Raw genomic sequence first — 115,343 nt, forward strand, 5'->3', positions numbered from 1 at the left:
GTGTAAGAGAAAATTACCATGCGGCACTAAAAGAACAAAGGTTTGCCTTAGATATTGTGCAAAAAGTTGATGGTAGTACCCATACAGGAAAAGGATCTAAAAATGAAGATTATTATTGTTTTGGTAAGCCTTTAAACGCTCCTGGAAATGGAAAAATTGTTGAAGTTGTAAATGATATAGAAGATAATATTCCTGGGGTGTTTAATCGAGATTTCCCCACTGGTAATCGTGTTATAATTGACCATGAAAATGGTGAATTCTCAATTTTAGCACATTTTAAAAAAGGGTCGATAATAGTATCAGTAGGAGATACAGTTGTAAAAGGACAAGAATTAGGTAAAGCAGGAAATAGTGGAAACTCAAGTGAACCACATTTGCATTATCATTTACAAACCACTGCTGACCCATTTAATGGAGAAGGATTACCTGCTAAATTCCTAAATTATTATGCCGATGGTGTTTTAATTGAAAAAGGAGAACCAGTAAGAAATCAAAAAATTAAAAATGATAATTGACAATCATAAAATATGAATGAACAAAAGAAAATAGAACAAGAAATTGTTGAAAAGCAAGATCATCTCAAGCATTTATTATTTGAGGAAGTTAACGATGCTTATATAGTCTCTCTTAATGATTCTTCGGGTTATGCTGTAGTAAAAGGATATGGAAATACAGTTATTGATGCTATCAACGATTTACATAGCGGATTAATTTAGAAACCAAAAACACGTTATATTAAAGAAGTGAAGAGATACATTTTCTATTCGTTCTAAGTAAAACACAAAGAAGCAAGTTGTTAACCATTATTGTTTTATCAAGCAGTACACCTTATTTGTTTATTATGAATTTATATGGTGTTAGATCCTGAGTATTTCTTTGCACGAGAAAGCCTTTGGTTAAAATCATCAGCATTCTTCCAAAATAGAATGAATTGTTGATATGCTTTTTTAGTTTCTATGGTATCAGCTTTTAATGTTTCCAATGCCTTGGCTAATGCAAATTGTACATGACCGTTCTTTGGACGCAACTTTAAAGCTTCTTTATAAGCTTCAATTGTTTCATTCAATTTACCCTCTTGCAGATATACCCATGCCAAAGATTCGGATACGGGTCTTGTATAGTGTGGAGGTTCCCAATATCCAATTTCTTTTTCGGTGATGCATGCTTCTTCTAGTAGTTTAATCGCCTTAATTGTTTTTCCTTCTTTATAATGTATTAACCCCTCTAATTCTTGTGCATTTACAGCTAAAATTTTTAAAGCATATCTATAGTACCAATCGGCAGAAATCTTAGAAGGATTATTTTCTAGATCGTTTTTTGTTTTTAGTAATTGTTCTAAATTTATAGATGCTTTTTCTATTTCATTAGATTCTAGATGAAACATACCTTCTGCATATTGTTTCACACCTTCAAAATATGCAATGGCTTTACTATTTCTCCATGGTATTTTTTGGATAAGAGTATCAATGCTTTTTGTAGCTTTTTCCCATTCTTCAAAGCGTATATGGAATCTAGGAATAGATGTATAGGCTCCAAATAATATATAACCACTTCCTCTAGACATTAATCGTGCTCTATCTATAGCAATATTACTTATTCTATTTGCCCATTTCAGCCCTTCCTTATACTTACCGCTTTCAGCACAAGAAGCCACTAGGTAATCTAGATTATGTACATAATTCCAATTGTTTATAGAACCAATTTTTGATGTACTCATGTATATGGAGTCTATTGTAAGTGAATGATAAAAAGCTTTATTTGCCAGATCATATTCACCGATCCTATAATAAATATGCCCAGGCATATGAGTTATATGCCCCGAGGCTGGAGCTAAACTAGAAATAACCTTAGCGCTTTCTAAGGCTTTTTCTGGTTGTGTGCTGTTTTCTATAGCATGAATCCAATAATGATGTAAAGCCGACGATTTTGGATATGTTAGCATTACTTCTTTTAGCAATTCTTGCCCTCGTAAGTTTTCTTTTGTTGGGATACCGTTAGGTAAATAGGTACTTACGCCACTAGATAAAAAACTAGCATAAAACAATTTGGCATTAATTTGATTCGGATATTTTACCAAATATTCTTCCATTTTCTTTTTATAAGCGTTTTTACCATTTTTAGCTAAAGCATTGTAAGCTGCTATAAAGTCATATTCATAGGACTTAGCATTTTTTGATAATTGAACTGCTTTGATAGAAGATTCCTTTTTTAAATCTCGTAGTTCACCAACTGTTTGTGATATAGATTTAGCTAACCCCCAGTGCATCATTGCATTCTGGGGGTCAAACTTTAATCCTTTTTTAAAAGCTCTAAAAGCTTCTACATCCCAAAAAGCATGTAAAGCATTTATGCCTTGATTAAAATATGCTTGAGCAGAATCATTTTTAGTAGATATCTTCCAACTACTGTTTCCTATATTTGTAAGTAGCTTAGTCTCTGGTAAATCCTGGAATTTTAAAGATGCTCCACTACTACATAGATTGATTAAGGAGAAATCGGTGTCTGAAGTGTTTACAAGATTAATGTTCTCTTTATTATTATCAAGATATCCTGATTTTTTTATTGCATATCCAATGAGAAATAAAACAATGAGTGTCGAGATTAATATTCTAGAAATTTTCTTCATAACCGATCTTATTTTGATGCTATATATAATTATTAGTTTGCATTTATAAGCTTACCACTACCACTAATACTTGTTGTGATTTCTGGAGTTCCTTTATAATAGGCGTTCCCACTACCGCTAAGACTAAGATTTAGATTGTCTAATACATGTACTTCACTACTACAGCTACCAGAACTACTTATATTACATGTCTTTGTTTGTATAAGAAATCCATTAAAATTACCAGAACCACTCATACTAATATCTAAATTTTTTAGCATAGAAAATGTGTCATTTACATTAATATTACCACTACCACTAATTTTTACGGTTAGGTTTTCTGGGCCAGTAATATTATTTAGATCGATGTTTCCTGAACCAGAAATCTTAACGGTCATATCATTTTGATTTTCAAAATCATTTACTACAATATTTCCAGAACCACTTAAGTATATTTTTTCTATTTGAGGTGTAGTGATATTAATTTTTAGCTTAGAGTAATTGTAACAGTTGTTTTTTAGTTCAATGCTCCATATATCGTCTGCAACGTTTGTTTCCATTTTTTCGATAATATTGGGGTACCCTGTTATACTAATTTCCTTTGTTTCTCCTTGGGTTATGACAACATTGCCGGCAATTGCCATATCAATTCCCTTAAAATTCGGAACGTTAATTTTTTTGGTCGTTAATGTCCCTTCTCCTGTTGTACAATTATCATCATCAGATTGACAAGAAATAAGGGATAACCCTATAAGAAAAAGTATTACATTACTTGTTTTTAATAGTTTCATATTTACGTTTTTATTATATTAATTTTTAATTTGTTACCAGTTTATTGTTTTCTAATTTTTAATCTGTTAGATATAGTTATTTTGGTTTAGAAGTCTATTTATTATTCTATCCCATATGTGTCAAAAAGGTGTTTTATAGCTTTTTCTAATACCAAATCGTTTCTCGCACTAATATCTTCTTTTGTGTTTTTAATATGGATGTCTGGAGCAATTCCAATACCTTCTAAACTCTTTCCATTAGGCATTAAATATAGTTGTGTAGAATATGCATATGTCCATCCATTAGGTAGAAATCGCACTAAACTTTGATCAGAATGATCCCCGGCTGTTATGTCTCCAATATGAGTTACATGATCAAAAGCTTTCATGTTTAGTGTAAAAATTTCTGCTCCACTAACAACATATCTATTTGTGAGGAGGATTACAGGTTTTACATACTGCTCATTTCCTTCTGGTCTAGTAAACCATTTCTTTTTTGGATCAAAATCATTATGCTCTATACCATTTCTTGTCTGTACAGTATAAATAAAATGCTCCCCATCAGCAAAAGCACCTGCAATACGGTGAGCATAATCATCATCACCACCATTATTATTTCTTATATCTACAATAATAGCCTGATGTTTTTTTAAATCTGCAACGACTTGATCTATTGTGGAAGGGTTGTCTCCTTCAACATCAGAAAGGTGTATATAACCAATATCTTTATTTAAGATTTTTCCAAACGTCAATCCTATTTCAGAAGTTTTAGAATTATATTCTTGATACTTTGTTTGGATTAGTTCTAAACTAAACTCTTCTTTGGCTAGATCTATTTTAGAACCGCTAGATTCATAATATCGATCCTTCACGGGATCTTTGAGAATAACATGTCCATCATCTAAATGGTCTAGCAAATTGGTAAATGTTATCCATAATTCATCATTTGTCGTTTCTGATGATACCTGTGATCTATAGGTATCATATAAAATATTCCAATCAATTTGCTTTACATTAAATAAGGCATAGCGTTTATCGAAATCATTCCAAAGTAATTCAAAATTATTTTCAGGACTATTGATTTCATCCTTACCGATAGCAATTTTTTCACAAGAAAATAAGATACTTGTTATAAGGAGTAGTATAAAAATATAAACTGTACTTTTCATGATTAGAAATTATAATTAATGCCTATTGCTAATTGATTTTGAAGCTGTCTTAATATGTGGGTTTTGGATGCTTTTTGATAAAATAATTGATATCTCAAAAACAAGCTAAATTCTTTTGATATCAGGTATTGGTATTTTGCATTCCAATTTATGGCATAATACTTATTGATAGTTACAAGATTTCCATCGGTCAGTAATTTTAGAATACGATTTTCATTTTCTTGTAATTTTTCATCAAAGCTATTATAAGGGGGTTGTACTAGCAGTGTTGCAATAGGTATACTGATTGAAGTGTAGAGTGTTTGCTTTTCATTGATTGAAAATAAGATGGCTGATGCCAAATTTATACTATGGGCTGCTATAAAAGAATAGGAATCTTTATTATTATAATTAGTGTAATTAAAATTAGCTTGCAATTCACCTCCTAAATAAAGCTTTAGCATATTGTATTCTTTTGCTTTTTGGAGGTATGATATATTTATGTTTCCAATAGTAAAATCCGAATCAAATTTAGTAGATGCATCGGTTTTAATAGTTGTATTGTAATAATCAACCAAAACACCGAATATATTTTCATATGCATTTGATGTTCTGGTATATGTTAAACCATAAAATATACCTTTATGAGTGTAATTTAAAGGAGAGTAATTAGCATCATTTAGATAACCAGAATTTAATCCTGTAGTTAGACTTAATGTGTTTTTTGTGAAAGAATTGTTGTTTTCTTGCGCCTCTATATGGCTTATAATAATACAACATACCCAAAGCATTATAGTTTTAAATTTCATGAAATAATAACTATTTGTTTTTGATTAATAATTGTTATGTTTTTGTTATATAGATTAATAGGTGCAACAAAACTACATATTGATAGTACAGGGTATTCTATATTTTAAGAACCAAAAAGTACTACTGGAAGGATTGGTACTTATTCTTTTATATGAGATTGATTTTTTTGATACTGTAAAGGAGTTAATCCTATTTGTTTTTTGAAAATTCTATGAAAACTTGTTTTGGATTTAAAACCACACTCACTCGCCACACCCCATAGGGTGAAATTTTTATCTGAATTAGATGTAATTCGTTTTTTAAATGCTTCTATACGATGATAATTTATGAGTTCATAGAAACTTGTTTGAAGATGTTGATTAATGAATATTGATAATTTTTTATCGGTAATAGAAATTTTTGATGCTAAATCAGCAAGAGTTAATGAATCATTAAGGTAAAGCTTTTGATACTCCAAGACATCTTTCAATCGGTTTTTGATTTCTATAATTTCAGATTGGGTAAATATTTCCTTTTTAGGTTTTTCGGTCAATTTAGAATTGGTATCAAGTGTCAATTCTTTATTATCTATTAAGTAAGAAGGAATAAAAATACTTGATTGAAATAATCCATGATATCCTAAATAAAAAATGATCAGTGAACTATTAATCGCAAGAATATAATCTTCATCAAAACCTAAAGGACCAATTGTTAGTATATAAGTTGATAGTCCAATATTGATTACCTGATATGCTATTAAACAAATTAACATCTGTTTTGCCCATGAAAAATTTTTCATATCAAGATTAGAATAATAGGATTTTACTATTTTTTGATGCTTCTGAAGTTTTTGGAAAGCTTTAAGGATATAGATTAAGAAATAAAAACTCTCTAATACAAACAGTTCTTCCCAAATAGATTTAATAAATTTTAAGTACTCAGAAGTATTTCCATCATAAAAATTACTGACCATTAAAGGTATTGTTATACATATGATATTAAGTAAGAAAGGAAAGAAATGTGCTATTGTATTTATTCTACTTAGCTTAATCGTTTTAAACAGGGATAGTGTATAAAAATAGAATAGAGGAGCTAAGAGATATCCAGCACCTTCAATAATAAAACCCGTTATACGTATTAGATACTTTACGTTATGCACATTTGCATAAAAATTGACAAGAGAAACAAAAACAACAAAGAAAATGGTTAGTAAAAATATTGAAGATTGTTCTTTTTTCTTTCGAAATAAAAACAACATAATAAAAATGATAGTAACAATCCCTGCTATTAAGATTACATCAAAAAACATAAATTTTATGGTTATTTCTGTTGATTATTTCTTTAAAAAAAGTAATATGAAAATATTACTTTTTTTAAAGATTGATATGACCAGAGTTTTTTGATTATTGGTGAATTGATTATAAAAAGTCTATTTAAAAAATTCTGTTGTTTTACTGAAATTTTTAGGATCAAATAGTTCTTTGTCTAAAGAGGTATGTGTTTTTGTGTTTTCGTAGAATTCCTCTAAATATAACTTTTTATCATAAAAAACAATTAAGCCGCCTTCTATCCATTCGTCTCCAATTTTTTTGTAGTCAACATAACGAACATCTCCATATTTTCCGTTATCTCTTAAAGAAATATCTCTAACCATATATAAATGTTCTTTATCTATCCAAAATTGATCCGACTTGTAATCTCCTTTTTTCGCTCCAACGACATATACAGGACGATTTTTCCATGTCATTTCATAAAATAAATTTAGATTAATCTTCAGCTCATTTTTCACAATATCTATAGTTTTTTCTGGAGATTGAACATAAGCATCATGACATATAACAGTCCATATATTATATTTATCTACTTTTTCTTTTGTGATTTTATTTTCTTTGATAAAATACAAATGTCCTTCATCATACATAAAACCATTTCCAGTTGAAAAATCTCCAAACCTAAAATGTAATTTTCCTGGCCTAGAAATCGCTTCATGCCAATATATATCTTTTGTAACTTTACCTAATGTATCATAGAAAATCGTTTTTTGATCAAATGTTATATACTTACTGGCAGTTTTGTGATGTCTATTATATATAGCTTTGATTAGACTTTCGCCATCGTTTATTGTTTCTGTTTGTTGTATGCCTTTACATGACAATAGGCTTATTAATAATATAATACTTGTTGTTATTCTAAAATTCATATTTTAAAATGCTTAGATTGATTACTAAAAAAAAGAAGCTGTATTTTTCTTTTGTTTTTTAGGCAATATTAAATCTAGAGGTTGAAATGTGTTGTTAAGGAAAGTTTAAAAAGGCTTCTGATTTATAAACTAGGAGAAAATAATCAAATTATGATTGGCTCTTGAAAGCAGATGGAGTAACTCCCGTATGTTTTTTAAAAGCAGTATAAAAAGCTGATGTTGATTTAAATCCGCTTAACTCTCCAATATGTTCTACAGTATAATTAGTATCGTGAAGTAAAAAATGCTTAGCTTCATTAATCCTATACTCATTTATGTAATTTGAAAAGTTTTTATTGAGTGATAAATTTAAAATTTCTGAAAATTGATGAGGTGTAATATTGAGAAGTTTGGCCAATTCTGGCATTTTTAGATTATTATTTTTAAAAACTTTTTCTTCTTCTAAAAAATATTTTAATTTTTGAATAATTTCATTAACCTGCTTAGTATCGGATGTGGGGTGTTTTTTTTGCCTTCTTTCTTTTTTTAAATTATATAGAATGAGCATAAGAATATAAAATATAAATGAGAAGACAACTGCTCCTGCAATATATGAAGTGAATTTGAAGGATACATACGAAAACCATATCAGAAAAATTCCGACATAAATACTTACACTCCATACTTCATTTTTAGAATTCTTGTGTACTCTATTTCGAAAATTATCAAAAGTATTTTTTAGAAGAAAACCACTAATTACCAAATAACAAAACCATTGAAAATTAATAATGTTAATCAATTTCGATATTAGAATTCTATTATTTTGGTAATCTTCTCGACTACTTAAAAAATAGAGAGAGAGTACAATAGCAGGTATTAAATGTAAAGTATGTTTCCATTGTAGTTTTTTAATTTTTCCTGTATTAGTTTTAATATATAAAAAAAGTAGAGGACCGATAAGGCTACATGCCATAACACCTATTAAGACAATTGTTATAAGTATATTCTTGTCAAAAAATAACAAAACACTCTTGCCTATTCTAATACATAAAACTAATAGAAGTGCTCCTAAAAATTTATTTGAAAACTTATTTTCATTAATAAAAAAAAAGAAATAGGCAGCCACAATTAAGCCATTAAAGACACCTAGTAGACTAAAAAAAAAGAGTAATTCTTTGCTGAAATCCAACACTAATAATTTTTGAAATTCAAAAATACAATAATAGAATGGTATTCTATATTTAGTTACGATTCTTTTAGATTAAGTGGCTAGTTATAGTATAGCTGTTATATTTTTAGTTCAGGTAAGAAACCTTATATATTAAAATAGATTATCAGAAAGTAGAGGTGAAAGAAATTTTATAATATTAGATTTTGAGTCCGATGTGTCTACCAATTTCTTAAACTTGATTTTTGAAGTTTTTTTAGATCTATTCTTAATCAATCTATATGGTGTGTAATTTCACTTCTTTTGATGAGAATAAACCTATCTAACTTAAAAAAACAGAGATGTCATATCCCTGTTTTTTTAAGATTATTTCACTTTTGTTATGAAGATTATTTTATAACAGTTTCTTTAAAAACTATAGTTTCAAAAGTAACTTTACCTCCTGCTTTACCGTCTTCTTCTTTAAGGTTGTTTTTAACAAGTTCTCTTCTTAAATGTATTGAAGCTTTTCCTGCTTTTAAACCCTTTAAAGCATCTTTGCTAATCACTAGTGATGTTGCTCCAACTTCAAAAGCGTTGTTAGTTCCACTAGATTCGTCTCCTTGATAAACAAGAGCTGATATCATTTCACCAGGTTTTAGAGGTTCTCCTTTCCAAGTAATTAGATTATCTTTCTTAAGGTCAAGGTTCTCGTGCCCAGATTTAAAATCGATTTTGGGAGCATCTGTTAGTTTAAAAGTATTATTGAACACCTTTTTTTCATCTTTGGCATATGTGATTTTTACATCTAATAATCCTTTTTTATTACCCCAACGGTAAAAGTAATTATCTGCGGTATTAAAACGATCATATTTTGTTCCATTAAATTTTACACTTGATTTACCTTTAAGTTCAAGTCTTACTCCTTTTTTATCAATTCTTCTAAAAGTAGCCTTGGCTACAGTTTCTTTCTTTGTGATATTGTACCTAACAAGATAGTCTTGAAAGATCGAAGTTTCTGGTGATACCTCGTCAGAATTCTTTTTTTCACACCCTGTGAAAATAGCACTTCCTGCTATAGCTGTACAGATAAAGATTTTTTTAATTAATTTCATTTTTTTAGATTTAATTGTTAATATTTAATTGTTAAAAACGGAAGTCGATCCCTATATTCACAAAACCATTGTAGCCATAGCCTGCTTCAACAAAACCTCCTATTTTTTTCCCTATTCTAAGTCCAACAGGATTGACCTGAAAAGCAAATCCATATTCTGAATTTGTGTTTTTATTAATTTTATAATGTAAGCTCGTAATACCGGCAGAAGCATTACTATACAATTCTAAAAAGTCATTTTTTACGAAGACATATTCAAACTGTGGCATGACTGCCAAATAATGAAGATGACCAGCATTCAACTTGTTTTTATTATCACTATCTTCAAATTTTACATATGATATTCCTCCACCTATTTTAATCCTGTCGCTTAAATATCTTTGATAATTAAGATGAAGCATACCAAATGTTGAGATTTTAGAATCATACCCTTTGTTATCCAAAGAAGAAATTAGGATCCCAGAAAAATCATGAACTAATTTCAATGGTATTGCGTCACTGATAGATAATCTAAGCTCATTTTTCCCTAAAGAAGAATCTTGAGCTTTTAGTTCATTAAATCCTATAACACTTATAAAAATGCTTAGAAATAAGATTGAATTAATTTTTACTTTTTTCATTATAATTAGGTTTAGTTTTTATGCGTATTCAGTACTAACACGAAATAATTTTGAATACCCCTATTTTTATTTTTCTTTTTTCTTTCTTTTGTATTTTATTTTGTTAATTGTGCAGAATGAAAGAGAGAATATTATATGATAGCTTTAGGAAATTATTTGAAAAGCATTACGCTGAATTATGCTCATTGGCCTATAATTATCTTAAAGACACCGAAAGGAGTAAGGATATAGTTCAAGAAGTATTTATTAAGGTATGGGAAAAGAAAAAAGATTTAGTACAGGAGTCCAATGCTCATTATTATCTTTTCACAGCAGTAAAGAACAATTGTATCGATGTGCTTAGAAAGCATAAGTATACACTCTCTCTAAGTGATGATGCTGTAGCAAACAAAGTAGCGGATGAAGAAACTGATACTATAGAAAAAAAACAGAATGAACCAACGACACAAGAGTTTATTCAAAAAGCCTTAGATGAGTTACCCCCAAAATGTAGAGTTATATTTATGATGAGTAGACTAGATGCTATGACCTATCAACAAATAGCAGACAAACTAGAGATATCTGTAAAAACTGTAGAAAATCAGATGGGTAAGGCGATACGGATAATGCGAGAATATATTAAAAGGCATGATATACCAACAATATTAATTCTTATTGTTAAATCTATGTTGAAAGAGAATAGGGGTTTTTTAATATAAAACGTGTTAATTATTGATGGGAGATATAAATAAAATACTTGCAAAGCATTTTTCAGACCAACTTACGGTAGATGAAGAATCAGTATTGACCCAATGGAAAAAAGAAAATCCAGAAGAATTCTTAAAACTGGAATCCATATGGAAAAATACTAAGATAACAGACCATAAAAACTTATTTGATGTTACAGAGGCTTGGACAGTGCTAGACGAGAAATTAAATAAAGAAAGCCAACCTAAGGTAAGAAAACTGAATACGTTTAGTATAAAAAACTGGAGAATAGCGGCTTCCTTTGCAGTGTTGATCGGGTTATCAATTTCTATGTTATGGTTTTTAGATCCTAATATAACAATGCAGACGTCTCAATCGGTAAAAACAATAGTGCTGCCCGATGGATCAAAGGTCACGTTAAATAAAAACTCAGAATTAAGCTATCCTAAAAAGTTTGATGACTCTAAAAGAGTATTATCTCTTACAGGAGAAGCTTTTTTTGAAGTTACTCCGGATGCTAATAAACCATTTGAGGTATCTGCTAATAATGTATTAGTAACGGTTTTGGGCACCTCATTCAATGTAAGATCTAAAGATGATAATTATACCGAAGTCGTTGTTGAAACCGGAAAAGTTTCAGTCGACACCAAAACCGATGGAACCCAAAAAATAATACTCACCCCTGGGGAGAAAGGAATTTATAAGAATTCGCAATTAGGTAAGGAAAATAATAAGGATAAAAATTTTATAGCCTGGAAAACAGGTATCTTTGTGTTTGAAAATGAGCCTCTTAACAAAATTATAATACGATTGGCAGAATTTTATGATGCTTCTGTTGTTGTTGAAGGTAATGTATCTCAGTGCTTTGCTTCTGTTGTATTTGAGAATCAAACATTAAATGAATGTCTTAAAGAATTACAACTGCTTTTTGGTTTTGAGATTCATCATGAAGAAAATAATGTCATTAAGCTAAAGGAAATAACTTGTAAGTGATAAAAAAACGAAATTGGATTATTGTAATCCTTTTATTATGTTTCATAGGTAGTTATGCTCAGAGTGACCCAGATATTTTATTAAGGGAAATTTATGTAAGCAACCAAGAGACTAATGCTTTAGAAATACTTCAATTAATAAAAAAGGCGAATATAAAATTAGCGTATAGCTCAAATGATACTGATTTAGATAGAGAAGTATTGTTAAACAAAAATAAGTATACAGTAAAAGAACTTTTAGGTTTAATTATAGCAGATAGTGACCTTAGGATAGTTGAAAGAAAAGGAAAAATACTACTAACATCTCAGCCCATCCATTCTTCTAATAAAAATACAATTAGTGGTTTTGTAAAAGATGCAGATTCAAATGAAGTACTGATAGGAGCAACTATATATATACCAGGTACTGGTAAAGGGGTGGTTACCAATTTTTTTGGTTTTTATAGTTTAAGTCTTCCTAATGATAATTATGAGCTAGAGACTAGCTTTGTTGGCTTTAAAAAACAAAAAATAAAAGCAGATTTAACAAGTGGTGATCTAAAACATAATTTCTATTTGAACGCAGACTATCAATTAGATCCCGTTACACTCATTTCTGATTACGATACAAAAAAGTTACATAATAAAAGCAATAAACGTATTACCAAAGAAGAGATAGATAATGTTCCTGTTTTATTAGGAGAGAGTGATCCACTTAAGGTATTAAAATTGGCTGCAGGGGTATCAGGAGGTGTAGGTAGTTCAACATTACTGAATGTTAGAGGTGGTAATTCTGATGAAAATCTGGTTTTACTCGATGGCATACCTGTATATAATTATAATCATTTAAGTGGTATAGTTTCTATATTTAATACTCATGCAATTAAGCATGTCGATTTTTATAAGGGGCAGTTTCCTGCTCAATATAATGGAAGATTGTCCTCTGTGATCGATGTCCGCACCAAAGATGGACATATGAAAGCATATCATGGTAATCTAAGTTTAAGCCCATTGACTTTTTCAGGATCTTTAGAAGGTCCTATTCAAAAGAATAAATCTTCTTTTGTTTCCAATTTTAGAAGAAGTTCTGTGGATTTAATTAATAATTTAGGATCCGAAGGTTTAGGCTATTATTTCTACGATTATAATTTTAAAGCCAATTATTTATTTGGCAATTCAGACAGGATTTACCTTAGTGTTTATATAGGCAAAGACAATTTGAAAGTGAAAAAATCTGAACTTTTTGATAATCTTAGATTAAATTGGGGTAATCAACTTGTTTCTTTTAAATGGAACCATGTTTATAATGCTCGCGTATTTCAGCATTCGAGTTTAACGTATAGTAATTTTGAAAATAATTTTTTGGGTAATTTATTTGAGAATGGCTCTAGTGAAGATGAATCCAATATCAATTCTAAATTAGGTAATCAAATTAGGGATTTCAGTTTAAATACAGAAATAGAATACTATGCTTCAGAAAAAATTAAAACTAATTTTGGGGTTAACCTTAAATTTCTACGATTTGACCAATCATATTCTAGATTTAAATTAAGTGAAGTTTTAGCATCTAATCAAGAAAGAAACAAGTCTATGAATTTTGATGTTTATATAGAAAATAGGATCAAAATAAACAACAAATTTCTAGTAAAAACTGGTGTTAATATGACCAACTATTTTTTATCTTCAAAAGTTTATAATTATTTTTTACCTCGATTATCGATTTACTATACTCCGGGCACAAAAAATACTTTTTTTGGTTCATTTTCATCGGTTTCGCAGTTTAATCATGAAATTACTTCTGGATCTTATTCTTTGCCTAATGAATTACGAGCACCAAGTACAAAAAAGATACCTCCTAAGCGATCAACAACTTTTGAAATAGGGTATAACTATGATTTCAACAAAAAGGATAAATTAAGCGTACAGGCATATTACAAAGAAATAGAAGGTGTACTAATTTATCGTCCCGGTCAGAATATATTTAATAATAACCTGGCATTAAATTGGGAAGATCGAATAGTTTATGGAAAAGGCACCCGAAAAGGGGTAGAGCTCGAAATCACTAAGCATCTGGGAGAAAAAGTAAAATTGACGACTTCTTATACACTTTCTAAGGCCGATAATAGGTTTGATAACATCAATCAAGGTAACCCATTTCCTTCTGCATTTGATTATAGACATGTTTCGAGTACTTCTGTTAATATGAACTTTATTAAAAATATATCTATCACTTCAGTATTTAACTATAGTACAGGAAAACGAATAGGCATTCCTATATACAGCTACACAGATTTTGATACTGCAATAGATGTTAATAACTCAAATGAGTCTTTAACCCTTCTGGCGCCTTCACCTAACTCACACCAATTATCAGATAACTATAGTTTTGATATTGGGGCTACCTATAAAAAGAAGTATAAAAACAATCATGTTCTAAATCTAGGTGCCGGTATTTACAATCTTTTTAGTAATGCCCCACCATTATTATCCTATGCAACATTAAGTGAAAACAATGATAAGATAGAGTTGATACAAATAAAATTGGCAAAAATAATTCCTTATCTAAGTATTTCTTATAAATTCTAATAAAAATGAGAACACATCTTTTAATACCGATTACCATATTTCTATTCCTAATGAATTCTTGTAAGGAAGAATCTATTGAGCTTCCAGTATTTGAAAAAGAGAACAAAATTGCATTAATTGGAGAGCTAAATCAAACAGATCCTACTCAGATTGTCTTGGCAGAGGCCGGAAATTTAACAACTGGCTCCCCGATAAAGGTAATTAAAGAAGGTAAGGTTGTTATACTAGACACCGAAGATAAAATAGTAGATGAATTATACTATGATAAAGAAACAAAAAAATGGAAATCAATAGGATTAAATCAAATAAAAGCAGGTTTAAGGTATAAAATTAGTGCTCAATTAGATAAACAAGTAATAACATCAAGTACTTTAGTACCGAAACCTATTGATGTAACAATTACAAAAGTTACAAAAGAAGTATCAGAAGTTTTTATCGAAATAAATATAGAGAACCCTAATGAGATATCTGTTTCTTGTACAATTGCGATACTATCAAAGATAAAATCTATTAATGATCCATTTCCTACGGATGGGTATTCAAGAACTCCTATATATACAAATGATGAGGAAACAGATAACTATCGATTTAATGAGTTTACCCCTCCGTTTAATAAAGTGTTTTTGCAGGTAAAAGAAAAAGCTAAAAAAAGAATACGTATTTCTGTTAAAAAGAATGATTTAGATACTGAATTTGATGATTATTTTCTTTGGGTTAAGTCTATGGAAAAAAACTATTATAAATATTTGTATGATTATGAAATACAAAAACAAGTACTTACATACGCAAACCTACCACAGTTAAATAGTAATATTACTGAAGGAGTAGGGTTTTGGGGAGGATGTTTTAAAAGTTCTCAAAAAATAACATTTTGAAACCATTAAGGGACGGACCTTATGATGCGTTCAAACTAAAGAGGTGTTTTTATAATTGTTTGAGAGCTTGCTCTACACTTTGAACAGGTAGTTTACAAGCTCCTTCCTGGCAGACATAAATAAAAGTTTCATTTTCTATATACTTGTCTTTAAATACAGGAAGTGTACTTTCTTGAGTACTTGCCACAACGATAGCATTCGGGATATAATAAGAATTAAAAATATCAGCTATTGAATCTGCCTTTTTTCCAACAATTACAATCTCATAAAAAGGATAAACAGTATGAAGCTGCAAAGCACTCCACTTAGAAAAATCTTTCGCATTGTCCTTTAAATAATCTGTCATAGAAGATAACATGTGCTTTGATTTTTTTGTGAGCTTGTTATCATAATTTAGAATTCCTAGTTTTTTCAAATTATGACCCATAACTGCATTTGGTGATGGGATCACCCCATCATCAACTTTAATTAGTGTAGAGATCAATTTACTTTCTTTGGTATATTTAAACATCTTAGTAACCGAATCTGCAAAGTGTGTATTAGCAATGGTATGTAAAGTATTTGCACGATCCAGGTATTTCGTTTCCAGAGTTACACTATATAAATTAATAGTTGCATCAATAAGAAAAGCATAATCTTCTATAAAACCTTCCTGCTGCTTATCACCTTTTTTAAAAGTATGAACCAGAAAATCGTTTCTGGTATTGTTTTTATTAATAAAGTCAGAAAGTGTGATGGCTTTGGTTAAATATTCTTTATTTCCGAAAGCTTTGTATGCATCAATAAACCCATTAATCAATAAGGCATTCCAAGAAGTAATCACTTTATCATCAATGGCAGGAGATATTCTTTTCTGTCTTTCGTTAAAAAGTAACTGTTGCCATTTAGTTTTTAGAAGAGACAACTTCTCTGGTAAAATATTATTTTGAGCACTAAATATACTGTCGTTAGTAGACTGCTTTATAATGAAAGAAACTTCTTTTTCTGAATCATCAGAAGCTCCTAAATCATAATATGTAGAAAAAAGAGAATAATCATCTTTTAAAATATGTTGTAACTCTTCTTCTTTCCATTGATAATAGCTTCCCTCTTTACCTTCACTATCGGCGTCTATTGCCGAGTAGTATCCACCATGCTGACCTTTCATTTCATGTTCTAAGAAATTAATGGTCTCTTTTACGATGGTTTTATATCGTGCTTTTTTGAAGATTTTGTAGGCTTTAGAATAGAGGGTGATCAATTGAGCGTTGGTGTAGAGCATTTTTTCAAAATGAGGAACTTTCCAATATGGATCTGTACTATATCTATAAAAACCACCTCCTATATGATCATAAATACCGCCAGATGCAATTCTGTCTAATGTATTTTCAACGTGATTTTTGATCGTATCATTACCTGTTAATTTTGCATAATCCATAAGGAACTCCAAACTATGAGCCTTGATGAATTTTTGATTCCCGAGATCTCCTCCCCATTCAAGATCCCATTTTTTTTGCCATTTTTTCACACTTAAATTAAGAGCGTCTTTTGACAAAAGTGAACTGTCATTTTTGGGTTCGATTACATTGGTCGCATGTATACCCGACGCAATTTTATCGGCATAATCCCTTAGTTTTTGAGGATCAGTTTGATATAAGTTAATGATTTTGTCTAGCACTTCTTTCCACTGTTCATTGGTGTGATAAGTACCTCCATATACCGGTTTTCCATTCGGAAGAATAATAACATTAAGAGGCCATCCGCCACTGCCTTGCATTAATTGAACAGCAGTCATGTACACATGATCCAAGTCAGGGCGTTCTTCTCTATCAACTTTGATATTTATAAAATGCTCATTCATTATCTGAGCGATATTTTCGTCTGCAAATGTTTCTTTTTCCATAACATGGCACCAATGACAAGAAGAGTAGCCGATACTTACAACTAATAATTTATTAGTTGTTGCCGCTTCTTCAAGAGTACTATCACTCCAAGGTCTCCAATCAACAGGGTTATGTGCATGCTGTAATAAATACGGACTCGTTTCATCAATCAGTTTATTGGTATATGCATGGTCGTTTTTTGATGGAGTATCCTTGCATCCAAAAATAAATAGTAATGAAGTGAAAAAGGTAAATTTTAGAATTCTAGAAGTATTTAGCATTTCGTTACAAAAAGGTATATTTAGACCAAAATACAATAATTTGTAAAATATCTTCAAGTATGATGCTTTAGAGATTTGTTTATGATAAGAAATGTATAGTGTAATCTGTCATTTTATAAAATAATTCAGGTTGTTTGTCTTTAAAAATATGCTGTTTGGAGGATAAGTTTATAATCAAAAAAAATGTTCCTTATTTTCAAAAATCACAAAAAAGGAAGGACTAATTTTTAAAAATATTATGCGGAATATATTTTACTTCATAGCGCTAATTTTGCTGTTTTCTGGGTGCTCAAAACATCAGAAAGAAGATAATGTCGTTGTAGAAAAGAAACCGGTTGCAACACTATTTGAAAAAGTTTCAGAAACTCATAGTACTATTAGTTTTAAGAATAAGGTTGAAGAAACATTATATTTTAATTTTCTTAATTATTCATATATCTATAATGGAGGGGGAGTTGCTGTAGGAGATATTAATAATGATGGATTAGAAGATATATATTTTAGCTCTAATCAAGGAACTAATAAACTCTATCTTAATAAAGGAGGTTTTGTTTTTGATGATATTACAAAAAATGCTGGAGTTACAGATGATCAAGGATGGTCTACTGGTGTTTCTATGATAGATATTAACGCAGATGGATGGTTAGATATTTATGTATGTAAGTCGGGTGCACTAAGGGATGAGAATAAAAGAAAGAATAAATTATATATCAACCAAAAAAACGGAAAATTTATAGAACAAGCAGATCAATATGGTTTGGCTTCCAGTGCTTTTTCAACTCAGGCTTACTATTTAGATTTTGATAAAGATGGGGATTTAGATGTATACCTATTAAATCATAGGCCAGATTTTAATAATAATGTGAATATAGACCCAAGAATTCAGTTTAATTACCTTCCCGAAAGTAGTGACCAGCTTTTTGAAAATAAGAAAGGAAAGTTTATCGATATTACTCAAAAATCTGGACTATTAAATAAAGCCTGGGGACTTAGTGCATCTATTGGTGATTTTAATGAAGACGATTGGCCCGATGTTTATGTAGCTAATGATTTTTTAGAATCTGATTTTCTATATATCAATAATCACGATGGCACATTTACCAATACCATCCTTAACACTTTTGATCATATCACTGCAAATAGCATGGGGTCTGATTTTGTAGATATAAATAATGATCTAAAACCCGATCTGGTAGTTTTAGATATGGTATCAGACGATCACAAACGAAGCAAAGAAAATATGGCATCGATGAGTACCGAAAATTTCAACGAGTTGGTTGAAGCAGGGTATCATCATCAATACATGTCTAATGCGTTACAACTAAACCTGGGGAACGGTGTGTATAGCGAAATAGGGCAGTTATCTGGGATTTCAAAAACAGATTGGAGCTGGGCTCCTGTATTGGCAGATTTTGACAATGATGGATTTAACGACCTTTTTGTGACTAATGGTATTCTTCATGACCTTTCTAATCAGGATTTTAGAAACAAAATGAAAACCAATATTCGTAATCGAAAAAAAGTAACATTGGATGAAGCAATTGGTATGATGCCTTCTACTAAATTAAGTAACAAAATGTTTCTTAATAAAGGAAACCTAACATTTTCACCAGTTACCGAAGAATGGGGATTACAAGAAAAAGTGAATTCTAATGGAGTTGCCTATGCTGATCTTGATAATGATGGAGACCTTGATCTTATCCTCAATAATCAGATGGAAACTGCCAGTATCTATAAAAATAATCAAGAAAATAATTATATATCGATTACACTTTCTGGTAATGATAAGAACCCAAAAGGTATTGGTGCAAAAGTTAGTATCTATACCAAAAACCAGCAACAGTTAAAAGAAAATTACCCAGTGAGAGGGTTTCAATCTTCTGTAAGTCAACGATTACATTTTGGGTTGGGGGATGTAACCACAATAGATAGTATACAGGTACAATGGCCGGAAGGGAGATACGCTATCCTTAAAGGTGTAAAAAGTAATCAATTGCTTACAATTCATAAAAAAGAAGCGGAGCTAGCTACAAAGAGACCTAAAAAACAACAAATAAATACACCTGCTGTGATTAATGCTTCTCAATTTGGGATTCATTATAAAAATACAGAACGTAGTTTTGATGATTACAAACTACAGTTATTATTACCGCAAAAACAAAGTGAAAAAGGGAGAGCTCTTATTATTGATGATGTAAATAACGATGGAAAAGATGATTTCTTTGTAGGAAATGCCAAAGGAGCACCTGCAGCTATCTATATCCAAAAAGAAGATGGAACATTTAGAGCTTCTAGCACTTCAGTTTTTCAGAATGATAAAGAATTTGAAGATAATCAGGCATTGTTTTTTGATATAGATAATGATGGAGATCAGGATTTGTATGTCGCAAGCGGAAGTTATGAGGATCAGGAAAATAGTAATTGGCTTATAGATAGAGTCTATACAAACGATGGGAAAGGTAATTTTACCAGGGATACTACATTTCCTAAGGTCAAATCGATATCTTCTGCCATAGCTGCATCTGATATCGATAATGATGGAGATCTCGATCTTTTTATTGGTGGAGGAGTAGTCCCAGGTAAATATCCTATGTCATCACCTTCATATGTTTTAAGAAATGATCAAGGAAATTTTGTGAATGCAACCCATCAAATGGGTAAAGGATTAGAACAAATACACATGGCGAATGGTGCAATTTTTTCAGACTATGATAAGGATGGAGACGAAGACCTTTTAGTGATAGGAGAGTGGATGCCCATTACCATTTTTGACAATGATAAAGGAGTATTGGTTAAGAAAGATATAGATGCATTACAAAATACCTCAGGTTGGTATTTTACGATACAATCTACCGATATTGATAGTGATGGGGATACAGATTATTTGATAGGAAACATGGGACAGAATACTAAGTTTCACCCTACAAAAGACAAACCACTACATATTTATGCCAAAGATTTTGATCAAAATAGAAAAGTAGATATCATTCTAAGCAAAGAATCCAAAACAGGAATGTTACTACCAGTGAGAGGAAAACAGTGCTCTTCTGAGCAATTGCCTATGCTTAACAATAAATTTAAAACCTATAAGGAGTTTGCAAATGCATCGCTTTCTGATATTTATGGAGATCAGGATTTGAGAGAAGCAACTCATTATACGGCTACCAATTTTAATACTGTTATCATGCTCAATAATGGGAAAGGCGATTTTAGTATAACATCATTACCTGTACAAGCTCAGTTTGGACCTACCACAGACTTTATTGTCGAAGACTTTAATAATGATGGAGTAGAGGATGTTTTTGGAGTAGGTTCACTATATGAAGCCGAAGTAGAAACCATACGCTATGATGCCAACAAAGGATATTTTCTTTACGGAAATAAGGAAAACAATCAAAAATTTTCTATAAAATTACCTGCATTACAAGGACTACAGATAAAAGCAGCAGAACGTATAATGATCGGTGATAAAAAATATATCCTTCTACTATGTAAAAATGAGGAATTAAAATTATTACCTATAGATTTTTAAACTCTGATTTGATATCATACGCTTCATTATAGCTTCAAGTTTTAAACATAAAGATGGATTGCCTTAGTTATTTAGATAAGAGATATATTTGCCAGAGTAAGTATACCTAAGAAATGATTTAGTAAAATAGCTTAAAAATGGCGAGAACACGTATTGGTACTAGAGCTGATATAACAGGAATTCTTTCACTTCAGGAAAAGAATCTATTTAGTAATTTGACCGAAAAAGAACGGGAAACAGGTTTTGTAACCACTCCATTCACTACTAATCAAATCAGAGAGATTATAAAACAAAACGGAATTTTTATAGCAGAAAATGATGATAATGGGATTGTGGCTTATGCTTTTGCAGGAAATTGGAAATATTTTGAGCAATGGGAGATTTTTAATGTTATGATATCTCGTTTTCCAAAATTATCATTTGAAGGGCACCCAATTTCAACAGAAAATAGTTTTCAATACGGGCCGGTTTGTATTGATAGAGGTTATCGTGGGAAAGGATTATTAAATTTGATTTTTGAAGAAATGAGACTTGAATTTGTAAAGAAATATCCAATTAGCATGACCTTTATAAATAAGGTGAATATTATTTCTGAAAAAGCACATACTAAGAAATTAGGGTGGAAAATAATAGACGAATTCGAGTTTAATAACAATAGTTATATCGGACTCGCTTTTGATATGAAAAAATCGGTGTTGTAAACTTATAATAGAAGACATGGATCCAATTGATAAATTAATACAGCATTTTAGAGAAAGTATTGTTCTCACAGATCACGATGTCCACTGCATTAGTGAATGTTTTCATGTGGTAACTTTAAAAAAGAAAGAAGTTCTGTTGTATACAGGAGAGGTTTCTTTACATATGAGATTTATAGTAGAAGGAGCTCTCAGAAGTTATTATATGGATGAAGAAGCCCGAGAACACATCATCCAATTCGGAATAGAAGGCTGGTGGGTTAATGATTTATATAGTTACCTTACGAGAACTCCGGCCAAACAGTTTATCCAGGCATTAGAACATAGTGTAGTACTTCAAATTCATAGGGATGGATTAAACCAATTATATGACCAAGTACCAGCAATAGAACGTTTTTTTAGGCTTAAATTTGAAAAAGCATATGTTGCCTTACAAGATCGCACGCTCAACACCTTAAGTAAAACAGCAGAAGAACGATATTTTGAGTTTCGTTCAAAATATAGAGATATCGAACAGCGTGTACCACAATATATGATCGCTTCATATTTAGGAATGACTCCCGAATTCTTAAGTACATTAAGAAAAAAAACTACACTGTAATCGGTTCTTAATATACCTTAAGATTTTTAATGTCAAATAGTGGTTAGTTTGTACCAAATAATTTTAAAAACGGTACAAATGAAAAAAATCCTTGCATTTTCGGGAAGTAATAGTCCCAAATCGATCAATCAACAATTGTTGATTGCTGCAGTCAATAAAGTCCATAAGCATAATGATGTAAAACTCATACAATTATCAGATTATATAGTTCCTATATATAGTCCGATCATTGAAGAGAAGGGTATTCCAAAACCAATAAAAGAACTTTTTCAGCTTTTTACAGAAGCAGAAGGGTTTATGATTGCTTCGCCAGAGCATAACGGACTTCCTTCATCTTTTTTCAAAAACATAATAGATTGGCTTTCAAGAATCGATCAACGATTTTTTGGAGATAAACCAGTAGTGTTAATGAGTACTTCTCCCGGAGTAACAGGAGGAGCATCACATCTTCAGATTTTAGAAAAACTCTTACCAATATGGGGCGGAAAGATATCTGGTATATATTCTTTAGGAGATTTTAATAACAAGTTTGATATAAGCAATTCATCAATTCTAGATCCATCAGAGAACGCAAAACTAGACAAGAACGTTAAAACACTAATACAATAAATACATAATCACTCTTAAAAAAAAATAAAAACATGAAAAATACAGAAAACAGTAGCACAGTAGTACATGATTATTTTAATGCCTTTCAAAATGGCAATATGGATAAAGTCTTAGATTTGTTTCATGAAAACTGCCTGATCGTAAGTGTACGTGACCAGGAACGTAAAAAAGAGCAGCTTCATGGTACATATAGAACCAAAGAAGAAGCAAAACAGTTTATTACCAACATCGTTAATTTATTTACGACCAAAGAATTTAATGTAGAAAGAGTAATCTCTGAAGGAAATGTCGTTTTTGCAAATGGAAAATTTTCACACGAAGTAAAAGCAACTGGTAAATTATTTATAAGTGATTGGGTCCAGTTATGCATAATTGAAAACGGAAAAATTAAAGAATATAGATTTTATGAAGATTCGGCAGCTTTTGTAAAAACTTCACAAAACTAAACTTTATGAAGGAGACCATAATAAATCACCTTTTCGAGTTTTGGGAATATATAGGAGCCCAAGGAAACTTTTTAAATAGAGGTGATGGGTATACCTATACAAATCCCGAAAAAAACTCCTGGCCCAATAAAATTTTTGGGATAGATCCAAAGATAGTAAATCTGGAACAACTTCATACAAAAATGAAGAATGGGACTCTACCAAAATCATTAGGAGTAGCCGAAAATGAAAATATAGAAAAACGATTACTACAGCACAATTTTGAGCAGCAATCAGTGGTAAAAGCAATGTTTTTAGAGACTTCTAAAAATACAGCACCCTTAGATGATTTTGCTACGATAGAATTAGTTGATAATGATCAAAAGGCAAAAGTATTTGCAAGAGTTTCATCAAAATCATTTGGATATCAAATACTACCAGAAACTATAATTTCATTAGTTAGGCACCAAAAAAAAATACGTCTTTTTTTGGGTAAACATAATAGTGAATATGTAAGTTGCGGAATTATATATCATGATAAAAATGGATGTTCTGGGATACATATGATAGGAACACTACCAGAGTATAGAGGAATGGGGTTAGGTAAAATTATGACCAACAAACTGTTGTTTGAAGCGTACAGAAACCTAAGTGATATTGTTGTTTTGGTAGCATCTAAATCTGGTGAGAGAATTTATTCTAAAATTGGATTTATAACTGATGGAACACTAAAAAGTTATACTGTTAATAACTAGATGTAGCCTCATTTTGCTGTACTATACCTAGTTTTTCACCCTTAAATTGTGATAATCTTTGACATGCCAGATACTGAAATAATACTAAAAACAAGATTTATCAAGAAGAAGAGGTCAGTCATATTATGACATTGAAAAGCTAAACATAGCTGATAAGTTCATCTTTTTTTAATATATTAATACTCTATTAATAATTAAAACTAACAATATGGAAATAATCGTAACAATTGTTATTGGAGCAGTAGCGGGTTGGCTAGGAGGTACCATTTATAAGGGTGGTGGCTTAGGTCTCATTGGTAATATTATCGTTGGAATCGTAGGTAGTTATGTAGGATCCTGGCTTTTAGGGAAATTTGGGATTCATCTGGGTACTGGTTGGATCGGTGCAATACTTACAGGAGCTATAGGAGCGATAATCATCCTGTTCTTGATCAATTTAATAGTTAAGAAACGATAATCAATATGCTTACCTATTTTGATTATATAGTTGTATAATCGATAAAAGGGTAAGATAACTTAGATACTAATAATACTATAAAAGCTACCTATTTGGTAGCTTTTTGCATTTTGTATAGGTAAGAAGTTTAGATTTTGTAGGTAATAATATACATAAGATATACCAAATGCTTTTCGGTAAATTAAATCATTATAGTATTTTAGATGAAAATAGCAGTGTAATAAACGTTTATTATACATTTACAAACGATTGTAATTGATCAATTGTTATTATAACATTGTTACCACACATTTGAGAAAAACGAAATGAATAGAATAATAACGATACTGATTTTAGCAATTTGTTTGACAAGTTGCTCTGACAATAAAATTGAAAAGAAAGGATTTCAAGTAAGCGAAATTTCAGAAGATGAAAACGGACAAAAGATTGTCGGGCTGAATATTGACTCTCTAAAACTTGAGACACGACCAAGAAATGTACTGCTGACAAATAATCCTGAACACAGAATTTCACCAATTTACAAAGTCAATTATAACAAGAAAAACGAATCTTACACAGGCTCAAACTCTTATCACACGAATTGGAACAGCGATTACGAAGACGGAAACAATTGGAATAACAATTTTATGCCTGGATTTGAGGCTGTTTATGGATATAATTTTGTAAATATTTCTCACTATAATAACCAAACGAAAGAGGAAAACAAACTATTTGAAAAACCAGTACTAATCAAAACACTTTACTATCCTGCTTTCACAAAAGACACTCTGAATTTTGAATCTGTAAATCGAAAATATTATATGGTTTCTGTTTATGACGAAGATTCTAATAAAGATGGTTTTATAAATGTAAAAGATTTGAGAAAATTCTATCATTTTGATATTGAAGGAAAAAACAAACGGAATTTAATTCCTGCAAATTATTCCGTAATGAGTTCGGAATATGATTCAGCAAATGATTTTATGTATGTATTTGCAAAATCTGACAAAAACCAAAACGGACAAATGGAACAGAATGAACCGACAGATATATTTTGGATTGATTTAAAGAATCCAGAAAATGTCGGAATTCAATATAAAACGAAATAAAAACGTGTGGTAACAACGTATAAAATTAATTGCTTGGTACGAGCCTACTTACGAAAACCCTCGCGGATTTTCTATTCGGTTTGTATTTGCTAAATTCGTTGCTAAACCACGCAACTAATCTTATACAAGACCGTTAGCAAACATAAAGAATCAGTGAGCAAAATATTTATTCTGAATATATTATTGTGTTTTTCATATCTGAACGGAATCGCTCAGATAAATAAAAGTGAGTTGTTCGGTTTATGGACAAAAACTAAAATTGACATGAAAGATGGAAGTCAGTTTGTTTCTTATTATCCTTCTGACAAAAGATATATAGAATTTGATTTTAGAGAAAATCAGTATCTCTTTAACATCTATCCAGCGATACAAGGAAAGGAAGCTAATTATAGCTATGTTTTAAACGGTAATAGAATAATTGTTTCCCAAAATTTTGAATACGTAATCGAAAAGCTTGATCAGGAATTACTTATCATTGTTGAACGAATGGAGGGTCTCTCTGATGACAAGCTAAAAAGATACTATCTTACTAGAAAAAGTACTTTAAGAAATCAATTTGAAAAAAAACAAAATGATTCAACTTTGAATGCCACTCAGTTTTACACTCCAAAATATAAAGGAAACCTAACCCTGGATTTAAATAAAAAGTTAAAAAAACAATTAGGTATTGTATTAGCATCAGGAACCTTAACTCTCCAAGTTAAAACCAAAACTTCCATAACAACAGTTTCAAACAGTGAAAGCACAAATGATAAATTAACAAATTCTATTATTAAAACTTTAGAAAAATCTTTTAAAAAATGGGACTTAAAAGGCTTCGAAGATTATAAAGAAATAATTATTCCATTTATAATTTCTGTTAAGAATAAAGGTAGGTCAAGAATATGTAAGATTAAGCTTTTTTCTCAATCAATTGATGATCTTAATGCAGATTATGGAAAACCTTATGAGAATATGACTGAAAGCGGAAAATATTTCGATCTTGGAATTAAATCATACTCCGAAAGTTCATATGAAAAAGCAATAAAATACTTTTCTAAAAGTATTGAATGGGATCACTCCTTTATTGATGCTTTATACAATAGAGCCGCTTCATATTATGCAAATAATCAACAAAACTTAGCTTGCAAGGATTGGCAAAGATTGACACAACTAGGACAAGTAAAGGGTAAAGAACTCATGGATAAGCACTGTAAATAACAAACATTTTGAAAAAAAACATCTTCATAAAGGCTTTAGAGATTGGGTATAATAATCCTAAAGGAATCTCATACAATAAAACTAAAGAGAATTTGAATTATAAATTTGATTCTGACTTAGAAGAATTCAATTTTAAGTTATGGTTCTATCATAATTTCTTCAATGATAAAACAGAACCAAAAATTATTTCTCACAAAAATTCTTCAAATCCTGGTTATCAAATAACATTTTCCTCAAGACATCAATTAGAGCCATTTGACAATGATCTCTCTTTTCTTAAAGGAGAAGCTTTAAATAAATATATTGACTTTTTAGAGCTTGAAAGAACAAGAAAATCATCAAGAAAGGCTTCTTGGTTTTCCTTAATAGCAATAATTTTTGCAGCTATTGGAATTATAGTTCCTCAATATTGTAATAATAAAACATCTGATCAAACCAATAACAATATTGATCCAAAACAAACTAAATTTGAAAAAATCCTAGGAAAAGAAAATAGTGAAACTTTAGATTATCTAGTTTCAAATTTCGAAAATGACTTTTTAAAAAATCTATACCCAAATCTTGAACTTGAGCAAGCTTATAAAAGATTCTTAACAGAATTAAAGGATAATAAAACTGATCATTGGCGCGAAATATCTAAAAAAAGTAAAATCCGATTTCAAAAAAGTAAATTAAAGCTAGAAATCTATAGTTATCCTGATTCTGTATGGATTGAAAAAGACACTGCAAAACTGACTTTAAAAAGCTCACCAATGATTAAAAGAAGATACAAATACTTAACTGAGGATGGTACATTTGAGTATCGAAATTCAGAATCATCCTTTAATTACAAAAAAGGTGCGAATATTGATTCAATTATAGAACTGCAAAAAACTTGGAGAGATATAAATTATGTCGGTAAGTTTTGGAAAGCGTTAAAAGAAACGGGAAATGACAATGATTTTATCATTAAGTATTTAGATATGATTAATGTGGCTGGACCAATTCAACCTGAATTGATGACAAGGGAGATGTTAGATTTTGATATAGATTATTCTGACTACCTGATTAAAAGAATAATAGTGACAGAATTCGCATACTAAAGTACGTTTGCTAACACCAAGTATGTGATCATAGCAATTAAGTGATAACCTAAAGATTCTTGTATATTTGCTATGGCGCAAAGATTTTATGATGAGAAAATTATAAAATCTGCGCAGATAAATCGATGGCAAGGTAACATTTTGCTCTGCTACGACACATACTTATAACGTTAGCAAACATTTGAAAAAATTGAAATTAAAATATTCTGAATCTCATCCTTTAAAATCCTATGTCTTGAATGAACAATTCTTGACAAAAACTGAATTTATTGACAAGTATGAGAATTTTCAATGGCTGGATTTACTAAAACTTCAGCTTAGTGCGAATGAAAATCAAATACATTGTTCACCTTCATTGAACATAGAAGATGATAATGGGAATGGAGTATTTGTGTCCATTGTTGGAGAATTAAACGAATATGAATTCTATATCTGCTATAAAAGACCTATAACTCGAAAAAAGAAAAAATGGTTTGGACTTGTAGAATATGACTATTACGACAAGAATTTTTGTAGTGTAATTCCAGAACAAACAAAACAAGACGGACTTAACGCGTTTATGCTGTTTTATGAAAAGAATTACGAAGAATTGGAAGAAAAATGGGGATAAAACATTTGCTAACATCATATATAAAATCAAAGCAAAGTTTAGTGCTAGATCGAAAGGTCATTCCTTTTTGCAGTGGCGCTAGATTTTTATAAATTGAATAAGAAATAAAAATGCGCAGATAAATCGATTGGTTCAGGCTTGCTTGCCTTGCTCCGATTCATATATTTGGCGTTAGCCGTAATTTACAAGCACAGAGAAGATAAATGACCGAATTATATAAAATCGATGAATTAAAAGAGCTTGAAGACTTCCTAAGAAGTCAAAAAGACACAGACAAACTTAGAGAAACACTTATTTCGGAATTTTTGAAATACTCAGATTACAAAAATGTAACTGATTGGAATAAAGCAGTGAAAATTTGCGAAAGTCTTGCAATTATAGGTTGGGGAAATTATGAACCTTTGGAAGCCCTAAGAGGAAAGTTCTTTAATGGAAACCCAATGACATTCTTTCTGAACAAATTAGGTGAATGCAGATTTGTTGATGCAATTTGGTCAAAACGAAAAACAGGATTTACAATGGAGCAAGGCAGGACTTCCTACCACGTTAGTCCTAACCAAATAGATGAAAAAGAGACTATATTATCTGAATATGAAACTAAAGAAGATATTCAAGATTTAAAAATCGAAAGTCAACGAAATTGGGCACCTAAAAACCCTATTTGGATAGAACGAGGAATTAGTAATTGTTATGATAACTCAAAATCCGTTATAGAAAGTATTCAAAATGAACTACAGCCTACCTTGAATACAAAAATGCGACCAGAAAAATATGGAAATTCAATAAATAGAATAATTATAAACAATTCTCATAGTTTTTTCGATAATGCTCATTGTAAGACCAATTATATTATTTCAAAAAGCGAAAAAAAAATATCAAATCAAAAAGCTTGGGAAGAATTACACAAAATGTATCCAAAAGAAGAAATTGAACAAAACGGATATTACTTAAGAAACAGATTTGAATATGGACCTTTTAGAAAAGATACAGGTAAAGTAAAAGCAAATATTCATTTTGAAAAAGAATTTAGTGAACTGAATCATAAAGAACAAAAGGAAAAATTTAGTGAATACACCTTGGTTGTACTGAATACTATAGTTGATAAATTAAAAAAGAAAAAGTTGAACTATAATTTTGACTTGATGCTCGAGGACTTCTCTTCAATCTTAAATGAATGGAAGCAGAAAAACTACGGCTAACACGGTGCTATAAAACATAGCTAATAAGTGCTTAACCGAAAGGTTTGTGTATATTTAGAAAGTCTGCCAAATTTTTAATTTGAATTTAAAATAAAAAAATTAAATCAAAATATAAAAATTTAGCTCCGTGCTAAATCGAAAATGTAGTATCTTTTTTCACGCTACGTTTCATACACTGAGCCGTTAGCCTATATTATGAAAAAAAAACATATCGCAATATTAATAATTGTCTTGAACCAATCATTGTCTTTTGCTTGTAGCTGCGATTGGGGAGGGAATTTTATAAAAGCCTCAATATATAGTGACGTGATTGTAAAAGCAAAAGTAATTCAATTCAACTTTCATCTACCAAATGGGAAAGTTTATACAAATCAAGAGGAACTCAATAAGTATCTTAAAACGAATCCAGATTTCAAACCAGTCAATATTGGAGCAGCAATGCTAGTCGAACTCATCGAAACGATAAAAGGAATTGAGCAAAGAAAAACTTTCGAAATTTATGGAATGAGTGGATTGGATTGTAGACAAAGCCTTCACATTTTTGAGATAGGAAAAGTATATATCTTATCAATTGATAGAAGTAAAAAAACTAAATATACTCCGCCAAATGAAGACGAAGAAGATTATATGATTGGAGGTTGTTCTGAACATTCTCTTGAATTTATTGAGGAGAAAAATAAAGTAAGAGGTTACATTAAGAGACATTATTCAAGGCGATTGATAAATTACAATTATAAAAAGCTTCTGAAAAAAATAACATAGGCTAACACCAAGTATGTGATCATAGCAATTAAGTGATAACCTAAAGATTCTTGTATATTTGCTATGGCGCAAAGATTTTATGATGAGAAAATTATAAAATCTGCGCAGATAAATCGATGGCAAGGTAACATTTTGCTCTGCTACGACACATACTTATAACGTTGTATGGAATTAAAAAATGGAGGACTGGAAATTAGAAAGAATTTATATTTGGTTAAGAGTTGCAAGCATAATTGAGCCGGAAAGAAATGTGAAGTTTTTTGTTGATAAAGAAGATAAATTACTTTTCAATCTTATTCAAAAAAATGATGAATGGTCAATGGTTTTGAATTATGAAATTGAAGTTAACTATTCTGAAGAGGATATTCTGATTCTGAAAGAAAAAATGGAACACGTAAAAAAGGGTAAAAGTAGGATTATTGAAATTCCGAAATTAGCGCAGTCTCATATTGATGAAATTGAAAAAACTAAGCTGGATTATAAATCAGGGAATAAGAATGGAATGGATATATGGGAGCACGAAAAAATAGTTTATGGAAATCCAACTGACTTTGTTACTAATTGGTTAAGTGGAATTGGAATTATAGTTGAGGATACTAAACTGATTGGATAATTAAAATAAAGGCATACAACACGATATATGATGTCATAGCTGATTAGTGATTAATCGATTAGTCCTTGTATATTTATAAAGGCGCAGTGATTTTAAAGCTGAAAAAAAGGAATAAAATCTACGTAGAAGTGTCCAAGGTTAGGTAACAATTTTCCCAATTACGACACATATATTAAACGTTACCTGTAATTACCAAAACTATGAAATTCGAAGAAGCATATTCTAGTGAGTTAAACGATTATCTAACACCTTATGAAGCTCGAGATTTATACTTCAATGAAGAATCTGATTTTCATTCAGAAAAACTATCTTTTAACTGTCCTAGTGAAAAATGTCGAATTCCATTAACTCCAGTTGCTATTTATAGACCTGACAAGACAAAAACCAAAATACATTTTAGAACTAAAGTAAAAGAAATACACCTTTCTGAATGTGAATATTATTATGACTTAACAGAATATAATGAAATATCTGAGAAAAATAATAAAGTTTTAAATCAACAAAAAAACACATTATTACCTACAGAGTTACAATTAGAAAAACCGATAAGAAAGAAATCGGAATATATAAAGGCAGAAAATTCAGAAAAAACATTTGTAGAAAAAAAAGTAAATCTAAACCTAATTAATGCTACTAATTCGAGAAGAAAGACAAATAGTAAAACACCATATTTAGAACATATTATAGATTGTTATGAGGGTTTCCCTGAAAAAGAACTCAAAAATCACTCTTTAACAATTGGAACAAAAACAAAAAAGTTTTTTTATTGCTTTAAGAAAATTGAATATTTCCAAGATGAAACAGGTTTAATATATTGGGGAGAAATCAAAAATTTAAAGAAATATGGAGAAAACTATAGAATTGATTTTATAAAAAAAGCTTGGGTTAATAAAAAACCTATTGCAATATGCATTTATATAAAATCAGAAACTATTAATGCATATAATAAAAAAGAACAATTTCTATCAGTATTAGATTATTTGACAACATTTAAAGATAATATAAGATGTTATTTTGTTGCATCATACCCTGAACTTAAAACTATTAAAAGAGACAACAAAGCCCCATTTAATACATTTGATGTGAAAATTGAAAACTTAGAACATTTAGTATTCCGTTTTGATAAAGAAATTGAAGAATAAACAACAATCTACAAGGTTAGAAACTAATTTGATGTAAACACCTAATCTTTAACTTGTGTAAACCATCTATCTTAACGAACATACACAAAAGCAAACTAAAATTCAATTATAATTCTTAACCTTTTCAAAAAAAAATCTATTAAAAAGTAAGAAAGTCGCAAAAAAATTTGACTCTAACGTTACGTCATACCATAAGTTTGTATTATAAATAATTATTCAATGCAGAAATATACAGCAAAAGGGTTATCTGATATAGCAGGTGTAAGCGTACGAACCTTGCATTATTATGATAAGATCGGATTACTAAAACCTGCAATACGTACAGAGGCCAGGTACAGATTGTATGGAGAAAATGAGTTATTGAAGCTTCAACAAATTTTATTTTTCAAAGAACTCGATTTTCCTTTAAAAGAAATTCTAGACATTTTAATCGACCCTGAATTTGATTTAATAAAAGCACTTGAGAGTCATGCACAGGCCCTTGTTTTGAAGCAGAAAAGAATTTCTGAAATGCTGAATACCATTGAAAAAACAATGTTAAACTTAAAAGGAAAAAAGATGATTACAGATGATGAATTATATGATGGTTTTACAAAGGAAGAAACGAATAAAAATCGCAAAGAAACCATCGAAAAGTACGGTGTGGAAGCATTAGAAAAAAGTGAAGCGTATCTTAAGAAACTTACGAAAGAGCAACTTGAGGCTTTAAAAAATGAACAAAAAGAAATCTTCAAAGCATTATTTGAAATTTCTAACCAGGAACCTGAAAGTAAAACGGTGCAACTAGAAGTAGCTAGACACTATAAAAACACCAGAAAATTTTGGGGAACTGACGGTTCTTCAAATTCTCAATGGAGAGACTATAAAGGGCTTGGTGAGCTTTATATAACGGATGAACGATTCACAAAAATTGATGGAAAAGTGCAGCCGGATTTTGCTATATTTCTTTCAAAAGCAATGACTTATTTTGCAAATTCACAGCTGAAATAATTAAACATGGTGGAAGAATACTCAATTGTAAAGTATCTTCCGCCTTTTTTTGACAAATTATAGAATACACATTTGTTCATTACTATCACAATAAAGATACTATATTATGAAAAAAATTATTTACTATGTTGCAAGCTCATTAGATGGTTTTATTGCAGGAAAAAATGATGATATCAGTAAATTTATTCTTCAAGGAAGAGGAGTTGAAAAATATCAATCTGACCTTACCAAATTCGACACCGTAATTATGGGACGTAAAACTTATGAATTCGGTTATCAATATGGGCTTAAACCAGGACAGCCTGCTTACCCTAATATGGAACATCATATCTTCTCTAATTCATTAAAGATAGACAATCTCTCAAAAGTTGTTAAAATCGAAAAAATAGATACCGATAGAGTAAACGAAATTCGACAAAATGCAAAGACTGATATTTATCTGTGTGGTGGCGGACAATTTGCAGGTTGGTTATTGGAAAATGGCTTAATTGATCAGTTAAAACTTAAGTTGAATCCTGTAGTATTAGGAAGTGGAACAAAATTGTTCGGAACTTCATCGACTAATGAAAGTTGGGTGCTTACTGACAAAGAATCCTTTTCTGATGGCCTCCAAATATTAACTTATGACAAGAAAAGATAAAAGTACTAGTCACAACAATGGATATAGTTACTTGGAGTTTTAATGCTAAGCCCAAAGTTTTGAGCTATTAAACCAAATCCGTCAAATCCTTTAGATTACCCGACAGAGAAATGTGAAATACAAACATTTTGTTCGCTTTTATACGTTTTAAAAATTATAAATTAGTGTAGAAAAAGTTGATGACCTGGTAACAATATGATCTGCCATGACATATATTAAACAATAGCCACAAGTTAATGAACAAACTAATTCAAATGAAAAATAGTAAATCAAAATGATATGGAAGTACTAAAAATTACTTTGTTCTTTATTTTTATTATAAAACCTATTTCTATTATAGCTCAAGAAAAAAACGAACATTTTTTGATAAAGACTGAATATTTAGTTTCCTTACCTAACAAATACAAAAATGATGTAAATCAAAAATTCCCAGTACTTATTTTTTTACACGGATCAAGGGAAAATTCAAATTTATCAAAAGTGAAAAATGATTTTTTGCCTTTGAGATTCGCTAAAAATAGAAACTTACCTCTAATTCTTGTTTCCCCTGTAAATTCTTATAATAAATGGAGTGTTGACCTCCTTAATAAGTTGTTAGATGATGTTATTGATAAATATAATGTAGATGAAAATAGAATCTACCTTAGTGGTCATAGCCTAGGAGCTTGGGGTGCTTGGGATTGGGCCCAGGAAAATCCTGAAAGATTTGCCGCAGTTGCACCTATTTCAGGTTGTTCCCGTGGAGATATAAAAGCCCCATGGAAATTAAGGCATCTTCCTATTTGGGTATTTCACGGAGAAAACGATGAAAATACAAATGTAAATTGTAACATTAATACAGTTAAACGGATAAACAAATACGATGGAAAAACAAAAATTACGATATACCCTGATGTTGGTCATGATATTTGGGAATTACCATTTGCAAAAAACAATCTAATAGAGTGGTTATTATATCAAAGTAAAACTAAAAATATTCCAAAACGTAGTCAGTTAGATCCAAATATTTATGAAAAATATACTGGCCGATATACATTTGTTGATAATATAAAAGACACGATACAAGTTATTTATATGAATAATAAATTACATTTAAAACTTCAAGACAAAAATCCAATTTCTTTATCTTCAGAATCAAAGACTAAATTTTATGTAGACCCAGAACCTTGGGCGGGCATTGAATTTGTTATTGAAGATAATCTAGTGATTGGATTAAAACTACTTGAACACAAACTCAAGACCTATTCTAAATTAAATAGACACCATTAGTATAATCCAAATAAAGTCGTGAGTTTTAATGTGAAAATATTTCTTAAACAGCCACACAGCATGTATATTCATCATTACCCACAATAAGATTAAACAATGAAATTTTTAAACTACGAATAGTTGCTAAAACTATAGTTATTTCTCTCACTACACTTTGTTTTCCTAAGGCATGATCTGGGAAAAGACAGTATTGCAATTTTTGTATCCGGAGGAGGTAGGTGTCAGATAGGAAATGAAAAATATATTGAACATTTAGACTTTTGCAATTATAGAGAATGGGAAAACAATACATTTGAGTTTGAATATGAAATTATAGGTGATACACTAACCACAATAGGAATTGAAAAAGTAGAGTCCCTCAATATAGATCGTTTTAATATAGAACAGTATATTCGTTTGAAATAGAATAAGATTTTTGTAGAATGTTTTTCAACTTAAAATAGGTAGAGTAAAATAATGAATAAAACTCAAATTTATCTAATACATGGATATACCGCCTCCAAAACCTCAAATTGGTTTCCATCATTTAAAAAAGAATTACAAAGCGCAAATGTAGAAGTCACTATTCTTGATATGCCTAATTCGAAAGCCCCTCAATTTTATGAATGGGCTAATTATATGGAAAAATCAATACCGAAGTATGATGAAAACACTATTTTTATTGGACATAGTTTAGGTTGTGTAACGTTATTAAATTATTTGAATACTAATCGATTAGGCGCTGTTAAAGGTCTTTTTTTGGTTTCGGGATTTGTAGAAGAAACACCTATTCCCGAATTATCTCAATTTGTGCAACCAAAATTGGATTATGATTATATTAATAATCTAACACAAAATCGCATAGCCCTATCTGCAATAGATGACGACATTGTTCCTTATGATTATTCAAAAAGAATGGCTAAAAAGTTGAAAGCAACATTTATTTTATTAGATGAAGGCAAACATTTTATCGATAGAGATAACTTTATCGAATTTCCGCTTTTAGTTACTGAAGTCAAAAAGTTAATTGATTAAGAAATATAATTAAAATGTCTCAAAAGAAAACAATTAGCGATTCTTTGCATCAAACTATATCATTAGAAAAAGGCAGTTTTTTTCTTCAATATGGGAAACCTTGTATAAAAATTGGTATGTTGATGAATGGAGTCATGAGAGGGTTTGTTTATGATAATGACGGTAACGAAATTACCACTCATTTTTATCAAGAGAGAGATATGATTATTGGTAGTTTTATACCAAAAACCAATGTAGTGATGTCTGTTGAAGCTCTAGAAAAATGTGAAATCTCTGTAGCAGATTATTCAGAAGTCATGTCTTGGGTCAATAAAGACAAAAATATCACCGAAATAATAACAAACGAGTTTCAGAAACTTAATAAACAGTTACAATCAAGATTAGTGTCTCTGTTGAATTTGAACTCTGTAGAAAAGTATGAACTCTTTTTAAAAGAATATCCCAGTTTAATCAATCGAATTCCACATTATTACATAGCAAACTACTTAGGCATTACACCAACGCAATTAAGTAGAGCACGAAAACAATTTATCGACAAATGTAAATGAGAAAAAAAATACGTATTCGTTCTTTTGTATCAAGAAATGATATAAAAAAGATACAATATGGAAAAGCATTTTGAACTAACAGACGAAGTATTTGAGAATCAATTTACACAGTGTACACTTAATCCAGAAATTTTTAGTCATGAAGCCCATTTACGACTGGCTTGGATTCATATTAGTAATCATGGAATTGAAAAAGCTGAAAAAAAGATCCAAACTCAGCTACAGAGTTTTGTCGAATTTGTAGGAGCAAAAGACAAATACAACAAAACACTAACTATTGTCGCGACCAAAGCAGTGAATCACTTCATGAATCAATCAAAATCTGATAGTTTTAAAGATTTTATAGTTGAGTTTCCGCAGTTAAAAACCAACTTCAAACAACTCATCGGTAGCCATTATAGTTTTGATATTTTTAATTCGGAAAAAGCAAAAACAGAATTTTTAGAGCCTGATGTACTTGCTTTTGATTAAAAAGCAGTAAGATGAAATTAGGATCTATGTCGAACTGAAAAAATAACATCTTTTCAATGCAGATTAATTTACTTGATTAAGTAACATTTTACCTAGTTAAGACATATACCCATAAATAGTTGACATAAGCACTTAATAATATGCAGAAATCATCTTCATCTCTTTATAGAATTCGAAAAACAAGTTGGGGTATTTGGGTACAAATTTCGGCCAGTGTTGAAAACAGTAATCAAGGAGATAAAATATCCAACAATCTGTTTTTTGAGTATAAAGCTAATACCACACATTTAACAGATGTCGAAATTGAACTTTTAAAAGAAGGTCTTACCTGGGTAAGTTCAATAATAGAAATGAAAATTAATACTCCAACCAAAATAACTCTCAATAAAATAGAACTAAATCATTGCGACTATCAAGTTGAAGGAATGTTTTACGGAATTGCATTTTGGGCATCTGAACATTTTGGGTTTGATTTACCCGAATATCAATTTAATTATGATAGAAAAAAGAATAAGTATATGTTTCCTGATTTAGATGATAAATTAAAAAAACTATTCACCACATTATATATGAGATCAGAGCAATTCAGTTTCAAATAGAGGAGAGGTATTTTGTAGCAATGCTAAATTTTTATGAGTTTAATCAGAAAGAAATAAAGGATAAAGTGATCGGTTTATGACCACTAAGAACATTTCTCATTCAGAATATATCACACAAGGTATATATCTTTTTGCTACTTTAGTGTAAGATCAAAGAATCTCTATACTAAAGAGTCATCTTGTATTATATAAACTAACACCGACAAGCAAAAATATGAACCCAATCTCAGCCCTATTAGAAGGAATAAACAATCAAAATTTATGGGATAAAGAGTTGAAACTGGATAGGAATGAATATTTAAAAGTAAAAGGAAGTATTGATACTAACGGATATCTGGTTGTCGATGGTAGTTTAAGAATTTTTGTGATAGACGAATTTGAAGAACACACTATTCGGTTTGGTTACAAAAATAATTTTATCGCAGCTCTCGATTCATTTATAAACGAAAAACCATCTGATTTTTATATTCAAGCCCTGAAAAAAACGACTCTAAAGGTGATTAACAAAACTACCCTTATGAATTTTATATGGTCTTCTCCAGAAAATACCAAAATGTGGTATCAGATTTTTGAGAGCTTTGTTTTACAACAAATGGAAAGAGAAAGGGATATTTTAACCACCTCTCCCGTAGAAAGATATAACAGAGTTTTGAAACGTAGTCCTCAGTTATTTCAGGAAATACCAAACAAGTATATCGCATCCTACTTACGAATGACACCTGAAACACTTTCGAGAATCAAAAAATCTTAATTTCAATCAATGTTTTAAAACTTTAAATCATTGAGTTTTGTATAAAAAAACAAATGAAGATAGTATCAAAAGATTTACTACAGGATTTGGTAGAGAGAACACGAAAAAATATAAATGAAGCAGAAAAATATAATCAGTTATCAGTAGAAAAACTCAATTGGAAAAATACATCAGAGAGTTGGAGTATTTTAGAGTGCCTGGAGCACCTAAATTTGTATGGAGACTTTTATCTTCCTGAGATTGAAAATAGAATGCTAACATCGAAAAGAAAAAATGCAGCTATTTTTAGATCAGGTCTTTTGGGGAATTACTTTGCAAAAATTCTGCTTCCCAAAGAAAAATTGAATAAAATGAAAACATTCGAAGATAAAAACCCGATTAACAGTGATCTGGATAAAAAATGTATTGACAGGTTTATAGCGCAACAACACAAGACGTTAGAATTATTAGATATAGCAAGAAATAAAGATCTAAGTAAGATTAAAACATCGATCAGTATTTCGAAATGGATAAAATTAAAATTAGGAGATACGTTTAGAGTACTTATTTATCACAATCAAAGGCATATCGTACAATGTAATAAAATAGTGAACAGATCATGATTATAGCGAATAGGGGGGCAGTACTTAATTTTGAAAGATTACCTGTTTTTAACCTCCTATCATCTTAACTTGATAAAAGAGCTATTTTTTATACTTTCGTTAACAATATATGTGTGTTTATTGTAATTTTAAAGAAACATAATAGATGGGGACTTACACTAGAAAAACACCTTTAAAAATTGATTGCCCAATGGAGAGAACACTACATGTTATTTCTGGGAAATGGAAACTAGCGCTATTATGTGAACTTAATAGAGGGAATTGTAGGCTTAAAGATTTAGAAAAATACAACCCCGAAGCTTCTAAAAGAGCTTTAACCAAACAACTAGGAGAATTGGTAGAGGATGGGATCATTCAAAAAAAGGACTATGAAGTGTATCCCAAAAAAGTAGAATACTCTTTAACAGAAAAAGGAAAAGAGCTTATTTCTGTATTAGAAGTCCTTGATGAATTTGGCAAACGATTATAAAATTTTCTTAAAAAAATAGGGGCGAATTTACCCCTTATTGTAACCGAACCAAGCCCATAGTACATTTGTTCTAAATATAAATACGATTATGAACAGAAGACTACTTGGCAATATTTTGATTGCACTACTTTTAATACTTTCAGGCTCGGGTGTACTTATGTATTTTACACCTTTTGAAAAAAATGTGGCCTCTCTTCATACCTTTTTTGCTTTAGTATTTATCTTGGCAATGGTGTTTCATATAATCAATAATAAACTACCATTATCAAATTATATAAAAGGGAAAAGACAACCAAAACTAAAGAAACTTCAAAGTCCACTGGTTTTATTAATTGTTTTGATCGTTTCAACAGGTTTGTATTTTGATACACCTATACTTAACATAATTTACAATTGGGGAAATCAAATTAGAAACGAGCAAATTGGAAAAACTGAAGAAACGTTTGATTATCAAATTATTGAATTAGATAAAACAATTGGAAATCATGAAATAAGTATAGAATTAAAAAAAGGAGAAGGATTTCAATACCCTTTATTTGCGGTTTGGGCAGAAGATGCAAAGGGTAATTATATAGAGACTTTATACATTTCAAGAGTGATTTCTTCTAGTACATTCGATTATGGTAAAAAAGTTGGAGAAAACTGGGAATCATCGATTGTAAGACGACCCGAAGCGCTTCCATATTGGTCTCATAAAAGAGGAATCAAAGCTTCTGATGGACTTTATATACCTCTAAATGGAGCACCTGATCTGGATGCTGTTTCTGGAGCAACACCTACCAGTAATTTTGTCATGAAATCAAAAACCAATTTTGATACCAATAGCAATTATAGAATTTTGGTAGAAGTAAACCAATCTTATGATTGGAATGAATATTATACCAAAGATAAGTTTCCAGAGGATAAGATTTACTCAGGGTCGGGACAAGTAGGACAACCCTCACTGGTTTATTCTTCAGAAATTAAACCGACGGATTTTAATGACACAACATATAAGATTATGAAACTCATAGGACATGGTCATCATTCTGGCAAAAATGGAAAACTATATACAAATGTATCTACCATTACCACTGCCAAAACTATTGCAGATAGAATAATATTAACATTAACTAGTCGTGCATATTGATATTTTGATTTAACAGCAATTAACGATACACTTTTTTTATTATTTCGTTATTTTTCAGAATTAGTTTTATTCCACAAAATTCAGCTTTTTGGTTTTTTCCATTTAAAATAATCCAAAGAGCAGTAGTAGTAATACAACAATTGTTATTGATGTTTAGTACAGTTGTGCGTTATCGAATAATTAAAGATTTAATTGTAATTTAGGCCTACACAAATAATCAATCAAAAAATGAGATCAATCAAAAAAATAGTATTAATATGTTTTCTTACGGCAAACTTTTTTTCTTGTAAAACAGAAAAGAAACCTGAGATCGAAACTAACACTTACAAAGAGTTTTTAAATGAACTTCACAAAAAAGGCATAACAACAGGAAACATATTAGTATACAAAAATGGAGAAGTTGTTTTTAAAAATACTTCTGGACTAAGAAGCATCAACCCTAAAGATTCCTTAACCTTAGATTCACAATTTCGTTTAGCATCAGTTAGTAAGCAGTTTACTGGTATGGCTATTATGAAATTAAAAGAATCAGGGAAATTAGATTATGATCAAAAAGTAAATACGATTCTTCCCAATTTTCCATATAAAAATATAACTGTTAAGCATTTATTGCACCATACCTCAGGATTAACTGATTACGAAAGGCTAATTGATTACAATTGGAAACCAGCAGATTCTACTAAAAAATACATTTTGGGAAACGATGAAATCATTAAAGAAATATATAGAGTTAACCCAGAATTAGATTTTAAAACAGGAGAAAAATGGGAGTATAGCAACACGGGATATTTGTTTTTAGCTTCAATAGTAGAAAAAATATCGGGACAGCATTTTAGTATATTTTTAAAAGAGCAAATTTTAGAACCGCTAAAAATGAATAACACTCTGTTGTATAAATACCAAGAGGAAGCTGATCCAAACATGCCAAATCGTGTTTTTGGTTACCAGACTGCATTAAATCAAAAAGATTTAAAACTTAATGATTATAATATTGTTAATGATGTAAGAGGTGATGGTGGCATTTACTCAACATTAGAAGATTTAATGAAATGGAATATGGCGCTTTCTAATCATACGATTATTTCAAAAGCATATCTAGATGAAGCATTTACACCAGGAAAATTAAATAATGGAGAAGAAACTAACTATGGTTTTGGTTGGTTTATAGAATCTAAAACCGAACCAAGAGTTGTTTTTCATTCTGGTGGTTGGGTTGGTTTTGGCACTTATTTGTATAATGAAGTCGACACCGAAAGCGGTTTCATTTTACTAACTAATAATTCAAATAATAATCTTCGAGATATTGTTACTGGTTTTGTTAACATCAATAAAAGTGAACCATACAAGGTTCCAAGGTTAAAAGCTGAAACTGTTTTAGCTAAAAAAATATTGAATGAAGACATTGATAGAGGTATTGCTTATTATCATGAAATAAAAAAGGATACAATAACTTATGAAGTTAAAGAAAGTAATATTAATCGATTAGGATATATGTTATTACAAAATGGCAATCTAGAAGAGTCGCTAAAAGTATTTAAGTTAAACATAGAAGAATATCCAAATTCGGCAAATGTATATGATAGTTATGGTGACGGACTATTAGAAAAAGGTGATTCTATAAATGCTTTAAAGAATTTTAAAAAGTGTTATGAGATGGACAATACTCTGGATTATGCTAAAGATAAAGCTAAGAAATTAGAAATGTTGATTCATGAAAATAAGTAGTTTTTCATGAATTATTAAGTGTGTTATCACTTAATTAAAGCGAAGCATGAGCGATAAGAAACCAGAAGTTTTGCTCTGCTATCTATTAAAGCTATAAAATGATAATCGATAGGAGAGGAGTTATATCTTGATGAATCATAAAAATGCGTTTCTAAACTATTTGATTGATAGGGATTTTCAAATAAAAAACCGAGAAAATATGATTGAGGGATTAAAAAATAAAAATAGACTAGTTGCAGAATTTGATGAAATGAATAGATTAAAAAAATTAAATGGAAAGATGTAGATAATAGCTATAAAAAATCTTCCTTCACTGATCCATTGTGTCGGAGGACTTTAACAATCAAAAACTATTTTTAGTTACATATTAAATTAATAGTTTGTAAATATTTTTTAGAGTATTGCTAGAATTAATGAAAAATCATGTTTTCATTTACTTTCTTATAATCAACTTCAGATGCTTTTCTATATTTAAGTTCTACAGTATTCCAATCTGTTGCCCACCCTTTTGCTACATTATTTAGATATACTATTTTTAGTTTATGTTTTCCTTTTTGTAGCGCGATTGAACTTTCTTTTGGGTGTTTTTTTAGTGGTGTATTATAATCTATAAGGAGTTGATCTGCAATCCATATTTGATCCTGCGTACTAGAAAAATAGTATACCCCATCCTCAGGAATGTCAACATAACCCTCAAGAAAAACAGCTTTAAAATTATCTTCTTTTACTTCGTGACCCCAATGGTATGTAGTATTTGCATCTTCAATTCTTTTAATCGTAGAAGTATGCGCTTTTGTAGTATCCTTAATGTCACTGACACTTTTGAAATTGCCTTTTGTTACTTTCATAATAAGACCTTTGGATAGTTTTTCTGTGTCAGAAGGAGCAATAGATTTTTCTTTTGTTATTACTAATGTTCTGATACCACTCATTTTTCCACTTTTTAATATTGATGCAATTCGTAGTTCGGTATTTTCTTTAAAATTTAGTGGTTCGGTATATGTGGTACTAGCTGCATTTGGATCTGTTCCATCTGTAGTGTACACCATTTTAACGGGATGTGTGGTAGAGAAGGGGATGCTTACACTATCAATAAATACAATTTTATTTGAAGTAGGCCCTTCAGGAAGAGGAATATGATAATTGATATTATAGTGTTCTAATATTTCATAGACACTATTCAATCTATTTAAGAAATCATCGATTTTTTTATTTTCTTTTTGTGACCACGTAGTTTCTGCCAATGCTATGATACGTGGATATAACAAGTATTCAATTGTTTGGTCTTCATAAGCATATTCGGTCCATACATTTCCTTGTGCACCTAAAATATGCTTCTTTTTATCTTCTTCAATTTCTTTTGGTATTGGATCATAGTGATATACTTTTTCTAGAGGAATATATCCTCCAAATGCTAGAGGTTCTGCTTTGAAATCACCTTGATAAAAGTTAAAATAACAATATTTTGCAGGAGTCATGATAACATCATGCCCCTTATTAGCAGCTTTGATACCCCCTTCTTCTCCTTGCCATGACATAATATTTGTTGTAGGAGTAATACCTCCTTCTAGAATTTCATCCCATCCAATCATTTTTTTGTTATATTTTGATAAGATTTTTTCTACACGAGCCATAAAATAACTTTGAATTTCTTTCTCATCTTTTAGACCTTCACGTTTTTTTAACTCTAGGCATTCTAAAGAATTTTTCCATTGATCTTTAGGTACTTCATCCCCTCCCATGTGGTAATATTCATAAGGAAATAGGGTTGATAGTTCTTGAATTACATCTTCTATAAAAGTGTAAGTTTCTTCTTTTCCTGCACAGAGTATACTGGATTCTACACCCCATAAGTTTCTTACTTCATATTTTTCTTTACTACAAGAAAGCTCTGGATATCCAGCCAGAATAGCAATAGCATGTCCTGGTGTATCAAACTCAGGAATTACATCAATAAACCTTTCTTTGGCGTATTGTACCACCTCTTTTATCTCTTCCTGAGTATAAAACCCTTGATGAAAACTGCCATCGGCATTTTTTCTTTTGGATCCTATCTCTGTAAGTTTAGGGTATTTTTTTATTTCTATTCGCCATCCCTGATCATCAGTTAAGTGCCAATGAAATTTATTGATCTTGAAAAGAGATAATACATCAAGTTGTTTTTTGATAAAATCAATTGAGAAAAAATGCCTTGAAACATCTAAGTGCATCCCTCTCCAACCGAAACGAGGTTTATCTTCTATATCTAAAGCCTGAATTTTAACAGGAAGATGCATTTGATTTTTTGAATTAGCATCATATAGTGGAAGGAGTTGCATAAAAGTCTGCATTCCATAAAACAATCCTTGATCAGTTTTAGCTTTTATTTTTACTTCATCTTTTGATATGGATAGACGGTATTCTTCTTTGCCAAAGTCTAGCGTACTTTCTTTAATTAATTGAATGCTGTTTTTAATGTTATTTCCATTATCTATCGAAAAAGAGTGACCTGTAAAAGGCTTCATTTTTTCAATAAAAAAACTAGCAATAACCTCAGACGATTCATCATTGCATAGAAAAGTAGTTTTTTTATTGATTTCAAAATATCCTTGTTTTGTATCCACTTTGAAAGGTATAGGGGTAATATTCAAAGATTGATTAACAGGGGATGATGAATCAGGATTTTTACAGGCTATGAATATTAAAAAAAGGAATGGTATGATTCGTAAACTCATTATTGACTTGTTTTTTGTGAAATTCTTTGCGTGATCAGTCGATTAACCAAGTGGTCTATTGGTTTTTTCACAAAACCCTTAACCCGATAACCACGGTCATCTAATATTTTTTTTATAATATCTTGCGAATAGTAGGCTACCGAACCTACAAAATGTATGGGGTATTTAGATAATTCTTCTTTGTACTGTAAAAGGTAAGTACTTATAAATTTTGAAATACCACGGTGCAAAATTTCCTCTAGATAAGCATTTCCTCGATTTCTAAAAATGAACTTAGCATATGAAGCTAAATATTTATTGGGATGATCAGCACAATATAATTCATCAAGGATTTGATTTAGTTCAGTGGGATAGTCATTCTTAAATATTATAGCTATATCTGATGGCATTTTACCTAGGAAATAATCTTTAATCAATTTTTTTCCAAGATAATTACCACTGCCTTCATCTGCCAATAAATACCCTAAAGCAGGAGATTTTTGAATAACTTTTTCTCCATCAAAATAACAGCAATTTGCTCCTGTTCCCAAAATACATACTACACTTGGTTTTTCTGTTGTGGCTTTTACGGCTCCGATGATATCTTCTTCTATAACAACAGATGTTAAGTTTTTAAATATAGATTGTAGTACGAGAGCTATTTTTTTCTTGGCATCTGTCTCGCCACACCCAGCTCCATAAAAGTAAATCTTATGTATAAGATCTCTTTTTTGTAGAATAGAATCTGCTTTTTGAATAATATTTAAGATAGAATTGTCAGAAAGCAGCAGAGGGTTTATACCATCGGTTTTAGTTTTGTGAATGAGTTCTCCATTGTTTTTAACAAGAACCCAATCACATTTGGTAGAACCGCTATCTGCAAATAATATCATTAGTCATTAGTTTATTTGTCATTTATGTATTGTCTTATTGCCGTGTATAGCATATTTAGAAAGAAGAGATTCTTATTTAAAAGCAACTTTCCCTCATATATTGAGGGAAGGTTGTTTTTTTGCGAAAATTTATCTAACAAACAATGCAATTAATTTTAAAATAGATATCTCTTAAAAGCTTCTATAGCCTCATAATCTGCCAGGCCAAGCTTATCATATAATATCGCTGTATTTCTATTTCTTTCACGAGCTCTTAACCAAAATTCTCTCGAATCCTCTCCTTGAAACATTACTCTGTCTTTTTGAGATTGATGATATAAGATGGCGTTAGTTTTTTTATTTACTTCAAGAGGACTTAATGGTACTGCCATTTCAATTTCAGAAACGTCCCATTCCTGCCAAGCACCTCTATAAAGCCATACCCAACATTCGTCCATATAAGTTTGACTCTTTAAATTAGAGAGAGCACTAAAAACTGCATCCAAACAAACTTTATGGGTTCCGTGAGGATCGGCCAAATCTCCAGCAGCATATATCTGATGAGGCTTTATTTTTTCAATAATATCTTCAGTGATTTTTATATCCTTTTCTCCTAGAGGATTTTTTTTGATTCTTCCAGTTTCATAAAAGGGGAGATCCAAAAAATGAACTTTTTCGTCGTCTAATCCAAAATATCTGGTAGCACCCAAAGATTCCATTCTTCTAATTAGTCCTTTAATTGATCGAACTTCAGAAATGTCGATATCTCCTTGGTTTTTTGATTTAAGAAACTCAATAACTTTTTTGTAAGTATCTACAGCACCATCAGACTTAAAACTATCTGCTACTTCGGCAAACTTTAAAGCTTCATCATCGGTTACAGCAATGTTTCCAGATGTTTGATACACGACATGTACATCATGTCCTTGATCAATGAGCCTTAAAAAAGTCCCTCCCATAGATATTACGTCATCATCGGGGTGTGGACTAAAAATTAAAACTCTCTTTTTTGCTGGTTGTGCTCTTTCAGGTCTGTTAGTATCGTCTGCATTTGGTTTTCCTCCTGGCCATCCTGTGATGGTATGTTGTAGTTTATTAAAAATCTTAATGTTTAAATCATAAGATGAGCCTTCAACAGCCAAAAGGCCAGACATTCCATTATCATTATAATCTTTGTCTGTAAGCTTTAAAATAGGTTTGTTTACTTCTTGGCTTAACCATGTAACTGCTTTAAATTTTAATTGTTCTTTCCATATACATTGGTCTACCAACCAAGGGGTTTTAATACGTGTAAGCTCAGAAGCAGCTTCAGAATCAAGGATTATGGTGGTATTTTTATGTTCTTGTAGAAAAGATGCCGGGATATTAGATGTTATTTCTCCCTCTATAGTTTGTCTAACTACCGTAGCCTTTTTATGACCCCATGCGAGTAATAATACTCTTCTGGACTTCATAATAGTGCTTATCCCCATAGTTACAGCTTTTTTGGGAACATTTTCTAAACCATTAAAATCGGAAGAAGCATCAGTTCTGGTTACATGATCTAGTGTGATGATTCGTGTACCCGAGTTAGGATGTGATCCTGGCTCATTAAAGCCTATATGCCCTGTTCTACCAATTCCTAAAAGTTGAAAGTCTAGTCCTCCGTATTTTTTGATTTTCATTTCATAATCAATACAATATTGATCCATTTCTGTAACAGGAACGGTACCATCAGGAATGTTTATATTTTCTGGGTTGATATCTACATGATCAAATAAGTGTTGATGCATGAAGTGATAATAACTTTGCTGATGTGCAGTATCCATTGGATAATATTCATCCAGATTAAAAGTAACTACATTTGAAAAGCTTAACTCTCCAGAACGATGTAGGTTTACCAATTCTTCATATACTTTTATAGGAGAAGAGCCTGTAGCCAGGCCAAGTACGCAAGGTTTACCTTCTTCTTGTTTTTGTTTAATTAATGTTGCAATTTCATGAGCAACAAGTTTTGAAGCTGTCGACGAATCGGGAAATATTTCATTGTGAATCTTCTCAAACTTCGTTTTTTCAAACTGTCCTACCTGTTTATATTCAATTTCCTGGATCATTTCCACAAGAGTTTGATTTGTTTTAATTGTTTTATTATTTTAAGGCTTTTATGAAAAGAGATGGAGTTGAGAGATATTACTCTATCCATCTCTTTCATAAGTATTATTTGGCTAACTCAAATTTTTTAAAAATTTCCACCTGCAATATCCCACCATAGTCGGGTTCCTCCATTATCAGCACCACCTAATAGTGTTCTTGCCTGTTCTACTCCTTGTGGGTTAGTGTTTCTTTCACTAGCAGGGAATGGCAATCTTCTTACTTGTATATTACTATCTACTGTTCCTCCACTATTATTTACTGCCACAGGGAATATTTTTGGATACCCCGTTCTTCTAAATTCACTCCATGCTTCTTGCCCATCAGGGAACATGGCGATCCATTTTTGAGTAATAATTCGCTCCAGTTTTTCTTCATTTGTTGCTCCAGAATTCCATGCAATAGTGATATTACTTACTGCGGTAATGCCATTAGATCCAACAGGATCAACATAGTCACTAGGTGTAGAGGTGTTATCGGCAATATAGCTTGATGCTCCACCAGCTCCATGCTGCTCAAAAGAAGTGGTAATTCCCATTTCGTAATTAGATTGTGCATCACCAGCTCCAGTCCATCCTCTTAAGGCTGCTTCTGCTTTTAAGAAATACGCTTCAGCAGCAGTCATTAATTGAATATCTGTAGTTGGAGTTTTATCATTGATATAAGAATTTCCTAATCTCGAAAACCCAATGTAATCTGCCTTTTGTTCCAATTCTGTAGCATATGCAGGTAATAAAGGTAATCCACTTCTTAACCCTTTTAAAGATCCTGGTGTTACAGCTGACTCCTCAAATAAAACTGGACCTCTGGCATCGTTATACCCAACTAATATTGATTCCATAGAAGCATTCATACGAACATCATCCCAACTAGAATTGAATCTTGTTAACGGATGTTCTAACCCTCCTTGAATTAAGAAATTATCGTTATTACCTGATAATAATCCTGATGCTTGAGACAATGCTTTTTCACCTTCTGTTTTTGCTTTAGAAGGATCTGTTTTAGAAATTCTTAATGCCAGACGTAATCGTAAGGTATTGGCGAATTTTACCCATTGCTCTAAATTTCCACCATAAACAAGATCAAATGCATTGAATTGCTCATTTGTGAGATCTGTAGATAAAGTAGCTACTGCTTGGTCTAATTCTGCAAAAAATTGATTGTATACTTCTTGTTGAGAATCATATTCTGCAAATGTAGACGATTGTCCATATTTTGAATATACAATTGGGCCATACACATCGGTTACTCTATGCATTGCTTCTACTTTTAGGATCAAAGCAACAGAATTTAGTAGAGGGAAATCTTTTTCTCCTCTTTCTTTAATCAGGGAAACATTATTCATCACCCCTGCAGAAGAATATGGAATATCCCAGGCCCATTGATCCCAAAAATTAATAAAAGCATAATTCGTAGTATTTTGACCTCCTGCAAATGGTCTTGGAGGAGCCATATATCCACAGAATGTATCTGCATTTAGATTATGTTGTAATTGAGTGTGCCATGCCGGAGCATACCTATATATATTTAGAAAGATAGGTCTAAATGGCCCACCGATAAAAAGAAAGTCAGACTGACTTTGCTCTTCGGTTAATCCATTAGGATCTGTATTTAGTGCTTCAAAATCATCTGTGCATGAGAGTACGAATAGCGAGATAAAAGCAGTAATGATTGTTGTTTTAATTATATTTTTCATGATATTCTATTCCTTTTGATTAAAATGATAACCCTATGTTTAATCCTATACTTCTGGTAGATGGTGCACCAAAAACATCAACACCTTGTAATCCGTTACCAGTACTTAATGTAACATTCGGATCATAAGGAGCATCCTTAGAAATAAAGAAAAGGTTCCTACCGATTAAAGAGGCTCTAACTGCATTAAAGAAACTACTTTCTTTTAGGTTAAATGTATACCCTAAAGAAACTTCGGCTAATCTAATATTAGTAGCATCATACACATATTCGCTGGTAAACCCATTTCTACCTCCAATTTGAGCGTAGTATTCTGATGCAGGAATTTGTACTGAAGAATTTGTTCCTTGATCAAAAATAGTAACGTTTCCAGTTCGATTAGTATTACCTAGCTGATCTACTACAGCTTCTGTCATACTCATTACTTCACCTCCAAATTTCCCATCAATTAAGAAACCAAGTGTTATATTCTTATAGCTAAATGAGTTACTCCAACCTAATGTGAAATCTGGATTAGCATTTCCTAAGAAATCAAGACCATTAGGTAAAGTTTCTCTTGTACTTCCATCATTAACAGCGTCAGCTTGAACAAAATTACCATCAGCAGCTCTTACTGGTAAACCTTCTGCTGTTTTTAACAATTTTCTACCATAAATGTCACCAAAACTTCCACCTTCTATGATGTATAATCCATAAGCATTAACCCCTGGATTTGTTAATTCAATAAATGGACTACTTAATCTAGAATCTAATTCTAGTACTTCATTTTTATTACTAGCAAAATTTACAGTTGTGTTCCAAGTAAAATTTTCTGTTTCTACAGGTGTTGCAGATAAAGATAATTCGAAACCACTGTTCTCAAAATCACCAGCATTTACAGAAGAAAAATCGCTAATTACACCTGGTATGATCATAAACTGATCGATAGTGTTTGTTTTGTAATACCCAAAGTCAAAACCTAAACGGTTGTTTAAAAACTTCCATTCTGTACCGACTTCAAATGATCTTTGTTTTTCCGGTTTTAGTTCAGATAATGGTAAAGTGTTTGGTGGAATGATTCCTCCTTCTCCTGTTGCTATGGTAAAGATTGGGTTATTGACAAAACTTTGAATATCTTTTCCAACTTCTGCATAAGAAGCTCTCACTTTTGCAAAAGAAATAACTTCAGGTAATTCAAACATTTCAGATACAACTCCTGTTAGACCTATTGATGGATAGAAAAAAGAATCTGAAACTGTAGAGGACCAATCATTACGAGCCGTAACATCTAGATATACCATTTGTTTAAAACCTAATGTAGAACTTGCAAATATAGATTGCACCTCTTTTAATTCTGCTTGTGTTTGGATTAACCTTATACCTGGATTGGCATTAAAATTAGAAAGTGTAAAAATATTCGGTACTTGTAGACCTCCGGTAACTCCTGAGTCTAAAAGTATTGATTTCCCGGTATCAAATTTGTTTAAACTTGCTCCGATATTGGCAGTAATATTCCAGTCATCAGATAGTGATGTGTTAATAGTAGCTATGAAATCACCATATAGTTGAAGATCTTCAACTTCATTATATAAATATCTTCCGGTTGTAGCTGCTAACGTACCATTAGTCGTGGCAAACATTTTTCTTTCAAACTTGTAGAAGTTTTTATCATAACTTCCTCTGGTTTTTAGTGTTAACCAATTATTTACTTTGTAACTTAAAGATAAAGATAATACTGCTTTTTGATTTTCCTCATCACTGGCATTTCTGTTTAATATCCAATATGGGTTTTGTTCAACATCAGAAGTAGTTCCAAACCAACGTTGCGCCATTAGATTTCTTTCTACATTAAACTCTTCAAAAACTTCATAATTACTTAAAGTTTCGGTGTCAGATCGAAAAGCATAAGCGCCTCTTAATGGGTTGAAATACAGCGCAGAAACAGGTTTGTTGTGAATGTCTTGTGTCGATAAAATAACATTTGCATCAACTGTTAGTCTGTCATCAAACAATTTGGCAGTTTCTCTAAGATTTAATGTGTGTTTTTTTACTTGATGTGTAGGTATCACTCCTTTAGCTTGCGTATTGGCATATGAGAAATACGTTTGTGCTTTCTCACCACCACCAGAAACAGATGCCGAATTGATAACGGTAGTTCCAGTTTGAAAGAATGAATCAACATTACGTTCTGTGGCTGGATCAAAATCAATTTGATATGCTACTTCATCTACTGTTAAATTAGAAGATACATCTACTTTAAATGTACCAGCTTTTCCTTTTTTAGTAGTAATCAATATAACACCATTAGATCCCTGACTACCATATAATGCAGAGGCAGAAGCTCCTTTTAGTATACTAATACTTTCAATATCATCAGGATTGATCAAGGATAGTGCATCCCCTCCATCTCTGTTTCCTGCATTATTAATATCCCCAAATGTTGAATTAGGTTGGATAGCAGTTGTGTTTAATAATGGAATACCATCTATTACATATAGTGGTTGATTATTTCTGGTAGATGTATTACCTCGTAAAGTTACTTTTACTGATCCTCCTACACCAGATGAACTTCTATTTACAACAAGTCCTGATACCTTACCAGAAAGACTATTGATAGGGTTAGCATCTTTGATTTTTGTTAACTCATCTGCTTTAATGTCTTGCGCAGCATATGTAAGTGATTTTCTGGTTTTCTTAATCCCCAGTGCAGTTACTACTACATCTTCTAATTGTTCTGCATCTTCCTCTAACTGAACATTTATTACTGTGTCACTACCAACAGTAACTTCTTTGTCTGTCATTCCTAAATAGGAAAATTGAATTACATCTCCTACTGCTGCAGTAATTGAGTAATTTCCATCAAAATCTGTCTGTACTCCATTTGTAGTTCCTTTTACAATAATATTTACTCCAGGCAGTGGTACACCGTCTGAAGCTCCTTTTACTGTACCCGTTATTTGGGCCCCCTGCCCAAAACTCATAATAGAAATAAATAATAGAGTGGTAAGGGTTAAAATTTTTTGTTTCATATTAATGTGTGTTTTTTGAATGATCTCAAAGTAGTATTTTAATTTTTTAACAAAATTTTTTTTAGACAAACGACGTTGTTTTCGTAACAATCGACATACATTGATAGATAACGGTTTTTTTGAAATTAGATATTCTTATTTTTTTTGTTTTTCTCTCCAAATTGCCTTACATTTTTCAAAAATTTATGTTAAAAAAGAGGTTTTAACTAGTAAGATTTATTGATTTTTTAAAAAGAAGGGTAGAGTGCAAAAGACTATTAAACGAAAATATCATTTATATTTTTGGATTATTTATTTTTTATTCAATGTGATTCGATGGGGGAGTTATTTTAATGATTACTGGTATTCATTAAAATCGAACCTTGTAGAATTTCCTTTACACATCATTTTAGTCTATTTTAATATTTATTTTTTAGTACCTAAATACATATTCAAAAAAAAGTATGTGTATTACGTAGTTTTCTTATGTCTCTCTCTAGGGGTTCATTATATGTTTAGGTCTGGTTTAAATCTATTGTTGGTTACCGAAGATATTTGGCCAGAAGTGGAAGGAAGGCTAGCTCCATTTGGTTTTAATCATATTGTAGCAGTGGCTATAGGAGAATTGTATGTTGTGGGATTAACCTCTGCAATAAAGTATACAGTTGACTTTTTGATTATGCAAAATAAGAATAGAGATTTAAGTGAATTGCAATATAAAACAGAGTTAAAATATTTAAAGGCGCAGATACAACCTCATTTCTTTTTTAATACGCTTAATAGTTTATATGCATTGACGATAAAAAAATCGGATTTAGCACCTAACCTTGTATTGAAACTATCTAACTTTATGAGATATGTGATTTATGATACTAGCAAAAAAAAGCTCCCTCTTTTGCAAGAAATTGATCATATTGATAATTATATTGAACTCGAAAAAATGCGTTACGGTGATCGTGTTGATTCTAGTGTTGATATAAATGGTAATATTGATGATGTAAAAGTAGTACCTATGTTGTTTTTACCATTTATTGAAAATGCTTTTAAGCATGGTCTTAAAAATAACGATAGGATGGAGTTATTAATCTCTTTTGAAAGATTTGAAAACGAACTGATATTTATATCCAAAAATAATTATGAAGAAGAATCTGAAACCAAACAACTTAACGGAATTGGGATAAAGAATGTTAAAAGAAGATTAGAAATACTTTATCCGAGAAAATATACACTTAACATAGCGCAAAAAAATAATGAATATTCAATTTTGCTTAAAATTCCTATATAATGACAATTAAATGTATCATAATTGATGATGAGCCCTTGGCAATTGAAGTTCTTGAATCTTTTTTAAAAGAATTCAAGAACATTCAAATCGTTGATACTTTTAAAAATCCAATAGAGGCATTGTCCATATTAGAACAAGGAGATATTGATGCTGTATTTTTAGATATTAATATGCCAAGGATGAATGGCTTAGAGTTTTTGAAAAGCTTGCAAGAATACCCTCAGGTTATTATTACTACGGCATATAAAGAATATGCATTAGAAAGTTATGAGTTAGAGGTTCTTGATTATTTGGTAAAACCTATTTCTTTCAATCGATTTCTGAAATCTATAAATAAATTAACAGCAAGACTTGTTACTATAAAGAAACATGAGACTTCTGTGGATTTGGTTCAACCAGCACATATTTTCTTAAAAGTGGATAAGAAATTAGTAAAAATTCTTTTAAGTGATATCCTATTTATTGAAAGTTTGAAAGATTATATTAGAGTAAGCACTCTTGAAGATACATTTCTATCTCATAAATCGTTGACTAGTATTAGTGAAGAACTTCCTTCAGAAAATTTTATAAGAATTCATAAATCATATACTATAGCTATAGATAAAGTTAAGTCTATAGAAGGGAACCTTGTTGAGGTAGGAGAAAAAAGAATTCCTATAGGTAGAAATTATGCAGCTCACGCTAAACAACGAATATTAAAAAACAAATCAAATTTATTAAAATAAAACTCAGTAATGGAACTTAGTACCTTAGATTATTCAATTATTATATTTTTCTTTTTAACTACTCTGCTTATTGGTATTATAGTTTCGAAAAGGTCTGGTAAAAGCGCATCAGAATATTTTTTATCAGGAAGAAGTATGCCATGGTGGCTGTTGGGCTTTTCTATGGTCGCTACTACTTTTTCTACCGATACTCCTAATTTGGTAACCGATATTGTAAGGCAGGATGGTGTTGCTGGTAATTGGGTATGGTGGGCTTTTTTATTAACAGGATTACTAACTGTATTTATTTATGCCAGGTTATGGAGGCGATCAAATGTAAATACAGATATGGAGTTCTATGAACTCAGGTACACTGGTAAACCAGCACGTTTTCTTAGAATATTTCGCTCAGTATATCTAGGTGTTATTTTTAATATTCTGGCAATGTCTGGAGTAACATTGGCAGCAATCAAAATTGGGCAGGTAATGCTTGGTTTATCTGCTATAGAAACAGTAGGTTATGCGGCTGTTGTAACAGTAATTTTTAGTGCTTTAGGAGGATTTAAAGGAGTGGTTTACTCTGATTTTTTACTGTTTTTTGTAGCTATGGCAGGTGCAGTAGGTGCCGCTTATTATTGTGTTAATTTACCAGAAGTAAATGGGTTAGAAAATTTGGTTTCTCATCCTAATGTAAAAGATAAACTTTCTCTGGTTCCGGATTTTGATAATAAAGAAGCATTGATTTCTTTACTAGTTATCCCACTGGCAATACAATGGTGGAGTTCTTGGTATCCAGGTGCCGAACCAGGAGGTGGTGGATATATAGCGCAGCGAATGCTCGCGTCAAAAAATGAAAATCATGCAATTGGTGCTACTTTCTTTTTTAATATCATGCATTATGCAATTAGACCGTGGCCTTGGATTATTGTAGCATTGGCTTCTTTAGTAGTATTTCCAGATCTTGCCAGTATACAAGAAGCTTTTCCTGATGTTACTCAGGATAAACTTGGACATGACCTTGCATATTCTGCAATGCTTACAAAATTACCAAGTGGGCTTCTGGGGTTGTAGTAGCATCTTTGATTTCTGCTTATATGTCTACAATATCAACACATTTAAATTGGGGAGCATCTTATATAGTCAACGATGTATATAAACAATACGTTAATAAAGATGCTACAGAAAAAGCTCAGGTAAATATGGGACGGATCGCTACAGTTATATTAATGGCATTAAGTACTTTACTTGCATTAGCACTTACCAATGCAGTTCAAATATTTAAGTATATCTTAATGTTTGGAGCAGGAACAGGATTGATTTTTATTTTAAGATGGTTCTGGTGGAGAATCAATGCATGGAGTGAGATATCGGCTATGTTTTCTTCTGGTATCATTTCGATTTTAATCAGTATACCATATATGAACGGAATTCTGTTTGGCTCAGACACGGTAGAAGGAATTTTTCCTTCATGGTTTCAGTTTCCATTAGTGGTATTAATAACGACTATCATATGGATTTCTGTTACTTTCTTAACCAAACCAGATGATGATGAGGTTCTTTATAAGTTTTATTCTAAAATTCAACCAGGAGGACCCGGCTGGAGTCGTATATTGAAAAAAGCAAAAAGCGAAAATGTTGAGATAATAAACAAACAAGAAAAATGGATGGTACCTTCTGGATTACTGGCAATGGTGCTAGGATGTGTTTTGGTATATGGCGTTCTGTTTTCTATGGGAAGTTGGATTTATGGAGATATAACACAGGCTATTATTCTAACCACGTTATCAATATTAGCTGGTTTTTTACTTGCAAAAGTTTGGAAACGATTAGGTAAAAATTTAGTTTCATGATAAAAAAGCAAAGGGTACAATCTGTTGATTTTTTAAGAGGACTCACCATAATGCTTATGATTCTGGTAAATACACCAGGAGATTGGTCTCATGTATATACACTTTTATTACATGCAGAGTGGAATGGCCTTACCTTGGCAGACTTTGTATTTCCTTTCTTTTTATTCATTGTAGGAATATCCATATCGTTTGTATATAAAGATAAAAAAGGAGATTGGACTATATATAAAAAAATCCTAATGCGCAGCCTAAAATTGGTTGCGCTAGGATTACTTATTAATGTGTTTTTACCTTATTTTCCGTTTATTGAAACTGAAGCGATACGTTTTCCGGGAGTATTACAACGAATAGGTATTATATTTTGTGTAGCATCTATATTGTATCTGAATTGTAATAGAAAACAGTTAATTTTTATTGCTGCCACTATTCTTATTGGGTATTGGATATGGTTGGCATATATTCCATTACCTAATGGAGCTTCTCCTATACTAGAGAGAGGGGTAAATAACTGGGCTAATTATCTTGATTATTTATTGCTTGAAGGACATATTTGGAAACCTGATTATGATCCAGAAGGAATTCTTAGTACACTACCAGCTATAGTAACAACAATTACTGGGATTTTTGTAGGCGAAATTTTGATGAGTGATACAAAACGGAAGCTTGTTTTATTGACAGTAATGGGAGGGGGCTTTATGACTATAGGATATTTATGGAGTATCTTCTTTCCGATCAATAAAGTATTGTGGAGCAGTAGCTTTGTATTGGTAACCTCGGGTTATGCTACTTTGTTTTTAGTGTTATTTCATTATTTTATGGATCATAAAAAACGTGACTTTGGTAGCCTTGTGAAATATGTAGGTGCCAATGCAATTATTATCTATTTTTCATCTATGATACTTGCCAAATCTTTTTACTTAATTAAAGTCAACTCACAAACTTCGATACATCAATTTCTGTTTGAAACGTTTTTTGTGTATCCGTCTATTGATAAACCACTATCTTCCTTTTTTTATGCATTAGTTGTCGTTGCTTTTTATACTCTTTCAGCATATTTTTTATACAAAAAAAAGATATTTATTAAAGTCTAGTTTTAGTAATAATAGTAAAAACAAGATAAAGAATATCATGAGAAATTAAGGTGATTGATGATTAACGTGATTTTAAAGTAATAAAATTTAGATAGGTCAAGTGGTTTTTGATAGAAAATTGTATTGATAACAAGTAAATTTTCATTAGAACCCTTGTTATCCATAACTTATTCAGGAGCTATACAATTTTTCCCTACATCATCTAAATTTCTATGATAAAACCATTCAAATTGACTTTTTTTTTGAATAAAGGCCTTACATCTAACTTAGAATAACTAGAATATTTCGTATTTAAAAACACTTTTTAATATATATATAATGTTAAATTTTAAAAAATAAAGCTTATTTTTATTAAAATTTGATAGAAAATAAACTTTGTGAGAGTTGTGATAATTACCCCCCTTTCTTGTTTTAAATCTACTTAATAGAGAATGTTTTAGGTTTGTTATTCATGGTTGCAATTATCGTGGGTAATGTGATCTAATGGTATTTGGGTTAATTTTAAATATCGGGCAATGAAATAGCACTCTAAGCTAAAAGGTAAAACAAGACGTTTTATGAAAAGAAATATACTCACTTCAATAACTTTTATTTTAATATTCTTTTTCATTATTAATGTAAAAAAAGTATATGGTTTCTCTTTTGTACAAGAAGAGAATGTTCTAATCCAAAATTTAGATTCTATAGAATATTGGATTGATCATAGTTATATAAATAATGCTTTTCAAATAATAGATAAAACCGAAAAATTAGCATTAGAGAGTAAAAATAAAAAACATATAGCTCGGGTTTATAGATTACGTAGCGGCTTGTATATCTCTGTTCAGGATTTAGAAGGATTTGAAACGTATCTCAAAAAAGCTACAATCTTACAAAAACAAGTACAAGATCAGTATGGCGAAATTTATTTAGATAATCTCTGGGGGTTATATCATAAAATAGTATCAAAGGATAATGATAAAGCAATTTTTTACTTAAAAAAAGCAATAGATGGAGCAGAAAAATATAAGTACGAAGAGCAAAGTATTGATATGCTGGTAAATCTAACTTCTGTTTATTATCGAAATGCAGATTGGAAAAACTGTTATGAGGTCTCTGAAAAAGCCATAGAACTTGCCAAAAAATATCATAAAGATATAAGGTTATTATATCTGTATTATCGAATTGGTACGGCATGCTCAAGAACAAATAGATATGATGAAGCGCTTCTTTTCTTTAGAAAAGGAGAAGAGATTGCGAGACGAGAAATAGACTCAGCAAAGACAACCAATTTTTCCAATCATACACTTTATCTTGCTGGTATTGCTTCAGTATATGATCAAAAAGAAGAATACAAATTAGCAAATGATTACTATAAAGAATTTATTCGAGAGCAATCAGAACAGAATAATATTTTTCTTGAAAAGTATGCTAAAGATATAAAAGCATATAAAGAACTTCAGTTGAAACAAAAAGATAATGAAAGGATTCTTGCAGAAAATAAGTACCAACAGACTAGATTAAAACTTAATGAATATTTATTGATATCAGGAGGTGTGATTATAGTTATTCTAATTCTTTTGATCTTACTTCAATATAAAAATTCTAGGCTAAAAACAGAAAACAACTCACTTTTACAAGAGAAAAATGTAGAATTGCTAAAGGCAAAAAATAAAGTAGAAGAAGCTTATAAACAGAAAACATTGTTTATAAATAATATAACTCATGAATTAAGAACCCCTCTTCATGCAATAAATGGCATTTCACATTTATTAGAGCATAAAGAATCTGATGAAGACCAGCGAAAAAAGCAGTTAGATATATTACAATTTTCAGGCAAATATCTATTAAGGTTCATTAATGATATTATTGAATTAAATAGATCAGATGAAGGGTATAAAATTTCTTTGAAAAAACATCTTTTTGATCCTACCCAATTAATTAATACAATTAAAGAATCTCTCAAATTCTTTATTATTGGAGAAAATAATAATGTTTTTAAATTTCTATTTGGTGAAAAATTGCCTATGAAACTTTTGGGTGATCCTGACCATTTATCAAGAATTATTATTAGTATTCTTTCAAATACTTCTAGATACATAAATGGAGGTATTATAGAGTTTTCTGTAGAACCCTTTTTTACAAAAGAAAATACAAGCACTATTTTATTTTCAGTGAAGAGTGAAGATTTATATTTCCCTAAGGAAAAACAAGAAGAATTACATAGAGCCTTTATAGAAAACCAATCCGCAATTTTTACTTCTTTGTCTGATGAAAATAATCTGCTTACTCTCGAACTGGTAATAGCTAATAAATTACTTCTTCAGTGTAATAGCAAATTAGACTTTATATCCAATGAAATAGAAGGTACAGTTTTTAGTTTTCAAATATCCTTCGAACAAGTAGAAGAGAGAATGGAACAAACAGAACATAGTATTAAAAAAAATGAAGATGTAAAGATTTTGGTTGTAGAGGATAATAGGGTCAATCAATTAATTACACGAAAAATCATAACTAATTTTGGTTATCAATGTGAAATAGCTTCAGATGGTTATGAAGCATTGAAAATGACAGAAAATAATGATTATGATCTTATTTTTATGGATATAATGATGGAAGGTATTGATGGATTTGAAACAACAAAACAAATCCGTAAATCAGATGAAAAAACTCCAATTATTGCCTTGACAGCTATTTCTGAAGCAGAAAATAAGGAAGACTTTGTAGATGCTGGGATTACCAAAGTGATTAATAAACCTTTTGAACCAGAAATATTACTTGAACAAATTCAATTTACGATATCTTAATAACTAATACGCTATACAAACTGATATATTCTTTTTTGTTGATTATTTTTTTATAAAACTGCATAAATTATAATTTTAATATCCATTTGTTGTCGATCTGATGGTTTTTGTGTGTCAAAAAGTGTTACTCGTATATTTTATTTCTTCAAAAGAACTTAAATATGGTACTTTATTATCTGGTTTCTAAATAACTAAAAGAAAACCAATAGCTTAACACAAAAACTTTTAATAATGACACGCAAACTCACTACTCCAAAAACCCATTGGATTTTATGTAGGAAATCATGGATAATGATTTTTACAGTATTATTTTTTACAACTAATTTAACCTTTTCTAAAAACCATAACACATACTCAGAAATATCAAAAACAACTTACCTTTTTTCTTTAGATGAGTCTTCAGCTACAGCCAAACCACTACAAGTGAGTGAACTGATAAATAAAGATTTATGGAACACTTTATTTCCATATCGTTTTGGTGCTAAAGACACAGGTAATGGCTGGGAATTGGATCCTAAAGATGATTTTTACACATTTGATTCATTCATTGAAGCAATTAATAGGATGAGTAAGATTAAAGTGGTTTTTGAGAGAAGATGTGGTACGAATGCTTATAGAGTTACCCGTACCGATAAAACCACAGGTGTATCAAAAGTGATTCGTACAGATGTAGATTTTGATGCTCCAAGAAATGCAGAAAAAGAAATTGTTATAAATGAAGTAGATTATGGATCTTTTTTAGAAGAAGGTAATCTTGAAACCAGAAAAAGAGAAATTACTGCTTTTTTTGCAAATATTTCTCATGAAACTACAGGAGGATGGGCAACTGCTCCCGGAGGACAATTCTCTTGGGGATTACATTTTCGCGAAGAACCCACAAATGCATCATATGCATATCCAGACACAAACTATCCGCCAACTCCGGGTAAATCCTATAAAGGAAGAGGGCCTATACAATTATCCTATAATTATAATTACGGCCCTGCAAGCGAATTTATATTTGGAGACAAGCAAATATTATTAGATAACCCAGAAAAAGTAATTGAAGATGCAGCTTTAGCTTTTCAGACTGCTATCTGGTTTTGGATGACACCACAATATCCTAAGCCATCTGCTCATGATGTAATGGTAAATAAATGGGTGCCTAATGAACTGGATAAAACAAAAAATAGAGTTCCAGGACTTGGTATGACTGTAAATATAATTAATGGAGGTGTAGAATGTGGACAAGGGACAGAAAAGCCTCAAGTGTTAGATAGAATAGGATACTACGAAAGGTTTACAGAGATTTATCAAATAGGGACAGATATGGATGGTGTTCATGATTTGTCAGACTGTGGATGTAAAGATATGTCTAAGTACGGAGGAGACTCTGCCGATTTAACAGCTGAACCATGTGCACAAAAACCTCAAATTACGTTTACCTCTCCAAAAAATAACGAATTAATTGAGCAAGCTACTTTATCTGCGGTTTCAGTTTCTTTAACTATAGACGAAAAAGACACAAAATTGGTCAGTGCAACTACTTCTGTAGATAATCAAACTTTTGAAGGAGTTTCATTTAGTTGGACACCATCGAAGTATGCCAGTCATACATTAACTACTACTGCAAAATTTGAAAATGGGACTACTGCTACTTCTTCTATTAAAGTTACTATTTGGGATGGAGTAAATCTGGATTGTCAAGAAGTTGCAGAGTGGAAAGAAACAAGAATTTATAAAGACAAAGGTACTTTTGTAAAGTATAATAATAAAGTATATAAAAATAAGTGGTACGCTGATAGTAGTAATGTTCCTGGAAGTGATGGTGTATGGGAATTGGTGAAAGAATGTGGTGTGTCTAACGGTTCTGCTCCTGTTATAACATGGGAGTCACCTAGTAGTGGACAGGTTATAGAACAAAATGAACTTTCAGCAATTACCTTAAAAGCTAGTGCTACCGATGCCGATGGTACAGTGCAATCTTTTGTATTTAAGTATAATGGTGCAGATATTAGTGCTACTTCTACGGGAAATAACTATTCTGCTAGTTTTACTCCAACAGCATTTGGAGAGATTACCATTACGGCAGTTGCTACAGATAATGAAAATAAAACTTCAGAAAAAATAATTTCTTTTACTGTCAAAGAAAAAACGATTGGAGGAAATAATAATGCTCCTACTGTAAGTATAACTTCTCCGGGAGATAATACCTCTTTTGAAGCTGGAACCTCTGTTTCTATAACTGTAGATGCGTCTGATAATGACGGCACGATTGCAAAAGTAGAATTCTTTAATAATGGTAGTAAAATAGGAGAAAATAACTCTAGTCCTTTTAGTTATACACTCGAAAACGTTGTAGCAGGGAATTACTCTTTAACGGCAAAAGCAACAGATAACCAAGGGGCGTCTTCAACTTCTACTGCGGTAAAAATTACCGTAACTAGTGGTGGAGGAAGTGGTAATTGTGTAGATATACAACAATATGTTGCAGGTACTTCTTATGGGTTAAATGATGAGGTGGTAAATGAAGGAGAAAAATTTAGTTGTGATATCCCTGGTTGGTGTTCATCTACTGCAGCATGGGCATATGCTCCTGGTACTGGAGCTCACTGGCAAATGGCTTGGACAAAAACCGGAGCTTGTGGTAAAAATAATTTGCAAGTAGGAGCAAAAGGGTATACCGTGTATCCTACTGTAACGAAAGATATTGTGAATCTTACAATACATACAAAAAACAGATCCTTGATACGTATAGGCCTGTATGATTTTTCTGGGAAATTAATGTACTCACAAACTTTTAGCGAGTTACAAAAAAATACCAAAAAAATGTTTTCTCAAGATGTATCACATCTTAAAAATGGGCTTTATGTATTCAAAATTCAAGTAGATAAGAATATTTACTTTGAAAAAATCCTAAAGAAATAAATCTTCTTTAAAACCTCTTTTTAGGGTAGTTGAAACATAAAATTTCGACTACCCTGAATGAGTGGTGTTTTGCAAATTCAAAAAATTAATTAATTACACACGTCATGAAAAAAATCTTTATCTTTTTTAGTGCTTTTTTTTGTGCTCTGTTGATGCAGGCACAATACAATTTTCCTACCTGTTCTGTAGAGTGGGATGCAAGTAAAGTTCCTTATAAACAAGGACAAGAAGTTTCTTATAATAATATTAATTATAAGTGTAAATATTACACCAATGATGCTCCAGGTGCTGGTTCATGGGAGCTAATAGGTCCATGTGGTGATGGAGGATTGGGGCCAGATTTTTCTGGTAAACAACGTATTATTGGGTATTTGCCTACATGGGTTGCCGATTATGATATCAAAAATAAATTCAACCCAGAGGTAGTGACACATTTAAACATTTCTTTTTTAATGTTTAAACAAAACAATAACGATTATAATAGTGCAAATTTTGCTTCTGTATCTTTTGATGAATTTCAATCTAGAAAAGTAGATTCTGTTCTTAATGATTTGGGAGTTCTTAAAAAAGCTAAAGCCAAAGGAGTAAAAGTCTCTGTTGCATTAGGAGGAGCCACTGATTATGCGTTTTTGTGGTTAATGACTAAGTACCAAAATAACGATAGCAAATTGGATGAAATAGCAACATTAATAGCTAACTATGTAACTCAAAATGACCTGGATGGTGTTGATTTAGATATGGAATGTTGGTGGAAAGACGCAGCTATTAGTGGGACTTCTGATCAAGGAGGAAGAGTAAGAGGAAGCAAATGGGGAGATGCTGATAAAGGACCTCACCCTGCCGGTGTTGGATTAAAAAAATTAAGCCAGAAACTAAGAGCCAAAATACCTAATAAATTAATTACAGCTGCCGTATTCGGAACATCTTGGTATGGAAATAACTATGATGGTGGTATGGCTGACTATATGGATTGGATTGGTCTTATGTCTTACGACTTTACAGGATCTTGGGATAAATCACCAGAAGGACCGCACTCTTCTCTTTATAAAGTAGAACAAGGAACTTATTCAGGACAAACTGCAGATAATCCTATTTATTCTGCACAAGATGCATTAGAATATTGGATGGGATTTGCTCCTCCGGCATGGAATCATACAGGAGGTTTTAATGTGCCAAAAGCAAAATTGGCGTTTGGATTACCTGTTTATGGGTATGATTTTTCTGAAAAGAAACCTAATGGAGGTAACGGAGCCAAATTTGTTCCTTATAAGGATATCATAAAAGATTATGCTGACGCAGCCACAAGTTACGATCCTAAAGATGCTAAAAAACTAAGAGGGTACATAGGGAAAGATGGAAAAAAGATATATTATAATACTCCAAAATTAGCTGCCGAAAAAATTAAGTATTCTAAGCAATATGGCCATCAAGGGTTGATTGTATGGGAGCTGACACAAGATGCCGATTATAATTCGTCTTCAAGTATTCTTAAAGCCGTAAATGAAGCCGCAGGAAATACCAATCCTATAAACAATTCACCAACAGTGGTATGGGAAGCCCCTACCAATGGACAAATTATCGAATTAACCGAATTGTCTCCAATTACATTGAAAGCTAGCGCTACAGATTCTGATGGAACTATTCAGTCTTTTACGTTTAAGCATAATACCACTAACATTAGTGCTACGGCAAATGGAAGTAATTATACTGCTAGTTTTACTCCAGCAGCTTTTGGTGAAGTAACATTGATAGCTTCTGCGACGGATAATAAAAATGCAACTTCAGAAAAAACAATTGTTTTTACGGTAAAAGAAAAAGTAGTAGGAGGTAATACACCTCCATCAATAACTATGGCAGAACCAAAAAATTCTGATGTTATTGAGCAAACAGCACTGTCATCAATTCAGTTAAAAGCTACTGTAACAGATGATAATCAGGTTGGTTCTGTTAAGTTTATTGTAAATAATGTTGAAATTACTCCGTCTGCAAATGGTACTCAATATACTACAGACTGGACTCCGTCTGCATTTGGTGATGTATCATATAAAATTGTGGCTACAGATGATCAAGGATTATCTGCAGAAACAACAATTATGTTTACAGTAAAAGAAAAAGTCTCAGGAGGAAACTGTGATGGAGTTGCAGAATGGAAAGCTGATCAGGTATATGCGACAGCAGGACAAAAAGTAAGCTATAATGGTAATATCTATACCAATAAGTGGTGGACAAAAGGGGAAACTCCGGGAAGTAGTTCTGTATGGGAATTTGTTTCTAGTTGTGATGGAGGACCCGGACAAGGAACTGACTTTTGTGGTTTCTCACAATGGGTAGCATCTATTGCTTATAATAGTGGAGATCAAATATACCATAGCCAAAAGATTTATAAAGCCAAATGGTGGACAGAAGGAGATACTCCTGGTAGTAGTTCTGTATGGGGATTTGTATCAGATTGTGCTAAAAACAATACAAATACATCTTCGGTTGCATTTCAAACATTGGTAGATGATGTTATAAAATATAAGATAGAAGTTTCAGAAGTATCATGGGTAAGAATAGATATATATGATATCTATGGTAAATTAATGGACACGAAATCTTTAAAAGAGTATAACGGAAGTAGAGACTTTACACAGGATTTATCTACTCTGAAAAGCGGAATTTATATCTATAAGATTAATATAGGTGGAGAAGTAATCACCAAAAAAATAATTAAAAAGTAGATTCTAAATTTTGCAAAGAATCTAAACAATGTATTGAATAATGAGGGATTGTCAAATTAAGGGTCTTGAAGCATTGATTTGCTAACACAAGCTCAACGATTTTTATCAACGTATTTTTAAGGCCCTGATTTGACAGGTTGATAGTAATATAAACTCCTAACCTCATTGTTATGAAAACAACAGTTCGATTTATTGCAAATGTAACTGGCAATAAAAATGAAGATGTAGTTAGAAAATACGGTACTAAACGGTATGCCGATTAAATTTTGTTTGTTATGTTATGATAGATGACATCATCTATACATACTAAAGATCCGGGGTGTGTTCCCGGATCTTTTTTTTGATTTAAATAGTAACTCCATCTATAATTTTACCTTTAACCTTCTTTATATAATTTCTTCCTATGGGAAGTAATTTATCATCGATTTCGATACAATTTTTATCAATTGCTTTAATTTTATTAATTGCGATAGTATATGATCTATGGATTCTTATAAAAAGGTATTCTGGTAGTAATTTGGTAATTGCAGATAGATTATAATGCGTTACATAATCTTTATGGTTTGTTTTTACGATAACATAATCTTTAAGACTTTTTATATATAAAATATCTTCAAAATAGATTTTTATCATTTTCTTATCGACTTTAATAAAAATATGATCTTCTAATTGAGATGTATGCGATGGCTTATTTGTATTATTTAATGTTCTGGATATTTTATGTAAAGATTTTACCAATCTCTTTAGAGAAATTGGTTTTATTAAATAGTCGATGACACCTAGTTCAAATCCTTGTACGGCATACTCTTCATAAGAAGAAGTTATAATAATGAGAGGAGGATTGTCTATGCTTTTAATAAACTCTAACCCATTAACCATGGGCATGTAAATGTCAACAAAAATTAGATCAACCGAATTTTTATGAATAAAATCAAATGCATCAACAGCATTATTGCAGCAGAAAGCTACCTCAAAATGTTCAAAATATTCTAAGTGTTTTTTTAAAATGTTGATCGCCAATGGGTCATCGTCAACAAGTAAACATTTTACTTTCATTCTATAAGTTTTTTAGCAGTTATTTTATGGGCAAATAGTGGTTTTTATTCTTTTTACTTATAAATATATCATACTTTCTATTTGGGTATGTAACCAGATTTATTCTTTTTTATTGTTTCCTTTTATAATAGCTTTTATATAATAACCTCTTTTTCCTATAGAAATTATAGAATATATTCAATATGCAGCTTATTCCTGTTTTCCTTCCGAAAATCTACATTTTTATGTCATTCAGCTAATTAGTTTTTTTAAACTGCCAGTTATTTCTACTTTTTCATTGAAAACTAAAACGTTTTCGATAGTAATAACACAAACCATTTATAACTTAAGGTAAAAAATTATGAGAAAATTAAACCAAATTTTTAAAGTCTGGTGCTTTCAAAAATTGTATTTGAAAGTGTCTTTGCTTTTAACTTTCATGTGTATTTCAAGCACAGCTTTTGCGCAAGTAAATACAGGAGGAAATGCAACTACAGCTGATCACCAAAAACAGGTTATAGGATATATTACAAACTGGGATGCTTGGAAAAACAGTAAGGCAGGAGTACCTGAGGCGGGAGCTCTAACACATTTAAATATTGATTATTCTAAATATACTATTCTGAATTTTTCGTTTTTTGGAGTAGCTCGTGATGGTTCTTTACATAGTGGAGATCACAGGAATAAAAAAATCTATCAAGAAGGTGTGACTCAAGAACCTGCAGATTTATTCTATACAGATTTGTATAGTAGTTGGGATCTACATCTTTTATTCGGAGAGTTAGAATATGTAAATTATGTAAATGAAGACATAAAAAAACGTGCAGAAGCTCAAGGATTTCAGGTAGAAGTAGGAGCTAGCACTTGGACACACCCAGTTTGGGGATTAAGTGGAGGATTACCTTTACCTCTTAAAAAAGAAAACGGAGCTCTAGGGTTATTAGATCTTGCACACCAAAAAGGAGTGAAAGTGATGGCCTCTATTGGTGGATGGAGTATGTGTAAGCATTTTCCTGAAATGGCTGCCGATCCGGTAAAAAAAGCCAAGTTTATAGAAGATTGTAAAAAATTAATTTCTATAGGGTTTGATGGAATTGATCTGGATTGGGAATATCCAGGACCTTATTCAGGAATGAATTTTACAGGTACACAGGCGGATTTTGCAAATTTCGAATCACTGGTACAAGACATACGTACTGCGATTGGTGCTGATAAATTAATTACTGCTGCAATGTCTGCAGATCCAAGAAAATTAGAAGCATTCGACTGGTCAAAATTGGCTGGAAGTATGGATTACTTTAATATGATGACTTACGATTTTAATGGAGGTTGGTCTAATAAAGCAGGACATAATGCACCAGTATATCCATATACAGATGCAGAAGTTTCTTTCTTTAACTGGCAATCTACTTTACAAAAATTAGTAGAGAAGGGTGTTCCTAAAAGTAAAATATGTTTTGGAGCTCCTTTTTATGGAAGAGGAGTTATTACCGAAGGAAATGCAGATCTTAATGTGAAAACAATAAAAAGAGCAGAAACGGTACAACCTGACGGACCTATACAAACAGCAGCAGATTACACAAACTGGCCAAAAGATGTATATGATGGTACACCAAATCATTTCTTTATTAAACAAAAAGCATTAGCACCAAATAGCGGATGGACAAGAAAGTGGGATGACGAAGCTAAAGTTCCTTATCTGGTAAATGGTAAATATTTTTTAAGCTATGATGATGAAGAATCTGTAGGAATAAAAGCTCAATTTATTAATGATAATGAATTAGGAGGTACTATTATTTGGACCGTTTATGGCGATCTTGAATTTGGAGGTACAGCAACTTCTTTTGGTAGAAAACTTAAAAGATGGTCAAATGTGAAATCTCCTTTAGTTAACAAAATGAATGAAGTGTTCGCTAATGGATCTACAGGGGGTAACAAGTTGCCAATAGTAGCCATTACAGCTCCTAATAATAACGATTCTTTTAATGAAGGAGCTACTATTGTAGTAAAAGCAGATGCATCAGACCCTGATGCTGATGGTAGTATTACAAAAGTTGAATTTTATAATGGGACTACTAAACTTGGAGAAGACACTACCGCACCATATGAGTACTCATGGACAAATGTTGTTGCAGGTAGCTATACAATTACAGCTAAAGCTACAGATAATAAAAATGGAAGTACTATTTCTGCAGCAGTTTCGATATCTGTAATAGGAGATACAACAAATACACCACCTGTGGTGAATATAACAGCACCAGCTAATAATGCAACTTTTACAGCAGGAGCTACTATTGTAGTAAAAGCAGATGCGTCAGATCCTGATGCAGATGGTAGCATTACAAAAGTTGAGTTTTATAATGGTACAACTCTACTAGGAGAAGATACTACTGCACCATATGAATATTCATGGGCAAATGTTGCTAAAGGAAATTATACATTAACAGCTAAAGCAACAGATAATAAAAATGCTGAAACAACATCTTCTTCTATTGCTGTAGTTGTAAATGGTGGTACTGTAGATAATTGTAGTAGTTTTCCAACATGGTCTGCCTCAGATGTATATACAGCAGGTAAAGATGTAAAATATAATAATGTACAATACCAAGCTAAATGGTGGACACAAAACCAAAACCCAGAAACAAATTCAAACGCTGGTGGAGTATGGAAAAAGATAGGGCCTTGTGATAATAGTGGAGGAGGAGATAATGTTCCTCCAACAGCGAGTATTACAGCTCCAGCTAATAATGCATCATTTGTAGAAGGAACTGCTGTAGCTATAACAGCAGATGCTAGTGATAGTGGATCGGTTACAAAGGTTGAATTCTATAATGGTACAACGCTACTAGGAGAAGATACTACTGCACCATATGAATATTCTTGGACAAATGTTGCTGTAGGTACATATACAATAACTGCAAAAGCAACAGATAATGAAGGTGCAAATACGACTTCTACAGCGATATCAATTAAAATCACTAAAAAAGTTGGTGGAGGAAATAATAATTGCCAAGGAGTTTCACAATATGTTGCGGGTACTTCATATAACAAAGATCAGGAAGTACAAAATGAAGGTGAAAAATTTAAATGTAACATCCCTGGTTGGTGTTCTTCTGCTTCAGCATGGGCGTATGCACCGGGTACCGGAGCACACTGGCAAGATGCTTGGTCAAAGACAGGAGACTGTACAGGTACAGCAAGAAATTCTAAGGTTAAAGTATTTCCGAATCCTGCTGAAAATGGTATCATAAATGTGATGATAAATTCTAGAAAGTCTAACTCTGATTTTAGATTTGAAGTACATTCTCTTAGCGGAGCTACATTATTAGATTTTAAAAATAATGTGATGAATGGAGAGAATGGTAAAACATTTGATATCAGTCCTTTAAAATCTGGCCTGTATTTATATACTATTACTATAGGAAAAGAAAAGGAATATGGTAAGATGAAAGTGTCAAATTAATTTAAAATAGTTTTTGAAACCATAAAAGGGTCTTTCTTTTACCCTTTTATGGTTACTATTAAGAATTCTACTACATAAATTACGATTACAGATTTTTGAAGGGTTGAATAGAATACTATCTATCAACCTATTTTGCGTTTTGATATTTTTGAATTTCAAACTCGTCAATTCGAGTACTTGAATACTTCGATGTAACTTTTAAATACACTAAAATTATGTTTAAAAAAAGAATAAACTCAATAAATTTTATTACAATTAATTGTTCATGGCGACAGTTACTTTGTACGACCTTATTTCTAACAGTAATTCTATCTGTTTTCCCTCATGGCACAGTAACATACCCGCCAAGTCGTGTTTGGAATTGTTTTCAGGAAAACCCCGAAAGCCCAGATTCTGCAGCTTGTATTGCAGCAGTAGCCTCTCATGGCACGCAGCCATTATATGATTGGAGTGAAATTAATCAAGCGAATGCTAATGGTGATCATAGGAAATATGTGATGGATGGAAACCTGGCTAGTGGTGGCAGACCTAATAAATACGGAGGTATGGATCAAGTTAGATCTGATTGGGTGTCGACACAAGTCTCCCCAGGGCCATTTACAGTTACTTGGACAAATCATGCTCCTCATGCAACTGAATATTATGAAGTTTATATAACCAAAGAAAGCTGGACACCTGATCAGCCATTAACGTGGGATAGTCTTGTGCTTTTAGTACGAACATCTCCAAGTGCACCAGAAAGGGTTGTTAATATTCCGGTAACACTTCCTGTTAGAACAGGTAAACATGTTATTTATAGTGTTTGGCAAAGATCAGACAGTCCAGAAGCATTTTATTCGACTAGTGACATCAATTTTGATGGAGGAGGTACTGATACGCAGGCACCTTCTACCCCTACTGGTTTAGGGGCATCAAATGCTACACAAACTACAGCCGATCTTGCCTGGAGTGCTGCTACCGATAATGTAGCTGTAACGGGATATGATATATACCAGGGAAGTACTGTTATTACTACTGTAACAGGGACTTCATATCAAGTAACCGGATTAACAGAAAACACCTCGTATTCTTTTAGAATAAAAGCGAAGGATGCTGCAAATAATCAATCTGGTTTTAGCAATACTGCAACTGCAACTACACTTCCTGATACCGGAGGAGGAAACTGTGGAGGATTACCACAATATGTTGCGGGAACTTCATATAGCAAAGATCAAGAAGTACAAAATGAAGGAGAAAAATTTACATGTAATATTCCAGGATGGTGCTCTTCAGCGGCAGCTTGGGCATATGCACCGGGTACCGGAGCTCATTGGCAAGATGCATGGTCAAAAACAGGAGATTGTAGTGGCGGTACTCCTAATACGAGCCCTACCGTAAGTATTACTTCACCAAACAATAATAGCTCGTTTCAAGAAGGAGTATCTGTAACAATATCTGCTAATGCAGCAGATGCAGATGGTACAGTATCCAAAGTTGAGTTTTATAATGGAACCACAAAATTAGGAGAAGATGTTTCTAGTCCTTACGAATATGTTTGGCAAAATGTCTCTGCAGGAAATTATGCAATAACTGCGAAAGCTACAGATAACCAAGTAGCATCGACTACATCCTCGGTAGTAAATATTACAGTTAATGGGGTTAATAACGCTACTCCAACAGTTGCGATTACTTCACCAAATAATAATGATTCTTTTAATGAAGGAACTTCAATCTCTATTACTGCAAATGCTTCTGATAGTGACGGAACGATTTCTAAAGTTGAGTTTTATAATGGAACCACAAAATTAGGAGAAGATACTACTAGTCCTTATGCGTATACGATTGCTAATGCATCTGTAGGAAATTATACGTTGACTGCCAAAGCAACGGATAATGGCGAAGCGACTTCAACTTCTTCTGTAATTTCAATTTCGGTTACTGCAGTAGGAAATGGTAATTGCGATGGATTACCACAATATGTTGCGGGTACTTCGTATGGTAAAGATCAAGAAGTACAAAATGAAGGTGAAAAATTTAAATGTAATATCCCTGGTTGGTGTTCGTCTGCTTCAGCATGGGCCTATGCACCGGGTACCGGAGCACACTGGCAAGATGCTTGGTCAAAAACTGGCGATTGTGGAGGAGGAACAGGAAACTCTCCTGTAGTAAATATCACATCTCCTTCAAATGGAGCTACATACACAGCTGGAAACGCTATCGTTATTAATGCAACAGCAACTGATGACGGAACTGTTACCAAAGTAGCGTTTTTTGATGGAAGTGTAAAACTAGGAGAAGATACAACTACTCCCTATGCTTATACTATTTCTAATGCGCAATCTGCTAGTTATTCTTTAACAGCCGTAGCAACAGATAATGATAATAACCAAACTACTTCGGATGTTGTTACTGTAAGAAAGAAAGTCGAAGGAGGAAATGGTAATTTACCAGGTAAAATTTTGGTAGGGTACTGGCATAATTTTGATAACGGATCTACTACACCAAAACTTAGTGAAGTATCTAGAGATTGGGATGTGATTTGTATCGCTTTTGCAGAACCTAAAAGAGGAAGTAATGCAGATATGCAGTTTAGTCCTTATGAAATTTATGGAGGAAATACACAAGCATTTATTGATGATGTTGCTACTGTAAGAAGTAGAGGACAAAAAGTATTAATCTCTATAGGTGGAGCAAATGCTAAGGTCGAATTAACGAATGAAAATGAGAAGAATGAATTTGTTAGTTCTATGACTAGTATTATCAATACATATGGTTTTGATGGGTTGGATATTGATTTAGAAGGTAATTCTCTTGCTCTAGCTAGTGGAGATACAGATTTCAGGAACCCAACCACAACGAAGATCAAAAATCTTATTGCTGCTACAAAAACAATTAGAAGTAATGTAGGAGCAGACAGGTTTATATTGAGTATGGCGCCAGAAACAGCTTATGTTCAAGGTGCTTATGGAAATTACTCTGGAATTTTTGGAGCATATTTACCTGTGATTCATGCGTTACGTAATGAAATGAATTATATACATGTGCAGCATTATAATACAGGATCTATGAATGGAAGTGATGGGAAAATATATCAACCGGCAACTGCAGATTTTCATGTAGCCATGGCAGAAATGTTGATTACTGGTTTCCCCGTTGCGCAAACAGGACTTACATTTCCAGGTCTTAGAGCAGATCAGGTAGCTATTGGTTTACCTGCAACTACTCAAGCTGCAGGAAGTGGATATACTTCTGAAGCTGTAGTTCAACAAGCATTAGATTATTTAATCAAAGGAGTTTCTTATCCAGGAAGAACCTATACAACTAGTTCTACCTATCCTGCTTTTAGAGGTTTGATGACTTGGTCTATAAATTGGGATTTAGTGAATAACTCTAGCTTCTCTTCAAGTCATAGAGCATATCTAGATGGGTTAGGTGCTAGAACCGCTATAGCCAATACGAAAAGTAGTGTAGGAAAAGTGTTCCCTAACCCTGTTTCTGGAAACGAAATTAGTATTGTTTTAGATAGTACTATTTCTAAATCAGGTTCTGATTATTTCAGATTCCAGATATTTAATACTAACGGAATTGAAGTTTATAATTTTCAAGATGATAAGCTTCAAAGAGGAGAAAGTGTTAAGAGTTTTGATATAGGAGAACTAGAATCAGGAATGTATTTCTATACGATTTCAGTTTCTAAAAACAAAACAACTGGTAAAATAATCAGGGAGTAATTCATTCTGATTTTATAAATGTAATACTTAAAATGGAGTCCAGATATCTGGACTCCATTGTTTTTAATTTAATTTTCTTAAAAAGGATTCACTCAACTCTATTATAGTTTTCGGCAAGTGAATATTGTCCGTTTTTATCAATATTAATTTGTTGATAAGAGTTAGAATCCATCGTTAGTTCAAATCTAAAAACTTGAATGGTGTCTACAATTTTCATCATTGGTCCCGAAGCATATTCTAAGCGCTCTTCAAGGATACCATCTTTAATTGTATAGGTACCATAGCCAAACCATTCGTTGTTGTCTTTTGGATCAAACCGAGTCCACATCACTTTTTCTTTACTATACATCTTAACTTGGCGATATCCATTTTGATTTAGGATAGTATCGCTTATCTGATTGTCTTCATAAAGAAATTGATGTTTAAGTTCCCAAACACCTTCAAGGTTATAGAGCTCAGTAACGGCAGCTTTATTTTGCTGTATAGAAACAGGAAAAAAGCACATTCCGAATAGAATCAGTACTAAAGTTTTCATAATTGAGAGGTTTAAAGTCTGAATCTTATTAAGTTACGAAAAAAAGGTGAGATAAAATGAACTTGATTTATTTTGTAAAGTTATTAAAATGTTGATTTTTAGTTCATTATAAGTGAAGTGCTAGTTGGTATTATTTCGGTTTATTCTATTTTTTAATTTCTGAATTGGGACATGAACCAAATTATTATTTGAAAACCTAAATTGAATATTATAAAGGTATATTAGGCTATGATTCGGCGCAGAGGAGTTGAGGTAAAACAAGTAAACAAATCCATTATGAAAGGATTTTATATTCAACTCCAACCTAACGCCGAGTTTATAGCCATATCTTAATCTATGATCAATTCCATCTGAATGTTACATCTCTCGTACGGAGTTGAATGCCCCACGACTTTATTAAATCCTAGTTTATGATAAAGATTAATTGCTGGTTTTAATGTTGTATTACTTTCCAAATATATTTTTTGTGCACCTAGTGACTTAGCTTTTTTAATTATAGCCTTGCCTAGCAACCAACCTATACCTTTACCTTTTACCTGTGGAGAAACAGCCATTTTGGCAAGCTCAAAATCATAATACGGATCGTTCATTTTTATCAAAGCACATACACCAACAGGCTCTTCTTCGTATAATGCAACTAATATTTCACCACCCTTATCCAAAATGTATTCTTTTGGATGATCCAGAGATTTACGATCGGTTTCTTCCATTTTAAAATGAGTAGTAATCCAGTCTTCATTGAGATTTTTGAATGGCATTCTGTATTTCGGTTCATAAGGAACAATTTCAATTTTTTTTATTTCTCTTAGTTTCTTCTCTTCTTTAACACGATGAAACATTGATTTTTGATCTAAAAGAAATTCAAATTCTTCAATAGCATGCCACATATTATGCCTACTTTGATTTAAGGTAACCTCTACAGCTTTTTGTACATCTATATATTGATCTTTAATATGATTTGCTATCTGCCTGCCTTTGGGAGCCAGTTCGACATTATTTTTTCTTCCATCATTTTTGTCTTTCTTCTCACATAAAATTTGTTCCTTAACCATCTCGCGAACGATTTTGCTTACAGAAGGGTGGGAGTGACCAATTTCGTTGGCTATTTCAGTAATAGATTTTTTACCATTCTGTGACAAAACATAAAACACAGGGAACCATTTTGGTTTTAAATCCACATTATACATTTCATAAATTTTCATAGCATCTTCTGTCATCTTCTCACTTAACATTCTAAGCCTGGTGCCAATTGCTATAATACCAACATTTTCAAAAAAAACCATATATTTAATTAATTACGTAATCAGTTACGTAAATATAATGATTTACTTTCTTTTTTCAAAAATGATGTGTTTTTTAGAGGATATTGTGATAAGATGAAGTACTACAAAGCAGTTTGAAGCGCTATCTTTTGTTTGTAGTTTATGTTTAGAATTATTTCACCAAAAAACCCGGTCGAATGGACCGGGTCTCTTATATAAAATGAAATGCTTTTACTATTTAGATCCGTTTTTCATAGTTTCTTTAACAAGTCCGTAGAACTGATCAAATTTTGGATCAATTATAATTCTGGTAGCAGTTTCTATACTTTGTGAACCATACTCACTTTTTCCCAGAACATCCATTCTTTTCGGATCGACTTTAAAATCATTTTGTAGAGTTCTTACAACCGATGCAGCTTGCTTTGAACTAAGATCCCAGTTATCACTAATACTTTTGTCTTTAAAATTAATAGCATTGCTATTTCCTTCAACAATGATTTTTAAATCAGGTTTTGCATTTAAAGCATTTGCTATTTTTCCCAAAACACCTTTTGCTTTATCTTCAATAACACAATTATTATCATCTTCACCAAATAATAATGTATTGGCCAAAGTGATTAACACAGCCCCGTTTTGTACAGCAATATTAGCATCACTGCCAAGTGCATTTTTTAAAACGGTTAGCGATGCCAGTTTGGTAGAATCAGTTTTACCAATAGCATCATTTATGTTCTTAATTTGTTTATCTTTTTCCTGAAGACTTTTAAGAGAAGTTTCTAAGTTCTTAGCTTTCTGATTAGATAATTGAGTAAAACTACTCATATTGGTCAAAAGAGAAGCATTAGTTTCTTTTAAGTCTTTTACTTGTGCTTCCATGGTTTCAACTCGAGTTGATGTTGCTTTTTCTTTTTTACGAGAATCAGTTAACTCAGCTTCGGTAGTTTTTAATTCCTTTCTTAGCTTATCTATTTCTTCAAGAAGGTCCTTTTTTTTCTGTGCATGAATAGACAAAGTCGAAATAAACAATACACAAACAAATAAAATAATTTTTTTCATCAGTCTTTAATATGATTTGTTGCAATTGCTAAAGTAAAACATTTTTATAAATAACATAGCAACTGGTCGTTATGACTTTTCTAATAGTTGCTTTGCATTTTTGATACTAGAATTAATTTGATCTCTTAATGAATTTACTTTAGTTTCTTCTTCCTTAAGTAGTTTCATTTGTGATGATAGTTTTTCGGGATCTGTTTTACTGCCTTCTTCTTCATGAGGAAATTTATCACTAAAATCACTCATCCAGGTCATCATAAAATCATAAGCATCTTTTACATCTTGTTGTGCTTTAGCATATGACTTCCCTTGAGAAGTAGTGTCTATTTTGGTTTCCAGATCTTTAATAAGACTACTCATTTCCCCCATTTTTGGCATAACTTCATCATGTACATCAATTACTTTTTGCATAAGAACGTCAAATTCTTGTTCTTCTTTAGAAAGTTGATTACAGGATATAAATAATAATAGTAATAGTGAGGTTGAGTATAAAAATGATAATTTCATAATTGTAATTTTTAAGTTTTTGTTTTTATAAATGAAGTTTAAATTACTTCGATAGCCTAAAAGCTTCAAAGATATTGTTTTTCCTTTTTTTTATGAAGTTTTGCCTCTTTGTATTGCTGTCCGATTTTATTCATTTTATGCATTTGTATAATAATATGAAATAGGCAAAATGAAATTGCTGTAATTAGAATGAAAGTTAGCATATATATTAAATTAAGATTTCTTGATTTTATTTCTTAGATATTCTGTACCAATAATCAAAAGAAGACTTATTCCGAATACAGGAAATACGATAGCTAAGATTCCTATCAGTATGATGACTCCATACCCGATTTTGAAAGCTGCCGGCACTTTTGGTGTTCCCCAAGATCCTTTACGTTTTCGCAATAGATAGGAAACAAGTGCAGCAATACTCATTATAGTTAGTGCTATCGCAGTAAGTAACATCAACCACCAGCTCCAGGCTCCAAATTCTCCTTGGTGAAATGCCATAACCCACATTCGGCCACGCATTAAGACTCCCACATCACTCCAATTGTTTGATAGGATTTGTTTGCCAGAATATTGATCAAAATGAATCTTTTTTTGAGTATCGAGATCTAATGGGTTGAAATTAGATACACTAAAAACCCCTTTAGGCCCTTTTGGAAAATGAATCATTACAGTTCCCTGAAGGTGAAGTGCTTCTGCTTTGGTTACCATTTGATCTAATGTTAGAGCATCTCCTTTATCATTTGACTGCAATTGATGCCCTTGCCATGTAGCAGGATAGCCAGTATTTGTTATTTTTTGAAGTTGTTTAAAATTATCACCAAATACATCAGTCCAAGGGAAACCACCTGCCAGAATAAGCAGCAGCAATCCTGAAACCCAAAACCCTGTAATCGAATGTAAATCTCTATAGAATGTTCTTTTTCCTTGATTTGTTCTGGGAATAAAAAAACCTTTTATATTCCAGCCTCTATCGGGCCACCAAACATATAGTCCGGTCAGTATTAAAACCACCATCCAACTAGCGATAAGCTCAACGATTTTGGTGCCAAATTTGCCCATTAACAACTCACCATGCAGTTTTCTGATTTTATACATGTTTGTTTCTCTTGTAATGATTTCTCCAGAAACATTTCCCGAATATGGGTTTACATACACACTGCTTTTTCCACTAAAACGACCTGATATAAATTCAGTCGCTTGATTGGCGGTGGAAGTTAAAACCATTGCATTTGGTTTTTTAATAGCATTTTTTTCTGCGATTTCCCATTGTTCCTGAAGAGAAATGGGAGTTCCTTGTACAACGACCTCTTTAATATGTTTTTGCTTCGAGGCTTCATAATCTGCTTTGAATAGATATATTCCACCCGTTATAGAAAGTACAATTATAAACGGAAGAGATATCAATCCTGCAATGAAGTGCCATTTCCAAAGCCATTGATTTAGTTTTTTGTTTTTTTTCATTTCTTAGATAAAATGAACCTTCACCCATTTTAAAATGGGTGAGGGTTGGTTATTAGAAATTATACTTCACTCCAAGATGAAAAGCTCTTGGGTTACCAATTGTAAAGCTGTTCTCACCTCTAAATCTGTTAAATGAGGCTCTTGCAGCGTATAACTCATCAAAGACATTAAGAGCATGACCCCATACTTCAAAACCTTTATAATGAATAGTAGCTCTAAGATTAAAAATAGAGTGCCCATCATAAGTTGCGGTATCAAAAGTACCATCTTCATTGTCTATCTGGTTTTCGAAACTGGTATTGTATTTACCTACCAATTCGTGTTCTGCTGTTATGCTGAATCCAAAATTGTTATCATAATTCTTACGATATGTGATTAGAGAAGTTCCTATTAGGTTGGGAGCAGTATTTCTATCGGTATCAGAATAATCAACTCCTCTATCAAAAAATTCTACATAACGATGCTGCGCATAACTACCATTATGAGTTATCGATAATCCTTCTAGAGGTATCCAGGTTATACCATACTCAATACCATATGATTGAGTTTTACCAGCATTGGTGCTAAAAAAATTATCATTTTGATCTCTTAAGGTGATTAAGGTATTTTGCCCTTCGAGAAGGTAAATTGCAGCATCTAATTTTAATTTTGAAGGAATAGTAAAATAGCCTCCAACCTCATAGTTATGATAACGACTTGGTTTTATGCCTAGTAGTTCATTTCGATTACGATATAATGTAGAAACTTGGGGTGGTGCAAACCCTTGAGAGTAGTTTGCATACATTCCGGTTTTTGTATTAAAATTATAATTGACACCTAATTTAGGAGTAAGATTATTAAAATTATCAATAGCATCATTTACGCCTGTAGTTTCTGTTTGATTATCATAATCATATTCAAAACCATCATAGCGTAGTGCAGCGGTAATTTTTAGAGCATCTATAGGTGATATCTCATATTGAAGAAAACCTGCATAATTAAATATATTAGCTTCATAATTCAGGATAAAGTCCCCAGAGTTGGTAGTGTATTCAATATTTTTTCCTGTTTCAGGATCAACGACAACTTGTATTGTCTCTGCGACATAATCCTGTGGTGAATAATCTGATGTGGCACCAATGATTAAAGAAGAATTGGCAAAGTTGAAATCTAACTTATGCTGAATTAATCCTACAAAACTTTTAAACTTATTAGAGTTAATTTCTCCTGAACCCAACCCTGTTAACTGTCCCTGATTTCTAAATTGCCGTACTCTATAAGAAGGAATTTGATCCATTCGATTATTTCTAACCATAAAATTGAATGAAGTTTTATTAGAATCGTTCCAAAATTTATCTAATGTAGTTCTAGCTCTAAATGTAATTGCCTCTCTTTCAGTAAACGTTTGATCACTTTCATAGTTTCCTTCATTGTAGTTAGATTCGCTTAAAGAACCTGACATATCAGATCGAAAATCTACAAGATCAAAAACAGTTGTCCATTTTGTGGTTTCGTTAATATCATACACTGTTTTAAAAGTAATAGCTAACTTCTCATAATCACTATGTTCTATGGGGCCATCTTCACGTTGTATATAATGACTGCCCAAATAAAATCCAAAATCATCACTGGTTTGATCAGAAACTTCGAACTCATATCGAGTTAGCCCTAAGTCATTGATTTGAAAACCAACACTACCACTAAGGTTTTCTGTTGGGTTTTTGGTAATAAAATTAAAACTACCCCCGATAGCCTCGCTACCGTAAATACTTGAAGCCGGACCTTTTAGTACTTCAACACGACCAAAAGAAGTAGTGTTCATCTCTAATAATGCGTTGTGATTAAATACTGATGTAGGTCGAATTTGCATACCGTCTTCCAGGTATAAAAACAACGCTTTTGTAGAAATAGGAGAGCGTACAGCCATAAAGTGTTGTTCGTTACTTGCTGATCGAGAAGTAGACATGTATACTCCTGGTACCTGGTTTACCAGTTGATCAATACCGAAAGCTTTGGTTTCTGCAATGGCCTGCGTATTAATTGAAGCAATAGATCCTGGTACTTCAGAACGTTTTTGAACCTCTCTACTGGCAGAGGTTACCAAAACTTCTTCTAAAGCTACATTATCTTCTGTTAAACTAATGGTACTAAAAGTATCTGTTAAACTTACTTTTTTAGAGATATATCCCAAAAAACTAATAGTGACTTCGGTAGAATTTTCTAATGTGATTTTAAAAACTCCTTCTGCGTCACTCATTACTCCATTAGTAGTACTATTGGATTCAATAATGGTTGCTCCTGATAATGGATGATTAGCACTGTCTACTATTTTTCCTTTATATGATTGTTGTGTATAACCGTATACCCCTAAACATAGGGTAACAGCATAAACTAATATGTTTTTCATTGTATATAATGAGTTGCAATGACGATTCCTTCCTATTGCTTCATCTATGTATAAGATTAAACTTTTAGGTATGGTAAGCTGAAAACAATCAGTATGAACTCAAAAACTTCTTTATACAGACCCAGACAAAAAGTTCGTTTTTCGTTTGTCTAAGTATCTGGATTGATGGTTTTTGAATTTTACTATATGTTCATTCAACTTAATATTTTTGTACAAATACCAGGAGGTATCGTCTTTTTAATATTAAAAAGTATTGAATTTTTTATAATAGTAATTTTTGAATAAGAACCGATGCTCTATTCAAAAATTAAATTCAAAATATGGTGTTTTATTATGAGAAAATATACTCGGGAGGGTGATCAATATCTTTAGAAATAGTTCTTAAATAGAAATCTTTCAATTTCCAATTCTGAGTATGTTTTGAAACAAAAGGGTTTGTATTTTTTATCTGTATTGTATTTTCCTGAAAAAATAAAGGAATAAAAGCTTCTGTTATAATGGTAGTGTCAGAATTTTCTTTTGATGATTGTGTTTTGGCCTTCATTTGACTCATTAAATAACACTTACCATTACAATTAAGGCTGGGGCGTTCTTTATTTACACAATACTTTTCTACAATAGTATCAATATTAAGTTGATAGTAGAGTATAGTACTGATTTCCATCGCGGGGCGTATGGCAAAAGAAGCAAATAATAGTATGGAGAATAAAATTCTCATCAGTATACATAAATTTCGTGCAAAAGTACAAATTTGGATTATTCTTTTATTCTAAAAAAACAGATAAGCTGTTGTTAAAAAGGTTATTGGCTGATTTTTAAAGTTTTATGGGAATAGTATAGCATCTGTATGAGCCACCTTAACGACATTTTATTATTGTTTAGAAGTTGTTTTGAGCTTTTGAAAGAAACATTTTTTGTTGATTGTATTTCTCCTGATTTTAAACTTATTTGGTTTATAAATTAAAATACTCAATCTCAAAAATGAAGTTTCATACCTTCATGAGAAGCTATAAACCCTAGTTTCTCATAAAAACGTATGGACTCTGGACGCTTTTTATCTGTAGTAAGTTGTAGTACATGTGCTTTTTTTTGTTTTGCCCGCTCTATGGCCCATTCAAACATTTTTTGCCCAATTCCTTTACCTCTTTGATCTTTTCTAATTCTCACAGCCTCAATTTGTGCTCGTATTCCTCCCTGATACGTTAAATATTGTATGAAAGATAATTGTAAGGTGCCAATAATTTCAAAATCATTATTTTCTACTACGATCAATTCTTGATTTGGATCTGTATTAATAGCTGTAAAAGCTTCAAAATATTCTTTTGGGAGAGGAATTTGATAGTTTTCTCTGGTTTTTCCTAATTCATCATTAGCAATCATTTGTACGATTAAAGGAACATCTTGTTGGGTGGCTTTTCTAAAATTCATAGTAAGTGTATATACTGAGTACTTTGGCTCATATAATTATCCTTTTATAAAAGTAATACTATCTTATATTTTGGAAGTAAAACCTATATTGTTTTTGAATATATGCTCTTGTAGATTTATAGTTTGCCCTTCACCAAATTCTATAATTCTATCATCATTCCATTTATATAGTTCTTCAATTGGTTCCTTAAATAATGAGAATGATGTATGATGTACAGGTAAGATAACAGATGGTCTGGTGATTGTTACGGTGTCTTTTAAAAGATCGGCTGTATATGAAAAAGGACCACCAAATTTGTCTAAACCACCTCCTCCCATATTGGGGATCAAAATATCTGCTTTACGTTCTTTAATGTGTTTTTTCATTTTAGAATGATTGATAGTATCTCCTGTTACATAAATCTCTAGAGATTGACCATCTTTCTTGATTTTTATCCAATAACCGTTTACTCCTCCGCATAATATAGATGATATATAGTTAGAACCATGAACACAAGTTATTGCTTCAATTTCTATTTCATATCCATTACTATTTGTATGGATTTTATCTGTCCAGTTCATGAACGAAACATTTTCTAAAGACCTATTGGCAAACCAAGGTTTTAGATTTTTATGCGAATATACTTTTGAGCTCGACGATATTTTTGACATCCCCAATTCATCAATATGATCTGAGTGATTATGAGTCAATAACCAAACATCAATAGCATCAAAATCCGAATTTACGAATTGAGGCTTTGTTCGCCTTTTAGTTTTAAAAAATTTCAGATCAATTATAGTATTTATGTCGCAAAGGATAGGATCGCAAGCAATTTTAAGATCTCCAACTTTTAATATCCATGTTGAAGCACCGATCCATTTAAAATCTATATTTAAATTTTTCATATATTTACATTTTAAGTTACTTTAAGTAACCAAAAATAATTTAAAATATACTGATAAACAATAACTTACATGATAGTAATTAAGTAACATTATGATAACTAATACTGATAAACAACAGGTTAGACTGAAGAAAAAAATTGAAAAATATTTTGTTTCTACTGCTCCATACTTAAAAGAAGGGTTTTGCCCGACAAAAAACCTGCTAGCAACTACTTTAGATAAGTGGAGTTTGTTATGTGTTTTTAATTTAGGGTATTATGAAGTATTGAGGTTTAATGAGTTAAAAAAGAATATAGATGGAATTTCCTCAAGAATGTTAGCCGTTACCCTGAAGAAATTAGAAGGATATGATATTGTAGAACGCAAGGTTTATCCAGAAATTCCTCCCAAAGTCGAATATTCTCTTACGAAATTTGGTTTTGAATTATCAGATAAAATCATAGACTTAAGCAATTGGTTTATGGATAATTCTAAATCTTTACGATGATTTACGTATTTCATTAAAAAGGAACCTTTTCTTAACCAAAATGTCCCTTCCACTATTAATCCATATAGAATAACAAGAGAAAAGATAAGCATAATCAAACCCGCCCAACGAAATTTATACCCTTTTTCTGTGGTAACTCTAGCTATACTTGCTATCCCGATTGATGGGGTAAACCTACTACTCCTATATTTATGGCGGTAAATAATTCTATGGATTGAATGATACTTATTATCTATTCTGTAATTATAAAATTATTTTTAAGTAATAATTGAGTTACTTCTGATCACTACTGTTTTTGAGTTCAATTAATGTTAGTTGTGCAGCAGCACACAGTTTTTCAACACCGTTTTTAATGATAAATACTTCAGATTTACAAATAGTTAATGTTCTTCCATTTTTTAAGACACTTGATTTTCCTATTAGCAATTCCCCATCTCCTGGAGCCATTAAATTGATCTTAAACTCTACTGTTAAAACAGAAGAGTTTTCTTCCATTAATGAAAAACCGGCATATCCAGCTGTATTATCGGCAATTGTACTAATTATGCCTGCATGAAAAAAACCATGTTGCTGTGTTAAACTCGAATGATATGGTACATGAATCTCGCAATACCCTGGTTGAACGTCTATCAATTGTGCATTGATTAGCTTCATGAACTGTTGACGTTCAAAGCTTTCTTTAACTTTTTTCTTATAAGTATCTGATTTAGGTTCGAATTTCATTCTATGTGAAAAATAACAAAATTATGCATAATAAGATACTAATTATCTGGAAAAATCAATTAGTGAGATCTTTATTTGCTGTAGTAAATAATGGTAACGATACTTTATATTTTACTACGAGTAACCGAATTAAAATGATTAACAAGGCAGTAGAGATATATGTGATATTCTGATCCAAATCAAATGAATATAAGACCATAAAACAAACTCCACCTGCTATAGAAGCTGTGGCATAAATTTCTTTTCTGAAGAGTACAGGAATTTCATTGCATAAAATATCACGAATTACTCCTCCAAAACAACCGGTTGTAGCTCCAAGAGCAATAGAAACAATAGGTTCTAGTTCTGCATTAATTCCTGTTTCTACTCCTATGATAGTAAAAACTCCTAATCCAATGGTATCAAATAAGAAAATTGATCCTTTAAGATAATCGAGTTTGTTTCTAAAAATGATAGAAAATATAGTTACTCCACCTATCAAATACATGGTGGTCGTATTTTGCATCCAGGAAACCGGGGTATTACCTATAAGAATATCTCGAATAGTACCTCCGCCAATAGACGTGACAAATGCAATGATAAAAATACCAAAAAGATCTAATTTTCGGTGCATTGCACTTAGCGAACCTGATATTACGAATGCAATGGTTCCTAAAATATCTAAGACATTAAAAATTGTCATCTCGTTTATTTTGTGGTTAAATGTAATATATCTTATCTGATTTTAAAATATTAAAGTTTCATGTTGCTTGCTTAATAAGATGAAACGTATTTTTTATGGTGTAATTTTGATATCGAATGAAGTAATTTGTGCTATTTACAAACTCAGATTACTATTCACAAATCGTTTTATTGTCTTTATTTATAAACAGCTACTTTTATTAAGATTAATGGCTGGAGAAATAAAATATCTATGAATTGCATGTGTTAAAGATGAAGCAAGGAGTATATCAACTTGTACTAAAGACAAACAACAACAAAGTTATAAAAGAATAACATATTCCATTGCCTATTTAAATTGTATATTATGAAAATGAAAAACTACTTACAGATACTAATAGCATTAAGTTTTACTTTTTTTAATCAGCTCTATGCGCAAGATCAAATGGTTCATTTATTAGAACCTTCACGAGATGGTCAAAAAAAACAAATTTTACAAATCGGAGAGAACAATGGTGTAAAGTTGTTAGCAATGGCCTCTTGTAAACAATGTATGCCAGCGGTATATACCCATAATCCCGATGCTAGTAAAGCATCAGGGAAATCAATTTATGGTACCTCGGGGATCTATGTGATACCTTATGATGAAAATAGTTATGTATCTGTAGCTCCCAAAACACCTGCAGTAGCTATAGGAGAAGGTATTTGGGAGACTTTTTTGTATGCTAATTTTTTTAGTGAAGATAAAGCTAAGGTCGCTGGTATGACTAAAACTAAAGTAGAAGCATGGGCAATAGACTTTTCAAAACAGATTATGACAGGAGGAGTTGGTGCACAAGCTGTTGATAGTGAAAGTAACCTTTATTATCCAGCAGCAAAAGAACTACACAACGGAGAGTCATTTAATTCTGTTACTATAGACATTACAAAAGGAAAAGAGATACGCCTTAATTTTCCTAATGGTCATGGTGAACGTTATAGTTTTATGGCAGAGTTGAGTAAGGTTTTAGGTGTTGAGGTGTATAGTGTTGGGGGTAATAGACGAGAGTATATGTTTGTAGAAAGTCCGCTTTCCATACTATGGGCAAAATATAGTTCGGGAAATGATTTAGGGAAATCTACATGGGGTACCTATGAAAAATTTAACAACTTTCATAAAGATCAAAAAGTAATACGAAATTTACTGGTAAGTAAAGAAGCTCAGGATAAAATAGATGCAAAACTGGCAGATTGGTCATTAAAGGCAAAAGAGTACGTCGAAAAGACTTATGCAGCCAAAGTAGCAAAAGACATAAAAAACAGACGACTACCATCAAAAGGGTTAAGTAACTCAGCATTAGAAAAACAAGCTATTGTTGCTGCAAAATCATGGGCAAACCAATACAATTGGGAAGAAACCATCACCAAAGCATACTTTACAGGTAATGATTGGAGTATATATAGAAATAGTTTAGGAGTACAACTTGGTAGACGAATTTCGGGTGTTATTGTTATGAAACGTAAAGATGGTACATGTAGTTTTCATCACGCAACATTTGCACAACAATACAATGGCAGTGGTTACCAAAAAGTTTTTACAGAAGGTATTGTGCCAGGACAAAATGTTTTAGAATGTAAGTATGTTAACTAACATAAGGTTTATAAACCCAAATTACGATTCACAAACTACAACATGACTTCTAAGGGTAAACTATCTATTTTTGTTGCATGAATGTAATTAAAGCAATATTGGTTGATGATGAGCAGAGGGCAAGAAATGTTTTATCTAATTTGATAAAGCGTTGTGATCTGAATATCGATATTCTTGCGCAATGCTCTTGCCTTGAAGATGCTGTTGAAGAAATTAAAAAACTACAACCTGATGTTGTTTTTTTAGATGTTCAGATGCCAAATTATGCAGGATATGAGATCGCAAATTTCTTTGAAGAAATGAATTTTGAAATCATTTTTGTAACTGCCTTTGATGAGTATGCTATAAAAGCTTTTGAGTTATCGGCTATAGATTATTTGGTAAAACCTATTGATAGAAAACGATTGATTGCAGCCGTAGAAAAACTGCAAAGCAAAATAGAAAAACAAAAAAAGATAGAGGACTATCGGACTTTACTAAACTCCATAAAAGAAAAAGAGTTTAAACAAATCATACTTCCCGAATTAGGCAATAGACGTATTATTGCTATTAATACTATTATTGCTATTGAAGCAGACGGATCCTATAGCAAAATTTATACGACTGAAAACAAGCCGGTGACCACGAGTAAAAATCTAAAATACTTTGAAAACCTACTTCCCGATGATGCCTCTTTTTTTCGCTCTCACAGAACTTGGGTGATAAATTTAAAGTATATTGAAGTCATTAATAAATCCAGTTTAACTATAACATTGGTGCAAAATATAACCGCTAAAATATCAAGAACACGTTTTAGCTCTTTTGAAAATACAATACGGTAGACCCCTTATATGAAAATAATAAAACAATTAGTTAATCTTGGGATAACTGAAAATAGTACTCCATTAGAGATAAAACGTTCTAAAATCCTTAATGTGAGCGTTCTAATTATCTTGTTTAATGCACTGTTTTTTTTATGTTTTGATGCTATAACTAAGGATTTGACTTTCTATAGACTTATAGTTGTGATTACACAGATATTAATTTACTGTGGAATATTGTACCTACAAAAACTAAAGAAACTGTTGCTCTCAAGAGGAGTTTTTATAATGGTAATAATGGCATTAATTTTTTTTCATGCTAATTATGCATTTCGAGGGTTTTATGGAGAATATCAATATGTAATTGTACCGATGCTCTCTTTATTGTTTTTTGATAAAAAATATGTCAATTATACGGTACTGATACTTTCTATTATAGTGTTTTACCTTCCTAATCATTTTTATCACAATTACCCCGAAAAGTATTTTGGTTACCTCAACTTTGCATTTATTTTCATAGGGGTATTTTTTATTGTGAATCTCTTTAAAAATCTAAACATAAAGAACGAACTGGCTTTAAAAGAGAATAATGATAAATTACAGAAACAGAATAGCATTATAGAAACGCAAAAGCTACTGTTAGAAAAGGCGTATTCAGAATTAGAAGTAAGCAAAAAGAATGAGTTGGCATTTTTACAATTGAAATCTTTAAAATCTCAAATGAACCCTCATTTCATATTTAATTCTCTTAATTCTATTCAGGATTTAATCCTTCAGCAAAATACGGATGCCTCTTATGATTATATTGTTTTATTTGCGCAATTAGTTAGAAACACCCTAAACTACTCTAATAAAGACTTTATTGCTATTGATAAAGAACTAGAATTTTTAGAAGTATACCTTCAATTAGAGAAATTAAGGTTCGAAGACGATTTTACATTTAGGATAGAGCATACGAATACAGAAGGTTTGTCTGTTCCTTCACTAATTGTACAGCCCTTTATAGAAAATGCTCTGATCCATGGATTACTGCACAAAGCAGGTAAAAAACAACTCACGATAGATTTTACATTTACAGACCATCTTTTATGTACTATAACCGATAATGGTGTCGGTAGAAAAGAAGCAAAGAAAATCCATGAGCGACAAGGAGGACATCATGAATCTTTTGCTTTAGAAGCTATACAACAACGATTAGAAATCTTAAAAGAGCAATATGGTGCCGAAGTGGGTTATGTGGTATATGATCTTTATGATAATGATATTTCGAAAGGTACCAAAGTAGAAATCAGGATGCCTTTTCAAAAGAGATATTGATGAGGTTTAATAATTATGTATAAATTGACTAAAATAAAAAGGCTATATAAACAACTTATAAATACAGGTATCTATCAAGATAATATGGTAGAGCACAAAAGAATACGATTATTAAATGCTTTTTGTTTAACATGGTTTGTGTTTCTTATTTCTTTTACTGCTTTTGACTATTTTTTTGCAGAAACTTTAATAGAAGGGTTAAAAGTGCGTTTCTTTTCTTTTATTACAATAATGAGTATAGTTTTTCTGCAAAAGCATAAAAAACTTTTATTAGCACGTATCTTATTTATCTTGGTGCTCATTTTTGTCATATTTGTTTTTGCAAACTTTGTTGAGCCTTCTATTTTGATGGAGAATTTTTATTTCTTATGCCCTTTGATAGCCCTGGTGTTAATTGATAATAAGTGGATGACATTATTAATAATGGTACTTTGTTGGGGATTATATTACATCCCTTTTGTAATAACTACAGATTTGTATCCAGAAAAAATGATGTACCCAGTTCCAATTTTGTCCATTTTTGTTGGTACTTATGTAATTCTAAATTATTCCCAATCCTTAAATAGAAAAAAGGAAATTGAATTAAATAAAAGTAGGCAAGACCTCGAAGTGGCTTATAAAGAACTAGAGTTAAGTAAGAAGAATGAATTAGCATTTTTACAACTCAAGTCTCTTAAGTCTCAAATGAACCCTCATTTTATATTTAATTCGCTTAATTCTATTCAGGATCTTATTCTTCAGCAAAATACAGATTCGTCATACGATTATGTAGTATTGTTCTCACAGCTAGTAAGAAATACCTTAAACTACTCTAATAAAAATTTTATTGCTATTGATAAGGAATTAGAGTTTTTAGAAATATATCTTCAACTAGAGAAATTAAGGTTCGAAGATGATTTTACATATACTATACAACATACCAATACAGAAGGTTTATCTGTTCCTTCACTAATCGTACAACCTTTTATAGAAAATGCCCTAATCCATGGTTTATTACACAAAGCAGGTAAAAAACAACTCATCATAGATTTTACATTTACAGATCATTTGTTATGTACGATTACCGACAATGGTATTGGTAGAAAAGAGGCAAAGAAAATTCAGGCGCGACAAGGGGGCAGCCATGAATCCTTTGCGTTAGAAGCTATACAACAGAGATTAGAAATCTTAAAAGAACAATATGGTACAGCAGTAGGATACCAGGTATTTGATTTATATGATAATGGGTATGCTACAGGGACAAAAGTTGAAATCAGAATGCCTTTTCAGAAAAAATACTGATTAATAGGGATATTTGATTTTATAAAGGGATAAAGGATGATAAAAAGAATAACAGTCTGGTACAAAAAAATAATAGCTATTGGTATCCACGATGAGTTTAGTGCGATACAAAATAAACATACAAGACTGGTAAATATTTATATACTGATTGCTTTACATACCAGTATACTTTTTTATATAGGAGATTTAATTTTTATTCAAAAACCTCTAAGTTCGCATATCATAAGTTATATATCCCAATTTTATTTAATTTCTGTATTGATATGTAATAAGAAAGGTTTTTTTGGGTTCGCAAAAATGTTGTGGATTTTATATTTATTCATTTTTATAAATTTATCTACTATAATGGTTAACCCTGGGATTTATACAGAGTATTACTTCCTTCTAATTCCGGGAATTAGTTTATCGATTTATCAAAAAAAAACTTTACCAATAATATTTACATTGGTAAGTATAGCTTGTTTTTTTATTCCTTATTATTATCTTGATATATACTCTAAAGATCACCCGAACAGGATAAATGGTGTAGTGGTCATAATTTTATTTTATTGTATTTACGCAATAGTTAATTATTTTAAAAAACTTAATATCCGTAATGAGAAAAAGTTGGAGTTAGCTTATAAAGAATTAAAAGAGTCTAAAAAAACAGAATTGGCTCTACTACAATTAAAATCGCTAAGGTCGCAGATGAATCCTCATTTCATATTTAATTCTCTTAATTCTATTCAGGATTTAATCCTTCAGCAAAATACAGATTCATCATACGATTATGTAGTATTGTTCTCACAACTGGTTAGAAATACCTTAAACTACTCTAATAAAAACTTTATTGCTATTGATAAAGAATTAGAGTTTTTAGAAATATATCTTCAACTAGAGAAATTAAGGTTTGAAGATGACTTTACTTATACAATTCAACATACCAATACAGAGGGTTTATTGGTTCCTTCTCTAATCGTACAACCTTTTATAGAAAATGCACTGATCCATGGTTTATTACACAAAGCAGGTAAAAAACAACTTACTATAGATTTTACTTTTACAGATCACTTGTTATGTACGATCATCGATAATGGTATTGGTAGAAAGGAAGCAAAGAAGATACAGGAGCGACAAGGTAATCACCATGAATCTTTTGCCTTAAATGCTATACAACAGCGATTAGAAATCTTAAAAGATCAGTATGGTACAGATGTGGGATATCAGATATTTGATTTATATAATGATCAATTGGCTATCGGTACCCGAGTAGAAATTAGAATGCCTTTTCAAAAAAAGTATTAAACTGAGTTTGATGCATCAGAAATACTTGTTTTACAGCGATTGCAATGAACTTCGCTCTACCTTTTCCATACGGGCATAAAAAATTTGTTCATTTACATGTAAAAGATTGATTAAGTTTAATGCTACAAATATGGCCATTCCAATACTGCCCTTTTTATGATCACCAAACTCTACTTGTAATCCGACATTATTAGTATGATCATCATTTGACACCCCTTCTGGATCACTCCAGGTTCCGTCGGCATTGACTTCTGTAACTGCTTTTAGAAAAAATAGCGAGTCCGATTTACTAAGAGGTAATATTATGGTCAAAACCTCTTCCTGTCCTCGTGTCAAATTAACATTAATAGTTGTATCACCATATAAAGCCAAATAAAGCATATCTCGTGCTTCTTCGAGTAAGATCTCACCTTTTTGTGATCTTTGATGAGGTTCAATAGTTGCTAAACCCATGTGCGGCGGGTTAATAAGGAAACGAGACTCTTCTAGATCTTTTCTACTAATTTTTCGATACTTATCCACAAAGTTCATTAAGGCTTGATCATCATAACCTACCTTATGTATTCGATCCAGACGCTTCTTCATATCTTCAAACCTGTTTTTCTGTTCATGTAAACTATGTCTTTCACAGGTAAGGTAAATAATCTGGTCAATAAGCCAATTTTTATCTTTCTTTTGTAACTCCAAACGAATTTTTTTCTCTAATTCGGGAAATAAATCGTCCTGAGCCTTTTTAATAATACTACTTATAGTATCCATCTTATTTTATATGTTCAAAATTATTATTAATAACATTCTATAATTACCATAGTACCTTATGTATTGAATGTAGAAACTATAGGTAATGATTTTTTATATACTAAAATACAATCCTTATGTAAAAGTAAGACCAGAATAGATCATAAAAATGCTGAAAAGAGTTTTATACTATTTTCTTAAAACCAGTACACAGCATGCAGGAGATCGCTACGGTATGCACATGGGGTTGCTGCTGGGTGCAGGAGATCGCTACGGTATGTACATGGATTCGCTGCAGGGTGCAGGAGATCACTATGGTTTACACATGGATTCGCTGCAGGGTGCAGGAGATCGTTATGGTATGCACATGGGGTCGCTGTAGGGTGCAGGGGATCGCTATGATTTACACATGGATTCGCTGCAGGGTGTAGGGGATCGCTATGATTTACATATGGATTCGCTGCAGGGTGCAGGGGATCGCTATGATTTACATATGGATTCGCTGCAGGGCGTAGGAAATCGCTATGGTCTATGCATGAATCTGCTGAAGTGCGTGTAAATGTTAATGTGTTGTTAATTAGTTATTTGTGGTTTGTTTTGTGAAATATTTAGCAAAGATTTTTGTTACTTATAATATCTTAAAATCTAAACCAAAATTATGTTAACATCCAGTAATCTTGTTTTTCTTCACAAAGAAGAATTAATAGAGTTTTTACGCAATACAGTAGATATTTGCGAAAAAAATGATCCGGTAGCACTTCATATCCAGACAAAGGTTGACCCTTTAAGGAAAATAGTAGCTCGATTAGATGACGCTTTAATCTATGAACGCGAAAAGGAATTTACCAAAGAACTAGATGAGCTTGACCGTCATCGTGATGAAGCCGTAACTGGCCTTCGATATGGTTTTTTGATGAACACCTATCACAAAGATGCTGAAGTAAAAGCCGCAGCCCAGTTATTATTAGATCGTATTGATAGTTATGGGGGAAGTATTGCCCGTATGAATTATGAATCAGAAAGTGCAGCTATTCATAATCTTATTAGTGATCTCGAAACAGAGCATACTTTAAAAACAGCTTTGCAAAAAGTAGAACTACAGTATTGGGCAGATCATCTTAAGGTAACCAATCAAAAATTTAGAGCATTATATGGTGATCGTATAGAAGAAGAGAGTAAACACAATAAAACGTCGTTTACCACAATCAAACCCGAAGCCATTACCGTATATACCGAATTGGTAAGCAGGATAAAAGCCTATATAGAACTCGATGAAAACAATATATATGATGTATTGCAAAGAGAATTAGCGACACTGGCAGAACGATACCAGCAAATTATTGCCCACCGAAAAAGAAATACTACAGAAGAAACAGATCAAACAATGAGCTAGAGATTAATCATTATGATCGTATAGAAGGTCTATAAATAAATTTAAGGCTAGATGTCTGTCTGAGCCTATCGAAGACTAATTAAATAATAATAGTATTAAACTTCGACAGGCTCAGTTTAACAAAGAAGAATTGACTTTCTAAAAAATGTAAATTACTACTTCACTTATATATAAGGGTATACTTCATACTATCAATAGATTACCTTATTTTACAATAGATTATTTCCATTCACAAACTCAAATAGCGTTTCACAAACTCATTTGTTTGCTTCTGCGTAGTTGTCTGTATTCTTGCCAATGATTAGTAATTCAAAAAATGAAATATGGTAAAACAACTACACCTATTTAAATATTCATATCAGAATGTATTGCATTTTTCTAAACCAAAACATAGTTATATCACTGTTTTAGTAATTGGTAACTATCTAGAAACAAAATATTCTTAAAAAACTATTAGAAGGAATCCCTTCCTTTTCTAACACGCTCAAGTATACATCGAAAACAAACATCAAAAAAAGTAACCCATAATAATGAGAAACTGTACTATGAAAACAATTAAATTACTTTTGCTAGGTATAGTAATACTAGCACTATCTTGTAGTAAAGATGATGATGCTACACCACCAGTTAATAAAGCGCCAGAGATCAAGGCGCAATCCTTTACCGTATCAGAATCAGCGACAGATACAGATGTATTTGGTACCGTAAAAGCAACCGATACAGACAAAGATGCATTAAGTTATAGTATTACCGCAAACAGTGATGATCTATTCGAGATCACAAAAGCAGGAGCACTAAGTTTGGTAGCAGGAAAAACATTAGATTTTGAAACTAAAACTACACATGAAATCACTGTAGAAGTAACTGATGGTAAAGCCAAAGCATCTGCAAAAATAACAATTACCGTGACAGATGTAAACGAAAATCAATCACCAGTAATTGATGATCAAACATTTACAGTAGCCGAAGATGTTACAAATTCTGTTATTGATGTCGTAACAGCAACAGATCCAGAAGGAGATACATTAACCTATAGAATTAAAGATAATGATGATAACCTATTTGATGTTGCAGGAGATGGGATACTAAGTCTTGCTCCTAATAAAGTTTTGGATTACGAATCAAGGACTAACTATGCAATTACGATAACAGTTTCTGATGGAAATGGAGGAGAAAGTTCGGCTAGAATATATATTAAAATAACCGATGTTTTAGAATCGGGAGATGAAGCATTTAGGGTTCGTACTCTAGCAGGTAACGGAACTCATGGTTTTACAAATGGTACGGGTACATCAGCGCAGTTTTCAACTCCAATAGGAGTAGATGTTGATAGTAATGGTAATATCTATGTAGCAGACCGAAACAATAATGTTATTCGCAAAATTACTCCGGCAGGGGTAGTGAGCACTTTTGCAGGAAGTACTTTTGGATACGCAGATGGCACGGGTACTGCTGCAAAGTTTCATGCTCCATATGGTATTGCTATAGATGCAAATGATAATATATATGTAGGAGATTATATAAATCATCGCATTCGTAAAATTACTCCAGCAGGTGTGGTGACTACACTCGCAGGTTCTGGTGTTGTAGGTTCTGCAGATGGCACGGGTACAGCTGCACAGTTTAATGAACCTTATGGATTAGATGTAGATAGTAATGGTAATATTTATGTAGCAGACTATGGAAATAATCGTATTCGTAAAATTACTCCCGCTGGTGTAGTGACTACCCTTGCAGGAAGCTCTAGCGGCTTTGCAGATGGCACAGGTACCGCAGCCATGTTTAAAGCTCCACATGATGTTGCAGTAGATAATAATGATAACGTATATGTAACAGATGGTTTTAATCACCGTATTCGTAAAATCACTCCGGTAGGTGTAGTTACTACGTTTGCAGGAACTAATCAAGGTTTTGCAGACGGCACAGGTACGCAAGCGAGATTTAATACTCCAGAAGGTATAACTATTGATAATTCAGGAAATCTATATGTAACCGATAGAAGTAATCACTGTATCCGTAAGATTACATCTACTGGTGTTGTAAGTATTCTTGCTGGATCGAATGATTTTGGTTTTGTAAATGGTACCGGAGCAACAGCGCGATTCAGACAACCCGCAGGGATTACAGTAAATGCATCCGGAGTTTTTTATGTAACAGATGAATCAAATCATAGTGTTCGTAAAATAGAACCTTTTTCAAATAATTAAAAACAGAGTATGAAAACAATAAAACTACTGTTGCTTTTTGTAGCAATATTGGCACTATCATGTAGTAAAGATGATGATGCAACGACCCCTCTGGTTAATAAAGCACCAGAAATTACGGCACAGTCTTTTAACGTATCAGAATCGGCAGCAGATGCAGATGTATTTGGTACTGTAAAAGCTACCGATGCAGACAAAGATGCATTAAGTTATAGCATTACTGCAAACAGTGATGATCTATTCGAAATTACTAAAACAGGAGCACTAAGCCTGGTGGCAGGTAAGACACTTGATTTTGAAACCAAAACGACTCATGAGATTACTGTAGAAGTAACCGATGGTAAAGCCAAAGCGGCAGCAAAGATAACTATCGCGGTAGTGGATGTAGATGAAAATATGCCACCTGTTATTGCAGATCAAAGTTTTGCCGTATCAGAAAACCCAGCATTAAACGCTGTTCTGGCAACTGTAATTGCTACCGATCCTAATAATGATAACCTTACGTATACTATAGCTAATCCTGCCGGTGCTGTAGCCGAATTTGAGATGGCTGGTAATGAAATCAAACTAAAATCAGGATTTTTCGATTATGAAACGCTAACAAGTCATACCGCAACAGTTACTGTAGACGATGGTACACTTACAGCATCTGCTCAGATTACTATTACTGTTACAGATGTAAATGAAGCTCCAACATTCCCGGATCGGAATTATACTTTTAGTCAACCAGAAGATATTGATGATACAGTGATCATTGCTACGGTAACGGCTACGGATCCTGAAAATGCTGCACTAACGTATTTTCTTCAGGTAAACCCTGGTAGTTTTTTTGAGATTAATAGTTCGGGAGAGATAAGCTTGGCTACAGGGAAATTTTTAGATTATGAAACAGATACCACACATACTGTAAAAGTAAAAGCTACTGCGGGTAATGCAAGTGCCACGCAAGATATTATCATTAATGTAACTGATGTTATAGACGTAAGTGTAACATCAATAGGTACAGGTTTTGCTAATTTATATGATGATCCTACAGGAGTGGCTGTAGATGGCTCAGGAAATGTATATGTAGCAGATTTTTCTAATCATGTTATTCGTAAAATTACCCCGTCAGGAGTGATTAGTACTTATGCTGGATCTGGTACCCCGGGTTTTGCAGATGGTAATGCTACTACAGCTCGATTTAATTTCCCTTTTGGAGTAGCTGTAGACGCAGCAGGAAATGTATATGTTGCGGATCGAAACAATCACCGTATTCGTAAAATTACCCCTGCAAAAGTAGTAACTACTGTGGCAGGAGGTATTCAAGGTTACCTAGATGCTACAGGTACAGGAGCACGATTTAATCACCCTCAAGGAGTGACAGTAGATGGCTCGGGAAATATTTATGTTGCAGATAATCAGAATCACCGTATTCGTAAAATTACTCCTGCGGGAGCGGTATCTACTTTTGCAGGGTCTCAAGAGGGATTTGCTGATGCTACAGGTACTGGGGCTAGATTTGATAATCCTTCGGGAATAACTGTAGATACCAATGGAAACCTATATGTAGCCGATAATCAGAATCACCGTATTCGTAAAATTACACCTGCTGCCGTGGTTACTACTTTGGCGGGTAGAGCTCTTGCTGGTTTTGTTGATGGTCCTGGTACATCAGCTAGATTTCTTAATCCTACAGGGGTAGCTGTAGATGCTTCGGGTAATGTATATGTAGCAGATAGATTAAACCAGCGTATTCGTAAGGTTACTTCTGCTGGAGTTGTATCCACTATAGCCGGCTCCATTAGTGGTTTTGCCGACGGGATCGGTACAGTTGCTAAATTTAGACACCCTTCTGGAGTAGCAGTAGATGCATCAGGAAACGTATATGTAGCCGATGAACGTAATAACCGTATCCGTAAGATCATTATTCAATAAATCAAAAAATATACGAATTCAATCCCTATCTCAGGTTTTAGGACCTGAAATGGGGTTGATGATTCATAAAAACAATGATATACCCAAAGTTTAAACTATAAACAAAATGAAAAATTTATCCAAAACTTTACTATTGTTTGTTATTGGCGTTGTATTAATCTTTACAAATTGTAGTAAAGATGATGATGCAACAACTTCTCCACCAGCCAATAAAGCTCCAGAAATCGCAGCACAATCTTTTAACGTATCAGAAACAGCAGCAGATGCAGATATATTTGGTACTGTAAAAGCTACCGATGCAGATAAAGATGAGTTAAGTTATAGCATTACAGTAAATAGTGATAATCTATTCGAGATCACCAAAACAGGAGCATTAAGCCTTGTAGCAGGAAAAACATTAGATTTTGAAACCAAAACGACTCATGAGATTACTGTTGAGGTAACCGATGGTAAAGCCAAAGCAGCTGCAAAAGTTACCATTACTGTTATCGATGAAGATGAAAATATGCCTCCTGTTATTGCTGCACAAAGTTTTAATATAGATGAAAATAGTGCTTCATCAACCGTAATAGGTACTGTTGTAGCATCTGACCCCGATGGCGATACGCTTTTGTTTAGTATTGAATTTGTAAATCCTTCCACAAGTGCATTTCAAATATCAGATACTGGTGAAATAAGCATAGTTGCTGGGAGTAATATTGATTATGAGACACATTCGAGTTATACAATGAAAGTAGTCGTTTCTGATAATAACCTATTGGCAAAGGCTGATGTACAAATTAATATAAACGATCTAAATGAAATACCAAGATTCCCAGATCGTAATTATACCTTTAGTAAGGCAGAAGATATTGATGATACGGTTATGATTGCTACTGTTACTGCTACAGATCCAGATGGAGACACTTTAATTTATACGCTTAATAACAATCCAGGAGGTCTTTTTGAAATCAATAGTGCAGGAGAAATAAGCCTGACCGCAGGAAAATCCTTGGATTATGAAACTCAAACCAGTCATACCGTAACGGTACAGGCAACCGATGGTGATCTTACTGCTCTACAACATGGGGTACGAATTAATGTTACAGACGTACCAGAAACATTAACCGTAACGGTAAGCACTTTTGCAGGAGGCTCTCCTGGATATGCAGATGGTATAGGTACCGCAGCAAGATTTGGTCTTCCTTCAAGAGGAGCTGTAGACAGCCATGGTAACCTCTTTATTACGGATGCAACGAATAATCGTATTCGTAAGATTACTCCAGCGGGCGTAGTCACAACTTTTGCAGGAGGTTCTCAGGGATATGCAGATGGTACAGGTAGTAATGCAAAATTTAATTATCCATATGGTGTTGCAATAGACGCAAGTGATAATCTTTATGTAGTGGATTATAATAATAACCGTATTCGTAAAATTACTCCGGCAGGAGTAGTAACTACATTTGCAGGAGATTCTCCTGGTTCTGCAAATGGTACAGGTACATCGGCACAATTTTACTTACCCAGAGGAATTGCAATTGATACTTCTGGAAATCTTTATGTTTCTGACTATGGTAATAATCGTATTCGCAAAATTACTCCGGCAAGGGTAGTTACTACTCTTGCAGGAGGTAATCAAGGATATGCAGATGGTACAGGTTTTGGAGCAAAGTTTCATCTCCCATCAGGAATAGTGGTAGCCAATAACGGAGATATATATGTAAGTGATAGTGGTAATAATCGTATTCGTAAAGTTACTCCTACAGGGACAGTAACTACTCTTGCAGGTAATGGTACTTCTGGTTTTGCAGATGGTACAGGTACTGCAGCAATGTTTAGTTCTCCTCGGGATATTACTATAGATGCAAATAATAAGCTCTATGTAGCAGATTTTGGTAATCGTCGAGTTCGTGAAGTTACAACCAGTGGAGCAGTAACTACTATTGCAGGTACTGGATCTACAGGTTCTGCAAATGGTAATGGTACAACTGCAACATTTTATTCGCTTGTTGGTATTACTTCAGCTGGTTCTGGGGTTTTTTATGCTATGGATCAAGGAAATAATCGTATTCGTAAAGTTGTTGCGACATATACTTACCCTTAAAATTATTAATGCAACTCCACCCTAGATTTTAAGATCTAGGGTGGAGTTGATGTTTAAAAGAACAATGATATATCCAAAATTTAAACAATAAACAAAATGAAAAAAATATCAAAAACTTTAATCCCATTTGCAATTAGTGCTGTTTTAATGTTTACCAATTGTAGCAAAGATGATGATACAACAACAATTGCTGAACCAACGAACAATGCTCCAAAAATTGAGGCACAATCTTTTAATGTATCAGAATCTGTAGCCGATGCAGATATATTTGGTACTGTAAAAGCTACCGATGCAGATAAAGATGAGTTAAGTTTTAGTATCACAGCAAACAGTGATAACCTATTCGAGATCACCAAAACGGGAGCACTAAGCCTTGTAGAAGGAAAAACACTAGATTTTGAAACCAAAGCTTCTCATGAAATCACTGTAGAAGTAACCGATGGTAAAGCCAAAGCTTCTGCAAAAATTACTATCAAAGTGATCGATGTAGATGAAAACATGCCACCTGTTATTGCAGATCAAACGTTTAGTGTAGCAGAAAACTCAACATCAAGTGTTGTAATAGGAACCGTAGTTGCTACAGATCCTGATGGAGATACGCTTACGTATACTCTTGCTAACTCAACAGGAGCTTTAGCCGAATTTGAAATTACAGGTAATGAAATCAAACTAAAATCAGGGTTTTTAGATTATGAAGTTCTTAGCAGTCATATAGTAACAGTTACTGTAAATGATGGTGCACTTACTGCATCTGCACAGATTACGATTAATGTTACGGATGTAGTAGAAACAAGTACTATAACTGTAAGTACTTTTGCTGGGAACTCTTCTGGATATGTAGATGCTACGGGTACTGCAGCAAGATTTGCACTTCCTTCAGGATGTACAGTAGATAGCCATGGTAATCTCTTTATTGCAGACGGAACTAATCATAGTATTCGTAAAGTTACCCCAGTAGGAGTAGTTACAACTTTTGCAGGAGGTTCTCCAGGATATACCGATGGTACAGGTACTGCAGCAAAATTTAATTATCCATATGATATTGCCATAGATGCAAATGATAATCTTTATATAGCAGATTCTAATAATAATCGTATTCGTAAAATTACTCCTGCAAGAGTAGTAACCACACTTGCAGGTTCTGGAGTATCTGGATCAGCAAATGGTACAGGTACTGCAGCAAGATTTAGTACTCCTAGAGGAATAGCAGTCGATGCTTCAGGAAATGTCTATGTTTCTGATTATGGTAATCATCGTATTCGTAAAGTGACTTCAGCGGGAGTGGTAACCACACTTGCAGGAGGAACTGTAGGTTTTGCTGATGGTACAGGTCTTAGTGCAAGGTTTAATCACCCATCTGGATTAACAGTAAACAGTAACGGAGATATATACGTATGTGATAACTCTAATCATCGTATTCGTAGGATTACTCCGGCTGGAGTAGTAGCTACTATTGTAGGAGATGGTACCGTAGGTTTTCTTGATAATACAGGTACGTCTGCAAGATTTAGCTATCCTAGAGATATTACTGTAGATGCCAATGATAATTTGTATGTGACAGATTTTGGTAATCGTAGAGTTCGTAAAATTACGCCAGCTAAAGTAGTTACTACTATTGCAGGTAACGGAGCTACAGGCTCTGCAGATGGTAATGGACCATCAGCAACATTCAATTCGGCTTATGGTATTGCTTCTGCAGGTTCAGGAGTTTTTTATGTAACCGATAATGGAAGTAGCCGTATTCGTAAAATTGTGATTTCTAATAATCACTAAAAAAAGATAAGTCAAACACTATCCTAAGTTCTATGATTTGGGATAGTGTTGCTATGTTACCTTATAATTTTGAATACAATAATTACTTTAAAGAAAAATAAAATGAAAAATATCATATTATTAGCATTAGTATGCATACTGTTTTTTAGTCATAACCTAAAAGCACAGGGAGAAATAAAACATCAAACCCAACAACTAGAAGCTATACAGCTAGGAAATTATACAGCGTATTTAACGCAGCAAAGTAATAGTGGTGATTATGAAGGAGGTTTAGATGTATTGCTATATAAAATCACCAATTTTAAAGATTATACAGTTCAACCTGGTGCTCATAAGGAGGTTTATATGTTATTTGGAGAAGATCCTGATCGTCCTGATGATCATAAAGAAACCATGTTTTTACCAGATAATGAAGCATTTCCGATTACCTATGTTGAAAAAGTTTATGAAGGAAGCCCAAAAATGCAAAAAGAAATAGGATATTCTCCTAGAATTAATAGACTGTCTGATGGAAATCGGATAGTTTTTATGGATGGGAAAATCTTTATGATTGAAGATTGGGTGGATAAAGATAATTACGAACTCAAGGCTGTATTAGAGTATCAAGCTAAAAAAATGGGAGGCTTTAAAAAAATGAAAGAGGTAATGAAATCTCCTAAAAAAATGAAGGCAATGCAGCCACATAAGATGCTTCAAGAATATTTGGATAATGCATATAATAAACAACAAGAAGTATATGCAAAATGGATACAGACTCCTAAAAATGAAGCACTTATTGAAAATATAGATCAGATTAGAAAATTTATAATAGGAGCTATTAATAAACAAAGAGATGATTGGTATAATTCTGCAGAGTATAAGCGTATTAAAGAAAGAAATGCAGATGCTAGACAAAGCAGCCTTGAAAGCGAAGTGACTATTAACAATACTACTGGAAAGGATATTTATATTTATGCAGAAGGCTCTAGTAATGGATCACGAGTTTCTGCAAACGGGAGAGGAACTTTTAGCTGTAAGAAAGGTTTATACTATAGTTTTAGCGGAAACTCGTCTGCAAGCAACGGAACCTTAGTTAGTAGCGCAAATCAAAGCTGTGGCACAACCGTAAATGTAAATTAATATTGATTTGATTACCCTTAAAAACGTCAAGAGCAATTTTCTTGGCGTTTTTATTGTAATTTAGAAATTGGAGTTTCGGTCTTAATATTTTTAAAACATATAAAATATCAAGCAATATCAGTTTGATTATGACAGCTATTGCTGAGTAAAATAATAATAATTAAAAACAAAAATAATATGAAAACAGTAGTACTGTTAATAAGTCTAATAAGTTTAACTTCATTTACCAATCTAGATACAACTATTAATACAAAAAACACAGTATCTGTAGCTGCAAGTAGTTTTTCGCTAGTAAATGATACAAAAGAAAAAGTAACAATTTATACGGGTAGCGGATTTGTTTCTCTTAATAAAGGATCAAAAACGAGCATTACCTGTAATACCAGTAAAGAAGTACGTTGGGCAGAAAAAGGTAAAAAAGGAGATGTTATCTTCAAAATAACCAGTGACATGTGCGGGAAAACAATTAAGCTTTCCAAATTTTTATAAGGTAAAAAACAAAATTTACATAAGTGTCTAACGGTATGTATCGAAAGTTAAGCTAAAATAGATTAGACCAATGTTTAAAAAAAACGCCAGATATTTTATCTAGGCGTTTTTATTATTGTATAAGGGGAGTATACCGTTTTATAATTCTTTAAAAATACTGATAACTAGTATTTATAGGTTGATAATAATTCTTAATAACTTTACTGTAAGGTTTATGATCAAATTGCTACTTTTACATCTATAAAACGTAGAGAATATGTCTGATACAATAGAAAGAATAAAGTGTCTTATTATAGGTTCGGGTCCTGCAGGATATACTGCAGCTATATATGCGGCAAGAGCAGATCTTAAACCCATTATGTATACTGGTATGGAACCAGGAGGGCAGTTAACGACTACTACAGAAGTAGATAATTTTCCTGGATACCCAGAAGGTATCGATGGACCAACAATGATGGTTCAATTACAACAACAAGCAGAACGTTTTGGTACAGAAGTACGTATCGGAATGGTAACTGCTGTTGATTTTAATACTACAGAAGGAGGAATCCATAAAGTGACTGTAGATAACACTACCCAGATTGAAGCAGAAACAGTGATTATTTCTACTGGAGCTACAGCAAAATACCTGGGATTACCTAGTGAACAAAAATTACGTGGTGGTGGAGTTTCTGCCTGTGCAGTTTGTGATGGATTCTTTTACAAAGGACAAGATGTGGCAATTGTAGGAGCAGGAGATACTGCAGCAGAAGAAGCTACCTATCTGGCTAACATATGTAATAATGTTACCATGTTGGTTCGTAAAGATCATATGAGAGCTTCTAAAGCAATGCAGCATCGAGTAAATAATACGCCAAATATTAAAGTAATGTATAATACCGAAGTTGATGAGGTATTAGGAGATCAGGTAGTAGATGGATTACGAATGGTAAATAACCAAACCGGAGATAAAGAAGATATCGAGATTACCGGCTTGTTTATAGCTATTGGTCATAAACCAAATACCGATATCTTTAAAGGACAGTTGGATATGGACGATACAGGATATTTAATTACCGAAGGTAAGTCTACTAAGACAAATATCCCGGGAGTATTTGCTTCAGGAGATGTTCAGGATAAAGAGTATAGACAAGCTGTTACTGCTGCAGGAACAGGATGTATGGCAGCTCTGGATGCAGAACGATATCTGGCAACTGTAGAGACAAGTAATGAAGTTTCAGCTTAAGCTGAAAAATAATAATATCAAAAAGAACATCTCACTTGGTGAGATGTTCTTTTTAGTTTAGCTTAAACCTACTAGGAACGTAGTCTATATTTTTCTTATACAAAATAGCTTCATTGGCAAAAGTGTCAATAGTAACTTTGGGTTCGCCAAGTAAATATATTTCAGTCTTATCCTTGGCTTCAATATTAATTTCTTCTTTGGTGAGAATATAGCAATCACTAGTCCCTTCTGCAATTAAAGAAGTTTTGTTACTGCTTAATTTTTCGCCATAAAAATCAGTATCGCTATCGGCTCGCACTAACATTGTTTTTACTTCTCCTTCAAGTTTAGCATATCCTTTTTGATATAAATCTACGTTAAGACTGTCTGTATTGATTATTCCTTTTACCTCTGAGTTTTCATTAATTTGATACGTAACTTCCTTAGCAGTAACGTGTAGTTCGACTATAGATTTTCCATTAGTGATACAATCTATTTGATTGACATCGGCTGTAAGAAATACTTCAGCATTGTCATTAGCATTTACGACTAATTTATTCGTATTAATAGGAGACAATGATTTTACATTTACCTTATCATATAGTATAATTTTCCTTAATTCTGATGCATAAGAAATATCAAGGTTTAATGCTTTTGCACGTCGCATATCTCGATCAGACTTAATTGTTAAAACACTATCTACAACTTCTACCTGTATCACCTCTTGCAGATTGCTATCTGCTTCGATCTTTACTTGGTTATCACTACCTTCGTCTAATGTAACTTCGAAACCTTCATGAATTTCTATGGTATGAAAGTCTTCAACATCAAGTTGTTCTGTGCTAACAATCTTATTACCTTTAATTTTTTCTTTTTGTCCGTAGGTGTTCCCTAATACCAAAAGAGTCAATAATAACAGTGATGTTCTCATATTTGTGTGAAATTTATATAGTAATAAACAGTTTTTTTTGACTTTAAGTATAGCCCTAAATAAAACTTGTTACAAATTATAAACAGACTCATAATTTTAATAAGAGTTACACTATAAAACTGAAAAAAGGATTATTTAGCTATAAGCAAGATCATAATTTAGGTAAAGAAAACCGATATTTATAAAATAGAACGATAGAAAGAGTATTTTAAAACCTAAAACCAAACCATAACCTTGAAACCAATCCATACTATAGATGATGTTATTGCTACTTTAGAAGATATCATAACTCAATCAAAGACAAATAATAATCCTTTGGGGTATTTTGCTACTTTATATAAAAAGGTAACAATCAAAGTTAAAGAAGGCATAGAAAATAATTTTTTTGATGATGGACCACGAATGGAAAGACTCGATGTAATATTTGCCAAGAGGTATTTGGATGCTTATTTTGAATATATGGATCACAAAAAAGTAACCGCATCCTGGGAAAAAGCATTTGAATTCTGAGTAACGTTTTCTACATCCATTGATTTCACTAGCTTTTAAACGGGTTGTATTTTACTCATTCTAGCGTCTAAATTAGCTATTTGCTTTTGAAGTTCCAGAACTTTTCTCTTTCTTTTTTGATCAAGATACTCATAAATTGTTGGAGGAGTATATTGTATATTCTTGTATAGCATATTCCAAAGTATTGTAGCTATTTTTCTTGCGGTAGCAGAAACAGCAACGGCTCTACCTTTTCTGTATGCTATTCTATTGAAGAAGTTTGAAAGATGAGTGTCTTTTAAATTTCCAATTGCATTTGCAGCTTGTCTTAGTGCTATTTTAAGTCTATTACTGCCTTTGGGAGTTCTACTGCTAAGAATACGTCCGCCAGAGATTTTATTGTTGGGAGCTAGTCTTAACCAAGATGTAAAATGTTGTGCATTTTGGAATTTTAGTATTCCTTTTTCACCAAGTTCACTCATTAATGTAAGGACAGTCCCATGACTAAATCCTTCTATGGCATATAAATCTACACCATCAAAATATTGATATGAAATAAGGTTTAAATCTATGTTTTTAGGCGTGTTTTTATTTATTCTTTTATGTACTTTCTTATCAATATAAAGTGATTTTTTTATTTCATTTTGATTCACAAATTGCTCTAAAATATTTTTTATTTCAATATCACATTCTATTATTAATTTTTGAGTGTCTTGGTATTTTTGTAACTCTTGTTTTAAAACAAATAAGTAATCTTGACGATTATTACTTTGTAAAGCTTTAGCAATTTCTTCTTCTGATTTTTTACAATTCCCATGTCTTAATTTAGCAAGTTCTTTTCCACTTGTTTCTCCATTACAAATTTTATTAATAATTCGTAAACCTGTTAAACCAACAATGTCCTTTACCACAATGTCTAATCTTAAATTCATTAGTCTCATGTTTTGAGCCATTCTTTTGGATGCTTTTGAAGTAGTCTGAATTAAATTACCGCGGTGTCTAACCAAAGTTCTTAGGTGTTCTGTTTCTAAATCAGGTAAAAAACTGCCACTTAAAAGCCCTAAAGTATGTAGTCTTTGAATCCACATACAATCCAAAACATCTGTTTTTTTTCCTTTGATATTTTTGGTGAATTTTCCATTTGTTAGAATCACCTCAATAGATGAATTCTGTAATTCTGTATATAAATTTTGCCAATACGAACCTGTAGATTCCATAGCTACAGTTTTTACATCATTTTCAAGTAACCACTTGAGTAATTCTTTGATGTCCTGAGCATAAACTCCAAACTCTTTTACATCAGAGTGTTCTTGATTAATTGCTACAAAATGTGAGCGACTTCCAATATCAATTCCAGCTGCATTAGGATTAATGATATCCATTTTTAAATTTCTTTTTGCCATTCTTTTTGATTTAAATGAATAAAAATGCCCAAAGAGAATGTATATTGTAATCAAGAAAATATTCTGAACGAGATATCCATAAAGGATTCATCAATGAGATTATCACAAGCCTTTGATACTGGTATATCAAAGGCTTTTTACATTCCAACCAGAATTGCGCTCGAGCTTTGAAGGCATCAATTAAAAATCGGTCTAACAATGAACCCTAATAAGATACAAAACGTTACCTTAAAGAGATTATTTTTTTTGGAGAAGAGAGGAATTGTCTACAACGTATTGGCCAATTGTGTTGCAACATTTACTTGTAGGAATGAATGCGCATATTAATCTCGATTTGGGTATTGCAGCTGCCAAAGTTTCTGAAGGTAAAAATATTGATGATCTTAAGGATGATTTTGATAAAATTAATGATATCTTATCATTGCTGGTCAATGATGTAGCCAGTGATTTGGCAGAAATTTGGCCAACATTAAAGAAGATTCTGAAATTAACCCGTAAAGTAGATGATTTCTTAATAGATTTCAGCATGCAACTAGCTAGAGATGGAGCATGGAAATTTGCTAAAGAAGTTGCAAGTACACCAAAAAATCAGATCACTATGCTTATTGAAGATCGGGATCTTAAAGTAGTAAAAAAAGCAGATATTATAACAAACCCAGGGTGGATTGCTAAAATAATACTAATGATTATCAGGTTAGGAGAACGCGGTACTGTTGCAGATAAGATTAATGATTTAAGTAGATAGGGATCAATAAAAACTGCCTGAAAAAGCATAGGTTGGTTAGTGGTTGCTTATTCAGACAGCTTAATTTTGGTTGATTAAATTGATTGGGTTGTTAGCTTCTTAATGACCTCTAACATTTCCGCCAGAGTTATCTGTTTCAGATACTTTCTCTGGTTTTCCGTAATATACAACATCTGCGCCACTTGTAGCTTTTCCTGTAAACTCATTTTTCGCATGGATTTTGATAGAAGCGCCGCTTGTTGCTCTTGCTTCAGATACTAAACTTAACAAATCTTCTGCACGAATGTCTGCGCCACTGGTAGCATTTGCTTTGTGGTTGTTTACTTTTCCGGTAAGATCCATCATAGCTCCACTAGTAACAGAAGTGGTTATTGTTTCTGCTTTTACTCTTAACTTAATATCAGCACCACTAGTCGCACTAAGATCAAGATTTTTTTGAACTACGGCTTCTTCAGAAGAAATACTAGCACCGCTATTAACATAAACCTTATTGATTTTGTCATAAGACACAAATACATTTTTTTCGTCGGCATAATATATGTTTTGATCAGAAGTAACATATAGGGTATTACCTTCTACATACACTTCGATATGTTCGTGCAAGTTTTTATTAGCTTCTACAATTACTTTTTGATCAGAATTGTTTACTAGGATAACATCTAAGCCTTTACTTGCTTTAATTGCATCAAAATCCTGGTTAATGGTTCTTTCTTTTCTAATTACTTCTCCCTGGCCTTTAACACCATTAAAGACAACATTACAAGAGCAGCATAAAGCTGATAAGCAAAAGGTGATAATGATTTTAGCTAGTGTAGTCATGATTGTTTGTTTTGATATGTTTAACTGTTCGTTTTTTGATTATTCTGCCAGAAGCAGCTTGATTTAGTTTTCGGTTTTTATTTCTATTCCGTTCTCGTCTATTTTTACTTTTACAGGTTCATTATTTAATTCTACTCCGTCTTCTCCTATTTTTAGTTTAAAGTCATTGTCATCAGAGTTTATATTTATGTTTACGCTATCATCATCTTCATTCCATTCGTTATATTCCCAATCGTTCTCATCTTCTGGGCATTCTTTACATTCGAATTTCCCATCAACTAATTTGATATATTCTCCTTCTTTACCATCGATAGCAATATAATTATCATATTTCCATGAATTATTAAATCCAGAGGTGTTATCATTCGCAAATACTGTAATTCCTTCTGGTAATGTTAGGATTACTTTTATCTCCTGATCTCTATATTTGTTGGCATAATCGGTAATTGCATATCCATCTAATAAGAGTGTATTGCCATTTATTTCGTATCCATATTTGAGTTCTTCGGCTCTTTTTGAGGCTTCTTCATATGATCTTCCTTCTGCTTTTTTTTCTATGGTAATTCGCACTTTCGAATCTCTTTTTGAAGCTTTTAGGTATATTTCTATATCTTGGATAACGATTACTCGATTACCTTCATCATCTCTTTTGATTTTGTAATTATTTCTATGATGGAGGTGTTTGGCGTACCTATTATTTCCTTCCATTTTTATGGTTAACGTATCGCTACTAGTGATAGGAAGTGCTTTTTCTTCCATGATTACTTCTGCGTCATATGCTTCGAGTGTAGCTTGTCTAATTCCAAGAATTCCTAACCCGATAAGAGAAAATATCCATACACCTAATAAGCCTAGTTTGGCAGGTGTTCCAATAGATTTTAGGTTTTTTATCAGAATTTTTAATCCAAGAATAAATAAAAAGAAAAAAGGTATTCCTACAGCAAAAAATGTTACTAATGATACTAACCATAATGGAACTTCGGGGTGGCTACCTACTTCAATATATTCGACCCATGGAGCATCCATAAATCCAAATGTTCCTATCGTAAACAGACCAATAAATAGACTAATAAGTGTAACACCGGCCACTATGATGAGGATCACACCAATAAATTTCACGAAAATCTTTAAAAAGAATAGTAATACATCGCCTAAAGCTTCAAAAAAAGTTGTAGAACTACTTTTTACCTTGCTACTATATTTTTGATAATCTACATTTTTTACAGTATCTGCTACATCATCAAATCCTTCTTTAATTTTCTTTTCGATGTTACTGATATTAACAGCTTCACCTTTCATAGCCAAAAAATCAGCTGTTGTTTTTGCTTCTGGTACAAAAATCCAAAAAGCGATATAGATCAGAATAAATGCACCACTAGAAAAAATGGTAAACAATACCCAGGCTAATCTAATCCAAATTGGTTCAATCCCTAGATAGTGACTTAAGCCAGAGCTTACTCCTCCAACATAAGAGCTTGTAGTATCTCTAAATAACTGTCTTGATGTTTTAGTTTTCTGATATGATGTGTTTGGTTCATCCTCGAAGATTTCTTCATCTAATCTATAATCTTCTGGTTGCCCCATTACAGCAATTACTTCTTCTACTTCTTTGTTACCGATAACCTGTCGTTCATCCTTTATTTTTTCACTGAACAATTCTGCTATTCTGGCTTCTATATCAGATATAATCTCATCTCTCCCTTGTGAATCGGTAAATGAGCGTTTTATGGCACTGAGATAGCGTTGCAGTTTTAGATAAGCGTTTTCGTCTATATGAAAAAATATGCCTGCTAAATTTATATTAACTGTCTTATTCATCTTACTTCTTTTTTTGTTTGGTTACCAGATTTACAGCATTTCGTAATTCGTCCCAAGTGGTATTTAATTCGTTAAGAAACAATTTTCCTGTTTCTGTGAGTCCATAATATTTTCGTGGTGGCCCAGATGTAGATTCTTCCCAGCGATAACTCAATAATCCAGCGTTTTTGAGTCTAGTTAATAGGGGATATATCGTGCCTTCTACCACAAGCATCTTTGCGTCTTTAAGGGTTTCTAAAATTTCAGCTACATAGGCATCATCGTCCTTAAGGATAGAAAGTATGCAATATTCCAGAACACCTTTGCGCATTTGCGCTTTTGTGTTTTCGATCTTCATAAAACTAATTTTTAAAAGTTAAACTGTTCATTTTTTGATTGATGATTGATGATTATTTTATAAATCGTATAGATAATGGGTATCTGTAACTTTCGCCTTTGTTTGCTTTTAAAGCAGCCGTAATAACAAAAATTATTTCCAGAAAAAACCCGATTAATGCTATAATTCCTATAAATGAAGCTCCTATAAGAGTTCTAAACCCTCCTGCGTCAGAAAAGTTGATAGAAAAATCATTAAAATGAAACAAATCTGTAATTGTTGCATCTCCAAAGACATGAAAGATAAAAAACGGAAAAGAAAATATTCCTAGTATTACAGTATATAATAGAATACTTAATTGAAAATTGATTGCTTCTTTACCGTGATCATCTATAAAATCTGATTTGTCCTTATTGGTAGACCATAATAATATAGGAACTATGTAATTTCCGAAAGGAATAAAGTATTTAGAAAATACTCCCAGATGCATAAATGTTGCGATATTGTTGTGATTTTTGATTGACATTGTAAAAGTATATAATAGTTTCTTATGCAAATATATGGTTAAAAAAAGGTATTATGCAAAACATAGTACCATATTTTAACATAAATTTAAGATTTATAACCCTTTTCTTGACTATTTCTTTTGCCTATATTGTGAGAACTAAAAATAAAACTCATGGATATTACTCCTAGAAAACTTAATGCATTCTTACTATTTAAGTTACCCTCTGCGTGGCTATGTGGAGTAAGGGTTAAAAATATAGATAGAACAAGCTGTATTGTTAGTGTAAAACATCGATGGATAAATAAAAACCCTTTTAAGTCTATGTTTTGGGCGGTGCAAGGAATGGCGGCAGAGTTAACTACTGGAGCATTGGTAATAGGGTATATAAGAAACAGTGGTAAAAAGATATCAATGCTGGTAGCAAGTAATAATGCAACGTATACCAAAAAAGCTACAGGTAGAATTACCTTTACATGTACTGATGGACATTTGGTGGAAGATGCTATTAAAAAAACAATCGAAACGGGCGAAGGGCAAACGATATGGATGAAATCGATAGGAACTAATCAAGATGGTATTGAAGTTTCTACATTTAATTTTGAATGGACAATTAAGGTGAAAAGTGAAAAGTAAAAAGTTTGCAGGTTATACTATTTACAATTTAAGCTTTGAAATTTTGCTTCTTTGAAACTACTAAATGAAAAGTAAAAAGTACAACGAGAAGTTATTTAGGCATTGTAGAAAATGTACAAACCTATCGATAAATTCTTTTTTCAGAAACATTATGTAGACGAATTAACTCAACAATACTAAATTTACTAGGCTCAAAATCTAATACTAATCTTCGTGTGGAAGATTCTGAGTAAACACGAGGTTTATTAATCTTTCTTAGGCTTATGTTCATAAATTGACATATTTTTGGTCAACCTATATCAGGGACGGACAACTCCTGACTCCTGACTCCTGACTCCTGACTCCTGACTCCTGACTCCTGACAATGAAAAACATAAAATCGGAAATATTTTTTTTTAGACTGTAACACTTTACCTTAATTGCTTACTCATAAAGAAATGATTCATTAATCAATAAACATTATATATAAAATATGACAGCACACGAAATCGACTACGAAATTATAGGAGAAGAAATGCAGTATGTTGAAATAGAACTAGATCCAGAAGAAGGAGTGATTGCAGAAGCAGGAAGTTTTATGATGATGGACGATGGAATAAAGATGGATACGATTTTTGGTGATGGATCTGCAAAAGATACTGGAGTTATGGGTAAAATATTTGGAGCTGGTAAACGATTGTTAACTGGCGAAAGTTTATTTATGACGGCTTTTTATAATCAGGTAGGAGGAAAAAAGAAAGTAAGTTTTGCTTCTCCGTATCCAGGAAAGATTATTCCTATAGATTTAACTAATTATGGTGAGAAATTTATTTGCCAAAAAGATGCATTTTTATGTGCAGCAAAAGGCGTTTCTATCGGAATAGAATTTTCTAAAAAATTAGGAAGAGGACTATTTGGCGGCGAAGGTTTTATTATGCAGAAATTAGAAGGTGATGGTATGGCCTTTGTTCATGCAGGAGGAACTACATCCCGAAAAGAATTACAACCTGGTGAAAAACTGAAAGTAGATACTGGTTGTATTATCGGATTTTCTAAGGGAATACAATATGATATAGAATTTGTAGGAGGGATTAAGAATACTATTTTTGGAGGCGAAGGATTGTTTTTTGCTACATTAACAGGTCCGGGAGTCGTGTATATACAATCTTTACCATTTAGCAGACTTGCCAATAGAGTATTGGCATTGGCCCCTCGAGGAGGAGGGAAAAGTAAAGGTGAAGGCAGTATTCTTGGTGGTTTGGGAGATCTTTTAGATGGCGATAACAGTTTTTAACAGTGTTAAATAAGCGCCAAAAGACTATTTTTTTAGTTTTATTTACATATATTAGCTAGAACAACTTTAAAAACTATAAGATTATTCCTACAATTACTTGTTTAAACCTAACATTTTTTTAAACCCCTATTAATTTATGGCTAGAGCAATGTTTGATTACACAAAAACTGTGCTTAAAAAAGTAAGTTTTGACGTTAATCTTTTTACTAAGGAAGTTTTAAAAGCACTAAACAGACTACTTCCTCACGAGATTGAAGAATTAAAAATCTGGATTCAATCATTAACAATGAAACAACCAGAATTGCAATCTTGTTTAATCTATTTAAAATCATAAAAAAAAAGCGACTTTCTAGTCGCTTTTTATTTTTGCCATAGGGCTAATGATTTTTACATTTTGAAACGTAATAGCCCCCTTTACAACTCCAGCAATAGTAGTATGTAAAGCATCAATAATTTGCATTTTTAGTTCACTTTTATTAAAAATCAAGCTCACTTCTCTTGCAGGAGAAGGCTCATTAAAGTAGTGAAGATTACTTTTTTCACCATTCTTTATATCTAATGTGTGTAAATAAGGAAGAAGTGTCATCCCCAAACCTTCATTTGCAAGTTTTACAAGTGTCTCAAAACTTCCACTTTCTAACTGAAAATGATCCTCTTCATAACTTTTTTGAGTTTTACATAAATTAATAATACCATCTCTAAAACAATGACCATCTTCTAGAAGAAGCATGTCATCAATATCAAGATCATCAATGTCAATTTTTTTCTTCTGATTTAATCTATGAGTAGAAGGAATATACCCTACAAATGGTTCGTAATATAAAACACGTTCTTTTATGTTTTCATTTTCTAAAGGAGTAGCAGCAATAGCAGCATCCAAATGACCATCGAGAAGACGTTCAATTATAGCTTCTGTATTTAACTCTTCTATTTTTAATTTTACCTTTGGGTATTTTTTTATAAAATTATTTAAAAACATAGGCAGAAGAGTAGGCATTATCGTAGGGATTACACCTAATTTGAATTCACCGCCAATAAAGCCTTTTTGCTGATCTACAATATCTTGAATTCGTTCACTTTCGTTTACAATATTTTTTGCTTGTTGAACAAGTTTGTTACCAATTTCTGTGAGTTCAATAGGTTTTTTACTGCGATCAAAGATGAGAATATCCAGTTCTTCCTCAAGCTTTTGAATTTGCATACTTAGTGTAGGTTGAGTCACAAAAGTTTTCTCTGCAGCCTTCGTAAAATTC

95 protein-coding genes and 1 pseudogene (2 of these 96 running past the window's edge) are annotated in these 115,343 nt (G+C 32.1%); 61 read left to right on the forward strand and 35 right to left on the reverse strand.

Annotated elements, in window-relative coordinates; translation table 11 throughout:
• Positions 1-515, forward strand: the 3' portion of a protein-coding gene (locus tag ATE84_RS11225) for a M23 family metallopeptidase (RefSeq protein WP_101448038.1). 172 nt of this gene lie to the left of the window's left edge; only the last 515 of its 687 coding nucleotides appear in the window; its start codon lies off the left edge, out of view; it ends in the stop codon at positions 513-515.
• 12 nt (positions 516-527) lie between these two features.
• Positions 528-716 carry a hypothetical protein gene (locus ATE84_RS11230; RefSeq protein ID WP_101448039.1) on the forward strand — a complete coding sequence of 63 codons (189 nt, stop codon included), beginning with the start codon at positions 528-530 and terminating at the stop codon, positions 714-716.
• A 131-nt stretch (positions 717-847) separates the two neighbouring features.
• Here the strand turns inward: ATE84_RS11230 and ATE84_RS11235 are convergent, their stop codons facing one another.
• From ATE84_RS11235 to ATE84_RS11275, 9 genes are all read right to left on the reverse strand, one after another.
• Positions 848-2,626, reverse strand: coding sequence for a tetratricopeptide repeat protein (locus tag ATE84_RS11235; RefSeq protein ID WP_101448040.1), 1,779 nt, complete (start codon positions 2,624-2,626; stop codon positions 848-850).
• A gap of 32 nt (positions 2,627-2,658) precedes the next feature.
• Entirely contained in the window at positions 2,659-3,396 is a 738-nt protein-coding gene (locus ATE84_RS11240) for a head GIN domain-containing protein (protein ID WP_101448041.1), read from the reverse strand.
• 101 nt (positions 3,397-3,497) lie between these two features.
• Positions 3,498-4,544 carry a S41 family peptidase gene (locus ATE84_RS11245; protein WP_101448042.1) on the reverse strand — a complete coding sequence of 349 codons (1,047 nt, stop codon included), beginning with the start codon at positions 4,542-4,544 and terminating at the stop codon, positions 3,498-3,500.
• Between the two features lie 2 nt (positions 4,545-4,546).
• Positions 4,547-5,332: a hypothetical protein gene (locus ATE84_RS11250; protein WP_101448043.1), complete on the reverse strand. Its 786-nt coding sequence runs from the start codon at positions 5,330-5,332 to the stop codon at positions 4,547-4,549.
• Between the two features lie 140 nt (positions 5,333-5,472).
• Complete coding sequence (locus ATE84_RS11255) at positions 5,473-6,621, reverse strand: helix-turn-helix domain-containing protein (RefSeq protein ID WP_101448044.1); 1,149 nt, start codon at positions 6,619-6,621, stop codon at positions 5,473-5,475.
• Positions 6,622-6,741: 120 nt separating this feature from the next.
• Positions 6,742-7,512, reverse strand: coding sequence for a hypothetical protein (locus ATE84_RS11260; RefSeq protein WP_101448045.1), 771 nt, complete (start codon positions 7,510-7,512; stop codon positions 6,742-6,744).
• Between the two features lie 148 nt (positions 7,513-7,660).
• Positions 7,661-8,680, reverse strand: a complete 1,020-nt coding sequence (locus ATE84_RS11265) for an AraC family transcriptional regulator (protein ID WP_101448046.1) — start codon at positions 8,678-8,680, stop codon at positions 7,661-7,663.
• A 368-nt stretch (positions 8,681-9,048) separates the two neighbouring features.
• The gene (locus ATE84_RS11270; RefSeq protein ID WP_101448047.1) at positions 9,049-9,753 is read right to left on the reverse strand and encodes a hypothetical protein; all 705 of its coding nucleotides are present in this window, start codon (positions 9,751-9,753) and stop codon (positions 9,049-9,051) included.
• 31 nt (positions 9,754-9,784) lie between these two features.
• Complete coding sequence (locus ATE84_RS11275) at positions 9,785-10,372, reverse strand: hypothetical protein (protein ID WP_101448048.1); 588 nt, start codon at positions 10,370-10,372, stop codon at positions 9,785-9,787.
• 116 nt (positions 10,373-10,488) lie between these two features.
• Between ATE84_RS11275 and ATE84_RS11280 the strand changes: the two genes are divergently transcribed.
• From ATE84_RS11280 to ATE84_RS11295, 4 genes are read left to right on the forward strand one after another with little or no spacing between them, the layout of a single operon-like run.
• Positions 10,489-11,070: an RNA polymerase sigma-70 factor gene (locus ATE84_RS11280; protein WP_101448049.1), complete on the forward strand. Its 582-nt coding sequence runs from the start codon at positions 10,489-10,491 to the stop codon at positions 11,068-11,070.
• Between the two features lie 16 nt (positions 11,071-11,086).
• Positions 11,087-12,052, forward strand: a complete 966-nt coding sequence (locus ATE84_RS11285; protein WP_101448050.1) for a FecR family protein — start codon at positions 11,087-11,089, stop codon at positions 12,050-12,052.
• Entirely contained in the window at positions 12,049-14,616 is a 2,568-nt protein-coding gene (locus ATE84_RS11290; protein ID WP_101448051.1) for a TonB-dependent receptor, read from the forward strand. Before ATE84_RS11285 ends, ATE84_RS11290 begins: the two co-directional genes overlap by 4 nt.
• A gap of 5 nt (positions 14,617-14,621) precedes the next feature.
• Complete coding sequence (locus ATE84_RS11295; protein WP_101448052.1) at positions 14,622-15,491, forward strand: DUF4249 family protein; 870 nt, start codon at positions 14,622-14,624, stop codon at positions 15,489-15,491.
• A 49-nt stretch (positions 15,492-15,540) separates the two neighbouring features.
• On the opposite strand, the gene ATE84_RS11300 is transcribed toward ATE84_RS11295, so the two are convergent.
• Positions 15,541-17,691: a thioredoxin domain-containing protein gene (locus tag ATE84_RS11300; protein ID WP_143273612.1), complete on the reverse strand. Its 2,151-nt coding sequence runs from the start codon at positions 17,689-17,691 to the stop codon at positions 15,541-15,543.
• A gap of 181 nt (positions 17,692-17,872) precedes the next feature.
• Between ATE84_RS11300 and ATE84_RS11305 the strand changes: the two genes are divergently transcribed.
• From ATE84_RS11305 to ATE84_RS11435, 27 genes are all read left to right on the forward strand, one after another.
• A complete protein-coding gene (locus tag ATE84_RS11305) occupies positions 17,873-21,166 on the forward strand; it encodes a VCBS repeat-containing protein (protein WP_101448054.1) in 3,294 nt (1,097 codons plus the stop codon).
• A gap of 137 nt (positions 21,167-21,303) precedes the next feature.
• Positions 21,304-21,867: a GNAT family acetyltransferase gene (locus tag ATE84_RS11310; RefSeq protein WP_101448055.1), complete on the forward strand. Its 564-nt coding sequence runs from the start codon at positions 21,304-21,306 to the stop codon at positions 21,865-21,867.
• Between the two features lie 16 nt (positions 21,868-21,883).
• Positions 21,884-22,465, forward strand: a complete 582-nt coding sequence (locus ATE84_RS11315) for a Crp/Fnr family transcriptional regulator (protein ID WP_101448056.1) — start codon at positions 21,884-21,886, stop codon at positions 22,463-22,465.
• A 78-nt stretch (positions 22,466-22,543) separates the two neighbouring features.
• Positions 22,544-23,074 carry an NADPH-dependent FMN reductase gene (locus ATE84_RS11320; RefSeq protein ID WP_101448057.1) on the forward strand — a complete coding sequence of 177 codons (531 nt, stop codon included), beginning with the start codon at positions 22,544-22,546 and terminating at the stop codon, positions 23,072-23,074.
• Positions 23,075-23,106: 32 nt separating this feature from the next.
• Positions 23,107-23,520 carry a nuclear transport factor 2 family protein gene (locus tag ATE84_RS11325; protein ID WP_101448058.1) on the forward strand — a complete coding sequence of 138 codons (414 nt, stop codon included), beginning with the start codon at positions 23,107-23,109 and terminating at the stop codon, positions 23,518-23,520.
• 5 nt (positions 23,521-23,525) lie between these two features.
• The gene (locus ATE84_RS11330; RefSeq protein ID WP_101448059.1) at positions 23,526-24,254 is read left to right on the forward strand and encodes a GNAT family N-acetyltransferase; all 729 of its coding nucleotides are present in this window, start codon (positions 23,526-23,528) and stop codon (positions 24,252-24,254) included.
• Between the two features lie 208 nt (positions 24,255-24,462).
• Entirely contained in the window at positions 24,463-24,711 is a 249-nt protein-coding gene (locus tag ATE84_RS11335) for a GlsB/YeaQ/YmgE family stress response membrane protein (RefSeq protein ID WP_101448060.1), read from the forward strand.
• A gap of 305 nt (positions 24,712-25,016) precedes the next feature.
• A complete protein-coding gene (locus tag ATE84_RS11340) occupies positions 25,017-25,799 on the forward strand; it encodes a hypothetical protein (protein WP_101448061.1) in 783 nt (260 codons plus the stop codon).
• Positions 25,800-26,063: 264 nt separating this feature from the next.
• Entirely contained in the window at positions 26,064-26,999 is a 936-nt protein-coding gene (locus ATE84_RS11345) for a hypothetical protein (RefSeq protein ID WP_101448062.1), read from the forward strand.
• Between the two features lie 8 nt (positions 27,000-27,007).
• Positions 27,008-28,081, forward strand: coding sequence for a hypothetical protein (locus ATE84_RS11350; RefSeq protein WP_101448063.1), 1,074 nt, complete (start codon positions 27,008-27,010; stop codon positions 28,079-28,081).
• Positions 28,082-28,271: 190 nt separating this feature from the next.
• On the forward strand, positions 28,272-28,691 hold the full coding sequence (locus tag ATE84_RS11355; protein ID WP_158237231.1) for a hypothetical protein: 420 nt from the start codon (positions 28,272-28,274) through the stop codon (positions 28,689-28,691).
• A gap of 203 nt (positions 28,692-28,894) precedes the next feature.
• A complete protein-coding gene (locus tag ATE84_RS11360; RefSeq protein ID WP_101448065.1) occupies positions 28,895-29,890 on the forward strand; it encodes a hypothetical protein in 996 nt (331 codons plus the stop codon).
• Between the two features lie 195 nt (positions 29,891-30,085).
• A complete protein-coding gene (locus ATE84_RS11365; RefSeq protein ID WP_101448066.1) occupies positions 30,086-30,652 on the forward strand; it encodes a hypothetical protein in 567 nt (188 codons plus the stop codon).
• Between the two features lie 178 nt (positions 30,653-30,830).
• The gene (locus ATE84_RS11370) at positions 30,831-31,265 is read left to right on the forward strand and encodes a hypothetical protein (RefSeq protein ID WP_101448067.1); all 435 of its coding nucleotides are present in this window, start codon (positions 30,831-30,833) and stop codon (positions 31,263-31,265) included.
• A gap of 200 nt (positions 31,266-31,465) precedes the next feature.
• Positions 31,466-32,407 carry a hypothetical protein gene (locus ATE84_RS11375; protein WP_101448068.1) on the forward strand — a complete coding sequence of 314 codons (942 nt, stop codon included), beginning with the start codon at positions 31,466-31,468 and terminating at the stop codon, positions 32,405-32,407.
• A gap of 219 nt (positions 32,408-32,626) precedes the next feature.
• Entirely contained in the window at positions 32,627-33,397 is a 771-nt protein-coding gene (locus ATE84_RS11380; RefSeq protein WP_101448069.1) for a MerR family transcriptional regulator, read from the forward strand.
• 106 nt (positions 33,398-33,503) lie between these two features.
• Positions 33,504-34,037, forward strand: a complete 534-nt coding sequence (locus ATE84_RS11385) for a dihydrofolate reductase family protein (RefSeq protein ID WP_101448070.1) — start codon at positions 33,504-33,506, stop codon at positions 34,035-34,037.
• A 279-nt stretch (positions 34,038-34,316) separates the two neighbouring features.
• Entirely contained in the window at positions 34,317-35,306 is a 990-nt protein-coding gene (locus tag ATE84_RS11390; protein WP_101448071.1) for an alpha/beta hydrolase-fold protein, read from the forward strand.
• Between the two features lie 456 nt (positions 35,307-35,762).
• Positions 35,763-36,320 (forward strand): alpha/beta hydrolase, encoded by a 558-nt coding sequence (locus tag ATE84_RS11395; protein ID WP_101448072.1) that lies wholly within the window; start codon positions 35,763-35,765, stop codon positions 36,318-36,320.
• Positions 36,321-36,334: 14 nt separating this feature from the next.
• Positions 36,335-36,868 (forward strand): Crp/Fnr family transcriptional regulator, encoded by a 534-nt coding sequence (locus ATE84_RS11400; RefSeq protein WP_101448073.1) that lies wholly within the window; start codon positions 36,335-36,337, stop codon positions 36,866-36,868.
• 57 nt (positions 36,869-36,925) lie between these two features.
• Complete coding sequence (locus ATE84_RS11405; protein WP_101448074.1) at positions 36,926-37,339, forward strand: hypothetical protein; 414 nt, start codon at positions 36,926-36,928, stop codon at positions 37,337-37,339.
• Between the two features lie 140 nt (positions 37,340-37,479).
• Positions 37,480-37,938: a hypothetical protein gene (locus tag ATE84_RS11410; RefSeq protein WP_101448075.1), complete on the forward strand. Its 459-nt coding sequence runs from the start codon at positions 37,480-37,482 to the stop codon at positions 37,936-37,938.
• 214 nt (positions 37,939-38,152) lie between these two features.
• Positions 38,153-38,689, forward strand: a complete 537-nt coding sequence (locus tag ATE84_RS11415; protein WP_101448076.1) for a Crp/Fnr family transcriptional regulator — start codon at positions 38,153-38,155, stop codon at positions 38,687-38,689.
• Between the two features lie 53 nt (positions 38,690-38,742).
• Positions 38,743-39,291, forward strand: a complete 549-nt coding sequence (locus tag ATE84_RS11420) for a DinB family protein (RefSeq protein ID WP_101448077.1) — start codon at positions 38,743-38,745, stop codon at positions 39,289-39,291.
• A 145-nt stretch (positions 39,292-39,436) separates the two neighbouring features.
• Complete coding sequence (locus tag ATE84_RS11425) at positions 39,437-39,760, forward strand: helix-turn-helix domain-containing protein (RefSeq protein ID WP_101448078.1); 324 nt, start codon at positions 39,437-39,439, stop codon at positions 39,758-39,760.
• An 88-nt stretch (positions 39,761-39,848) separates the two neighbouring features.
• On the forward strand, positions 39,849-40,889 hold the full coding sequence (locus ATE84_RS11430; RefSeq protein WP_101448079.1) for a DUF4405 domain-containing protein: 1,041 nt from the start codon (positions 39,849-39,851) through the stop codon (positions 40,887-40,889).
• Between the two features lie 228 nt (positions 40,890-41,117).
• On the forward strand, positions 41,118-42,614 hold the full coding sequence (locus tag ATE84_RS11435; RefSeq protein ID WP_101448080.1) for a serine hydrolase: 1,497 nt from the start codon (positions 41,118-41,120) through the stop codon (positions 42,612-42,614).
• Positions 42,615-43,024: 410 nt separating this feature from the next.
• Here ATE84_RS11435 and ATE84_RS11440 read toward each other — a convergent pair whose 3' ends face one another.
• From ATE84_RS11440 to ATE84_RS11460, 5 genes are all read right to left on the reverse strand, one after another.
• The gene (locus ATE84_RS11440) at positions 43,025-45,328 is read right to left on the reverse strand and encodes a family 20 glycosylhydrolase (protein WP_101448081.1); all 2,304 of its coding nucleotides are present in this window, start codon (positions 45,326-45,328) and stop codon (positions 43,025-43,027) included.
• Complete coding sequence (locus ATE84_RS11445) at positions 45,328-46,200, reverse strand: N-acetylglucosamine kinase (RefSeq protein ID WP_101448082.1); 873 nt, start codon at positions 46,198-46,200, stop codon at positions 45,328-45,330. Before ATE84_RS11445 ends, ATE84_RS11440 begins: the two co-directional genes overlap by 1 nt.
• A gap of 155 nt (positions 46,201-46,355) precedes the next feature.
• Positions 46,356-48,272, reverse strand: coding sequence for a glucosamine-6-phosphate deaminase (gene nagB / locus ATE84_RS11450; protein ID WP_101448083.1), 1,917 nt, complete (start codon positions 48,270-48,272; stop codon positions 46,356-46,358).
• Between the two features lie 125 nt (positions 48,273-48,397).
• Entirely contained in the window at positions 48,398-50,005 is a 1,608-nt protein-coding gene (locus tag ATE84_RS11455) for a RagB/SusD family nutrient uptake outer membrane protein (protein ID WP_101448084.1), read from the reverse strand.
• Between the two features lie 19 nt (positions 50,006-50,024).
• Complete coding sequence (locus ATE84_RS11460; protein WP_101448085.1) at positions 50,025-53,012, reverse strand: carboxypeptidase-like regulatory domain-containing protein; 2,988 nt, start codon at positions 53,010-53,012, stop codon at positions 50,025-50,027.
• Positions 53,013-53,457: 445 nt separating this feature from the next.
• Between ATE84_RS11460 and ATE84_RS11465 the strand changes: the two genes are divergently transcribed.
• The 7 genes and pseudogenes from ATE84_RS11465 to ATE84_RS11495 all read left to right on the forward strand — a co-directional run bounded on the left by ATE84_RS11465 (position 53,458) and on the right by ATE84_RS11495 (position 66,334).
• Positions 53,458-54,276 carry a sensor histidine kinase gene (locus ATE84_RS11465; protein WP_233195787.1) on the forward strand — a complete coding sequence of 273 codons (819 nt, stop codon included), beginning with the start codon at positions 53,458-53,460 and terminating at the stop codon, positions 54,274-54,276.
• A complete protein-coding gene (locus tag ATE84_RS11470; protein ID WP_101448087.1) occupies positions 54,276-55,001 on the forward strand; it encodes a LytTR family DNA-binding domain-containing protein in 726 nt (241 codons plus the stop codon). Before ATE84_RS11465 ends, ATE84_RS11470 begins: the two co-directional genes overlap by 1 nt.
• A 9-nt stretch (positions 55,002-55,010) precedes the next feature.
• Positions 55,011-56,830: pseudogene (locus tag ATE84_RS11475) on the forward strand (sodium:solute symporter family protein).
• Positions 56,827-57,921, forward strand: a complete 1,095-nt coding sequence (locus ATE84_RS11480; protein WP_101448088.1) for an acyltransferase family protein — start codon at positions 56,827-56,829, stop codon at positions 57,919-57,921. Before ATE84_RS11475 ends, ATE84_RS11480 begins: the two are co-directional and overlap by 4 nt.
• Before the next feature lie 557 nt (positions 57,922-58,478).
• Positions 58,479-60,707, forward strand: coding sequence for a response regulator (locus ATE84_RS11485; protein ID WP_101448089.1), 2,229 nt, complete (start codon positions 58,479-58,481; stop codon positions 60,705-60,707).
• A gap of 231 nt (positions 60,708-60,938) precedes the next feature.
• Positions 60,939-63,614 carry a glycoside hydrolase family 19 protein gene (locus tag ATE84_RS11490; protein ID WP_143273613.1) on the forward strand — a complete coding sequence of 892 codons (2,676 nt, stop codon included), beginning with the start codon at positions 60,939-60,941 and terminating at the stop codon, positions 63,612-63,614.
• 104 nt (positions 63,615-63,718) lie between these two features.
• On the forward strand, positions 63,719-66,334 hold the full coding sequence (locus tag ATE84_RS11495; protein WP_101448091.1) for a glycosyl hydrolase family 18 protein: 2,616 nt from the start codon (positions 63,719-63,721) through the stop codon (positions 66,332-66,334).
• 345 nt (positions 66,335-66,679) lie between these two features.
• On the opposite strand, the gene ATE84_RS11500 is transcribed toward ATE84_RS11495, so the two are convergent.
• A complete protein-coding gene (locus ATE84_RS11500) occupies positions 66,680-67,390 on the reverse strand; it encodes a LytTR family DNA-binding domain-containing protein (RefSeq protein WP_101448092.1) in 711 nt (236 codons plus the stop codon).
• A 418-nt stretch (positions 67,391-67,808) separates the two neighbouring features.
• Between ATE84_RS11500 and ATE84_RS11505 the strand changes: the two genes are divergently transcribed.
• The gene (locus ATE84_RS11505) at positions 67,809-70,832 is read left to right on the forward strand and encodes a glycosyl hydrolase family 18 protein (RefSeq protein WP_233195788.1); all 3,024 of its coding nucleotides are present in this window, start codon (positions 67,809-67,811) and stop codon (positions 70,830-70,832) included.
• Positions 70,833-71,047: 215 nt separating this feature from the next.
• Positions 71,048-74,542, forward strand: coding sequence for an Ig-like domain-containing protein (locus tag ATE84_RS11510; protein ID WP_101448094.1), 3,495 nt, complete (start codon positions 71,048-71,050; stop codon positions 74,540-74,542).
• A gap of 88 nt (positions 74,543-74,630) precedes the next feature.
• Here the strand turns inward: ATE84_RS11510 and ATE84_RS11515 are convergent, their stop codons facing one another.
• From ATE84_RS11515 to ATE84_RS11555, 9 genes are all read right to left on the reverse strand, one after another.
• Positions 74,631-75,077 (reverse strand): hypothetical protein, encoded by a 447-nt coding sequence (locus ATE84_RS11515; protein WP_101448095.1) that lies wholly within the window; start codon positions 75,075-75,077, stop codon positions 74,631-74,633.
• Positions 75,078-75,406: 329 nt separating this feature from the next.
• Positions 75,407-76,360 carry a bifunctional helix-turn-helix transcriptional regulator/GNAT family N-acetyltransferase gene (locus ATE84_RS11520; RefSeq protein ID WP_101448096.1) on the reverse strand — a complete coding sequence of 318 codons (954 nt, stop codon included), beginning with the start codon at positions 76,358-76,360 and terminating at the stop codon, positions 75,407-75,409.
• A 213-nt stretch (positions 76,361-76,573) separates the two neighbouring features.
• Positions 76,574-77,395, reverse strand: a complete 822-nt coding sequence (locus ATE84_RS11525; protein WP_101448097.1) for an OmpA family protein — start codon at positions 77,393-77,395, stop codon at positions 76,574-76,576.
• Between the two features lie 69 nt (positions 77,396-77,464).
• Positions 77,465-77,899 carry a hypothetical protein gene (locus ATE84_RS11530; protein WP_101448098.1) on the reverse strand — a complete coding sequence of 145 codons (435 nt, stop codon included), beginning with the start codon at positions 77,897-77,899 and terminating at the stop codon, positions 77,465-77,467.
• A 213-nt stretch (positions 77,900-78,112) separates the two neighbouring features.
• Positions 78,113-79,354 carry a PepSY domain-containing protein gene (locus ATE84_RS11535; RefSeq protein ID WP_101448099.1) on the reverse strand — a complete coding sequence of 414 codons (1,242 nt, stop codon included), beginning with the start codon at positions 79,352-79,354 and terminating at the stop codon, positions 78,113-78,115.
• A 52-nt stretch (positions 79,355-79,406) separates the two neighbouring features.
• Positions 79,407-81,740, reverse strand: coding sequence for a TonB-dependent receptor domain-containing protein (locus tag ATE84_RS11540; protein ID WP_101448100.1), 2,334 nt, complete (start codon positions 81,738-81,740; stop codon positions 79,407-79,409).
• 331 nt (positions 81,741-82,071) lie between these two features.
• Positions 82,072-82,458: a hypothetical protein gene (locus ATE84_RS11545; RefSeq protein WP_101448101.1), complete on the reverse strand. Its 387-nt coding sequence runs from the start codon at positions 82,456-82,458 to the stop codon at positions 82,072-82,074.
• A gap of 257 nt (positions 82,459-82,715) precedes the next feature.
• Positions 82,716-83,168: a GNAT family N-acetyltransferase gene (locus ATE84_RS11550; RefSeq protein ID WP_101448102.1), complete on the reverse strand. Its 453-nt coding sequence runs from the start codon at positions 83,166-83,168 to the stop codon at positions 82,716-82,718.
• A 63-nt stretch (positions 83,169-83,231) separates the two neighbouring features.
• Positions 83,232-84,053: an MBL fold metallo-hydrolase gene (locus tag ATE84_RS11555; RefSeq protein ID WP_101448103.1), complete on the reverse strand. Its 822-nt coding sequence runs from the start codon at positions 84,051-84,053 to the stop codon at positions 83,232-83,234.
• 91 nt (positions 84,054-84,144) lie between these two features.
• Here ATE84_RS11555 and ATE84_RS11560 point away from each other — a divergent pair, with 91 nt between their 5' ends.
• Positions 84,145-84,540: a helix-turn-helix domain-containing protein gene (locus tag ATE84_RS11560; protein WP_082994864.1), complete on the forward strand. Its 396-nt coding sequence runs from the start codon at positions 84,145-84,147 to the stop codon at positions 84,538-84,540.
• A 273-nt stretch (positions 84,541-84,813) separates the two neighbouring features.
• Here ATE84_RS11560 and ATE84_RS11565 read toward each other — a convergent pair whose 3' ends face one another.
• Together ATE84_RS11565 and ATE84_RS11570 are read right to left on the reverse strand one after the other, a co-directional pair.
• Complete coding sequence (locus ATE84_RS11565; protein ID WP_101448104.1) at positions 84,814-85,263, reverse strand: PaaI family thioesterase; 450 nt, start codon at positions 85,261-85,263, stop codon at positions 84,814-84,816.
• A gap of 55 nt (positions 85,264-85,318) precedes the next feature.
• Positions 85,319-85,945, reverse strand: a complete 627-nt coding sequence (locus tag ATE84_RS11570) for a trimeric intracellular cation channel family protein (protein WP_101448105.1) — start codon at positions 85,943-85,945, stop codon at positions 85,319-85,321.
• Between the two features lie 345 nt (positions 85,946-86,290).
• On the opposite strand from ATE84_RS11570, the gene ATE84_RS11575 reads away from it, so the two are divergent.
• The 5 genes from ATE84_RS11575 to ATE84_RS26155 all read left to right on the forward strand — a co-directional run bounded on the left by ATE84_RS11575 (position 86,291) and on the right by ATE84_RS26155 (position 92,235).
• Entirely contained in the window at positions 86,291-87,553 is a 1,263-nt protein-coding gene (locus tag ATE84_RS11575; protein WP_101448106.1) for a hypothetical protein, read from the forward strand.
• Between the two features lie 77 nt (positions 87,554-87,630).
• Positions 87,631-88,374, forward strand: a complete 744-nt coding sequence (locus ATE84_RS11580; protein WP_101448107.1) for a LytTR family DNA-binding domain-containing protein — start codon at positions 87,631-87,633, stop codon at positions 88,372-88,374.
• A gap of 9 nt (positions 88,375-88,383) precedes the next feature.
• Complete coding sequence (locus tag ATE84_RS11585; RefSeq protein WP_101448108.1) at positions 88,384-89,670, forward strand: sensor histidine kinase; 1,287 nt, start codon at positions 88,384-88,386, stop codon at positions 89,668-89,670.
• Positions 89,671-89,694: 24 nt separating this feature from the next.
• Complete coding sequence (locus ATE84_RS11590; protein ID WP_158237233.1) at positions 89,695-90,951, forward strand: sensor histidine kinase; 1,257 nt, start codon at positions 89,695-89,697, stop codon at positions 90,949-90,951.
• Between the two features lie 606 nt (positions 90,952-91,557).
• Complete coding sequence (locus ATE84_RS26155; protein ID WP_158237234.1) at positions 91,558-92,235, forward strand: sensor histidine kinase; 678 nt, start codon at positions 91,558-91,560, stop codon at positions 92,233-92,235.
• A 30-nt stretch (positions 92,236-92,265) separates the two neighbouring features.
• Here ATE84_RS26155 and ATE84_RS11600 read toward each other — a convergent pair whose 3' ends face one another.
• Positions 92,266-92,994 (reverse strand): hypothetical protein, encoded by a 729-nt coding sequence (locus tag ATE84_RS11600; protein ID WP_101448111.1) that lies wholly within the window; start codon positions 92,992-92,994, stop codon positions 92,266-92,268.
• Positions 92,995-93,631: 637 nt separating this feature from the next.
• Here ATE84_RS11600 and ATE84_RS11610 point away from each other — a divergent pair.
• The 8 genes from ATE84_RS11610 (at position 93,632) to trxB (ending at position 105,176) form a co-directional block, all read left to right on the forward strand.
• The gene (locus tag ATE84_RS11610) at positions 93,632-94,366 is read left to right on the forward strand and encodes a DUF6261 family protein (RefSeq protein WP_101448113.1); all 735 of its coding nucleotides are present in this window, start codon (positions 93,632-93,634) and stop codon (positions 94,364-94,366) included.
• A 545-nt stretch (positions 94,367-94,911) separates the two neighbouring features.
• Positions 94,912-96,573 carry a cadherin domain-containing protein gene (locus ATE84_RS11615; protein WP_158237235.1) on the forward strand — a complete coding sequence of 554 codons (1,662 nt, stop codon included), beginning with the start codon at positions 94,912-94,914 and terminating at the stop codon, positions 96,571-96,573.
• Between the two features lie 9 nt (positions 96,574-96,582).
• On the forward strand, positions 96,583-98,487 hold the full coding sequence (locus tag ATE84_RS11620) for a cadherin domain-containing protein (protein WP_101448115.1): 1,905 nt from the start codon (positions 96,583-96,585) through the stop codon (positions 98,485-98,487).
• Positions 98,488-98,593: 106 nt separating this feature from the next.
• Positions 98,594-100,570 (forward strand): NHL repeat-containing protein, encoded by a 1,977-nt coding sequence (locus ATE84_RS11625; RefSeq protein ID WP_101448116.1) that lies wholly within the window; start codon positions 98,594-98,596, stop codon positions 100,568-100,570.
• A gap of 96 nt (positions 100,571-100,666) precedes the next feature.
• Positions 100,667-102,343 (forward strand): cadherin domain-containing protein, encoded by a 1,677-nt coding sequence (locus tag ATE84_RS11630; RefSeq protein WP_101448117.1) that lies wholly within the window; start codon positions 100,667-100,669, stop codon positions 102,341-102,343.
• Between the two features lie 102 nt (positions 102,344-102,445).
• Positions 102,446-103,462: a hypothetical protein gene (locus ATE84_RS11635; RefSeq protein WP_101448118.1), complete on the forward strand. Its 1,017-nt coding sequence runs from the start codon at positions 102,446-102,448 to the stop codon at positions 103,460-103,462.
• 177 nt (positions 103,463-103,639) lie between these two features.
• Positions 103,640-103,951: a hypothetical protein gene (locus ATE84_RS11640; RefSeq protein WP_101448119.1), complete on the forward strand. Its 312-nt coding sequence runs from the start codon at positions 103,640-103,642 to the stop codon at positions 103,949-103,951.
• Between the two features lie 256 nt (positions 103,952-104,207).
• On the forward strand, positions 104,208-105,176 hold the full coding sequence (gene trxB, locus ATE84_RS11645; protein ID WP_101448120.1) for a thioredoxin-disulfide reductase: 969 nt from the start codon (positions 104,208-104,210) through the stop codon (positions 105,174-105,176).
• A 52-nt stretch (positions 105,177-105,228) separates the two neighbouring features.
• On the opposite strand, the gene ATE84_RS11650 is transcribed toward trxB, so the two are convergent.
• Complete coding sequence (locus ATE84_RS11650; RefSeq protein WP_101448121.1) at positions 105,229-106,086, reverse strand: GIN domain-containing protein; 858 nt, start codon at positions 106,084-106,086, stop codon at positions 105,229-105,231.
• Positions 106,087-106,320: 234 nt separating this feature from the next.
• Here ATE84_RS11650 and ATE84_RS11655 point away from each other — a divergent pair, with 234 nt between their 5' ends.
• On the forward strand, positions 106,321-106,596 hold the full coding sequence (locus tag ATE84_RS11655; protein WP_101448122.1) for a DUF5995 family protein: 276 nt from the start codon (positions 106,321-106,323) through the stop codon (positions 106,594-106,596).
• 35 nt (positions 106,597-106,631) lie between these two features.
• Here ATE84_RS11655 and ATE84_RS11660 read toward each other — a convergent pair whose 3' ends face one another.
• Positions 106,632-107,978 (reverse strand): IS110 family transposase, encoded by a 1,347-nt coding sequence (locus ATE84_RS11660; RefSeq protein ID WP_101446048.1) that lies wholly within the window; start codon positions 107,976-107,978, stop codon positions 106,632-106,634.
• A 262-nt stretch (positions 107,979-108,240) separates the two neighbouring features.
• On the opposite strand from ATE84_RS11660, the gene ATE84_RS11665 reads away from it, so the two are divergent.
• Positions 108,241-108,723, forward strand: a complete 483-nt coding sequence (locus tag ATE84_RS11665; protein WP_143273614.1) for a DUF5995 family protein — start codon at positions 108,241-108,243, stop codon at positions 108,721-108,723.
• 99 nt (positions 108,724-108,822) lie between these two features.
• Here ATE84_RS11665 and ATE84_RS11670 read toward each other — a convergent pair whose 3' ends face one another.
• The 4 genes from ATE84_RS11670 to ATE84_RS11685 form a co-directional block, all read right to left on the reverse strand.
• Positions 108,823-109,542 (reverse strand): head GIN domain-containing protein, encoded by a 720-nt coding sequence (locus ATE84_RS11670; RefSeq protein ID WP_101448124.1) that lies wholly within the window; start codon positions 109,540-109,542, stop codon positions 108,823-108,825.
• Positions 109,543-109,605: 63 nt separating this feature from the next.
• Positions 109,606-111,360 carry a PspC domain-containing protein gene (locus tag ATE84_RS11675; protein ID WP_101448125.1) on the reverse strand — a complete coding sequence of 585 codons (1,755 nt, stop codon included), beginning with the start codon at positions 111,358-111,360 and terminating at the stop codon, positions 109,606-109,608.
• A gap of 1 nt (position 111,361) precedes the next feature.
• Positions 111,362-111,697: a PadR family transcriptional regulator gene (locus ATE84_RS11680; RefSeq protein ID WP_024770274.1), complete on the reverse strand. Its 336-nt coding sequence runs from the start codon at positions 111,695-111,697 to the stop codon at positions 111,362-111,364.
• Positions 111,698-111,749: 52 nt separating this feature from the next.
• The gene (locus ATE84_RS11685; RefSeq protein ID WP_101448126.1) at positions 111,750-112,202 is read right to left on the reverse strand and encodes a DUF4870 domain-containing protein; all 453 of its coding nucleotides are present in this window, start codon (positions 112,200-112,202) and stop codon (positions 111,750-111,752) included.
• Positions 112,203-112,355: 153 nt separating this feature from the next.
• Between ATE84_RS11685 and ATE84_RS11690 the strand changes: the two genes are divergently transcribed.
• The 3 genes from ATE84_RS11690 to ATE84_RS11700 all read left to right on the forward strand — a co-directional run bounded on the left by ATE84_RS11690 (position 112,356) and on the right by ATE84_RS11700 (position 114,424).
• Positions 112,356-112,817 (forward strand): DUF4442 domain-containing protein, encoded by a 462-nt coding sequence (locus tag ATE84_RS11690; protein ID WP_101448127.1) that lies wholly within the window; start codon positions 112,356-112,358, stop codon positions 112,815-112,817.
• 472 nt (positions 112,818-113,289) lie between these two features.
• A complete protein-coding gene (locus ATE84_RS11695; protein ID WP_101448128.1) occupies positions 113,290-114,090 on the forward strand; it encodes a TIGR00266 family protein in 801 nt (266 codons plus the stop codon).
• Positions 114,091-114,226: 136 nt separating this feature from the next.
• Positions 114,227-114,424 carry a hypothetical protein gene (locus tag ATE84_RS11700; protein WP_024770269.1) on the forward strand — a complete coding sequence of 66 codons (198 nt, stop codon included), beginning with the start codon at positions 114,227-114,229 and terminating at the stop codon, positions 114,422-114,424.
• 15 nt (positions 114,425-114,439) lie between these two features.
• Here the strand turns inward: ATE84_RS11700 and ATE84_RS11705 are convergent, their stop codons facing one another.
• Positions 114,440-115,343, reverse strand: the 3' portion of a protein-coding gene (locus tag ATE84_RS11705; RefSeq protein ID WP_101448129.1) for a LysR family transcriptional regulator. 47 nt of this gene lie beyond the right edge of the window; only the last 904 of its 951 coding nucleotides appear in the window; its start codon lies off the right edge, out of view; its stop codon occupies positions 114,440-114,442.

It is taken from the genome of Aquimarina sp. MAR_2010_214, assembly GCF_002846555.1.
Classification (GTDB): Bacteria; Bacteroidota; Bacteroidia; order Flavobacteriales; family Flavobacteriaceae; genus Aquimarina.

What these genes read in the sequence shown, in the direction of transcription:
- ATE84_RS11650 (WP_101448121.1), bottom strand. Translation starts at nt 106,086, where the DNA reads ATGAGAACATCACTGTTATTATTGACTCTTTTGGTATTAGGGAACACC.
- ATE84_RS11235 (WP_101448040.1), bottom strand. Translation starts at nt 2,626, where the DNA reads ATGAAGAAAATTTCTAGAATATTAATCTCGACACTCATTGTTTTATTT.
- ATE84_RS11535 (WP_101448099.1), bottom strand. Translation starts at nt 79,354, where the DNA reads ATGAAAAAAAACAAAAAACTAAATCAATGGCTTTGGAAATGGCACTTC.
- ATE84_RS11400 (WP_101448073.1), top strand. Translation starts at nt 36,335, where the DNA reads ATGTCTCAAAAGAAAACAATTAGCGATTCTTTGCATCAAACTATATCA.
- ATE84_RS11345 (WP_101448062.1), top strand. Translation starts at nt 26,064, where the DNA reads ATGAAAGATGGAAGTCAGTTTGTTTCTTATTATCCTTCTGACAAAAGA.
- ATE84_RS11395 (WP_101448072.1), top strand. Translation starts at nt 35,763, where the DNA reads ATGAATAAAACTCAAATTTATCTAATACATGGATATACCGCCTCCAAA.
- ATE84_RS11640 (WP_101448119.1), top strand. Translation starts at nt 103,640, where the DNA reads ATGAAAACAGTAGTACTGTTAATAAGTCTAATAAGTTTAACTTCATTT.
- ATE84_RS11410 (WP_101448075.1), top strand. Translation starts at nt 37,480, where the DNA reads ATGCAGAAATCATCTTCATCTCTTTATAGAATTCGAAAAACAAGTTGG.
- ATE84_RS11245 (WP_101448042.1), bottom strand. Translation starts at nt 4,544, where the DNA reads ATGAAAAGTACAGTTTATATTTTTATACTACTCCTTATAACAAGTATC.
- ATE84_RS11365 (WP_101448066.1), top strand. Translation starts at nt 30,086, where the DNA reads ATGAAAAAAAAACATATCGCAATATTAATAATTGTCTTGAACCAATCA.
- ATE84_RS11405 (WP_101448074.1), top strand. Translation starts at nt 36,926, where the DNA reads ATGGAAAAGCATTTTGAACTAACAGACGAAGTATTTGAGAATCAATTT.
- ATE84_RS11620 (WP_101448115.1), top strand. Translation starts at nt 96,583, where the DNA reads ATGAAAACAATAAAACTACTGTTGCTTTTTGTAGCAATATTGGCACTA.
- ATE84_RS11455 (WP_101448084.1), bottom strand. Translation starts at nt 50,005, where the DNA reads ATGAAAAATATAATTAAAACAACAATCATTACTGCTTTTATCTCGCTA.
- ATE84_RS11580 (WP_101448107.1), top strand. Translation starts at nt 87,631, where the DNA reads ATGAATGTAATTAAAGCAATATTGGTTGATGATGAGCAGAGGGCAAGA.
- ATE84_RS11325 (WP_101448058.1), top strand. Translation starts at nt 23,107, where the DNA reads ATGAAAAATACAGAAAACAGTAGCACAGTAGTACATGATTATTTTAAT.
- ATE84_RS11370 (WP_101448067.1), top strand. Translation starts at nt 30,831, where the DNA reads ATGGAGGACTGGAAATTAGAAAGAATTTATATTTGGTTAAGAGTTGCA.
- ATE84_RS11635 (WP_101448118.1), top strand. Translation starts at nt 102,446, where the DNA reads ATGAAAAATATCATATTATTAGCATTAGTATGCATACTGTTTTTTAGT.
- ATE84_RS11600 (WP_101448111.1), bottom strand. Translation starts at nt 92,994, where the DNA reads ATGGATACTATAAGTAGTATTATTAAAAAGGCTCAGGACGATTTATTT.
- ATE84_RS11685 (WP_101448126.1), bottom strand. Translation starts at nt 112,202, where the DNA reads ATGTCAATCAAAAATCACAACAATATCGCAACATTTATGCATCTGGGA.
- ATE84_RS11660 (WP_101446048.1), bottom strand. Translation starts at nt 107,978, where the DNA reads ATGGCAAAAAGAAATTTAAAAATGGATATCATTAATCCTAATGCAGCT.
- ATE84_RS11440 (WP_101448081.1), bottom strand. Translation starts at nt 45,328, where the DNA reads ATGAGTTTACGAATCATACCATTCCTTTTTTTAATATTCATAGCCTGT.
- ATE84_RS11250 (WP_101448043.1), bottom strand. Translation starts at nt 5,332, where the DNA reads ATGAAATTTAAAACTATAATGCTTTGGGTATGTTGTATTATTATAAGC.
- ATE84_RS11570 (WP_101448105.1), bottom strand. Translation starts at nt 85,945, where the DNA reads ATGACAATTTTTAATGTCTTAGATATTTTAGGAACCATTGCATTCGTA.
- ATE84_RS11310 (WP_101448055.1), top strand. Translation starts at nt 21,304, where the DNA reads ATGGCGAGAACACGTATTGGTACTAGAGCTGATATAACAGGAATTCTT.
- ATE84_RS11670 (WP_101448124.1), bottom strand. Translation starts at nt 109,542, where the DNA reads ATGACTACACTAGCTAAAATCATTATCACCTTTTGCTTATCAGCTTTA.
- ATE84_RS11680 (WP_024770274.1), bottom strand. Translation starts at nt 111,697, where the DNA reads ATGAAGATCGAAAACACAAAAGCGCAAATGCGCAAAGGTGTTCTGGAA.
- ATE84_RS11375 (WP_101448068.1), top strand. Translation starts at nt 31,466, where the DNA reads ATGAAATTCGAAGAAGCATATTCTAGTGAGTTAAACGATTATCTAACA.
- ATE84_RS11270 (WP_101448047.1), bottom strand. Translation starts at nt 9,753, where the DNA reads ATGAAATTAATTAAAAAAATCTTTATCTGTACAGCTATAGCAGGAAGT.
- ATE84_RS11480 (WP_101448088.1), top strand. Translation starts at nt 56,827, where the DNA reads ATGATAAAAAAGCAAAGGGTACAATCTGTTGATTTTTTAAGAGGACTC.
- ATE84_RS11430 (WP_101448079.1), top strand. Translation starts at nt 39,849, where the DNA reads ATGAACAGAAGACTACTTGGCAATATTTTGATTGCACTACTTTTAATA.
- ATE84_RS11530 (WP_101448098.1), bottom strand. Translation starts at nt 77,899, where the DNA reads ATGAAATTATCATTTTTATACTCAACCTCACTATTACTATTATTATTT.
- ATE84_RS11700 (WP_024770269.1), top strand. Translation starts at nt 114,227, where the DNA reads ATGGCTAGAGCAATGTTTGATTACACAAAAACTGTGCTTAAAAAAGTA.
- ATE84_RS11240 (WP_101448041.1), bottom strand. Translation starts at nt 3,396, where the DNA reads ATGAAACTATTAAAAACAAGTAATGTAATACTTTTTCTTATAGGGTTA.
- ATE84_RS11495 (WP_101448091.1), top strand. Translation starts at nt 63,719, where the DNA reads ATGAAAAAAATCTTTATCTTTTTTAGTGCTTTTTTTTGTGCTCTGTTG.
- ATE84_RS11540 (WP_101448100.1), bottom strand. Translation starts at nt 81,740, where the DNA reads ATGAAAAACATATTAGTTTATGCTGTTACCCTATGTTTAGGGGTATAC.
- ATE84_RS11305 (WP_101448054.1), top strand. Translation starts at nt 17,873, where the DNA reads ATGCGGAATATATTTTACTTCATAGCGCTAATTTTGCTGTTTTCTGGG.
- ATE84_RS11610 (WP_101448113.1), top strand. Translation starts at nt 93,632, where the DNA reads ATGTTAACATCCAGTAATCTTGTTTTTCTTCACAAAGAAGAATTAATA.
- ATE84_RS11485 (WP_101448089.1), top strand. Translation starts at nt 58,479, where the DNA reads ATGAAAAGAAATATACTCACTTCAATAACTTTTATTTTAATATTCTTT.
- ATE84_RS11545 (WP_101448101.1), bottom strand. Translation starts at nt 82,458, where the DNA reads ATGAGAATTTTATTCTCCATACTATTATTTGCTTCTTTTGCCATACGC.
- ATE84_RS11320 (WP_101448057.1), top strand. Translation starts at nt 22,544, where the DNA reads ATGAAAAAAATCCTTGCATTTTCGGGAAGTAATAGTCCCAAATCGATC.
- ATE84_RS11560 (WP_082994864.1), top strand. Translation starts at nt 84,145, where the DNA reads ATGATAACTAATACTGATAAACAACAGGTTAGACTGAAGAAAAAAATT.
- ATE84_RS11505 (WP_233195788.1), top strand. Translation starts at nt 67,809, where the DNA reads ATGTGTATTTCAAGCACAGCTTTTGCGCAAGTAAATACAGGAGGAAAT.
- ATE84_RS11445 (WP_101448082.1), bottom strand. Translation starts at nt 46,200, where the DNA reads ATGATATTATTTGCAGATAGCGGTTCTACCAAATGTGATTGGGTTCTT.
- ATE84_RS11315 (WP_101448056.1), top strand. Translation starts at nt 21,884, where the DNA reads ATGGATCCAATTGATAAATTAATACAGCATTTTAGAGAAAGTATTGTT.
- ATE84_RS11230 (WP_101448039.1), top strand. Translation starts at nt 528, where the DNA reads ATGAATGAACAAAAGAAAATAGAACAAGAAATTGTTGAAAAGCAAGAT.
- ATE84_RS11585 (WP_101448108.1), top strand. Translation starts at nt 88,384, where the DNA reads ATGAAAATAATAAAACAATTAGTTAATCTTGGGATAACTGAAAATAGT.
- ATE84_RS11340 (WP_101448061.1), top strand. Translation starts at nt 25,017, where the DNA reads ATGAATAGAATAATAACGATACTGATTTTAGCAATTTGTTTGACAAGT.
- ATE84_RS11255 (WP_101448044.1), bottom strand. Translation starts at nt 6,621, where the DNA reads ATGTTTTTTGATGTAATCTTAATAGCAGGGATTGTTACTATCATTTTT.
- ATE84_RS11335 (WP_101448060.1), top strand. Translation starts at nt 24,463, where the DNA reads ATGGAAATAATCGTAACAATTGTTATTGGAGCAGTAGCGGGTTGGCTA.
- ATE84_RS11435 (WP_101448080.1), top strand. Translation starts at nt 41,118, where the DNA reads ATGAGATCAATCAAAAAAATAGTATTAATATGTTTTCTTACGGCAAAC.
- ATE84_RS11470 (WP_101448087.1), top strand. Translation starts at nt 54,276, where the DNA reads ATGACAATTAAATGTATCATAATTGATGATGAGCCCTTGGCAATTGAA.
- ATE84_RS11525 (WP_101448097.1), bottom strand. Translation starts at nt 77,395, where the DNA reads ATGAAAAAAATTATTTTATTTGTTTGTGTATTGTTTATTTCGACTTTG.
- ATE84_RS11390 (WP_101448071.1), top strand. Translation starts at nt 34,317, where the DNA reads ATGGAAGTACTAAAAATTACTTTGTTCTTTATTTTTATTATAAAACCT.
- ATE84_RS11280 (WP_101448049.1), top strand. Translation starts at nt 10,489, where the DNA reads ATGAAAGAGAGAATATTATATGATAGCTTTAGGAAATTATTTGAAAAG.
- ATE84_RS11510 (WP_101448094.1), top strand. Translation starts at nt 71,048, where the DNA reads ATGTTTAAAAAAAGAATAAACTCAATAAATTTTATTACAATTAATTGT.
- ATE84_RS11500 (WP_101448092.1), bottom strand. Translation starts at nt 67,390, where the DNA reads ATGAAAGTAAAATGTTTACTTGTTGACGATGACCCATTGGCGATCAAC.
- ATE84_RS11625 (WP_101448116.1), top strand. Translation starts at nt 98,594, where the DNA reads ATGAAAAATTTATCCAAAACTTTACTATTGTTTGTTATTGGCGTTGTA.
- nagB (WP_101448083.1), bottom strand. Translation starts at nt 48,272, where the DNA reads ATGATCCAGGAAATTGAATATAAACAGGTAGGACAGTTTGAAAAAACG.
- ATE84_RS11675 (WP_101448125.1), bottom strand. Translation starts at nt 111,360, where the DNA reads ATGAATAAGACAGTTAATATAAATTTAGCAGGCATATTTTTTCATATA.
- ATE84_RS11615 (WP_158237235.1), top strand. Translation starts at nt 94,912, where the DNA reads ATGAAAACAATTAAATTACTTTTGCTAGGTATAGTAATACTAGCACTA.
- ATE84_RS11630 (WP_101448117.1), top strand. Translation starts at nt 100,667, where the DNA reads ATGAAAAAAATATCAAAAACTTTAATCCCATTTGCAATTAGTGCTGTT.
- ATE84_RS11360 (WP_101448065.1), top strand. Translation starts at nt 28,895, where the DNA reads ATGACCGAATTATATAAAATCGATGAATTAAAAGAGCTTGAAGACTTC.
- ATE84_RS11260 (WP_101448045.1), bottom strand. Translation starts at nt 7,512, where the DNA reads ATGAATTTTAGAATAACAACAAGTATTATATTATTAATAAGCCTATTG.
- ATE84_RS11380 (WP_101448069.1), top strand. Translation starts at nt 32,627, where the DNA reads ATGCAGAAATATACAGCAAAAGGGTTATCTGATATAGCAGGTGTAAGC.
- ATE84_RS11695 (WP_101448128.1), top strand. Translation starts at nt 113,290, where the DNA reads ATGACAGCACACGAAATCGACTACGAAATTATAGGAGAAGAAATGCAG.
- ATE84_RS11565 (WP_101448104.1), bottom strand. Translation starts at nt 85,263, where the DNA reads ATGAAATTCGAACCTAAATCAGATACTTATAAGAAAAAAGTTAAAGAA.
- ATE84_RS11425 (WP_101448078.1), top strand. Translation starts at nt 39,437, where the DNA reads ATGGGGACTTACACTAGAAAAACACCTTTAAAAATTGATTGCCCAATG.
- ATE84_RS11330 (WP_101448059.1), top strand. Translation starts at nt 23,526, where the DNA reads ATGAAGGAGACCATAATAAATCACCTTTTCGAGTTTTGGGAATATATA.
- ATE84_RS11575 (WP_101448106.1), top strand. Translation starts at nt 86,291, where the DNA reads ATGAAAATGAAAAACTACTTACAGATACTAATAGCATTAAGTTTTACT.
- ATE84_RS11520 (WP_101448096.1), bottom strand. Translation starts at nt 76,360, where the DNA reads ATGGTTTTTTTTGAAAATGTTGGTATTATAGCAATTGGCACCAGGCTT.
- ATE84_RS11690 (WP_101448127.1), top strand. Translation starts at nt 112,356, where the DNA reads ATGGATATTACTCCTAGAAAACTTAATGCATTCTTACTATTTAAGTTA.
- ATE84_RS11420 (WP_101448077.1), top strand. Translation starts at nt 38,743, where the DNA reads ATGAAGATAGTATCAAAAGATTTACTACAGGATTTGGTAGAGAGAACA.
- ATE84_RS11275 (WP_101448048.1), bottom strand. Translation starts at nt 10,372, where the DNA reads ATGAAAAAAGTAAAAATTAATTCAATCTTATTTCTAAGCATTTTTATA.
- ATE84_RS11515 (WP_101448095.1), bottom strand. Translation starts at nt 75,077, where the DNA reads ATGAAAACTTTAGTACTGATTCTATTCGGAATGTGCTTTTTTCCTGTT.
- ATE84_RS11460 (WP_101448085.1), bottom strand. Translation starts at nt 53,012, where the DNA reads ATGAAACAAAAAATTTTAACCCTTACCACTCTATTATTTATTTCTATT.
- ATE84_RS11385 (WP_101448070.1), top strand. Translation starts at nt 33,504, where the DNA reads ATGAAAAAAATTATTTACTATGTTGCAAGCTCATTAGATGGTTTTATT.
- ATE84_RS11295 (WP_101448052.1), top strand. Translation starts at nt 14,622, where the DNA reads ATGAGAACACATCTTTTAATACCGATTACCATATTTCTATTCCTAATG.
- ATE84_RS11415 (WP_101448076.1), top strand. Translation starts at nt 38,153, where the DNA reads ATGAACCCAATCTCAGCCCTATTAGAAGGAATAAACAATCAAAATTTA.
- ATE84_RS11285 (WP_101448050.1), top strand. Translation starts at nt 11,087, where the DNA reads ATGGGAGATATAAATAAAATACTTGCAAAGCATTTTTCAGACCAACTT.
- ATE84_RS11555 (WP_101448103.1), bottom strand. Translation starts at nt 84,053, where the DNA reads ATGAAAAATTTAAATATAGATTTTAAATGGATCGGTGCTTCAACATGG.
- trxB (WP_101448120.1), top strand. Translation starts at nt 104,208, where the DNA reads ATGTCTGATACAATAGAAAGAATAAAGTGTCTTATTATAGGTTCGGGT.
- ATE84_RS11490 (WP_143273613.1), top strand. Translation starts at nt 60,939, where the DNA reads ATGACACGCAAACTCACTACTCCAAAAACCCATTGGATTTTATGTAGG.
- ATE84_RS11550 (WP_101448102.1), bottom strand. Translation starts at nt 83,168, where the DNA reads ATGAATTTTAGAAAAGCCACCCAACAAGATGTTCCTTTAATCGTACAA.